Here is an 87,935-nt window from a genome sequence, read left to right as displayed (position 1 = left end):
AAAACTTCTTTAAGCTCTTTTAAGTATCTCCCATCCAGGGAATGTCGATACCCTTACTCAGGTTCTGCATCTATTACTTTCAAAGATCTTTTTTTCATCTCTTGCTTTCGCTCACCTTCACGTCAACCACTCTTTCCCTCTCGCAAAAGCGAGTGCAAAAATAGAACTTTTATTCTTCTCAACCAAATCTTTTTTCAACTTTTTTTCGACCCCCTCAACCACTCTTATCCTACTATTTTTGCCAATTGCACTGCTTCGTTAAGCGGATGCAAAAGTAGACTTTTCATTTTATTTTGCAATACTTTTTTCAATCTTTTTTTGCTGTTTTTTTTAATTGCCTATGTATTAAACACAAATAAGACCAAAATTAAATTCCTTTTTTTAAAAAACCTTCTCGTACTTGTTTTAGAAACTTTGAAGCATAAATAAAATCATTCAATTGCTTATTATCTGAAATCAAAATTTCGTTGTTTGAACCTTCCCAAACTTTTTGACCTTCGGAAATAAAAATTATTTTTTCACCAATACCCATAACAGAATTCATGTCGTGGGTGTTTATAATGGTAGTCATATTATATTCTTTGGTAATTTCATATATTAATTCATCGATAACAATAGCGGTTTTAGGATCTAAACCGGAGTTTGGCTCGTCGCAAAACAAATATTTAGGATTAAGAGAAATAGCCCGAGCAATAGCAACTCGTTTCTGCATACCTCCACTCAACTCTGAAGGATAAAGATTATTGGCATTTTCTAAATTAACTCTTTTCAGGCAAAAATTGGTACGTTCTTTTTTTTCAGCAACCGACAAATCGGAAAACACATCGAGCGGGAAACGAACATTTTCTTCAACGGTTTTAGAATCAAACAAGGCAGAACCCTGGAAAAGCATACCAATTTCTTTTCGAATCTGTTTTCGATCCTTTTCAGACATATTGGTAAAGCTTCGACCGTCATAAATTATTTCACCCTTGTCTACTTCGTGAAGGCCAACAATCGATTTAAGCAAGACTGTTTTCCCCGAACCACTTCTACCAATAATTAAATTTACTTTCCCGGGCTCAAATCGAGCAGATACATTTTTCAATACTTCTACTCCATCGAAAGACTTATAAACATTTTTTACCTCGATCATGCCAACAATAATTGCGTAAGAATAAGATTAAACAACAATATCTGGATACTGCTTACAACGACAGCCCTCGTACTGCACCTCCCCACTTCAAGAGAGCCTCCTGTGGTATAATATCCCCAGTACCCGGAAATGGTTGCAATAAGAAATCCGAAAACTACAGACTTAATAAGCGAATAAACAATATAGAAAGGTATAAAAGCATACTGGATACCGTAAATATATTCGGCAGAAGGGACAACACCGGTAAATGCTCCTGCAGCCCATCCGCCAAAAATACCTATGCCCATACTAATCATTACCAAAAAAGGATTAATAAAGACCATTGCAACCACTTTAGGCAAAACAAGATAACTGGCAGAATTGATGCCCATAACATCCAATGCATCGATTTGCTCGGTGACACGCATGGTACCAATTTCCGAGGCAATATGGGAGCCCACTTTTCCTGCAAGGATAAGAGAAACAATGGTAGAAGAAAACTCCAACAATATTGTATCCCTGGCTGCGACCCCAACAGTATATTTGGGGATAATTGGTAATTCTATATTATATGCCGTTTGCAGGGTTATAACTGCGCCAATAAAAACTGAAATTATGGCCACAATTCCTAAAGAACCAACTCCCAAGTCATCAATTTCGTCAATAATTTGTTTAAAAAATATATTGAGTTTAACGGGCTTGTCAAAGACCTTTTTCAGAAACAAGAAATATCGACCTGTATGAAATAAAAATGTCATTGCAGAATTTTTTTAATTGTAACTATATTAGTAAAATCAAATAAATTTTCAGATTGCTTTACTTATTTTAAAAAATTCAATAAACCACCCTACAAAACAAGATGACGGTAAAGAGATGAAAAAATAAAAATTGGATCCATAACAAGAACCATTAGATATCATCTTCAAGGTGAATTAGTGCATTAAGATATTGTTGATCATACTAAATGCAAAATTAATCAAATTCAACGAAGGAGTCATTATATGGCGACATAAGTAAAACGGCACACTTTATGATGGAATCACCAACAAGAAACGACTGACAAAATTTCAGGAAATATAATCTTAATTTTGAAAGAAAACGTAAATATAAACCAATAAAAAATGAAGAACAATACTTATTGTGTTATCATGGCAGGAGGAATTGGCAGCCGCTTTTGGCCTCTCAGCAAAGCCAACACTCCCAAACAGTTTCTCGACATATTAGGAACTGGAAAAAGCCTGATTCGTCAAACTTATGAACGATTTGAACCTTTATGCCCCAAAGAAAATATCCTTGTAGTGACCAGTCAAGCTTATAAAGAGTTAGTAAAGGAACATATTCCAGAACTCAAACCAGAACAAATATTAGCAGAGCCTTTCAGGCGCAATACGGCTCCCTGTATAGCCTTTGCCAATAAATGGATAGAAGAACGAAGCCAGGACGCCAATATCATTGTTACTCCTGCAGATCACCTCATCATTAATGAGATAGAATTTAGAAATGCCATTAACAGTGGCATTGAGTTTGTGAGCAGCCATGATGCTCTATTAACACTAGGGATAAGGCCTAACCGTCCGGAAACGGGTTATGGCTATATCCAGGCAGAAAACAAAGAAGGAAACAAGAGTCAGTTCAAAAAAGTTAAGACTTTTACCGAAAAACCCAATGCGGAATTAGCCAGGGTATTTTTTGAGAGCGGAGAATTTTTCTGGAACTCGGGGATTTTTATTTGGTCATTAAAATCAATCAACAGCGCTTTTGATCAACATCTGAAAGATGTTAAACAGTTATTTGACCCTTTAAAGGCGACCCCAACATTCAATGAAAAGCAAGTAGAACAAGCCTATTCAGAATGCAAGAGTATTTCAATTGATTATGGCATAATGGAAAAAGCAGAAAACGTTTATGTACAAACCGTCAATTTTGGATGGTCAGATTTAGGGACTTGGTCATCACTCTATGAATATTCAGCACAAGATAAATTTGGCAATGCCACCATAAAAGGAAAAGTACTTTTGTATGATACCCATAACTCGATAATTAATATCCCATCGAATAAAGTTGCCGTAATTCAAGGTTTATCGGATTATATTGTAGTAGATTCAGGCGATGAATTACTCATTTGTCCGAAGCAAAATGAACAACAAATACGTCAGTTCACCAGTGACGTTAAAACAGAATTTGGGAAAGAATAAAAATATATAGTCATACAAGCAAAAAAGGCTGTTGCACTAAAACCAGCAACAGCCTTTTTAAATAAATTATGATGAGGAATCAAAATTAAAATTCCCACAAATCTTGCTCCCATTGGAAAATTTCGCTTTCAATCCTTTTAGATTCCAAGATAGCCTCTTTACCGACGGTATATTCCTGAATCCCTCTATTATCATAAACATTGGCTTCTTTAGCCACATAACTACCAAAGTACCGTTTAATGAAGATATCATCAAAGCTACGTCGCTGAGCATCATTCCTTGGATTAAAGACTTCATGCTGTGCAAGTAAATCTCTAACTTCAGGGAAATAAACCCAAAAAACCATTGTTTTAACGACACCTCCTTCAACCCCTTCAGTACCTTCGAAACTTTCATCTACATACTCACGAATAGGACAAAGCCCTAAAATACGAACATCTAGCCGAGAGTAATTTCTGTCGAAATACCAAATTTCTTTTACCATGACTTGTTTAACTTCCAAAGTTTTGGGCCCAACAACGATTTCCTCTTCACTTTGACTTCCATCGGCTCTGGTAACCATTCTGGTTTCTACACCGGCACCTAAACGCCTAAGAATTTCACTTTCATCATTCATAGGCACCTTGAATTCATCATTTGCGTCGGGCGAATAAGCTGTAATAGGGCCTAATTTTCCGTCATTAGGATCATCGCCAACCACCCCTTTTAACAGCAAATCGATAAGGCTATACCGTCCATCCATAGGAGTGGTGGGATAATATAAAGGAAGATTCATCTTTTCTCTTAAATCAATAATCCTCCAAACTTTTTTGGACCAAAGCACATCCGCTTCCCTAATACTCGGATAAGGAATGGGCTTGCGATTCTTTACATGTTTTCTTTCAAACAGTCCGTCGATAGGGAGATTATCTTCGTTAACATTTTCCTGGGCACAAAGATTAGTAACAATCATCCCCAAGAAAAAAAACATCATCAAAAAAAGAAGTTGCTTTCTCATCATAAAGAAATTTATTCTATTCAAAAATTATCTATTTCAAAGTAAAATTAATAGAGCCCAAGTCCCGGGTAGTACCATCAGGTCCCTGGGCTTTAATATTATTAAACATTACAACACTACCAACAGAAGAATTTCTGATCAAATTTTTCTGATCTGTAGTAATAATAGCGCTTTCACTATCCTTAAATTGTAGGTAACCATTTCTGATAGTACTAACGGTAAATCCAACAACTTTAAATTTAAGATCAAAGTCGAAATTATCCATTTCAGCAAGGACCACTTCTTGAGCCAAAAGCAGACCTTTATCGATACGTCCTCCCCTCATCCCTGCAACAGTAGCAATGGGATCAGGCACTCGTTTAACCCGGAAAACCTGACTTCCAAGGTTCTGCACTTTTCCATCCATATTGGCACTGACGGAAATAACGCACTCCCGACCAATTGCATTAGCATTGGGGGACACTATATATTGATTACTGGAAACTTTCCTAATTCTACCGTTAGTAATTCTAACAAGTAACTTTTCACTAGGTATACCGGGGGCAGAGACCTGAACAGGATTTTCAACCCCAACGTAAAACACATTCATTTTAGTTGGTGAGATAACCACGCCCGGTTCCGAAACGATAAAAGAACCGGAAACACTGCGTCTGGTATAAGTGCCGTCGGGGCCCATAACGGCAATTTCACCATTCCATTCCTTTTCACCGACGGAAGTAGCAGGAATTTCCAAAATACCTCTACCGTTCCTTATGGGTAACTCTTTCCCATTAACCGTAACAATAGGTGGCTGAGTAGTATCTCTGGCAGCAAGCATAATTTCTGCATGATAAGTATCCCCCCGCATAACATAATCAGATTTGGGAATCACAATAGCCTCAATGCTATTAAAAACAAAGGATCCCTCATCAATTTTTCCATAGAGATACCGGATAACGTCAGATTCAGCATTTCTGACTTCACTTTGTAATTGACTCATCATAGCCATACTAGCTGCCAAAGGTACATGTTCAAATTTTTCACTTTCCCAACTTTTTTCGACACCATCTACTTTAGGTGGATTGGTTGGGGTAAGTGTCCGATCAATGGCGTTAAGTAAGGAAGTATCTTCTTCATCGATCAAGGATTTAAGAAAATCCCGATAATGGATGAAATGTTCTTTAAGCATCTTGCTTCTTTCCCCACCTTTCTCCGTAATCATCACTTGAGCGGCAACATCCTGATTGTCGATAGACTTATAATTAGTTGGCGTTGCTTCTTCACCATCGGCTGTTTGAACAATTTTATATTTTAGGGACTCAATATGATTGTATAAACTGTCGGCTTCTTTTTTTACCTTCAGTGCATCAAAATATTTATCTCTAACTTTTGTTTCATTAGTGGCATAAGCACTTTCAAACTCAGCGTAGGTTAGTCTATTCTTTTTTTCAATAGTTTGAACGGTTTTTCTGATGCTCTTATCAACTAATTCAAACGCCTTAAGTAATTCTCCGGAAACATTGAGAGCCAACATAGCCGTAAGCATTAGATACATCATACCGATCATCTTTTGCCTCGGCGTTTCAGGACAGTTACCACCGCTCATATCAAATAGTATTCTTTAAGGTTAATAAATTTAGAGGCAATTTTATTAGGCATTACTTCCCATATTCATAGCACTAAGCATATTTCCATAAATTGTATTTAACTCAGAAACCGATTTGCTTAGTTTATTCAATTGCTCATTGTAAACTTTAGCATCCTCAACAGATTTATTGAATTGTTCATGAATAACACCGAACTGTTGAGTTACATTTTTTGAAGCTTCCAATTGTTCTGAAAAACTCTTTAGCTGCATTTCATAGACCGAGTTAATAGCTGAAAGCTGTTTATTTGCTTCCATTAACTGGTTATTGTAATTTTCGACTTGGCCCTTTACTTTTCCGGCATTTTCATTAATGGTTTGGCTAAAACTTTTGTAAGAAGCAACCAGTTCTTTTCCTGATTCCTCAATGTCGCGTACCAGATTACTACCTGCAGCGGCCATATTTTCAGCCAACTTTTTCCCACCTTCAGCCACTTGTTGGGCAACTGCATTATAACTGTTTTTCAAGGCTTCAAACTCGTGAATGCTTTGAGAATGAGTAGTCGACAATTTACTAACGGATTCTGAGGCCATTTTCATACTTTGAAGATAGCTCTCCGTTGCAAGAGAAGCGTCACTAAGATCAGCTAACTGTCCGGAAGTAGCTGCCAGTTTTTTAATTCCTTCACCCAGTTTTTCAACCACCTCAGGTTCAAGAGCACCACTCTCGATCAGTGCAGCTAAATCACTTCCTCCTCCACCACCTCTAAATCTAAGGTCTTCTCGAGGTTCTAAACCAACCAGTTCAGGAAAAACAATACTCCAATCAGGCATCTCATGGGGTGGTTCAAAGGCAGAAAGAAAGAAAATAATAATCTCAGTACCCATTCCAATGTTCAGCATGATTCCAGCGCCTGGGTAGTGCTGAATTTTAAACAAAGCACCTGCCAAAACAAGGGCTGCACCCCATCCATAAACTTTGGCCATAAACTTTTTATAGCCAGGACTCTGAACAAATTCTGAAAGACCCATAAGGAAATATTTTTACTTTAATTCGATTAACCTCCTATATAATCTCTTACACAACGAAAACCGATATATGATTTTGCTGAATCTTGATATTCATAGGTACGTGCACCATTCTGAAGGAAATAGCTTATATCCTTCCAGGAACCTCCACGAATAACCTTTCTTTTTAATACTTCAGGATCATCCGGTAAAGCATTATATTTATAAGTAGGGCTAATATCATGCATAAATCCATAGGAAGATTCATCGTATGCACTGGAAGTCCATTCGGCAACATTCCCGGCCATATCATAAAGTCCGAAGTCATTGGGAGCAAAACTGGCAACGGACATGGTATACATTCCACCGTCGTCACCATAACGTCCCCGCAAAGGTTTAAAGTTTGCCAGGAAACAACCTTGATTATTACGAGTATAGTAACCTCCCCAAGGATATTTATTTTGGTCCAATCCGCCACGCGCGGCATACTCCCATTCGGCTTCACTAGGTAGTCGGTAATTCATCACCAAGGGTTCACCTTTACTGGCCAAATAATTATTAAGAAGTTGTGTTCTCCAAATGGCAAAAGCTGTAGCCTGTTTCCATGTAACACCCACTACAGGGTACTCATCAAAACCGGGATGCCAGAAATATTTTTCAGTTAAAGGTTCATTAAAAGAATAGGTAAAATCAGCAATCCAACAAAGGGTATCAGGATAAACCAGCACCTGATCGCTCATAATGAAAGCAGACCGATCAGTAATTTCTCGTTCCTGCCCATACTGATCAAATACCATCCCTTCATATTCCTTAGTTTCAAAATTATAACGATTGCTTTTTTTAGCAGCTTGTTGCAGATCTACCCATTGATATTCATATACCAATTTACGGGTATCGATCTCTTTCCTTCTGAAAAACCTCTCATTTTCGGGCAAATACATTTCTTCCAAAATGGGGGCATACTCTTCATCTTCCCAATCAATAGGTTCATCCCAGTTAAGGAAGGGAGGGTCAATTGGATTTCCAAATTTATCTTCAGAAATTAAAAACTCCTCGAATTGTTGACCCAATAAACGTCTTGCGATAGAATCACGCACCCAATAAACGAACTGACGATACTCTGAATTGGTAATTTCAGTCTCGTCCATCCAAAAAGAGGGAACAGAAACGGTTCTTTTTTGAGAATTCATGGTATAAGCCATGTCTTCATCCGCAAGTCCCATATTGAAACTTCCTTGTGGAATGAAAATCATCCCATATGGATCCGGCTCATAAAAGGCCGCTTTCCGGGATACACCGACGAGTTCCCCTCCGCCGGTTTTACCACATCCGTATAAGACGGAGACTACGATAACACTCAGGGCAACAACTTTCTTCATAGTATTTATTGATAATCAATTTTATTCCTAAATAATTATAAAAATCTAACGCTTTTATATCTATTATTTTTTTTATTTATCTTTAAATCAAATGAATAACCCATCACAATTTCATGCGACCCACTACTTCCACTTTTTCCCAGAGCTGATGTTGTGATATCATAACTATATCCAGCCCACATTCCGTTTGAAAACCTAACACCTCCTAATAACACAACAGCATCTTGGAAACGATATGATAAACCAAGCCAATATTTGTTCCCAAAGTCAACATTTACGTTCCAATCAATTTGCCAACTGCCACCACCCACTCTTCCATAAATAGAGGGTTTTAAAGTATACCTTCTATCCTCGGGCTGATAGGTATATCCACCAGTGAAAAATAAAGAACGGTGGACATATACGTAAAAATCGTCCTGAAAGTTTGGTTTAGGTGCAAATAAATGTTGGATTGAAAACCCTGAATACCATTTTTCATTTTTATCATGGAAAAAAGCCCCTAGCCCAAAATCAGGTGTATAACCATTAACTTCGGTTGTGGGAATTAATGGATCGTTTTGTTCATGAAAATCACTGTTTGGTATTGACACCCCACTACCATCAAATTTCTGGTTGATGACAGCTACATATCCTCCTATTCCGAGGGTTCCTTCAGAAAACAAAATTTGCCTGGAAACGGAAGCTTTAATTGTTAAATTAGTAAACAACCCTATTTTGTCATTCATAATTTCAAATCCAACACCAGCCTTTTTCCCAAAAATTTCAAGCGGTGCATCTGCTCCAACTACCGTTGTAACCGGAGCTCCATCTAATCCTGTCCACTGATTTCGATTTACAACAAGAACGTTAACTTGCTCGCGGCTTCCGGCATATCCGGGATTGTTATTGAGCAGGTTAAACATATTCTGACTGAACAATGGATCAAATTGAGCATAAGCATGAATGGCAGAAATACAAAAAAAAGTTAAAAAAACAACAGTAGATTTATAATTTTTAGTCAGCAAAAGATACATTATTTGCTTGAAGCCACAAGACAAAAAACGACCTATAAACCTACCACTAAGCCTCTTACAACAAAAAAAAGAACGTATATTATCTATGCATTTTGATAAATCCATATACTACTTTTCCCCGGTAAAGGTTTCGTTTTTCATTCAGAAACTCGTAATCAATGATGAATAACATTAAAATTACCGGTAGTTCTAATAAAATATCGCCACCAAATATCCGGCAACTCATTATTTAAAGCTTGCTGATAATCTTCGATATGGCAAGCAACAATCTTATTATGATTTCTTGAAGGGACCTGAATCCACCATCGCCCGTTTTGGGGGTTATGATAAAACTTCACTGTTTCATCAAACTTTTCCACAAAAACCACCTTTAATTCATAGTCTTCAATTGATTTCAACGGGTAATCCCCCTCTCTAAGGCCGGCACCTTCCAAATAGTGCCACAACATTTGGGCAGCCACAACGGCGGAACATTTCCGCTCTTCTCCGGCACAAACATTAAAAAGGCCTGTAACTTTCAAATTATCGCTCGCTCCTGCATACCAGAATATACGACAAGCCTCAGCTTCCGAAAAGCCATTAGGCATTTCTACACCCAGAGGCAAAGCGGGTTGGCCTCTCACCACTCCCAAATCGACACTTAACATAGAAGCATCTCGCAAAAAAACTTCAAAACGGTCAATCTTTTCACCCCTTAAATCTTTTAATCTTAAAACAGGATAGAAGCGATTGGCCAGGTAATTTTCCTGTTCCTTTGAACAATAATAAAGCTGAATACCTAAAACGGATAATTCATTAATTTTATTTTGCAAATCATCGATTAATTTATGAATAAAAGCGGAAGAGGAAAAATCAGCACCTTCGGGATCAACATCCAAGAAAGGGTCAACAATAACAATATTGCCCTCCTCGTTTCTATTTTTCATAAAATCACACGCAGGCAGAGTCAAATCTTGCGAACCTCCAATAATCAAAACCGACACATTCCTCGCATATAGAAAATTCACAACTTCCCGCAAAGCCAAATATCTGTCGTGCAAGCCATTCCCTCTCAGATTGCCTAGATCTGCAATTTTCATAGAAGTAGAAACCTGACGCATTCCATAAAGCCATTGCCTAACATAAATGGGAGCATTTTCATTTAGCTCATGGATACTGTTTCTTACTTCAGGCACTCCAACTAAAGCAATATCTATTGTATTGTCTTCAAACCACTTCTCAGAACCGTCAAAATATAGGATTTGTTTACCCAGGGCTTCGTCTAAGGGAATGCCCGGATAATTCATCCACTTTTGTTCCGAGGGTTCCAAAAAATGAGATATATTCACAATCAAATATAGTTTTGTCAGATATGACTTTAGTCTTTTTTGGACGTTCTTTTTGAAGTACTCTTTTTCTTGCTTTTACTTTTTTTACTTTTGTCCCCTTCCTCAATCAACCTTAGACAATCCTCATAAGAAAGAGCTGCCGCCTCTTGGTCTTTGGGGATTTTATAATTTTTCTTTTTATAACTTATGTAAGGTCCCCATCGACCGTTAAGAATTTGTAAATCTTTATCTTCTTCAAACGTTTTAATGGTCTTTTTATTATCCTTTTCCCTCTTTTCCTTAATGAGCTCAATAGCTCTGTCAAGATCAATAGTTAAAGGATCGTCAACTCCCTTTTTAAGCGAAACAAATTTCCCGTCGTGTCTAACGTATGGCCCAAATCGTCCAACTCCCACAACTACTTTTTTATCTTCGAAGGTTCCCAATTCACGAGGAAGTTCAAACAATTTCAAAGCCTCTTCAAACGTAATGGTTTCAATATGTTGATCTCTGGTTAGAGGAGCATATCGCGGTTTTTCCTCGTCATCGGAACTACCGAGTTGAGCCATTGGTCCAAACCTTCCGATACGCACAATTATTGGTTTACCCGTTTTTGGGTCGTTACCAAGAAAGCGTTCACCGGTTTCTCGGGTCGATTTTTCGAGTGTTTCCTCCACCTGTCGATGAAAAGGTTTGTAAAAATTATCAATGGCTTTTTGCCATTCTACTTTTCCCATGGCAATTTCATCGAACTCCTGCTCAACACGCGCCGTGAAATCATAGCTTACAATATTTGGGAAATAATTAACCAAAAAGTCATTAACCACCATGGCAATATCGGTTGGGAAAAGCTTGTTTCGTTCAGCATTAGCAATTTCCTTTCTCGCCTCTTGATGTACTTTTCCATCTTCAATCCAAAGATATTGATAATGCCTTTCCTCACCCGGCCGGTCTTCTTTCACTACATAACCCCGTTGTTGTATTGTACTAATAGTTGGCGCGTAGGTTGAAGGTCTACCAATACCTAATTCTTCAAGTTTTCTGACAAGGCTTGCTTCGGAATAACGCGGAGGTTTATGAGAAAATCGTTGACGCGCTTCAAGAGTTTTTAAATCAAGAGGGTCATTTTCCTTAACGGGCGGTAAGAAATCTGCAGATTCTTCATCCTCTTCCTTATCGGAGGACTCGATATAAACCTTCAGGAAACCATCAAATTTAACAACTTCACCAGTAGCAACAAACTGATATTTCTGTCCCGCAATTTCAACGGCAACAGTTGTTTTTTCAATTATGGCATCACTCATTTGTGAAGCCATGGTGCGTTTATAAATTAGGTCGTATAATTTTTTTTCAGCTGCGGTTCCCTCTATTGTTGCCACATTAGGATAAGTTGGCCGGATGGCTTCATGAGCCTCTTGTGCTCCTTTGGATTTAGTTTTAAACTGTCTGACCTTTACATACTTTTCTCCCATTTCGGATTTAATTGCATCCACAATTGTATTAACGGCCGACTTAGCAAGATTAACAGAATCGGTTCTCATATAAGTAATTTTTCCGGCCTCATATAATCGTTGGGCAATCGACATGGTTTGTCCAACACTAAATCCTAATTTACGTGCAGCTTCTTGTTGTAGAGTTGAAGTAGTAAATGGAGCGGCAGGCGATTTGGTAGAAGGCTTCTTAATAACAGAATGTACTTTAAAGCTGGCATTGGCACATTGTTCCAGGAATGCCCGGGCCTCACCAACAGTCTGAAATCGATGATTCAGTTCGGCCTTAAATTCTTTTTGAGAACCCTTATCATCGAAAAGTGAAAAAACAGCCGAAACTCTAAAAGAAGAATCGGGTTTAAAATCAAAAATTTCGCGTTCTCGCTCAACCAAAAGGCGAACAGCAACAGACTGAACTCTACCGGCGGACAATGAGGGTTTTACCTTCTTCCATAAGACAGGTGACAACTCAAAACCAACCAGCCTATCGAGCACTCTACGGGCTTGCTGTGCATTTACAAGATTTTGATCAATGTTACGTGGCGATTCAATCGCTCTTAATATTGCCTCTTTGGTAATTTCATGAAAAACAATACGACGTGTTTTCTCAGAAGAAAGATTAAGCACTTCACTTAAATGCCAGGCAATAGCTTCTCCCTCTCTATCTTCATCAGATGCGAGCCATACGGTTTTTGCTTCTTGAGCCAAAGACCTTAATTCACTCACTACTTGCTTTTTATCTTCTGAAATGACATATTGAGGCGCGTAATTGTTATTAATATCTATACCAAAGTCCTTTTTGGCCAAATCCCGGATATGCCCAAAACTGGATTTTACCAAAAAATTTTGACCTAAAAATTTTTCAATAGTCTTAGCCTTTGCAGGCGACTCCACAATAACCAGATTTTCTTCAGTAGCCTTCTCTTTTTTCGCCATTTTTATTATTTATTTGCCCTTTTTAGGTTTAATTTATGCTCACAAGTTGTGGTCACAATTATAAATTAGGGGTCAAATATATAAAATAGTAACCACAATTAATTTTTATTCAAAACGTATCTTTAAATATATACCCATGTAGAAACCTACAAATAATCTTAACATCATCATACATGAATTTAGTTTCTCCAAATATTTGTATTTTTACGAACTCATTAATGCGCGTTGAAATTGATAAAATAACATAATGCCATCACGAACGACAGAAGGTACAAAGTTTAAAACATTTTTTTCAGATGGAAAACAAACGGCTCAAAAAATATATTCGATGGTTATATGGGCTTTTCTTTAGCTTTATTGGCTTTTTTATTCTTTTGTTTTGGCTGATATCAGCAGGGGCACTGGGGTTTATGCCTAGTTTCGAAGAATTGGAAAACCCCAAAACCAATCTGGCTACTATCCTTTACACTTCAGACAACCAGGTTTTAGGAAAATTTTTCCGGGAAAATCGCACCAATGTAACCTATGAAGAGCTTAACCCTCATGTTGTAAATGCTTTAATTTCGACAGAAGATATTCGTTTTTACCGACATTCAGGAATTGATGCACGAGGCCTTGCCCGTGTTTTATTTCGCACCATTATAATGGGCGAAAAAAGTTCCGGAGGTGGAAGTACGATCACACAACAATTAGCTAAACTTTTATTTCATGATCCGGCCCGAAATATTTGGCAGCGAAGCCTTCAAAAGCTTAAAGAATGGGTCATTGCCGTAAAACTGGAACGAAGCTACACCAAACAAGAGATTCTTACAATGTATCTCAACAAAGCCCCGTTTATTTATGGCGCCTACGGAATTGAATCAGCTGCCAGCACTTTTTTTAGTAAGCCCTTGGATTCGCTAAAGGTTGAAGAAGCAGCTACACTAATTGGTATGTTGAAAAATCCGGCATTGTATAACCCTCTTCGCCGGCCGGAATTAACCCAGGCACGCAGGAATGTGGTTTTATCCCAGATGAGAAAGGCTCGACACTTAACGAAAGAGGAATTTGACAGTTTGAAAATGTTACCGCTGGAAATCCGTTTCCAAAGAGATGACCATATTCATGGATTAGCCCCTTATTTTAGAGAATATCTTCGGATTATTTTATCGGCCGAAAAACCTGATAGAAAAAATTACGCGTCATGGCAGGAGCAACAATTTATAGAGGACAGTATCGCCTGGCTGGAAGATCCGCTTTACGGATGGGTTAACAAAAACTTAAAATCGGATGGCACTAAATACGATATTTACAGGGATGGCCTTCGAATTTATACTACCATTGACAGCCGCCTTCAGCAATATGCTGAAAAGGCTCTTGCTCAACACTTGGGGGAAGATCTACAGCCGCTTTTTTCCAAAGAGAAAAAAGGTAGGACAAGAGCCCCATTCACCAAAAACATCACACAAGAACAGTACGAATCAATTATTAATAGGGCTATTCGGAATTCAGATCGCTATCGTTATTTAAAACAACAAAATCTGGAATGGGACTCAATCGTAGCCACATTCAAAAAACCTGTCAAAATGAAAGTCTTCTCGTGGCAAGGTGACATTGATACCATTATGAGCCCTTTAGATTCAATTCATTATTATAAAACATTTTTGCGGGCCAGTCTTTTGTCGATGGATCCACAATCAGGACAGGTTAAAGCCTATGTGGGAGGACCAAACTATCAACATTTCAAATATGATATGGTATCCATGGGTAAAAGGCAAGTAGGCTCCACCATAAAACCATTTGTATATACCCTGGCGATGCAGGAAGGTCTGACACCTTGCGATATGGTACCGAACATTCCGCAAACATTTTATTTGCCTACAGGTCAAACCTGGACCCCTCGAAATTCAGGCTCTGCTCGTGCCGGTGAAATGGTATCTTTAAAGTGGGGATTGGCAAACTCAAATAATAACATTACTGCCTGGGTTTTAAAACAATTCAACCCTCAGGCAGTAGTAAATATTTGTCATGAGCTTGGTATTAAAAGCCCTATGGATCCAGTTCCATCAATAGTTTTAGGCGTTTCCGAGTTTGGACTAGATGAAATGGTTGCCGCATATTGTACGTTTGCCAACAAAGGCGTACATGTGAAACCACTTATGGTTACCCGCATAGAAGATCGTTACGGAAATGTAATTTCCAATTTTTCTCCCAGAAAACGAGAGGTATTAAGCGAAGAAACGGCATTCTTAATGGTTAATTTATTAGAAGGTGTAATCAATCAAGGCACTGGGATTCGCCTAAGATTAAAATATCGTTTTAATGCTCAGATAGGCGGCAAAACTGGTACCACGCAAAACCACTCTGACGGATGGTTTATTGGCCTTACCCCCCATTTGGTTACAGGAGTATGGGTTGGCGGCGAAGATCGGGATATACATTTCGACAATCTTTATTACGGGCAGGGTGCTAACATGGCCTTGCCAATTTGGGCACTTTATATGAAACAAGTATACGAAGACGAGAAAATTTTAATAACGGAAGAAGATAGATTTGAGGAACCAGCCAATTTTAATATAAACCTTGAATGTCCGGACGAAAACATCCCGGCCAACGAAGAACAACTTGAAGGTGGCGACCAGGAATTTTATGAGGATGAATTTTTTTAATAAGAATCTTAATGCCCATACGAAACGACTAGGAAAATAAAAAGCGAAAAGCTTCTTCGATTTTAGCCGTCTGGATAACTTTAATATTAAATTTTTCAAAATTCACACCGCGCTGATATCTCGGCACCACAATGGACTCAAATCCCAGTTTTTCTGCTTCGGTAACACGCTGTTCTATACGGCCCACGGGCCTAATTTCTCCAGAAAGACCAACTTCTCCCGTTAAACAAATTTTATGGGGAATAACTAAGTCGGTATTGGATGATAAAATTGAGGCTACCACAGCCAAATCAACCGCTGGATCACTCACTTTAAAACCGCCGGCTATATTTAAAAATACATCTTTTGCGGCCAATTTAAACCCGGCACGTTTTTCCAGCACTGCCAGCAACATGTTCAACCGTCGAAGGTCAAAACCTGTAGAAGTACGTTGAGGTGTGCCGTAAGCTGCCGTACTGGCCAAAGCCTGCACTTCAATTAAAAAGGGACGTATTCCCTCCAATGCAGCAGCAATGGCAATACCGCTCAATTCTTCCTCGTGATGCCCCAACAACATTTCCGAGGGATTGATCACCTCTCTCAAACCCTCGCCGTGCATTTCAAAAATCCCAATTTCGGAAGTAGACCCAAACCGATTTTTTATAGCCCTCAAAATCCGATACATATTTTGTCCATCTCCCTCAAATTGCAATACCACATCTACAATATGTTCCAACACTTTAGGGCCTGCCAAACTACCTTCTTTATTAATATGACCAATTAATAATACAGGTATATTTTTTTCTTTTGCTACTCTTAAAATTGATACTGTACATTCTCTAATTTGAGAAACACTACCGGGAATCGATTCTAAGGCTTCCCGTTCCATTGTCTGAATACTATCAATAATGACCAGGTCTGGATTTATATTCTCGATATGTACAATGGTCTGCTCAAGAGAGGTTTCACCAACAAGAAAACAATGATCACCATCGACATTACTTAACCTTTCAGCTCTCAATTTAATTTGTCTTGGACTTTCCTCGCCCGAGACATAAAGAATTTTTTTGCTAAAGAGTTTCAGTGCCATTTGAAGCACCAAGGTGGATTTTCCGATTCCAGGTTCACCTCCCAGCAGAACTAAAGAGCCTGGAACCAGCCCTCCGCCAAGCACACGATTTAATTCCCCTATACAAGTATCGATACGTGGCACATCCTCTACGCTAACCGATGAAACCGGTAATGGTTTATGTCTTCCTGTTGAATGTGTAGCTATACGTCCGGAAGTTTTATTCTTACCTGTTATGGTCACCTCTTCGGTAAGGGTATTCCATTCACCGCAAGCACTACATTTTCCCATCCATTTTGGGAACTCGGCACCACAATTTTGACAAACATATATTGTTTTACTTTTAGCCATGATAAAGTATTAATGTCTAAACAACTACAAACTTAGCATTTTTCTATTTTTAGTATACTGAATGAGACGAGCATGCTCAGAAATTATTGTTCCAACAAAAATCATGAATTGAACCATGCGAGAAGAATCCGACCAATGTAAAGCACAAAAAAAGCCCCGGAAGAACCGGAGCATTTTAAACGTTCTAATCTATAAACCTTCTACACCAGCTTATTGGTTGCTGTATCTGGAAAAACAAAAACAGGCTTAAACTTCTTTGCCTCTTCTATAGGCATCGATGCATAGCTTATGATGATAACAGTATCTCCCACGGCCGCTTTTCTTGCAGCAGCACCGTTTAAACAAATCACTCCGGAACCAGGTTCGCCTTTTATAACATAGGTCTCAAAACGTTCTCCATTGTTATTATTAACCACCTGCACCTTTTCATTTTCAATAATGTTGGCAGCTTCCATCAATTCGGCATCAATAGTAATGCTACCAACGTAATTTAGATTTGCTTCGGTGACTCTTACGTTATGCAACTTAGATTTTACAACTTCTATATTCATCAGTATATAATTTACATATTCATTGGTCTGATGGAATTTGCATGACAAGAATCTTTAAATCATACTCTTATTCCAATCTGAAACAAATGCCATGTGTACTTAGGATTCATCCTTATAAATGACATTGTCAATAAGTCTAATTTCTCCAACAAACACAGCTATGCACCCTACAATATAACTACTTTCGTCCCAATTGTCAACCGGCTGCAAGGTGTTCCCATTTACAATCTGAAAGTACTCAAGTTTCAGATCTTCATTTCTTTTTATCGTATCACTGACAAAGTTAATGGTATCTTCAACAGTATTATTTTTTGCAAAATTACAAGATTCAATTAACGTTTTAGCAATTAAGGGTGCACTTTTTCTTTGTTTTTCGGTTAGTAGCCTATTTCTGGAACTCATAGCCAAACCATCAGGCTCCCTAACGATGGGACACCCGACTATCTCTATATCCATTTTCAACTGCCTTACCAAATGGCGAACTATTACTAACTGTTGAAAATCCTTTTGGCCAAAAAAGGCCTTATCGGGCTTAATCATATCAAAAAACCGACTAAGCACCTGTGCAACCCCATTAAAATGACCCGGTCGATGTTGCCCTTCCATCACCTTATCAAGCTGTCCAAAATCAAATACTCGAGTATCAGGTTCAGGATATACCTCCTCAACAGTCGGCGCAAAAAGAAGTTCACACGAAACGGTTTTCAATAAACGAATATCTTCCTCCAAATTTCGGGGATACCTCTCCAAATCCTTTGGATCGTTAAATTGAGTGGGATTAACAAAAATGCTGACAACAACAATGTCACACGCTCTTCTGGCTTGTCTTACCAATGACAAGTGCCCTTCATGAAGGGCACCCATAGTGGGGACAAAACCAACGATTCCAGATTTTTTAAGAGCTGATAACTTTTCATCAAGCTCTTCTCTAGTTCTAACTATATGCATAATTTTAATAAAAAATCAATAGTTCAAATTTCATCCTTAAGGACAAACAAACACAAAATTAAAACCTCCAGTTGACCGCCAAACAAATCGCTTCGAAATTCTTTCAAATTAACCTGGTTTATTTGATTCGCATAGCTTAAACTGTTCAATTTTAACGATTTTTTTTGCCCTCCTCTATCCAAAACCCTGATTAAATACCCAAATCCATTTTCAAAGGAATTTTGCAAATTAAATTCCCTTTTTACCATTTAGAATAATATATATAGGCTGTTCTAAATCGCGACAAAATAAAAAAATAATTCTCACAATGGAAAAGAATTTCGAAACAACCTCAACCCCTAACTCCCACACCTATCTGTTCTGCCCCCTAACTTATTTAGCCATGTAGTGTCTTACTGAAGACAGTAAAAACACTACTAACGTTGATTGAACTGAACTCGCACAATCTGAACATATGCCTTATAAGACAATCTTTCCTGGCCAAATTCGTTGGATTGTATAAAAATTTCTTTGTTAGGCCCAAACATTCAAAATCAAACCGATGAAACACGGCATAAAAATACAATCTTTGTATAGATGGCATATTTTTCGTAATTTTGTGCAACATATTATCTTAATATATCCTTGAAAAATGGAAAATAACAAGGTCTTATTCATCTCACAGGAAATTACACCTTATCTACCCGAAAATCCCAAATCACTTCTTTGCAGGAAACTTCCCCAGGGCATTCAGGAAAAAGGCAAACAAATCAGAACTTTCATGCCCCGCTTTGGGAACATTAACGAACGGCGGAATCAATTGCATGAAGTTATTCGCCTATCGGGGATGAATCTTATTATCGATGACACAGACCACCCACTAATTATAAAGGTTGCTTCGATACAAGCAGCGCGTATGCAGGTTTATTTTATCGACAATGAAGATTATTTTTCCCGAAAGTTTACTATCGCCGATGATAATGGCAAAGAATTTGAAGATAACGATGAACGCATTATATTTTTTGCGCGAGGGGTCCTTGAAACCACAAAAAAATTAAGATGGGCACCAGATGTGGTTCATTGTTTGGGATGGTTTACTGCCTTGGCGCCTCTATACATCAAGAAAGCTATGAATGACGATCCATATTTTGCCGATTCTAAGGTTGTCTATTCAGTTTTTGATGATGAATTTACAGTGGATTTAAATGACGGGATTCGTGATAAAGCAAAAATAGAAGGCATCAATGACGATGATTTAAAAGTACTAAATCCCGCCAACCATATCAATTTGACAAAGTTAGCCATAGATAACTCCGATGGAATTATCCAGGGATCTGAAAAGATTAATAGTGAAATTGAAAAATACATTAAAGAATCAGGCAAGCCTTTTTTGGAATATCAACCAGAAGAAAAATACATAGATGCCTACAATGAATTTTATGACAGTTTGTAGGCAATCGTTTTACCGGGGAACGAACTAATTTTAATGGAATTCTATGATTACCAATGTGGAAAGAAAATTTTTTTGGCCTTTATTAGTAGTACCATTTCTTTTGATAAATGTTTCCTGCAACAATGAAACAGGAACATTAGGTCTGGAAGTACTTCCTCCTGATGAACTATTCTCCGGCACCGATACGATAATGTATTTGCCCGTCAGCAATGAAAAACCAGCGAAGCTCCAATCTGACGATATCGATTATGCTTTAATCGGAAGTGTAGACGATCCTGTGGCCGGGAAAACCGAAGCCTCTTTTATTACTCAAGTAAATCTGGGAACACTTAACGGGAGCCTAAATAAAAGTGATTCTACTCATCAATATTTTGTTGATTCCTTGGTTTTGAACCTGGCTTATAATGAAAATTCATGGTTCGGTGATAAAAATGCTCGACATTTGATTCAAGTCTATAGGGTCAATACACCATTATTTTTTTCGGAAGACTATTTTTCAGATATGGCGGTGGAAGGGCTTTACGACCCCACGCCTATTGGTGAAAGAATCAGTAGTGCCTGGGACGCACTTCCTGATTCAGTCTGGGAGGATGATGATTATATCCATCAATGGAAAATTAAATTGAGTGACGAACTAGCGGAAGAAATATTTAATTATTCGGATGACCTGATGAATTCACGAGAAGATTTCATCAGTAATTTCGGTGCTCTATTCATTAAGTCTGAGTTATTGGATACTGACACCAAAGGCTCCTTAATTAGATTAAACCTGCTGGCTTCCGAATCAAATCTGGAACTTTTCTATTCCTACCATGTGCTTGACTCTACCACTAGTGAAATAGATACAACGATGCATTCATCCTATACTTTCCCGATCAATAAAGAGTGTGTTCGCATCAATCGTTTTAATCACGACCATGAAGGAATTATAGATTTTTCGACTCCTGACGCCGACCAATTTATTGTCCAGGGAATGGCAGGAAGTTACATAAAGGTTGACTTTAACGACATCGAAACAGGTCCCGAAGGAAATAAGTTGTTCAGCATCTGGGAGGAAAAGCTATTGGGAGATCCGGATATGTATTACGGAATCAGCGCAGTTGATATTTATTTTAGAGTTGACACCACCGCTCAAAACCAATATGAAGATTTTTACTCACCTATTCCGCAGTCATTATCTCTTAATATCATAAATGAAGAAGGTAAACTGGAGGTTCCCACTTACAATTATTTGAGTGAAGATATTGCTAAAGACAACAATATTGAAGATTACAAAGAAGATTGGTCGACCGGGTTTGAAGATGGTTATTACAATTCTGAAACAGGTGAATATCGATTCCGATTCAGCGGTGAAACTTTCCGAATGATGGTAGAAAAGCCTGAATTGAGAGGTCCATATTACTTAGCCCCTTATAGTTCTTCAAGTTTCCCCTGGAGAGTAATCCTTAAAAATCAAGCATCAGCCGATGAAAACGCCAGACCTGCGCTAAGAATCAAATACGTTTTCATATCGAAAGACGAATAGGAAGTCTTTCTAAAAAAATTCAAAGAGAGTGTCTAAAAAGCCAAAAGAATACTTACCTGCTTTTTTATTTTAGCTTAATTTCAAAAAATTCCTCTCAGCCGTTATCAACCTTAATTTAGGAAAAATAACTTTTTAGGCACTCTCAGTTTTTTGTATTATTGCCCCATTACCAGAAGACCCAGCTGAAACTTAACACCATTAAACAATGACTAAACATTATAGAATAAAGGAGGCTTTTCAACACAAAAAGCTTCTTTGAAAAATTTAATAGTCATCCTAAACACCTGGCTTTTCCCAAAAATTTTTATCCTCAACAAGAAATAATGCTTTCCTACCATCACTTCCCCTTGTACTTAATTCCCACAGAAATATTTACCAAGTTCATTTCAGCATCCAATTTCTACATTCCAGGAAAAAGGATCGTATAAGGACCTTAGTATCCTAAAACACATAACTCACTGAAATATAAAGAAAAATTTGACTTCACAAACATAAACTCATAAAAATTCAACAAATCTGAAAATTTAATTTTTTGCTTGGTAATTACAAAAAACTTAATTTAGGGCCACTATTTCAGAAAAATTTTCTACCCGATAAAATCTGGACCAATGACACAAAAACTTCAGGAGCTGACCGAAAAAATTTATAACGAAGGCGTTCAGAAAGCAAAAAATGAGGCCGAAAAAATATTAAAAGAAGCAGAAAAGAATGCTGCTGCCATTGAAGAAGAAGCAAATAAAAAAGCGGAAAAAATCGTTTCCGAAGCTATTAACAAGGCTGAAGAAACGAAAAAGCACGTAGAAGCCGAAATGAAAATGGCCGTAAAACAGGCAATTACTGCCTTAAAGCAAAACATCACCAATCTTGTTACCATGCAGGCCATAGAACCTGCTACCAGGGAATTGTTCGCTGACAAAAAATTTCTCAGTGAATTAATTATTAAGTCGGTTGAAGGGTGGACGAAAAATGAAAGTATGGATTTGACCGTTATCCTTCCTGAAAGCGAACGCAACACCATGGAAAAATATTTTAAAAATCAACTGGCTGACCAGTTAAATAAAGGATTGACTCTTTCTTTTTCAAAAAACTTGAAGACAGGATTTAAAATAGGTCCTTCCGATGGTAGTTATGTAATTAGCTTTACCGATGAAGACTTCAATAACTTCTTTAAAGCCTATCTACGACCGAAAACCAATGAATTGCTGTTTGAAGAAAAATAGCTATGTATAAAAATTACTACTGTCTTGTTGCCGGCTTACCCGAAATAGTTCCTGAAGAAAAAAAATTGCCTTTTTCTTCCATTCAATTTCGTGAACAGCTTAAGGAAGAGCTAGATCCTAGTGATTTCGCATTAGTACGTCAATTATTTTTTCGCTTTGACCACAAAAATATATTGAACCTTTTCTTTCATACAAATGGGAAGGCCGATGACATAATTTGGGATCAAAGAGGGAATTTTTCTAAAGAAGACCTAGAGCCCCTTACTGACCGAAAAGAATTGGACTTGTTCGATTTTTCCGGATTTCCAGATTATTTTCAACAATTCATCTTTCTAATGCATTCGGAAGAGCCTCCAACACAAAAAGTTGAAGCCTCAAGAATGCTAACAGCCGGATATTATAAGCTTTTGGAATCTTCCAATAATTCATTCGTAAGGGAAACAAGTCATTTTTTACGAATTCGAAACAATATCATTACTGCATTAAATATTCGTAAACATCAAATTAAAGCAGAAAATGCATTCATTGGCGATGACGAAATTTCAGATGCCTTAAAAAAAAGTAGAGTACGAGATTTTGGTCTTGCCACTGAAGTTGATTTTATAGAAGAACTCATACAGATTTTTGAGATCGACAATCTTAGGGATAGAGAGCTAAGGCTCGATATGCAGCTTTGGGATTTCATTGAAAACACTACTTTTTTCAATTATTTCTCAATAGAACGTATTTTGGCTTTTTTGATGAAACTCTTTATTGCGGAACGATGGATTGAACTGAATCCGCAAAAAGGGCGTGAAATGTTTGAAAAAATTTTTACTCAAATTAAGACGGGTTTTAAATTCCCCGAAGAATACACTTTGACCTATGGAAAAAAACGATAAAACAACCGGAACTGTTACCGGAATCATTGCCAACCTTGTCGTTGTGGATGTGAATGGTCCTGTAGGACAAAATGAAATCTGTTACATCCTTCACAACCAAGAGCGTTTGATGGCTGAGGTCATTAAAATCACCGAAAAGCAGGCCTATGTGCAAGTTTTTGAAAACACACGCGGACTGAAACCTGGAAGCAAGGTGGAATTTGAAGGTCACATGCTTGAGGTAACATTAGGACCGGGAATGTTATCGCGCAATTATGATGGTCTACAAAATGACCTGGATAAAATGGAGGGTGTTTTCCTCAAACGAGGTGAATATACCGACCCTCTTGATCGCGAGAAGAAGTGGCATTTTATACCCCTTGCATCGGAAGGTGACGAGGTTATTGCAGGTGATTGGCTCGGAGAAGTGGAAGAAAATGGTATGCCACATCGTATTATGGTCCCATTTAAACTTCAAGGATCATATATCGTTAAATCGGTTGCCAAAGAGGGTGACTATACTGTTGACGATGAAATAGCCGTCATTGAATCAACAAACGGGGAATCCATTTCGGTAAATATGGTCCAAAAATGGCCGGTTAAAATACCTATCAAAACTTACAAAGAAAAACCCCGTCCCTTTAAACTGCTGGAAACAGGTGTGCGTTGCATCGATACATTAAATCCTATTACCGAAGGAGGAACCGGCTTTATTCCCGGCCCTTTTGGTACCGGAAAAACAGTTTTGCAGCACGCTATTTCCAAACAAGCTGAAGCAGACATTGTAATTATGGCTGCATGTGGCGAAAGGGCCAACGAAGTAGTTGAAATTTTTAAAGAATTCCCGGAGCTGGACGACCCCAGAACAGGGAAAAAACTGATTGAAAGAACAATTATTGTAGCAAATACTTCCAACATGCCGGTAGCGGCTCGTGAAGCATCCGTTTATACTGCCATGACACTGGGAGAATATTACCGAACAATGGGACTAAAAGTCCTCCTGATGGCCGACTCTACATCACGGTGGGCTCAAGCCCTTCGCGAAATGTCGAACCGGATGGAAGAGTTACCCGGGCCCGATGCCTTTCCAATGGACCTTTCTGCCATTATTTCTAACTTCTATTCACGAGCAGGCTTCGTTCGTCTTAATAATGGAAAAACCGGCTCCATCACTTTTATTGGTACCGTTTCACCCGCCGGCGGAAACTTAAAAGAGCCGGTAACCGAAAATACTCGAAAGGCTGCACGTTGTTTTTATGGCTTGTCACAAGATCGTGCCGACAGTAAACGCTACCCGGCCATTGATCCCATAGACAGTTATTCCAAATACCTGGAATATCCCGAACTACAGGAAACTCTCAGTAAAACTTTAGGTGAACAATGGCTCAGTAATGTGCTAAAGGCCAAAGATGTTCTTTTAAGAGGGCGCGAAGCTAATGAACAAATCAACATTCTTGGCGATGACGGCGTTCCTATCGACTTCCATGAACGGTTCTGGAAGGCAGAACTCATTGACTTTGTTATTCTTCAGCAAGATGCCTTTGACCAGATAGATGCATCAACCCCACTGGAACGACAAAAATATATGCTTGAAAAAGTCCTTAGTATTGTTGATGCTCAATTTAATTTTAACCATTTCGAAGAAGTTGGAAACTTTTTTAAGCGGGTTATTAACCAGCTAAAACAAATGAACTATTCCGAATTTAAATCGGAACAATTCAACAACTTTGAAAAAGAATTGGATGACATATTGAATGAATTTAGCATTGAAGCAGAAGAAACCCAACAAGCAACGGCTTAATTCCCATTTAATAAAAAAATTAACAACCTATTTTCAAAATATGAAACCAAGCATGGTAAACAAGTCAAGCAAATGATGAATACAATGATTTAAGCCATGCAAGATCCATTCGACCAATAACTAAAAAAATAATTATACGACGAATGAAACGAGTATGACCTGTAATTGCCACAACAAAGAACGTGTATAAACATAGGGTCATGCGAGTTCCATCCGACCAATAACTTAACTAAAATTTATACGGATGAAAAGCCAAGCATTTCAAAAAGTATATACCAAATTGGACAACATCACCAAAGCCACTGTATCCCTTACTGCAAAAGGTGTTGGATATGATGAAATGGCCATTGTCAATGGTCGAATGGCCCAAGTGGTTAAAATCATGGGTGATCAGGTTGTTCTTCAGGTTTTTTCAGGAACAGAAGGTATCCCAACCAATGCAGAAATTACGTTCCTGGGCAATCCTCCTCAAATTAAAGTTAGTGATGAATTGGCCGGAAGGTTTTTTAATGCTTATGGACAACCCATTGACGGAGGTCCCGAAATAGACGGTGAAATTCGTGATATTGGTGGTCCTTCGGTAAATCCGGTTCGGCGGGAACAGCCTTCACAGCTAATTGCTACAGGTATTGCTGGAATAGACCTTAATAACAGCCTTGTTTCCGGCCAGAAAATACCTTTTTTTGCAGATAGTGACCAACCCTATAATCAGGTGATGGCCAATGTAGCGTTAAGAGCTAAAGCCGACAAAATTATACTTGGGGGAATGGGATTGTCCAATGACGACTACCTCTATTTCAAACAAGTATTTGATAATGCCGGGGCACTTGATCGTATCATAAGCTTTGTAAATACGACTGAAGATCCTCCGGTAGAGCGTCTTCTGGTACCCGATATGGCCCTTACAGCTGCTGAATATTTTGCTGTAGATAAAAATGAGAGTGTATTGGTTCTTCTTACCGATATGACCTTGTATGCCGATGCCCTCAGTATTGTATCCAACCGGATGGATCAAATTCCTTCTAAAGATAGCATGCCCGGGTCTTTATATTCTGACTTAGCACGAATATATGAGAAAGCGGTTCAGTTTCCCACCGGTGGGTCTATCACCATTATAGCCGTAACAACTTTGTCTGGTGGCGATATTACGCATGCCATCCCCGACAATACAGGTTATATTACAGAAGGGCAGCTATTTTTGAGACGTGACACAGAAATTGGAAAAGTTATCATTGATCCCTTTAGGTCACTCTCCCGGCTCAAACAGCTTGTTATAGGTAAGCAAACCCGTGAAGACCATCCTCAGGTGATGAACACAGCAGTTCGACTTTATGCCGATGCTGCCAATGCCCGAACCAAACTGGAAAATGGTTTCGACCTTACGGATTATGATGAAAGAGCTTTGAACTTTGCTCGGGATTATTCCGATAAACTTCTTGCGATCGATGTTAACGTTGACACCGACACCATGCTCGATATTGCATGGGAACTTTTTGCAAAATATTTCTCAAAAGCAGAAGTCGGTATCCGTAAAGACCTTGTTGATAAATATTGGAAAGAAAATGCTTAGTTCAGGTATTTTCTTTTCTAAAGTAAACACCCACTATTTTTATAGTGAATTAAAATTAAAAACCAAGGAGTAGCCGTGGCCATAAAATTTCAATATAACAAGACTTCTCAGCAAGCCCTTGCCAAGCAATTGCAAATTAGAGAACGGGCCTTACCAACGCTCAAAAACAAAGAAGCGGCCTTGCGACTTGAGGTGAAAAATGCCAAAGATCGTGCACATCAACTCCAGCAAGAGTTGGATAAAAAACTGAAGGCTTACGATGATATAATGAGCCTTTGGAGTGAATTTGATCCAACTCTGTTACGAATCAAAGAGGTTAGACTCACATCAAAAAAAATTGCAGGTGTTCTTACCCCTGTATTAGAAGAGGTATTATTTGAAGTGAGCGACTATAACATGTTCGAGGCACCGGCCTGGTTTCCCGACGGTATAAGCATTCTGAAACAATTGGCAACACTGGCTATTGAAAAAGAAATTTTTGAACAAAAAATGAGTTTGCTCGATTTTGCACGTAAAAAAACAACGCAAAAAGTTAATCTTTATGAAAAGGTGCAAATTCCGGGATTTCAGGATGCCATACGGAAAATCAAGCGATTCCTCGAAGATGAGGAAAATCTGTCCAAAGCAGCTCAGAAAATCGTAAAAAACCGGCAACAAAAAGCGGAGGCGGAATTATGATTGTACCCATGTTTAAATATTCATACCTGGTTTTCCATGCCGAATACACCGGATTTTTGGAACATCTAAAAGAACTGGGTGTTGTTCATATTGTGGAACACCAGGAAGAACCATCACTGGAAATGCAGGAATTATACCGGCACATCAGCGATTTATCCAAAACGATTAAAGGACTTAAAAATCGCAAAAAAGGTGTGCCCCAGCCTACCGAAAGGCTCTCAGCAAAATCCGGGGAGGAGTTATCTCAACGAATTGACCAAATCCACGAAAAACTAGAACTGCTACACCAAAAACAATCTGCTCTCCTTAAAGAGGAAAAGCTATCTGAACCTTGGGGAGAATTCTCACTGGATAACCTTTCAAGATTGGAAGAGGCTACTAATCTTTCTTTTCGGTTTCTGGTTTGTCCTATCCGTAAGTTTGAACAGTCATGGATTGAAAAATACCCCATTTACAACATTTCAGATGCCGCTGGATATCGATATTTCGTATTAATCGACGACGGAACGCTTTATGCCCAATTTTTGGAAGAAGCGGCCCAAATAGATGAAGTTGGAAGACCGACCACCGAACTCGCTGATATTCGTAAAAAAATTCAGGAAGTTCAAAATCAAATCCGGGAATTAAATAAAGAGCTGGACTTGATAGCTTTTTATGGTTATGAACTTTTAAATGATTATAAATTAAGCTTAGAAGACCAGCTCAACAACCTAAATGTAAAACATCAAACCATAGAGGAAGCAGAAGGAAAAGTCCGATTAGTGGAAGGCTGGGTACCAGCCGACAAAGCGGTTTATCTGGAAAAATGGCTTGACCAGCAAAATATTTATTATATAAAAGAAGAAGCCTCTAGAGAAGAAAAACCGCCAATTTTGCTAAAAAATAATTCATATGCACGCTTATTCGAACCGGTAGGGAAATTGTTTTCACTTCCTGCATACGGAGAGCTCGACTTAACACCTTTCTTTGCGCCCTTTTTTATGATGTTTTTTGGTTTTTGTTTAGGGGATGCGGGATACGGATTGTTATTTATTATCATTGCAACATTGCTCAAACGAAAAGCAGAAAAAAGTCAGAAAACGTTGCTTTCGCTGGTTCAATGGTTAGGGATAGCCACTGTTCTGTTCGGGGCAATTACAGGAACTTTATTTGGCATTCAACTTAGTAATTTATCAATTCCATGGTTATCCCGTATCAGAGAAATGTTTCTGAATAATGATCAGATGTTTACCCTCTCACTGATTCTGGGCGGAATACAAATATTATTTGGGATGATTCTAAAAGGAATCAATCAAATAAAACAAAATGGCTTTGCCTATTCTCTCGCCACATGGGGATGGTTTCTACTCATTACCTCTTTCGGTATTTTTTACATGATGGATAAACAAAATCCGGAAGCATCTATTATGTGGAATCTTCCGCATCAAATTATAACCGGAATAGCTCTTTTGGGAATTTTTGTTTTTAATAATCCCAAACGTAATGTTTTCATTAATATAGGACTGGGAATATGGGATGCATACAATATGATTACCGGGGTAATAGGCGACCTTTTATCTTACATTCGTCTTTTTGCCTTAGGTTTATCAAGTGCCATATTAGGACTGGTATTTAATCAGCTGGCATTTGAACTTAAACCGGATATTCCGGTTTTGGGGGTTATTATTACCTTATTGATTTTGCTGATTGGCCACGGAATTAATATATTCATGTCTGGATTAGGTTCCTTTGTCCATCCTTTACGTCTGACCTTTGTTGAATTTTACAAGAACGCCGGCTTTATTGGCGGCGGCAAAGAATATAAACCCTTTCAGAAAATTCGTTAAACGTTTAATAATCTAAAACAAGTATTCAAATGACACCAATTTTATTGGCCTACATAGGCATAGGAATCATGATTGCCCTTTCGGGTATTGGTAGTGCGTATGGTGTTTCAATAGGTGGTAACGCCTCTATTGGCGCCATGAAAAAAAACAGCGAAGCATTTGGTAACTACCTGGTGCTTAGCGCACTACCCGGAACACAGGGGCTTTACGGCTTTATGGGTTACTTTATTCTTTCAGGTACCGGAGTACTTACTGAGGCTATCACATGGGTACAGGCTTCCGCTATTTTTGGGGCAGGAATTGCTCTTGGTTTAGTAGCTTTACTTTCTGCTATCCGTCAGGGACAAGTTTGTGCCAACGGCATTGCAGGAATTGGTGCTGGTCACGATGTTTTCGGTAGTACTCTGATTCTGGCTGTATTCCCCGAACTTTACGCCATTTTAGCTTTTGCAGCCACATTTATTATCAGCGGTACATTGTAATTAAGGATTTTTATTTCCAAAAAAAGGTTGTCCCTGATGGGGCAACCTTTTTTTATGAGGATTCAAAAAATTTTTAAGCAACTATTATTTTTTATTGCTAAATTCGGCAATAACAGTAAGTTATATATTCTTTTGTAAGATGTATGACTAATTGATGCTAGGGCTTAACCCAATTCAGTAAATAATAAAGATACCATTTTACCTAATACCCGAAAAGAAATTAAGTATGACAAAATACCGGTCATTAACAACTAACGAAATAAAACAACTCGAACAACAAGGATGCTTTTGTGATAATTGGGGAAAAATAAAAGTCACCCAAAACTTCGACCCTAAATTTGTCCGACAATCACATTTTTCAGGAGAAAATTTTTTAGGCAGTTTTCAACGTACATTTAATTTTGCCGGCGGGGTTTCCAAACACTCAGGAATTTTTAATGCGACCATTCACAATTCGGTGATTGAAGATGATGTTTACATCAATCAGATCAGAAATCAAATAGCGAATTACCATATCGAAAGTAATGTTATAATTGAAAACGTTGATTCTCTGACTACCGAAGGCGAAACTTGTTTTGGCAACGGTCAAAAAATAGCTGTTCTCAATGAAGCAGGTGGCCGGGAAGTTCCAATATTTAATGAACTTTCGGCACAAACAGCATATCTGTTAGCTTTTTACCGTCATCGGCCTGGGTTAATTGATATGTTGAATAAAATGGTAGATGACTACTGCAGGCAAATCTGTTCTGATAAAGGTTCCGTTAAAACCGGTGCCCGTGTGCTTAACTCAAGAACCATACTAAATGTTAATATTGGTCCTCATGCTATTGTAGAAGGCATCTACAGACTTGTCAACGGCACAATCAACAGTTGTCACGAGCATCCTACCTACTTTGGTCCGGGAGTTATTGCCGAAGATTTTATAGCCGCTAGCGGTGCTACAGTGACCGATGCCACCTTAATATCAAAATGTTTTGTTGGTCAGGGCTGCATCCTGGGGAAACACTATTCCGCCGAAAATTCTGTCTTCTTCGCCAATTGCCAGGGATTTCATGGGGAGGCCTGTTCTATTTTTGCCGGCCCATACACTGTATCGCATCATAAATCAACACTTCTGATTGCCGGTTATTATTCCTTTTTAAATGCCGGGAGTGGTTCGAATCAAAGTAACCACATGTATAAATTAGGACCGGTACACCAGGGCGTGGTTGAACGCGGCAGTAAAACAACCAGCGACTCTTACCTACTGTGGCCTGCTAAAATAGGTGCTTTCTCTTTAGTAATGGGACGCCACTACCGAAATCCTGATACCTCTAACTTCCCCTTCTCATATCTGATAGAAAATAAGGACGAAAGTTATCTGGCCCCGGGCGTTAACCTTCGTAGCGTAGGAACCATGCGTGATGCCCGCAAATGGCCAACTCGTGATAAACGGCGTGATCCCCGCAAGCTTGATTATATTACGTTCAATTTATTGAGCCCCTATTTGGTGGACAAAATGATCAAAGGAAAAGAGACGCTCATCAAACTAAAAAAGATATCCGGCGTCACTTCTGATTACTTCATGTATAATAGCGTTAAAATTGAGGCCAAAGCACTTGAACGTGGCATACATTTATACGATATTGGTATTGTTAAATTTCTTGGTAATGGTTTATTAAAGAAGATAGAACTGGCTTCTTTTTCCTCATTGGAAGAATTACGTCAAACCCTGAAACCAGAATCGGATACTGGAAAAGGTGAATGGATTGATATGGCTGGTCTAATCGTACCTAAGGAAAAAGTTTTGCATCTGGCCGAAAAAATTGAACAAGGACAAATTCAGAATTTTCACGCTATGAATGCCATCTTTAAAGAATGGCATGACAATTATTACACCTGGGCATGGAACCGAAGTTATTCAATATTTAAATCTGCTCTAAACATTGACTTAGCTAGTATAACCAAAAAGCAACTACTGGACTTTATCCAAAAATGGGAAAACGCAGTGGTTAGCCTGGATAAAATGATGTTTGAGGATGCCCGCAAAGAGTTCACACTGAAAGCACAAACAGGCTTCGGACTGGATGGTGAAGATGATGTGCGCAACATCGATTTCGAACAAGTGCGGGGTGCCTTTGAAAAACACCCCACCGTTTGCGATATTTTGGAACATATTGAAAAAAAGAAAAAGCTGGCAGCTGAAATTTCAAAAAAAATAGAATCTCTTTAAAATTTTAATTCTTAAATATCAGAAAATTATGTGTGGTATTGTAGCCTATGTAGGAGAAAGAACAGCTTATCCCATTTTAATTAAAGGACTGAAACGACTTGAATATCGTGGATACGACTCTGCCGGGATAGCCCTTATCAACAACGAAACCTATTTATATAAGTGTAAAGGGAAAGTAAAAGATCTTGAAAATATTGTTAAAGGTAAAGAAATATCTGGGTCTATAGGATTAGGCCACACCAGATGGGCCACCCATGGTGAACCCAACGATATAAATGCCCATCCTCATCAGTCACAAAATGGCAAATTTATTATCGTTCATAACGGTATTATCGAAAACTACAGTCATCTTAAAAAGGAACTTATTAACCGTGGCTTTTCTTTTAAAAGTGATACCGATACCGAAGTTTTAGCCAATCTTATTGAAAACATCTATTTGGAAAAGAAAGTACCTGCCGAATTGGCGGTCCGACTGGCCTTAACTAAAGTGGTAGGCGCCTATGGGTTAGTCATTTATTGCTCGGATGAGCCTGGCCAACTAATTGCTGCCAGAAAAGGAAGCCCCTTGGTTATTGGAATCGGAGACAACGAATACTTCATGGCTTCAGATGCTACCCCGATTATAGAATACACTGACAAGGTGGTATTTCTCAACGACGAAGAAGTTGCTGTTATTGACACCGAGCATTTGGAGCTAAAAAATTTGCACAATGACGCTAAAACCCCACAAATTCATAAAATTGAATTAAGTATTGATGAAATTGATAAAGGGGATTATGAGCATTATATGCTTAAAGAAATTCACGACCAACCAACCTCTATCGAAGATACCTTTCGCGGAAGAATTTCGATGGACCATAGTAAAATATTTCTGGGTGGCATTTTAGATGTCCTGCCAAAGCTGATTAATGCACGACGAATCATTATCGTTGCTTGCGGAACATCCTGGCACGCCGGACTAGTGGGTGAATATCTTTTGGAAGAATATGCCAAGATTCCGGTAGAAGTCGAATATGCTTCCGAATTTCGATACCGAAAACCTATTATATATCCTGACGATGTAGTTATTGCCATATCCCAGAGCGGTGAAACAGCCGATACCTTGGCCGCCATACGACTGGTAAGAAAATTAAGCGATGCAACCATATTAGGCATCTGCAATGTGGCCGGTTCATCCATTGCCCGTGAAACCGATGCCGGAGTTTACACTCATGCCGGCATTGAAATTGGTGTAGCCTCTACAAAAGCCTTCACAGCACAAATTACCGTTCTTACCATGATGGCATTCCTCATCGGCCATAGAAAAAAACTTATTCCGGATTCCGATTACCTGGAATTGGTTAATGCACTCACCGAGATACCTGACAAAATGAGGGAAATCATTAAAAACGAAGGTTTTATTAAAGATGTTGCCAACCAATATACCGATGTGACCAATGCCTTATATATGGGCCGTGGACTTTTATATCCGGTGGCATTGGAAGGAGCTCTTAAATTAAAGGAAATCTCTTATATCCATGCAGAGGGTTATCCTGCTGCAGAAATGAAACATGGACCTATCGCTCTCATTGACGAAAATATGCCGGTGTTTGTTCTGGCTGTTAAAGATGACTCATACGATAAAATTGTCAGCAATATTCAGGAAGTGAAAGCCCGAAATGGGAAAATAGTTGCAATAGTCACTCAAGGGGAAAAAACCATTAAAAAAATGGCCAACCATGTCATTGAAATTCCGGCTTGTCATCGTTCTTTAGCACCTCTCCTTGCAGTTGTTCCATTACAAATTATTTCTTACCAGATAGCTGTTAAAAGAGGATGCAATGTGGACCAACCCAGAAATCTTGCCAAATCGGTTACAGTAGAATAATCCTTTTTAGCTGCTGAAAAATCCTAACTAATTGGCTAAAAATAAACAGACCGACAAAGAAGTAAAACTCTATTTGTCGGTCTGTAATTTTTAATGCCTAATCTATTTTTTACCTATTATCATACTGCTGCGCATAATATTTGGCATAATCACCGGAAATAATATTGTTAAGCCATTCTTCATTGTTGAGATACCAATTAACCGTTTTTTCCAACCCCTCTTCAAACTGCAACGAAGGCTTCCAACCCAACTCATTCATCAACTTGGAAGAATCGATAGCATAGCGTTTATCATGACCGGCACGATCTTTTACAAAGGTGATTAATTTTTCCGATTCGCCGGGTTTCCGATTTAACGCTTTATCCATAATTTGACACAATTTACGGATAAGGGCTATATTGGTCCACTCATTATTTCCCCCAATATTATAAGTTTCACCTATTTTACCTGTATGAAAAATAAGATCTATGGCATTTGCATGGTCTTCTACGTAAAGCCAGTCTCGAATATTATCTCCTTTTCCGTAAACCGGAATGGGCTTTTTATTACGTATATTATTAATAGCTAAAGGAATTAACTTTTCTGGGAACTGATTGGGACCATAATTATTGGAGCAGTTCGAAATCACTACCGGTAATTTGTAAGTATGATACCATGCTCTCACCATATGATCACTACTGGCTTTAGATGCAGAATAAGGACTGCGTGGATCATAAGCTGTTTCTTCAGTAAAATAGCCGGTAGAACCTAAAGAACCATAAACCTCATCCGTTGAAATATGATAAAATCGTTTCCCGTTAAGGTCGCTACCCCATAAATCACGAGCAGCATTCAATAAATTAACGGTCCCTATAATATTGGTCCTAATAAAAGAAAGAGGATCACTTATGGAACGGTCAACATGCGACTCGGCAGCCAGGTGAATAACTCCATCGGGCCGGTAAGTTTCAAACAATTGATGAAGGGCTTTTTCATCGGTAATATCACCCTTTATAAAAGTATAATTGGGCCTATCTTCAATATCCCGAAGATTTTCAAGATTCCCGGCATAGGTAAGCGCATCCAGATTGATAATCCTGTAATCAGGATATTTGGTAACCATAAGTCGAACCACATGTGATCCTATAAATCCTGCACCACCGGTTATCAATATTGTTTTTTTCATCAGTATAAAATTTATCTAATTCATTGACCTGATGGAACTCGCATGACAAAGAGTTTTATACATTCTCTTTTGTGAAAATCTCTCATTGTCATGCTCGTTTCATCCGTATAAAATTTACTTACTTCATTGAAATATTGGTTCTTAAAAGTAGTCATCAGTGATTAGTCGTTAATCACTAGTTATTTAACACTAACCACTTGTTGACTAATGACTAATCACTTCTTCTGCCTTCTGCCTGTGCACTTCTGCCTTTAAACATGTTCTTGTTATTGCAAACCTTTTGTGTCATGCTTACCTGACATTATTTTATATTTCTAACATGCTTTTCCCATTCCCAGGCACTAAGAAGGGTCTCTTCAAGACTTTTTTCGGCTTTCCAGCCTAATTCATTATTGGCATAAGATGTATCTGCCCAAATCTTTTCAATATCACCTGCTCGCCTACCGGTTATTGAATACTTTAAGTTCACGCCGGTAACTTTAATAAAAGTTTTCACCAATTGCATAACCGAATATCCTTCGCCTGTTCCAACATTAAAAAATTCAAAAGATTTTTTTTGTTTGTTGTTTAACAGTCGGTCAATGGCCACCACATGAGCCTTAGCCAAATCGACCACATTAATGTAATCGCGGATAGCTGTTCCGTCAGGTGTATCATAATCATCGCCAAAAATTTTGAGTTCATCACGTAACCCTGCTGCGGTTTGTGTTATAAAAGGAACTAAATTATTGGGCACACCAACTGGCAATTCACCAATAAGAGCAGAAGGATGGGCGCCTATAGGATTAAAATAACGAAGTGCAATACAATTTATACCTTTCGTAGCTTTAGAAAAATCGCGCATAATATCTTCTGAAATGGCTTTGGTATTGCCATATGGAGATTCTGCCGGTTTTCGTGGAGTATCTTCCGTAACCGGCAACTTATCAGGTTGTCCGTAAACAGTACAGCTGGAGCTGAAAACCATATTTGGGACGTTATGTTCCTTCATGTTTTCCAAAAGGTTCATTAACGACACCAAATTATTGCGATAATATTCAAGTGGCTTTTCCACCGATTCTCCTACTGCCTTATAGGCTGCAAAATGAATAATGGCTTCTATATTGGGATATTTTTTAAAAAGGGCATTGGTTTTTTCCCTGTCCGTAAGGTTAAATTTCTCAAATTTCGGACGCTGTCCGGTAATCTTTTCAATAGCATCCAATACCTCTATGCGTGAATTAGACAAATCATCAACCACTACTACATCAAAACCCTCATTTTGAAGTTCTACCACAGTATGGGAACCAATGTAACCAGTCCCGCCAGTAACTAATATTTGTTTACTCATTAGTAATTTGTTTTTATAACTTTATTTTTCAATACTTCCAAAACATATTCATTGCTGGTAAAAATAAGAAAATGAAACGAGCATGACAAAATAGGAGCAACACAAAAGATATTGAGGTTACTATAGTCACCCCATAACCAATGGCCTCAAAAGTTTTAATTAATACATTCATCTTAAATCCGCATTAAGTCTCCTGGCCAAAAAAATTTTCGAATATACACAGGTAGGAGTAGCAACGAACAAAAAGTGAGGCTGGAAGGGTATCACAATTAAAACATTTACAGAAATAAATGGAAACCTTTGATCAGGTCTCAATCAAAAAGAGATTAAGTTATTAACAATGTATCAACAGGTGTTAAAAACAATTTTATGCAATTGGCGTATAAATTATTTAAATTTGCAGTATGGCAAGGATAGAAAAACATATATTGTACCTTTTAACACAGCACGACTGTGTTATAGTTCCAGGATTAGGTGGATTTGTAGCCAATTACAAACCTGCGGTCATCATTGAAGAACGTAATCTTTTTCAACCACCCAAAAAGGAAATCGGTTTTAACCGAAGCTTGTCACACAATGACGGACTGCTGGCAAATCATATTTGCCGTATCGAAAAACTAAGTTGGGATGAAAGCAACGAGCAGATCAAAATGTTTGTTGAGAATTTCCAATCGAAAATTAAAAAGGGTGAAACAATTGTGTTTGAAGGCATCGGTTCATTCAGGACCGACGCCCTTAATAACCTGCAATTTACTCCGAATTATAGGAATCAGCTTTTGCCCGACGCATACGGCCTTTTTGAATTTCATTTTGAACCCATTCAAAATGTTGCTATCCGTCAAAAACACGAAGAACCTGTCAAGCGTTTATTACGAAGTCGATCACCAAGATATTGGAGTTCTGTAGCTGCCGTTATTGCTGGTTTATTCCTCTTTACTCCGGAACTTAAGATGCCGGAACAACAAATCAATACAGGGCATATTATTTCGGCTGTAACGGAATCCCATCCCAATAATGAAAGTATATCGGAAGCCATTATTGAACAGCCTGCCGGCAACCTCAATGATGCGCAAGAAAATTTCCCGGATCAGGCGGCAATGGTGCCAACCAATATTGAGACCGGAACTGCAGACAAAACATTCCATTTAATTGTTGCAAGTTTTAAGGATGAAACACCCGCACAACAATCTGTTAAGCAACTAAAAACGCAAGGCTTTTCGGATGCTTCTATTATTCTTGGTGAAAACGGACGTTACAGAGTCACTTTGGAGGCGTACCACAATAGGGATAAAGCTTTGAACAGATTATTGGAATTACGAAAAAAAGAACTATTTAAGAGTATTTGGTTGCTGAGCCAAAAATAAATTATTCCAATCCGGATATCGAGAATGTCCGGATTCTGGTTTTCACAAATTTCCGGCATCCCGAAAAAAGAAATATTCAAAAAGCATCAATTCCTTCCCCAATGGTAGCTATATGATTGGCTCTCCTATAATACATTAAGTTTAATTTAGGGATTGTTAATTGGCTGGTTTGAAAAAGCATAAAAAACAGATTTGAATTTGTGCTTTTCGAACAAAAAATTCTTGCGCATGATTTGAATATTTCATAGGCATGAAATGCAAAAACATGCGGATAAAATCACAAAAAGATGCGCATGAAATTCTCGTTCGATAAGCATCGACTCGGAGCTTCATGCGCATGTTATTAATTAAACCATTTCTTCCCGGTTCAATATTAAAGATTCACAAAAGGGGCGGCGAATTGAGTAAAACCACCCAAACCCCACTGCCTTAAAGAACACCATTTAGCTGATTTTGGAGCCAGGCTTTATCTTTGAAGCAGGTGTCACAAATTCGAGACGACCATCGGCATCTTCGGCCATTAGGATCATTCCTTGAGATTCAATTCCCCGAATTTTTCTCGGTGCCAGATTCACTAATATACATACCTGCTGCCCAATAACCTTTTCCGGTTCAAAATATTCCGCAATTCCGGAAACAACAGTTCTATGATCAATTCCGGTATCAATTTTGAGTTTCAAAAGTTTTTTAGTTTTTGGCACTTTTTCTGCTTCCAGGATGGTTCCAACTCTAACATCCATTTTAGAAAATTCCTCGAAGGTTATGTCTTCTTTCGAAGGCTCTACATCTTTAGTTTCTAATTCGTTATTCACTTTGGTTTGAGCCAGACGGTCTAATTGTTCCTGAATTTTGGCATCCTCAATTTTTTCAAATAACAGTCTTGCTTCATTTATATTATGGGAAGCATTTAGCAACTCCGTATTGCCTGCATCCTGCCACCTGGGCTCGCTCATATTAAGCATATCCCGCATTTTTTGAGCTGTAAACGGGAGAAACGGTTCCATCACTACGGCTAAATTGGCCGTAATTTGAAGCGAAACATTTAAAATTGTTTTAACCCGTTCTGGATCTGTTTTGATCAACTTCCATGGCTCAGTATCGGCCAGATATTTATTACCTAGTCTTGACAAATTCATTGCCTCGCGCAGGGCTTCTCTAAACTTAAATTGCTCCAGATGAGTACTTACACGCTCTACAATATCAGGAATGGCATCCAATGTTTCTGTATCAAATGGCTCTGTTTTACCTTTTGCAGGAACTTTCCCATCAAAATATTTATGGGTTAACACTACCGCCCGATTTACAAAATTTCCTAAGATAGCAACAAGCTCATTGTTATTCCTGGCCTGAAAATCTCGCCATGTGAAATCATTATCTTTGGTTTCAGGAGCGTTGGCGGTTAAAACATAACGAAGCACATCCTGCTTACCTTCAAAATCAACCAAATATTCATGCAACCAAACAGCCCAGTTGCGCGAGGTTGAAATTTTATCACCCTCCAGATTAAGAAATTCATTGGCAGGCACATTATCAGGTAAAATAAAGGAACCCTCGGCTTTCAACATTGTGGGAAAAACAATACAATGAAAAACTATATTATCTTTTCCAATAAAATGTATCAGTCGTGTTTCGGGATCTTTCCAGTATTTTTCCCATTCAGGTGTTAATTCCCGTGTAGCTGAGATATAACCTATTGGTGCATCGAACCATACATACAACACTTTTCCTTCAGCACCCTCAACAGGAACGGGAACCCCCCAGTCCAAATCACGACTCACGGCACGCGGCTGAAGACCAAGGTCAAGCCATGATTTACATTGCCCATAAACATTGGGTTTCCATTCTTTATGGTCTTCCAGAATCCACTTTTCCAAGAACTCCTGATAACGATCAAGTGGTAAATACCAGTGTTTGGTTTTACGTAGCACGGGCGTACTCCCTGAAATCATCGACCGGGGATTAATTAAATCGGTAGCATTGAGGGAAGTACCACAACTTTCACATTGATCACCATACGCAGAAGGATTACTACAATGCGGACAGGTTCCCGTAATATACCTGTCGGCCAGAAATTGGCCAACTTCTTCATCATAATACTGGTCACTCTCTTTCTCTACAAATACCCCTTTTTCATATAACTTTTTAAAAAAGTCGGCAGCCGTTTTATGGTGTGTTGGATTGGATGTACGAGAATAAATATCAAAGCTAATTCCAAATTTCTCAAAAGATTCTTTGATAAGTGTATGGTATTTATCTACCACATCCTGAGGGCTTACACCTTCTTTTCTTGCTTTCAACGTAATAGGAACACCATGTTCGTCAGATCCTCCGATGTGCAAGACATCCTCTCCTTTCAGCCTCAGATATCTTACATATATATCAGCGGGAACATACACCCCGGCCAAGTGACCAATATGAACCGGACCGTTGGCATAGGGAAGGGCAGTGGTAACAAGCGTTCGTTTAAATTTCTTCATAATATTGTTTCTGACCTTATTATAAGATTAATTTTCAATTATTTAAATTTTCTTCTACCACAAAATACGAAGAAAACCGAGCAAAAACGCCAAGTTTTATTTAACTTCACAAAGATAACTAAAGATGTTAGAATCTTGTTCTCAAAGCAATAAGATATGTCGACTATACAACCACCCTTTATAAAAAAAGGTGCTACTTTCGGACTTGTTTCTCCGGCCGGGAAAATTGATCCGCTCATTATCCCTAAAACGGAAAAATTTCTCGAAGCCAATGGGTTTCGATGTCTAAAAGGAAATTACACCACTGAAAATTATTATCAATTTTCTGGGACCGATGACCAACGTAAAAAAGATTTACAATCGATGATGGATGATCCCGAAATTGATGTCATCTGGTGCTGCAGAGGTGGATATGGAACTATTCGTATTGTTGAAGAATTGGATTTTTTGGGAATGATCGCCCACCCCAAATGGATGATTGGCTTTAGTGACATAACCGTCATTCATGCTGCCTTACAAAATAATTATAACATGATCTCGGTTCATGGCCCTATGCCTGTAAATTTGCCGAATAACAATAAAATTTTGGGTGGAGAATGGAAACATTTACTGGATTTACTTCAGGGACATGAGATTATTTACCGTACCAACCCAAATCCTTTTAACAGACAGGGAACTGCTGCCGGCCAGCTGATTGGCGGAAATTTGTCATTGTTATCTGCACTGATAGGGACCAACTATGATTTTGATCCCCGTGGTAAAATTCTTTTTATTGAAGAAGTAGATGAGCAGATTTACCATTTAGACCGTATGATGCATCATCTAAAACTTAGCAAAAAACTGGAACATCTTTCAGGGCTTATTATTGGACACCTGACCGACATGAAAGATGGCTCAACACCTTTTGGTTGTTCTGCGCAGGAGGTTATCCGAAAGGCTGTAGACCATTATGACTACCCCGTATTATTTGATTTTCCTTCCGGGCATGAATCCCCCAATGAACCACTGCTCATGGGAGCTCAATTGCATATCCAGGTATCAAATAACGGTGGGGTTGTCGCCTATCCTTAACAATAAATTTCAACAAAAACATTTTTATTCTTCAACTACCAGCTTAAAAGCTCATCTTTTATGGCAAAACATATTGATTTGGGCAAAAAAGGCGAAGATAAAGCTGCCGCATATTTACTCGAAAAAGGGTATATTATCGTGGCCCGTAATTATCGATACCTCCATCATGAAATAGACATCATCGCGTGGGACCATGATGAACTGGTAATTGTTGAAGTACGAACACGTACATCTGAAAATCATGAACACCCAAGAGATACCATCTCAACAGCCAAAATCAATTCCATCATTGCCGCAACCGAAACATATATACTGGAACATGAACTGGACTGCCAGACTCGTTTCGATGTCATTTGTTGGATTCCTCACGAAAATGACGATGATTGGCAAATGGAACATATCGTTGATGCATTTAGACCCACACCTTAGTTTTCTTATTTTTGCAAGCAAGGATGTCATTATACCAACCAATCAAATAAAATTTACAGATATGAATATTGAAGAGCTCAGGAATTTTTGTCTGTCACTTCCTGCCACTTCGGAAGATTTGCCATTTGATGAAACAGCTCTGGTTTTTAAAGTAGGTCGCAAGATGTTTGTTTTAACTAGTTTGGAAGGACCATTTTGGATCAATTTAAAATGCGATCCGGAAAAGGCTGTTGATTTACGCGAACGATACCCTGCCGTACGTCCCGGTTATCATATGAACAAAAAACATTGGAACACCATCGACATCGATGGTTCAATTCCTGATGATTTATTAAAACAATGGATAAAAGAATCTTATGAACTGGTAGTAAAAAGTATGACCAAAAAGGAACGGGAAGAAATTAACAATCTGTGATTTTTCTGCTATTGGTCCTTTTTTCTGAACAGATCTTTCATCTTTTCCAACAGAGATTTTCCTTTTTCATCCTTTTCTGATTGATTCCCGGGAGTAGCTTCCCGTTCTTCTTTTTTATCTTTACCTCCAAATAAGCGTTCAAAAAAATTCTGATCCGGATCTTCCAAAGAATAATCGGGACAATCGGTTTTCGAGATTAATTCATCCGGTAACGGATAAAAACTACGCCGCCCTATACCCCGGTAAAATGAAGATTGTTCTATTCTTTGCATAAAACGTCCAAAAATGGGGAGAGCCGTATGGGCTCCTTGTCCCAATGCCATACTCCGAAACCGGATACCAGGGTTATCTGCACCCACCCAAGCACCGGCGACGAGACCTGGACTAAAACCAATAAACCATCCGTCGGCATTGTTTTGCGTTGTCCCCGTCTTCCCTGCCAGTTGAGTCTTTATCCCAAAAACCTCTTTAAGCGACCGGGCGGTACCCCTTTCCACAACACCCTGGAGCATATGTACCATCAGCCGGGCTGTTCGCTCTTCAAAAGCGGCATCTCGCATCCGCACAGGTTGTGCCTCATACAGCACCCGACCATTGGCATCTTCAATGCGCAATAGACTCTGCAACTCAGTTCCGTTGCCATAATTGGCAAAAGCGGTATAAGCTTGTACCATCTCAAACAGTGACAAATTGGCTGTCCCCAAACCCAGTGAGGGAACATCCGGCAAAGCACTCTCAATGCCAGCCTTATGAGCCAGGTCAGCCACATCATGTGCTCCCACATCCACTGTAAGCTCTGCTGTTATGGTATTGACAGAATGAATCAGCGCCCCCTGAAGTGAATAATACCCATCATGATTCCCATCACTGTTGGCAGGCGACCAGTCATCATACCGTTTATAAACTCTACGTTCATTACTGATATAATCACAAGGGTCATATCCCTCTTCCAAAGCGGTAGCATACACAAAAGGTTTAAAAGTACTTCCTACTTGCCGTTTCGACAATACATGATCGTATTGAAAAAATTTATAATTGGTTCCTCCCACCCAAGCCAGCACATGCCCGTTTACAGGGTCAACCGCCAAGAATCCAACCTGAAGCTGCTGTATTGCCCAGGCAACAGAGTCGGCCGGTGACATTTTCACCTTCTTCTCCTGCCCGTCCTGCATTATAACCATATTGATAGGCTTTTCCATCACCTTCATTATATCATCTTCCGACATGCCCTTTTTTAGCATCTGTTTATACCGTTGAGCGTTTTTTAATGCCGAGACATAGATTTCAGGACGCCCTTCCCAAGGTTTGCGGCTCTTCCAATGATTATCAAACTCTTTTTGCAGACGAACCATTCGTTGATCCACCGCTTCATTGGCAAAGCTCTGAAGACGGGAATCAAGCGTAGTAAAAATCTTCAATCCATCTGCATATAAATTGATTGAATCATTGAATTTTTCCTTCAGAATTCTATCGGCTTGCCGACGGATATATTCAACAAAATAAGGTGCGGGTCCGTCATCATGATCAAGTACGCGATATTTAATACCCAGGGGCATCTCTTTGTATTTTTGACCTTCCTCATTTGAAAGAAACTCTTGGGCAACCATTCTGTCTAAAACGGTATTTCGCCTTTGTAAACTTTTATCCGGATGCAACCGAGGGTTGTAAAGCGTATTTGCCGCAAGCATACCTATAAGGGTGGCGGCTTCGTGAGGTTGCAGCTGCGCCGACGACTTACTAAAAAAACGATTGGCAGCGACCTCTATGCCGTAAATGTTCTCCCCGAAAGGAACGGTGTTAAGATAAAGATTGAGAATTTCAGCTTTAGTATATACCTCTTCAAGCCGAGCCGCAATAAACATCTCACGCGACTTATTTATCAATATTGACAGAAGTTTATAGCTGCGACGGGGATAAAGATTTTTAGCCAGCTGCTGGCTAATAGTACTGCCGCCACCCTGTCGCCTGTCGCCCAACAACAACGAATGCAGAAACACCCTGCCCATGCTGATATAGTCCAGCCCTTTATGCTCAAAAAAACGACTATCTTCGGTGGCAATAAGCGCATGAATAACATGTTGGGAAATATCCTTATTTTCGATATGCCTCCTGTTTTCGATAAAAAATTTACCAATCATCTCCCCGTCGGCCGAGTAAACCTCGGAAGCTGTATGATTGGATATGCGCTTCAACTCTTCTTTCGAAGGAATTGGGCCAAAAAAGCCCAAATAAACCAGAAGCAACAAGGCGGCCAAAAAAGCCACACCTGCCGAGAACAGTTTGAGTGCGGCCTTCAGCAACCAGTTGCTTAAGCGAATGGATCCCTTCTTCGAATTGTCCTTTTTTTGTTTAGAATGGTTTATGCGACTCATATATCTATTGTCTGGTATTATACCATTTTACTGTATTTTCAATGGCATCATCAATGGAACGGAAAGAAAAATTAAATTTTTGGGAAAACTTGGCAGCAGAATAATAGGATTTGTTATGTGCAGCATGGGCGGTATCCTTGGTAATTGCCGGCGCCTTACCCACCAGTAAGCAGAAAAAATGGTTCAGCCGCCATCCTATTTCGGCCATCCACGGCGTAGCATTAATAAAGGGGGGCCGCTTGCCCAAAGCATGTGCCACCTTGGTAAAGAACTCTTTAAATGAAAGATTCTCGCCATTCAGAATAAATCGTTCGTTAACCACGTCGCTTCTCAGTAATAGAAAAATACTTTCTGCCACATCCCGAACATCTACGAAACCTGTTACCCCATAAGTGTAAAAGGGCATCCCCTTACGGACCGAATAAAAGAGTCGACCGCTACTTCGCCGCCAATCAACAGGACCAATAACCACTGACGGATTAACAATAACAACCGGCAATCCTTCTTTGGATGCCCTCCATACTTCCATTTCGGCGCGAAACTTACTGTGCGAATATGCCGAGCGGTTTTCATCGGGCTGCCACTCCACATTTTCATCCACTTCTTTTCCGTCGGGGTGCCGTCCCAAACTGGATATTGAACTAACATAAATCAATTTTTTCACCCCTTTATTCAAGCAGGCATTAACCAAATTAGCCGTTCCGCCGGCGTTTACCTTTAGCATCCTGCCGGCCTCTAACGGATTAAAAGACACTTTGGCCGCACCATGAATCACATAATCAACACCTTCTAATGCTTCTTCTAACGAAAAATAATCCTCCAAATCGGTATCAACCCATTCCACCATTTGCAATAACGAAAGGCCTTTATCACCGGCATAGTAAACAAAAATATTTTCAACATGCTTTAAATCACTGCTACTTCTTTTGGCAGCCCTTACTTTAAATCCTTTAGAGGTCAACGAAAACAGGATGTGCGTTCCAACCAATCCTGTTGCTCCCGTCAGCAATATCATATCATAAACAATTAATGTTCTACCAATTAAACCGAATCGTTTGTTTTAACTCAGAGGAAAGGCTAAGAGGAACCGGACTGGTACCGGCAACACCCTCAATTATTTTTCTTTCCTTTTCTGAATACGCATTTTTCGGAAAGAAGAACTCTACCACTACTTCCTTAACCTTTCTGGGATTTTCCGACATAATCTTGGTGATTTCAACCTCGGTTCCTTCAATATCGATATTATTATCTTTTGCCACAATGCCCATGATTGTCATAATGCAACATCCCAGAGAGGTGGCCAACAAATCGGTAGGAGAAAACGACTCGCCCTGCCCACGGTTGTCGACCGGCGCATCGGTAATGATTTTGGTACCGGATTGCAGATGGGTATTTTCCACACGCAAATTACCCAGATAGCGACTTTTTACTGTTATCGGCATAAAGATTGTTTTATCAGATTGTTCTTCTACAAAAATTGTTTCTAATTTAGCGATTTCCTAAATATAAAAAACAGGGAAATTCAAATTATGTTTCTTACATCCTATATTTCCCAAACAATTTAAAACAAAAAATTTAAATTATGTTTTCAGGAATCATTGAAGAAGCAGCTACAGTAGTGGCCGTACAAAAGGAAAAAGGGAATGTACATCTAACATTAAGATGCTCTTTTACAAATGAATTAAAAATCGACCAAAGCGTTTCTCATAATGGAGTATGTCTTACAGTAGTTAAAAAAGAAGGAGACACCTATACGGTAACGGCCGTCCGTGAAACCTTGGAGAAATCCAACCTTGGGTTGTTACAGGCAGGAGACAAAGTGAACATTGAAAGAAGTATGCTCCTTAATGGTCGGCTCGACGGCCACATTGTTCAGGGACATGTTGATCAAACCGCTCAATGTATTGAAGTAAAAGAAGCCGATGGTAGCTGGTATTATACCTTTCGGTACGAAACGGATAAAGAAAAGGCCGCAATGGGATACATAACCGTTGAAAAAGGCTCTGTTTGCGTTAACGGTGTTAGCTTAACCGTTGTTAATAGCCGCGACAATCAATTCTCTGTCGCCATTATTCCTTATACCTATGCACACACCAACTTCCATCAAATTAAGGAAGGGTCCATTGTCAATCTCGAATTTGACATTGTGGGGAAATATATCAGCCGGCTACTTCATTTCAAGGAAGCTAAATAATACACCCATTCAATAAAAAGTTTTAAACATTCAAATTATTCATTGCATATTTCACCGTCTTAACCTCCCCCCCCAGCCGGTCATATTTTTATCTGCATATGTTCTTCCCAATTCATTGGACTGATGAAACCAGCATGACCAAAAAGTTCATACATGCTTCTTGTGGAAAGCTTTCCTGGTCATGCTCGTTTCAAAGTATAAATATTAAATAAGTTATTGGATGGAGGGAAGACGCATTGCTCAAATTTATACTATTTCGTAAAGTGACCAACCTTTCATACCCTGCCCGCTTCATCCAATCAAGATGTTAACATATTGATCTTTCGTAAAATAATTTAGATTTCATAGTAGCATTCATAAACAAATTTTGTTACATTAGCTATTAAAGGCAACACTCGATTTAAAAATTCGGGTAATACAATTAGCCGGATTTCTTTAATACTAAATCCCAGGGGAGGATCACATGTACGGTTTCAGACGAAAACTAACAGTGCTAATGTTAGCACTGGTTTTAATAGCCATGGTTCTGGCAGGCTTGCCCGGCATCTATCTGGCCCGACAACAGGCCCGAGCGGATGCCATAACGCAAATGGAACTGCAGATGCAAATTATCACCCAAGATATTGAAAAGCAATTCTTTCATCTTAAAGAAGTTTCCCTTGCTTTGGAAGCGGCCTTTCGAAGCTCCTTTAATCCTTCATTGCACTTTAAGAACGATCAAGCCTTAGACCAGTTTGAAGATGAACTGATTCCTCACGTTAAAGAAATACTTCACTTGATGCGTCCCATGAGCATCTGGCTTGTTTTTAATGCCCAACATGTTGACGGTGACCATACCATCAGTTTTTTTGCCCGAAATCAAAACGGCCTGTACACCCGAAGTGCTGAATACAGTATTTCTCAAAAGGATCTTTACCATCCCTCTATGCACTGGTGGACACAAGCCATAGAAAAGGGTGAGACCTGGACAACACCATACTACTGGCCTGATTGGGACATGAATGTTATTTCCTTTTCCAAAGCCATTTTTGTCGACTCACTTTTAATCGGCTGCCTCGGATCCGATTTCAATTTCGACCGCCTTAGTCATTACCTCGATACCATTCAGGTATTTAATACCGGCCAAATCCTCTTACTTGACGATCAAAACAACTTAGTTTATCCCCGGAATGCCAGTAATCAACTCCATCAAATTCCTCAAGTCTGGCTCGATTCCACCGTTAAAAACAACGATAAAATTATTCTCACCCAAGCAGAGATGGATGGTCAATCATCTGCGTTAGCTTTTGAACGTCTTAAAAATGGTTGGCTGTTAGTGCTTGTGGTTGCTCAAGATGAAATATTTCAAAATGTTTACTTACTTATCAGAGCTCTTTCATTCGTACTATTAGGTGGCTTTGGGGTAGCTCTTTTTTTGGCGCTATATATCAGCAAATACATAACTATGCCTATTAGTGCTTTATTGAATAGCTTTAGAAAAGCAACCGACGGTGACTTAAGCATAAGAGTGGATATCTCAAGTAACGACGAAATGCAGGAATTGGGAGACCACTTTAATTTAATGATGAATTCAATGGAAAATTCATTCAAAAAACTGGAAATTGCACAAAAAAAACTGACAATAGAAAAAGAACGCGCTCAGGAATCGGATCAATTAAAATCCTCATTTTTGGAAAATTTAAGTCACGAAATACGAACTCCCCTTATGGCTATCGTTGGTTTCTCGGAATTAATGGCTGACCCTCAGTCCTCTTCAACCGAAAGGCAACATTTTTTTGAACATATTGCCGACAACAGTAACAAGTTAGTTCGTTTCATTGAAGACACTCTGCTCTTTTCACAACTGGAAAAAGGCCAGGCACAGGTCAACAAAGAAAACATCATGGCCAGGGAGGTCTTACGCAGTCTTCAGGAAAAGTTTGAAAAACGAAGAAAGAAAGAAAAACCTGATCTTTTCTTCCGCGTCTTAAATGATAACTGTGAAATTCAACTATATACCGATCCGAAACTTTTGGAGCGGCTAATTGGATATCTTCTGGACAATGCATTCAAATTCACCGATTCGGGCGGTGTAACCTTAATTTGCCGGAAGACCCCTTATCATTATGAGATAAGCGTATCCGACAGCGGGATTGGTATTCCTGACGGAAAAACCGATTTGGTTTTTAAAAAATTCTACAAACTTGCTGAATCCAATGATAAAATTTACGATGGTGCCGGAATAGGCCTCACCAATGCACGTGAGATTGTTCTCCTGCTAGGCGGCACCATTGAACTTTCTTCTACTTATGGGGAGGGAACAACCGTTACCGTTGCCTTACCCTTAGATAAACAGCAAACCGTATTAAATAACGACTGACAACTTTTTTATCCTTTTACAGCCACCTTATTCTGTCTCACTGTTCCATCTCCTGACCAATGGAATCAACAACCCCAATAATAGCGTTTTAAGTGCGCCGGACGGGTCTTTTCACCCAATGTTTCCGGCAATGAGCAAAAAGGCCCGAGTCATTAGTCCCTCCGGTCACTAAACTACTAACCATCGAGGTAGTGTTTAATATTTTAGTGTGTGCAATTCAAGCTCTCTTTCTGGTTACTGGAGTTTCCTCAAAAGCCCGCAAAAAAGACAAAACATTAAGCTTTTTAGTTATTTAGAAGATAAGAAATCTGAAAAGTCATTTTAAAGCAAGATTCCTTAAAAAAAATTGCGTCCATTTTACAATCTTCCCTATTAGACTAAACTGTAGAACGCTTATGGACGCAAATTCTTTATTATAGGACCTATTCAAAATGCAATGTATTAAATTTTCAGGAACTTATTACAAAAGAACTTGGTGAAATCAAACATCGGACCGAAAGGCACTTGGGCTATTGACCGAGAAGGGAATGACATCGATATATAAAAAGGTTTTACCAGAGAAGAACTCGACTTTGTAGTACGTTAAAAAATGAGCCGATATCTCCATTTTGCAGGAAACATCAACCACCAGATCAAACCAGAAAGAATACAACATCATGTAGCTACGCCATACAAAACCCATTTTTTTATAACCAAAGATTGGAAGGAAAAATTTATACATTTATCTATATGGTGTTGTAAAAGTTACATTGCCTGAATAACCTGATATCTAATATATTCTTGTTATTGTTAAAGGTTTTGGAAAGCATCCGCTGCTGTTGCTTACAAATAAAGAGGTGAATCTTCAAAACAATAAACAGTTATGGCAAATAGTCGAAATTTATCTTACAAGATGGAAATGTAATGAATGTTACCGTTACATTAAACAATCATACAATCTGGAAGATATTAGGATATTAAGCTACAATTCCATACGGAATATTACAGTCCTTGTCCATTGTATTGCCTATTTTACAAGTATTTATATCGGAATATCATTGAAATTAAAAATTATGGTACAATAAATATTTATCCTCTCAAAAAGGTTCTTTGGTGTTACAACTTTCTTTAACTATGCTATGATCGATGGTATTTATGAGCTTCTTAAACATAGCAGGAAAGGTATTGCTGATTTTAAAAATCGAATTGGTCCTCATCACAAACAATTCCAGTTAACTTTATTCCCTGATTAATTTTTGAGGAAACTCCAGCTTGTTTGATATTTGGTGTTCCAAATGGATTCCATGGGTCACTATTTTTTATCAACTTTTTTCTGATATGAGACAGAAGATTCTACTAAATTTTTGTTTTGTTTAAAAAAAATATTTTTTTTGTGAAAAACTTATTTTTGCAGCATTAAAAAGTTGTTATATGCCAGAAGATCAACCAAAAGGGAGTGCAGAATACATCAATCGTTTGAATAAGATTCAGGTTTTAAACTTAATTCGGGAGTCTGGTGAGATTTCGAGAGCTGAAATTGTGAAGAAAACCGGGTTGAGTGCCCCAACTGTTACTAGAATAGTGGACAATCTGATTAATGCTGAAAAACTGGTTGAGCAGGTTGGTGTTGGAATTTCCAGTGGTGGACGGCCGCCTATGATCGTGCGTTTTAATGGGGAAGATAGTTATGTGGTAGGTGTTGATTGGGGGCGGACTCATATTTTTGGGATTCTGTCCAATTTGAATGGTGATGTCCTGGAGGAATTGGATGTACAAACCGAAAGCAATGACAATTTTGATGAGGACCTGCAGAGTGCCATTAGATTAATCGAAAAGCTAATAAAAGGCTCCGGAATAGATACCAGGAAATTACATGGAATAGGGGTTGCTGCAGCGGGTTTTATAAATAAAAAATCAGACATAATTGAATATTCACCTAATTTTAAATGGAAAAATGTTGATATCAGGAAGCCTCTTGCCGAGCGTTTTAGAGTGCCTGTGATTGTAGATAATGTTTCTCGTGTAATGGCCCATGGCGAATTATTATATGGCATTGGGGATCATTGTAAAGATTTTATTTTCATTAATGTTGGGTATGGGATAGGTGCAGGAATCATTGTTGAAGGAAAGTCCTTTACCGGGTATGACGGTATGGCTGGTGAAATAGGACATAACCGAATTGTTTCTCCTGCAGCAGGGGGATTAAGATGTGCTTGTGGAAAGATGGATTGTCTTGAGTGTTATTCTTCCGGACGCGGAATTGCTGAATTGGCCAGAGAAAAGATAAAATATTATAAAGATTCGGCACTCGGAAGGGTGTCTGAAATAACCACGGAGGTGATAGCCGAATATGCCAGGAGGGGGGATGAGCTGGCATTACAGCTTTTTAACCAGGCAGCAGACTTGTTGGGGATATCTATTGCTTCAATGGCGAATGTTTTTAATCCTCAGGCTATTGTGCTTGGCGGCAAAGTGATAAAGGCAGGAAATTTCTTTATAGAAAGAATTAATAGAGTATTTCAACGTGAGATTATACAGCAACCCAGTCGCAAAATTAAAGTAATTCAGAGTCGCCTTGGGGACGAAGCTGCTGTAAAAGGGGCTGTTTCTCTTATTTTAAGAGAGGTTTTGGAGTTAAATGTTTAGTATAAAATAATTTAAACTTAGTTTTGTAACTTTAAAAAGTAAAATCATGCTGAAAGGAATTTCACCGGTGATCAGTCCGGACTTGCTTAAAGTACTGTCTGCTATGGGGCATGGGGATGAAATAGTACTTTCCGATGCGCATTTTCCGGCCGAAAGTTTAAATGCACGAGTATTAAGAGCTGACGGAGTTTCTATCCCGGCACTGCTCGAAGGTATTTTGCCATTGTTTGAACTGGATACTTATGTTCCTCATCCGTTAATAATGATGGAAGCGGTTGAGGGTGACACCCTTGATCCTGAAGTAGAAAGGAAATATATGGAAAGTATTCATAAAACTAATCCTCAGATAAAAGAAGTTGGACGAATTGAACGATTCGAATTTTATAATCGTACCAAATCTGCCTATGCGGTAGTTGTTACTGGTGAAACAGCAAAATACGGGAATATCATCTTGAAAAAAGGATTGACTCCTGTGAACCAATAAAAAAAGTTTTATGGAAACTAAAAGTAAAGTAGTTGAAAAACAACATCTTGTTTCCTTTATTTTAATTACCAGTCTCTTTTTTTTGTGGGGCATTGCCAATGACTTAACCAATCCTATGGTTTCTGCCTTTAAGAAAGTCATGCCTGAGCTTTCCAATTTTGAGGCAGCGTTGGTTCAGCTCGCTTTTTATGGTGGTTATGCTACCATGGCTATCCCCGCAGCCCTATTTGTTAGAAAATATTCTTACAAAAAAGGAATTTTGCTTGGGTTGTTATTGTATGCAACTGGTGCTTTGTTGTTTTATCCCGCAGCAGCTTATGAGAAGTTTGGATTTTTTCTGGCATCACTGTATGTATTAACTTTTGGCCTTGCCTTCCTGGAAACCGTATCTAATCCCTTTATCCTATCAATGGGTGCCAAGGAAACGGCTACGCGTCGTTTGAATCTCTCTCAAACCTTTAATCCTCCCGGATCATTGCTGGGAATGTTATTGGCACAACTGTTTGTTATCAACTTACTTCAGTCGGACGATTATACGCCCGCCCAATATAATGCTCTTTCTGCTTCTGAACAAGCAGCAATTAGAAGTAATGACCTTAGTGTAATTAGCTGGCCATATATCGGACTGGGTTGCCTGGTGTTGGTTATGTTCATCCTGATTGCTGTAGCTAAAATGCCAAAGTTGAAAGAAGAGGCACATTTGCCCGTAGGTCAGTCTTTCAGAGTATTGATGAAAAATAAAAGGTATTATTTCGGTGTAATTGCTCAGGCCTTTTATGTGGGAGCTCAAATAATGTGTTGGACTTTCATTTTTCAGTATGTAGATAATTTAAATGCTTCGCGACCAGCCGATGCACAACTTACAGCAACCTGGTATAATATGGCAGCCATGGTAGCATTTTTGACAGGAAGAGCATTAAGTACCTACCTGCTTAAATATATAGGCCCGGGAAAACTGATGATGTATTTTGCTTTAGGCGCAATAGGTTTGACTCTTGGGACCATATTTATTATTGATATGGGAGGATTATACTGTTTGGTAGGCATTTCTGTTATGATGTCATTAATGTTCCCAACTATTTATGGGATTGCCTTAAAAGATATGGGGGAAGAGGCCAAACTTGGATCCGCAGGTTTGGTAATGGCAATTGTGGGAGGTGCTTTATTGCCACCCCTTCAAGGATTAATTCTCGATTTGGGTGGAGAAGGGTTTTCTGACGTCCTTTTGTTCGGTTATATTCCTGAAGTTAATTTCTCATTTGTTTTACCTATGGTTTCCTTTATTGTCGTGGCTGTTTACAGTTATTATTCTCACAAATACTATTTAAAAGATGATTATTTAATGTCAAAAAGTTAATTCACTTTAAAAACTATTTTCAGTTTTTAGGAAGGAGACTTTCGGGTTTAATTGTTGTTTTATGAATTGGAAAAACAATTCGATATATAAAATCAATTACTTAATTTCAATAAGTTAAAAAGATGGCTGGACAAAGTCGAAAAACAAAAGGTGCTTTCTTGCCGGGCAACAGCACCGTAGAACTTAGAGATGTTGAAATTCCTGCACCGGGACACGGCCAGGTAATTATTAAGGTCAAATCATCTACCATTTGTGGTTCGGATATTCGTGCTATTTATCATGAACATCTGGGTAAAGGTGCCGAAGCTTATCAAAATGTTGTGGCTGGGCATGAGCCATGCGGACAAATTGTCGAGTGCGGCCCTGGGATGAAACGTTTTAAAGAAGGTGATAGAGTTATAGTTTATCATATATCGGGATGTGGGGTATGCAATGATTGTCGTCGCGGATATATGATTTCTTGTACCAGCGAACATCGGGCTGCTTATGGATGGCAAAGAGATGGTGGTATGTGTGAATACCTGTTGGCCGACGAAAAGGATTTGATATATCTGCCGGACCAACTGACCTATACCGACGGGGCCCAGGTAGCTTGTGGCTTCGGTACCGTATACGAAGGCCTTGAGAAAATAGGGATTTCAGGGAATGATCAAGTGTTGGTTACCGGGCTGGGGCCTGTGGGACTGGCCGCCTGTATGCTTTCAAAAGCATTAGGAGCAAGTCGTGTTGTCGGTACAGATGTCAGTGAGGAGCGTTGCAAAATAGCCAAAGAGAAAGGCCTTGTTGATGAAGTTTTTGTTTCAGGGCCCGATGCTTTGGAAAAAGCAATGGCAGCTTCTAATGGTTTTGGATATGAAAAAGCTATCGACTGTTCCGGAAATACTCATGCCCGGCAGTTATGTGTGAGAGCTGCCCGGAAATGGGGTAAAGTTGCCTTAGTGGGTGAAGGCGGCACAATGGAGTTGAATCCCTCACCCGATATGATTCATGATCAGGTTACCATTTACGGTAGTTGGGTGACATCTACCTGGAGAATGGAGGAGCTGGTTGAACGCCTGGTCCGTTGGGGTATTCATCCAGAAGATCTCGTAACTCATAGGTTTACTCTTGATCAGGCAGATAAAGCTTATGAATTGATGGCTAGTGGAAAATGCGGAAAAGTTGCCGTGGTTTTTGATGAAGAGATAAAATAAATAATTGATTATGTCATATCCTAAAGGAACTTATGGTTATGATGTTGATTTCCTGAGAAATCACGTTCAAATCATTGAATTGAAAAAAGACGATTCAAAACTGGTTATAAGCCCTTCCCTTCAGGGAAGGGTGGTTACCAGTTCTGCTGAAGGTCCTGCCGGATACAGCTTTGGTTGGGTTAATTATGATTTGATACAATCGGGAAAGTTTTTGCCTCACTGCAATAATTTTGGGGGAGAAGATCGGTTCTGGATAGGTCCGGAAGGCGGACAGTTTTCTTTTTTCTTTAAAAAAGGCAGTGAATTTAACTTGGATAATTGGCAAACTCCGCCATGTATTGATACCGAAAGTTGGAATTTGGTGGAAGCCTCAGATACCAGCGTGGTGTTAGATAAGGAAATTGAAATGCCAAATTATGCCGGACATGTGTTCAAAATGTATGCAGAAAGGGTGGTTCGTCTTTTAGACTCGAATAGGATAACTGACGATTTAGGTGTTGACCTGCCTGATGGTGTAAAATCCGTTTGCTTTAAGTCGGAAAATAAACTGACTAACAAAGGAGATTTCGAGTGGAACAAAGAAACCGGGATGCCATCGATTTGGATTTTGGGACAACTGTTTCCGTCGGACAGAAATACTGTAATCATTCCTGTTAACCCGGAGGGCGAAGGGCCTGTGGTAAATGATCGTTATTTCGGGAAAATAGATGATGACAGGATAAAAGTTTTACCGCATGCCGTATTGTTTAAAGGTGACGGTAAAAAAAGAGGCAAGATTGGTATTGGCCCTAAAAGGGCAGTACCTGTTTTGGGTAGTTTTGACCCTGTAAATAGCACTCTTACGGTAGTGAAGTATACTTTTGAACCCGGGTTAACAGATTATATTAATTCCATGTGGGAATTTCAGGATGATCCGTTTTATGGAGATGTAGTTAATTCTTACAACGACGGGCCCTTGCCTGACGGAACAATTATGGGACCATTTTATGAATTGGAAACGTCATCGGCTGCTGCCAATTTAAAGCCCGGTCAAACCAAGATACATGAACATGCTACCTGTCATTTTAAAGGAGAATTGAATGTTTTGGAAGATTTAGCTCGAAAAATATTTGGTGTTGATCCTGCAGAATTTTTTTTATTTTAAATTGTTTTAGATATGTCAGAAAATTTTGAACCTATAAATCCTGAATTGGTACCCAAAAAAAAGCTTCGTTCGGGAGATGAAATTCCTGCAATAGGATTGGGTACTTTTGGTTCCGATTTTTATTCCAAAGAAGAAATTGCGGAAGCTGTAAAGGATGCAATTCGACTCGGCTACCGTCATATTGACTGTGCGGAAGTATACATGAATGAAAAGGAAATAGGGCAAGCAATTGCAGAGGTGATAAAGGAGGGAACTGTTAAAAGGGAAGATTTGTGGATTACCGGAAAAGTATGGAACAACCATCATAGAGAAGTTGAAAAGGCTTGCCGGAAATCTCTTGAAGATCTGGGTATTGGCTATTTTGACCTTTATTTGGTTCATTGGCCTTTCCCCAACCACCATGCTCCCGGTGCACCTCCCGATGCCCGAAATCCAGATTCGAAACCCTTTAGCGTGGACGAATTCATGGATACATGGAAACAGATGGAAGCTCTGGTGGAAAAAGGGTTGACAAAAAACATCGGAACTTCGAATATGACAATTGCCAAATTTGAAGCCACTCTTCCTCATATGCGTATTTTGCCTGCTGCAAATGAAATGGAACTTCATCCATGTTTTCAGCAACCGGAACTATTTAATTATGTTGTAGAGAAAGGAATGCAACCTATTGGCTATTCTCCTATAGGATCGCCCAAACGACCGGAAAGAGACCGTACTGACCAGGATGCTGTGGATATTGAACACCCAATTGTTGTAAAAATTGCTGAAAGACTTAGCGTACATCCTGCCATCGTTTGTATTAAATGGGCTATTCAAAGAGGACAAATTCCGATTCCCTTCTCGGTACACAGATCCAAATATTACAGCAACCTTGCCAATGCTATTAAAGACCCATTGACTGAGGAAGAGATGGAGGAAATGAAAAAAGTAGATTGTAACTCCCGTTTAATAAAAGGTCAGGTCTTTTTATGGGAAGGAGCTAGAGGTTGGGAAGATCTATGGGATTTGGATGGCAAGATAGCCCAATAGTAATAGGGATTAAAGCCGGACTTCCATTGGATCAGTTGCTAATATCAGATTTTTTTAAAGCAAAACGGGTGCCATACTTGTGCCATTGGGAAATGGCACCCCGGTGATCATCCAAAGTTTTGGCCAAACCTAAGAGGGTTTGATGATTGGTTCGGATTCTATGGTGGCGGATTTAGTTACTGGGGCAATCTGAGGAATAAAACCCCGCAACAAGGTATCCTAAGAGATGGAAAACCGGTTAATCCAGATGAAATAACCTATTTAACAGTATGCCATAAATGCATCAATTCACCTAAAATAAAATCAGAATAATAATCGATAATCTTTTAAAATCTGAAATAATAATTTGAGTACTATGAAAAAACTAATTTTCAGCTCTGTCCTGGCATTGCTTGTGGCAAGCAGTTGCGGAACAGCTCCGAAAAAAGTACAACAGGAAACGGCTCCCAGGTATGAAGAATCATGGGAATCATTGGCCAAATACAACGAACAACCAGATTGGTTCCAGGATGCCAAATTTGGAATTTATTTTCACTGGGGAGTATATTCGGTCCCAGCATTCGGAAATGAATGGTACCCTCGCTGGATGTTTTTTAAAGGGACCAAAGAGTATCAGCATCATCTTGAAACCTATGGTGACCCGGCAGAATTTGATTACAGCAAATTTGTGCCGATGTTTAGAGCAGAACATTTTGACCCCGATGATTGGGCAGATCTGTTCCAAAAAGCAGGAGCCCGCTTTGCCGGCCCGGTAGCCGAACACCACGACGGTTTCTCTATGTGGGACAGTGACATCACCCCCTGGAATGCTATGGATAAAGGACCACACCGAGACATTACCGGTGAACTGGGAAAAGCAATTAAAGAGCGGGGAATGAAGTTTATCACCACCTTTCATCATGCCAGAAATCTTCAACGTTATAAGGGAAAAGAAGAACAGGAAATTGCAAAACACAAAGACAACCTTGGTAGTGCTTTCTGGGACAGCCATTACCCTCTGTTTAAAGGGCTTCCTCCTGCAAAAGATGACCCCGAGCTGAATTATCTGTATGGTAATATTCCGGAAGACAAATGGGTGGAAGAAGTTTGGTTTGGAAAATTAAAGGAAGTAATCGACAAATATGATCCCGACATCATTTGGTTTGATTCATGGCTCGATCAGATTCCCGAGGAATACAGAATCAAATTTTGCGCATATTATCTTAACCACGCTGCAAAAGAAAATAAAGAAGTGGTAATCGTCCGCAAACAAAACGACTTGCCTCTCAATGTCAGTGTGGACGACTTGGAAAAATCAAGAAAAAACAGGTTGGAAGATAAGTCATGGATGACGGATGAAACATTAAGCACCGGAAGCTGGTGTTATACCAAAAACCTCAAAATCAAACCTGCCGCCGATGTCCTTCACGTTCTGATTGATATTGTAAGCAAGAATGGGGTATTACTCCTCAATATTTCACCTAAAGCAGACGGCACCATTCCTCAAGATCAACGTGACGTTCTTCTGTCCATTGGCCAATGGCTAAACAATTATGGTGAAGCCATATACGAAACCCGCCCTTGGTACACCTACGGGGAAGGTCCGACAAAAGAACCGGAGGGTCATTTTAGCAATCACCAAAAATTCCTGAAAATCAAGTATTCTGCCAAAGACATCAGATATACCACTAAAAGCAATGTAATATATGCCATGGCATTAGGATGGCCTGGTAACAATGCGCAAGTAATGCTTGAAGCATTTGCAAAAGACCAGTGGAAAAATGCCGGAGAAATAGAAAATGTAACTCTTTTGGGCTACGACGGAAAAATTGACTATCAACTAACCGATCAGGGACTGCTTTTGAATCTGCCGGAAAAACCCGTTGATGAAATGGCCATCGCTTTCAAAATTCAACTTAAATAATGCCATTTACCCCTTTAACTTAATGTTAGATAGTTTTGAGGCTGCCATAGAAAGCAGCCTCTTTTCTTTTATCGAACAAATTCAAGACAATGTTTTAAGTAATGAATCCAATAAAACATCATTGGACAACCCTAATTTTATCACAATATGAATATGTGTGCAGTAAACAATGCAGAAAGCCATTAGGCTTGTAGTAAATGGGTAGAAACTAAAAATTAGGACGGGTCACTAAAAATTCTGCTTCATCCAAGTTCCATCAGACCAAGAAACAAAATGAATATGAAGCGAACATGACAATGTGAGATATTCGAGTTCCTTACGGTCTATTACTTAAGTAAACTTTATTCGAAATAAGCACTGTGGCTATTTATTGCGTTTAAATATAATGGAATAGTTTTTTTCAAACATTTCGGAAAAACCCTCCTATCTTTGCAGTGTATAAAAACAATTTCCTATTATGTCATTTCTGAGTAAACTCAATGCTCTGAACCTTTATCTTTCGGGACTTCCATGGTTGTTTCGCCATTTTTTTCAGAAAAAAAAGGTCACCATCCTGATGTTTCATCATCCATCTCCGGAATATTTTGACAAAGCCATCACAGCATTAAAAAAACGATACAATATCATTTCACTATCCCGGTTCATGGATACGATTCCGGCCGATGAACGGTCATTACCCTCCTATCCGCTTATAATAACACTGGACGACGGATGGGCCTCAAACTATGCTTTGCTGCCCGTTCTCGAAAAACATCAGGTGCCTGTCACCATCTTTTTGATGGCAGGAATGGCAGATACTCATCGGCATCCCTGGTTTTCGGAAGTTACCAACCAACAGAAAAAACAGGAATTGAAAAGGGTTTCCAACACCACCAGGGTGAGCACACTGAAACGAATGGGATTTACCGAGACAAAAGAATTTGATGACCGAGTTGTTCTTTCCAGAGAAGAGATTCACCACATGCAGGCATCCGGATTGGTGGAATTTGGCTCTCACACCCTCTTCCATCCCATATTACCGCACTGTAATGACAACACCGCCCTGGAAGAGATCCAACTTTCGAAAAAGAAAACAGAAGAACTCACCGGTAAGCCTTGTCGCTTCTTCTCCTTCCCCAACGGCGATTACTGCGAACGCGACATCCGCCTGTGTAAGAAAGCCGGTTACGAAGCCGCTGTGACCCTCGATGTGGGCTACAACAGCAGAAACGACGACCCCTTCCGTTTAAAACGCATCTCAGTACCGGATGAAGCCTCCATTTCGGAACTGCTGGTCAAAGCCTCCGGGTTCTGGGCCTTCTTTAAAGTATTATTGCGCAAACAAAAACGGTCACGAAGACACAGTGGACTATAGTGGTTAAATTTTTAAATGTTAGATCTATAGATTTAAGATTTGTAGATTTAGGATATATGCAGAAGAGTTAAGAATTAAAAAAAGTGGGGTATCAGCATTGCTGTGTACCCCACTTTCGGTTTTTCTAAGGCCTAATAGCCTGTTTGTCTCATAGACTAATTTCCTGAAGTTTATTTCTCAATAATAGAGATGGCATATCCTCCACCGGGTGCACATTTTATTGTTAATTTGGTTTTACTGGTCACCACCCGTTGTTTGATTTCATAAGCTTGAGGGTTGGTTTTATAGTGGGCATCTTTGGCGTCGGAGTAGATGGTGGCCTCATATTTTTTGCCGGGTTCCAGAAAATCCAACCTTATTTTAGAGACACGAGCCACTTCGTCGTTGGTACGGCCCACAAACCAGTTACCGGTACCTTTTTCTTTGCGGGCATAGGTAATGTAGTCACCGGGTTCTGCCTCCAGCACTTTGGTGTCATCCCACTCCACCGGTACATCTTTGATAAACCGGAAGGCATCCATAAAGCGGTTATAATTTTCGGGCAGGTCGGCAGCCATCTGCAGCGGACTGTACATGGTGACATACAGTGCCAGCTGACGGGCAAGGGTGGTATTGGCATGCGAATCATTATCGGGATTGATTTTGCTGATATCCTGTTCGAAGATGCCGGGCGTATAATCCATCGGTCCGCCAATGAGTCGTGTAAACGGCAAAATAGTGGTATGGTCGGGTTTATTGCCTCCAAAGGCTTCAAACTCGGTTCCGCGGGCCGACTCATTCCCAATCAGATTGGGATAGGTACGACACAACCCGGTGGGCCGAACCGCTTCATGGGCATTAACCATGATTTTATATTGGGCAGCTTTTTTTACAGCATACAAATAGTGGTCGACCATCCACTGGCCGTAGTGGTGTTCACCGCGAGGAATAATGTCACCCACATACCCGCTCTTTACGGCATTGTAGTTATTATCCACCATAAACTGGTAGGCTTTATCCATGTGTCGTTCGTAATTGCGAACAGAACTTGATGTTTCGTGATGCATCATTAGTCGCACCCCTTTGCTTTTGGCGTAGTCACGCAATTCTTCCAGATGAAAATCGGGATAAGGGGTAAGAAAATCAAACACATATTCTTTCGATTTTCCGAACCAGTCTTCCCAGCCAATGTTCCATCCTTCAACCAACACCTGGTCAAAACCGTGTTGGGCAGCAAAGTCGATATATTTTTTCACATTGGCAGTATTGGCAGCATGCCGTCCGTTGGGGGTAACCTTGGAATAGTCGGTCTCGCCAAGCTTTACCGAAGGCAGGTCGCAATACGACCAGGTACTTTTTCCGGTAATCATCTCCCACCATACTCCAACATATTTAATTGGTTTAATCCAGGATACATCGTCATAAGCACAGGGTTCATTTAAATTCAAAGTAATATTGGAAAGCAAAATGTCACCTGCATTCTTGCTCGCAATGACGGTGCGCCACGGGGTATGCGTAGGCGTTTGCATATAGGCCATATTGCCAATGGCATCGGGCGTCAGATGTGCTTCAAAAATCATGTTTTTATCGTCCAGCTCCAGGTGCATGCAGGAATAGTTAATCAGCGCCGCTTCATGCAGATTGATGTAAAGTTCGTCATCGGTCTTCATCATCAACGCGGTTTGAACCCCGGTATCCGAAAAGGGTGTTTGTGATGCATTGGGCGAAATAGCATCTTTCATCAGGTACCTTATTTCAGAAAGGCGCGAAGTGGTATAGTCATATTCCTGGGTATCATAATCTCCCGGTATCCACCAGGCTGTATGGTCTCCCGTCATGGCAAACTGGGTCTTCTCATCGGTCACCACAAAATAGGTAAGACTGTCCTGTTGCGGAAATTCGTAACGAAAACCCAGACCGTCGTTAAAAAGACGAAAACGAACAACCATTATGCGTTCAGTTTCGTCCTGCTTCAAAGTTACCGCCATCTCATTGTAATGATTGCGGATTTCTTTGAACTCGCCCCATACCGGTTCCCAGGTCTCATCGAAAGAACTCTCATCAACCCTGACGAGTTTAAAATCGCCGGTCAGAGGCTTCATATCTTTAATTTCCAAACCAAGTCGACTTTTATCTATGACCTTTTGACCTTCAAGTGAGAGTTGGTAAACAGGAATTCCATCCTCCAAATTGAACTGAAGAAGAAAACGCCCGTCAGGGGATTGCAATTCAGCCGAATACATCCACACCGACCAGAGCATCATGACCAGTGTAACTGTCCATTTTTTCATAATAACAATATTTTAGGATTATTCATAAAACCATTAAAGAGTAATAGTCAAAGATACCGAAAAAGACAGTATGAGCGGGATGTCAAAATAAAACTCCCAATAATCGGATTTTAATCAAAACCATACACGTCTAATAATCAATAATTTACCATGATTACAAAACTTATCCCCCACCCCAAAAACTGTTAAAAAAAGTAACCTTAAGTTTCTGCAAAGGTTTTCGGAAAGCATCTCACCCAAAAACTCAAAAAGAGTTACAGTTTCCCGTCCCATTCTTTGAAAAACTCATCGAGAAACTGCTCCATGAAACGGTGCCGGTGTTCGGCCAAGGCTCTGCCGGTATTGGTCTGCATCCGCTCTTTTAATCGCAGAAGTTTTTCATAAAAGTGGTTGATGGTGGGCGCAGTACTCTTTTTATACTCTTCCCTGGTCATATTCAGGTTGGGTTTAACGCCGGGATTATACAACTCCCTGTTTCTGTATCCGCCGTAGTTAAAGGTTCGGGCAATGCCGATAGCGCCCATGGCATCGAGACGGTCGGCATCCCGGACAATATCCAGCTCCTTTGAATGAAAAGAGGACGCTTCGTTGCCTCCTTTGAAAGATACGTTCCGGATTATCATCTCCACATGCTTCACAGTATCCTCAGAAACTTTCAATTGACGAAGAAAAGCGACCGCTTTGCGAGGCCCCACTTCCTCATCGCCGTCATAAAACTTGGAATCGGCGATGTCGTGCAGCAAGGCAGCCAATTCCACCACCGGTACGTCGGCCGATTCCTCCTTTGCTATCCGGCACGCCATCTTCCATACACGAAGGGTATGCCACCAGTCGTGGCCACCTTCAGCACCCTGCAAGGTGGTTTTCACATATTCAGCAGTTTGGGCAACAACATCACGGCTATCCATCAATTAAGAATTTTACTTTGTTCACACTAATTTTCTTAAAATCATCATCCATAGTCACAGATGATGACTCCTTCAAAACTACCATTTTTTTAGGCTTCTACCTTTTTATTCTTCCGGTGACTGCTACTGAAACCAAAAAAATCTATATTTGTAAAAAAAGAGCTATTTATCCTTTGTTTGATATTTCAACTGGATATCAGGAACGAAACCTCAGTCAAATCAGTTGCTTCAGTTCTTCTCAGAAGAAAATCAAAGAAGAGCAAACAAAAACATGAAATAAAAGCAAATTATTCGATGCAAATTGGGAAAAACTAAAGTTCAATTAATTAACAACAAAAACATCAATCATGAGCGAACTACTGAACAACTCATTTTTTCGAAAAACCAAACTTAAGGAATTGATACTGAAACTGCACCAGGGCAATGACCCGATTCAGGTGCGCAATGAGTTAACCCAAACGTTAAAAAGCATTCCTTACGGCGAAGTGGTAGAAGTGGAACAGGAACTCATTGAAGAGGGATTACCTGTGGAAGAAGTATTACGACTCTGTGACGTCCATTCCGAAGTACTGGAAGGTAATGTAGACCTGTCAGCTGCAAAAGAAATTCCGACCGGTCATCCCGTGGATACTTTTATTAAAGAAAACCGGGAACTGGCCAATACCTGTAATCAGGCAAGAGCAATCTTCGACCGAATTCGGGAAGAAGGCGAATCCAACTTTCAAAAAAATCTGCTCGGGCTGAAACAAATCTTCAATAACCTCATGGATGTGGACAAACATTACCAACGCAAAGAGTACCTCATCTTTCCCTTTCTGGAAAAGAAAGGCATCACCGGCCCGCCCAAAGTGATGTGGGGTAAACATGACGAGGTGCGTGAGCAACTGAAAGGCTCTATTGAAATTCTGAACACCCGGGATTTGACGCCGGAAGACCTGCTGACCTCGTACGACATGCTCATTTCTGCGGCACTATCCAATGTCACCGATATGGTCACCAAAGAAGAAGAAATACTCTTCCCCATGGCGCTGGACCAGCTCACCGATGCCGAATGGTGGCAGGTTTACAAACAGACCCTCGAAATAGGCTATTGCCTTATTGACCCTCAAACCGAATGGAAACCGGACACATCGAATGACACCCCCGAAGAGGATGCCATCACCAGTATTGATGGGCGAATACAGATGCCCTCCGGCAGTTTATCGCTACAGGAATTAATTCAGATTTTCAACACACTGCCGGTAGATATCACCTTTGTGGACAAGGATGATAAAGTAAAATATTTCTCCCAAAGTCCGCACCGCATATTCACCAGAAGCAGAGCCATCATCAACCGTGATGTGCGCTATTGTCATCCACCGGCAAGCGTTCATATTGTGGACAAAATCCTTGATGATTTCCGTAGTGGCCGTCAGAATCATGCTCCCTTCTGGATTCAGATGCGGGGACGATTTATTTATATCCAATACTTTGCGCTGCGCGACCAGGACGGCAATTACCTGGGAACCCTGGAAGTATCGCAAGACCTCACCGAATTACGAAAACTGAAAGGTGAACAGAGAATCCTTAATTACCAGTCATAGCCTTCAGATGGCAGGAGGTTGGCCCATTAGGTCATTAGGCAACAGGCTGTTAGGCTAATAGGTCATTAGGCCAATAGGTGATTAGGCTGAGAGGAACCGGAAATTAAAAAATATAAACTAAAACCTCATTGCAGAATCCATCCCGGCAATGACGAAGATAAATTTTACAGGGAATAATATTATGGAACATAAACTAATCATTACGCCAAAAACAAAGATACTCCAGTTGATAGAGACTTATCCTGAGCTGGAAGAGATTTTAATAGGTGTAACACCGGCCTTTAAGAGGCTGAAAAACCCCTTGTTGCGCAAAACCATAGCCAAGGTCACCACCCTTCAGCAGGCGGCCGCCATAGGCAATGTGAAGGTTCAGGACCTGGTAAACCGCTTGCGGCATGAGGTGGGACAGGATACCATTTCTGAAAATGAAGCCGGTGAGGTGAATATTCATTACGATTGTCCCGAATGGTTCGACCCGTCAAAAATAACCCGACGATTCGACATTCGTGCCATGCTCGAGGATGCAGAAATGCCTATTCATCAGGTTATGGCCGACCTTAAGGCGCTTCCTGCAGATGAAATATATGAAATCACCTCCCCATTACTGACAGTCCCTTTAATTGAAAAAGCTTCGGGGCTAGGTTTGGACCACTGGGTGGAACAAAAGAATGAAGATTTGTTTCTGATACGGTTCATAAAAAAATAACCCGAAACATCAGGGTGGTGGTCAAAAGCAGGCGGTGAATGGCTGCCGCTTTCCGGGGCGCCACCATACATTTTATGGTTTGCCCGACCACCATCAATAAAGTAACCGGCCATCCCGGTACTCTTCAGTCTTAAAAGGATTTTCATTTAAGGTTTTGGGATATTGGTTAGCGCCTTTCAAACTTTTCGAAAGCGGCTTTCAAGGTTTTCGAGAGCCGCTTTCAGAGTTCCCGGAAGCAGCTCTCAAGGTACCTGGAAGCGGCTCTCATAGTTTCCGGAAGCGGCTCTCAAGGTTCTCGATTAGGGCTACCAAGGATTGCGCAAAAGGCTTTCAAATGTTCTGTTTCAGGCTTTGGGAATGGTCATAAAAGGAAAAAGAGGCTACCTCTTGTCGGGCAGCCTCTCTTTTCCTATGGTAATTCAGCTATTTGGTTCAGGCAACATCAATCCTTCTTTTCAACAGACCATCCTCCTTTGAGTCCAAACACGAACCAGGCCAAGAATACAACCCCCACAGCAAAGATGGTATCACCTATGGCACGCAGCCATCGCAGCGTTTCCATGACGGGTGTTTGCAGAAATTCTGCCGAACGGGCATACCACAAGCCGTGTTTTACACTCACCCAGGTTTGTGCCAATCCAATGGGTAATACACTTATCAACACCATCAGCAAAAGCCCGATGTTGATAGACCAGAAAGCTATCTTGATAGGCTTTTCCTTCCAGGTAACGTTCAGATTCATCTCACGAAGAACAAATAACATAAGTCCCATTCCCAACATACCGTAAACGCCGAACAGGGCCGTATGTCCATGTACCGGTGTGGTATTAAGCCCCTGCATATAATAGAGGGCAATGGGGGGATTAATGAGAAATCCGAAGATGCCGGCCCCCAGAAAATTCCAGAAAGCCACAGCCACAAAGAAGTAGATGGGCCATCGATAAGTTTTAACCCATTCACGCGCCCGGGCAATACCCAGATTATGATAGGCCTCGTAACCCATAAGCACCAGGGGCACCACCTCCAAAGCACTGAAACTGGCACCGAGGGCCATCACCGCCACCGGAGTCCCGGTAAAATACAAATGGTGGAACGTTCCGAGGATACCCCCTGTTAAAAATATGATGGTTGAGAACAATACCGTGGTGGTTGCCAGAGATGCCTTGATAAGTTTCATGCGGACAAACAAGAAGGCAATAGCCACAGTGGCAAACACTTCAAAAAAGCCTTCAACCCACAGGTGCACCACCCACCAGCGCCAGTATTCGGCAAGTGCCAGGTGAGTCTGACGGCCCCACATCAATCCGGCGCCGTAAAATGAGGCGATGGCCACGGAGGCTATCAGAAACATAATCAGCAGATGTCGGTTTTCTTTTTGACTTTTTAGTGCAGGGACTAAGGCCCTTCCCATCAGGAACAGCCAGATGAAAAGACCTGCAAACAAAAACAGTTGCCAGAAACGACCCAGGTCTACATATTCATATCCCTGGTGTCCAAACCAGAAGTTATCCACCAGATTCAGTTTTTGCATGACGCCCATCCACTGGCCCAGCAAGGAACCCACCACGATGACCAGCAAAGCCCCGAAAAGAAGGTTAACCCCCAACTTTTGAAATTTTGGTTCTTTACCCGAAATGGCGGGTGCCAGGTAAAGACCTGTTGCCAACCATGAGGTGGCAATCCAGAATATGGCCAGTTGGATATGCCAGGTACGGGTAATGGAATAAGGAAGAATCTGTGATAGCGGAATACCGTAAAAGCCTTGACCTTCCACCCCATAATGGGCCGTTATGACACCCATAGAAATCTGTACCAGGATGAGTGCCGTAACAATCCAGAAATATTTCAGTGTGGCTTTCATGGATGGGGTTTGAGGCACCTGCCTCAACGGATTGTGGTCGGGAATGTCATCGTTTTCCTCTTCTCTTCCGGAAGCATAATACCATATCATCAGGCCAATACCGGCCAAGAGAATGATAACACTAAAGCCGGTCCACAAAATTAATGAACTTCCCGGCTTATTACCGACCAGCTCGTCGGGTGGCCAGTTGTTCGTGTAGGTCACCTCCGAGTTGGGACGATGAGTAATGGTTGCCCAGGTAGACCAGAAAAAGAAGGCATTCATCCTAACCATACGGTCCTCGCTTTTAATACTATTGGCGGGGATACTGTAGGCATCGCGCAATCCGTCCATCGAGGGGTCGTCCATGAAGAGTCCGCTGTAGTAACGACTTAATTCGGCATAGGCACGTGCCCGCACGGGCGAAATGGTGAGCACCCCCGTTGACGCATCGTAGGTATTGGTTCTCAATTCTTTTTGTAATCGGGTCTTCAGCATGGCTTGCTGTTCGTCGTTTAACCGGTCGAAGGCCGTCCCAAAATCGGCCTCGGCCCATTGATTGAGGATAAAAACGGCCTCCCGATGCAACCAGTCGGCATTCCAGTCGGGTGCTTGGTAGGCGCCGTGGCCCCATATGGTTCCTACTTCCTGTCCTCCAATTGACTGCCATACATTTTGTCCATCTTTAATATCCTGACCGGTCATCAGCACCTGCCCGTCGGTAGTAACCACCTTTTCCGGAATTGGGGGAGCTTCCCGGTAAATCTCTATACCGTAATAGCCCAATATGCCAAATGAGATGACCATTACCAGGATAAATCCAATCCATAGCTTTCGTGTTGTCATAGTAATTAATGTTTAAAGTTAATTAATGATACTCCGGGGCGAAACCTTAACTCTTTCGCATTTATTATTATTCTACAAACAGTCCGGCAAAGGGAAGCACACCCTATAGCCCCCACATCTTCGGATTTTCTGTTCCACTATCTTTATTCTGAACCTGCCGGTCGGGCTTTAAACAGCTTTATTGTTATTTTATTTTTATTTTTATTTAAAAGGATTTATTTATCTCTTTTTGTGGGATAATTTACTTTTTCATTCGTATATAATTTATTTAACTCATTGGCCGAATGGAACTCGCATGGCTTAATAAAATTTATACATGTTCTTTTGTGGCAAAAAGCCGCCATGCTGGTTTCATCAGTATAAATTTTACTTACTTCATTGATATATTGCTTCTTAAAAGTAGTGATTAGTGGTTAGTCCTTAGTCATTAGTTAATCAACACTAGTCACTAATGACTGTTGACTATTGACTAATCACTAATGACTATTGACTTCTTCTGCCTTCTGCCTGTGCACTTCTGCCTTTGTCTTTTATACATGTTCTTTTGTAGCAACAGCCGCCATGCTCGTTTCATTCGTATAAATTTTACTTACTTCGTTGATACATTGCTTCTTATAAGTAGTCGTTAGTGGTTAGTCGTTAGTCATTAGTTATTTTATACTAACCACTTGTTAACTAATGACTAATCACTTCTTCTGCCTTCTGCCTGTGCACTTCTGCCTTTGTCGTTTATACATGTTCTTGTTGTGACCAATCTTGTTGGTCATGCTCGTTTCATTCAACCACTACATCAAGGTCTAACAGCCTAATCTTCTGTCCTCTTCGTTTCCGTCGTTTAAACCGTTTTCGCCAAATCAAATATCCGCTGATGACCACCATTACTCCGGCAAGTCCGACCAGCGGGACAATGAGGATATAGAAACTGCCCAGCATGAACTGGAAGAAACGCCCGGTATGAATTTCCAATGCCAGATTCCAGAGAGACATCCGTGTTTGTTGCACCAACGATTCAGGGGCATCGGGGAAGGTCGTCCGGTGATAGAGGGGAACAACACCCCGGTCGTAATCGACCATATATCGTTTCCCATCGGCTGTATGGATTAACCCGGTCACCTTATTCACTCCAACGGGACGACCGGAGGGTGCCCCACGGTATAGTTCTCCCTTAACAAAATCCATAATACGCGGATTGTCAGGATGCCAGAGAAAGAGTCCGCTAAACGACCCCACCAGCCAGGCACCCGGACGATAAGGCTCAAAAACGGTGATGCCCATCACACTCACCGGCGGTTGAACCCTGCAGGGTTGCGGCTTCCAGTTGTCCGGCGAAAGGGTAAACATACCGTCAGAAGTGGAAAGGAAAAAACACCCGCTCCCGGGGTCATACCGTAAATCACGCAACTTATCGTACCACGGATTGGGCTGGTCAAGATGCGAATATTTTATGGGTGCTACTTTGGAATAACCTATTAAAATCAGAAAAGGGGGACGCAAAAAGATGCCTGTGAAGTAAAGAAAAATCAGAAAAATCCAGAACCAGGCTCCGGCCTTGTTGTGCCATTTGAGCGACCATCGATTTATGCGCACCAGGCGTTCGTATGGTTTCATCCTACGTTTTCGTCGTTTTATCCGGTCGGGGAAAAAGAAATAGATAATACCCGTTACGGATAGAAAAATGGTTATAATACCCAACAGGTCAACGAACAACTGTCCGGGTAATCCCAGAATCTCGCCCGAGTGCATCTGCCAGATGGTTTCCAGCAAGGTCACCTCTTTTTTGAAGTGTTCGGGCGCCTTCAACTCCACCTTTTTGAAGGTGGTATTCACGCCGTTGGCAACGCCTTTAAACAGATAGGAACGATTGAGCACATAGATGGAATCGCCAACGGTTTCGATGGCCACAAACCGCTTAAGGTCGACATTGAGAGGAAACTTCGTCCACTGACAGGTAGCATTATCGTACCCAAACAGTCCAAACTGAGTGGCGGCATAAAGATTACCGGCACTGTCGCGATGCAGGTCAAAGACTTTGCGGTTGTCGGCCCCCTGGGGGATGCCGGCATGCAATGGTCGGTAATGCGAAAAGGTTGAGTCGGTCACCCAGATACCGATGTCTCCATAAATCAGGATGCTGTCGGGCCCAATGTTCACATTGCCCTTCAGGGCACTGTTGCCCCAGTGTTGATAGCTATACACGTCAGGAAGGGCCGTTCGGGGAACATCCAGAGAAGCCATCCATTCACGGTGATTCAGGAATATACCGGTTACTCCGTAATACAGCAAGATAAATGACAATATGAGTCCCGGCCAGCGATGTAATTTTTTGAATAGTTTTCCTTGCGGCATTCAACAAGTGATTTTTTCGTTATCAATGGATTTTGTGTAAGGAAATAAGTTAGAAGTGCACAGCAGACAAGACCTTGCGATGCCAGGTCATGCCATACGTTACCCTTTTGAACCACCCCGCCGGGGGAAAAAATATGACTATAACGCGTTGCCTGAGATTCTTACCACCCGATTCAGCGCCATACCTTATGCCCAATCGTCCTGCTCCAGGCTATTCAGCACCGCTTTTCCATCACGTATCTTGGCGGCCAGAGAACGAACGGTGGCATTCTTTACAATCTTCTCGAAGCCATCGCGCACTTCTTTATATTGATGGTGCAAAGGACACGGGTTATCGTCGCTGCAATTCTTCAAACCAAAGCCACATCGGTGGAATATTCCTTCTCCTTCAATCACTTTAATAATCTGTAAAAGAGTAACATCGTCATCACCATCGGAAAAGAAGAAGCCACCTCCCCGACCTTTGGCCGAATGCAACAGACGGCTTCGGGTGAGGGTCTGCAATATTTTGGCGGTGAAAGCAACCGGTGCCTCGATGTGATGGGCCACATCGGCCACCCCCGGACGCTTGTCTTCCCAGTTTTGCAATTGTACCGATACCATGGCCCTTATGGCATATTCCGAACTCTTTGACAACATCTGACTAATGCTTTGGTTTTGAAGTGGTACAAAAGTACTACTTTTTGGCAAAGAGCAGAGGGCCCGACCACAGAACAGAATCGTTTGTACCCGGCCCCATGCACTTGACTTATTCTCCCAGTTTCTCCTCCAAAATGAGCGCTTCCGGAAAGAGAATATTATTTTCCAGATGGATATGACGATGAAGGTCTTCTTCGAATTCCTGCAAGGTACGCATGGTCACTTCGTAAGTATTGCAGCCATCATCAGGGGTTTGGTACTCTTTGGTCAGCTTAGAGATGGTTTTGAACCGTTCGCCTTCGGCATCATGTTCGGCCAGCATCACTTTTATGGGTGATTCCACGCCATGCATATCGCTCAGGTCAACCGCTTCTCCTTTTGAGGCTTTCACCAGCTTACGAATCAGAGGAAACAGAATAAGCTCTTCCTTCATCAGATGCATACTTAGGTTTTGAGCACTCTCATTGAATAATTCTTCCACCTCAAAAAGCTCAGGATGCTGGCTGCCATGCACACTGCACAGTTTCTCCAGCTTAGCCTTTAAAAAGGGAATTCTTTCCTTTACATAGGCATGATGACGCTTTTCAATGTAATCGGCCAACTGGTCAAGCTCCAGACTACGGATAAAACGGGCATCGAAATCCTCATCCTTCATTACTTCTTCCAGCCGTGAAATCAGCTCATCAACTTCCACCGATGCCCGCTCACAGGCTGCCGCCAGGGAAATATTACCCCCACAACAAAAATCAATATTGTACCCCTCTAAAACCGGCGCAACCTTATAGTTTTCTTTGACAATATTGCCCACTATGGTTTTTGCATCTATCTTCATAGCTCTTTCTTTTTTTGGTTGATGGGGGCAAATATATCTCTTTTTTGTATAAAAAGACTCTTTTGTCTTTTATTTTTTTCAAAAAACTTTCGGAGTAATTCAGAAGCCGGAAGCCAGAAATCAGAAGCCAGAGGGCAAAGGATGGATATAAAAAGAAATAATTGGAAATATATTGTTGTTGGGACTCCCCTTCTCCTCTGCGTCTTGGCGTCTCTGCGTTTGAAGGCAAAGGGCACAGGGCATGGAGCAAGGGGCAAGGAGCACGGGGCTTAGGGATCAGAGCATAGTGTATTAAGCATCTAATATCTTAAATCTAATGATCTTACATCTATTAATATAACTATCTTTTAATCTGAATGGTGGAAGGGTAAAAGGGTGGAAAGGTTAGATGGTGAATGGCATAGAGCTTCTTATATCTAATCATCTTACATCTATATATCTAGCATCCATATATCTATCATCTAAACATCTTTTGGTCAGTCCACCGGCAGAAGGGGAATTTATGTTTTCACAAAACAAAAATTAATATTCTTCATTAGGTTGTGGCACATCTTCCTTACTTACACCCTTTTTATCTGAAATTTCTTTGGCCCTGTCATAATCTTCATCGTCAGCTTTAAGTCCTTTCTGATGAGCTCCCTTTACAGGATTATAGGATAACGATATTAAGAGAGGAAAATGGTCTGAACCAATTGACGGTAATCGCTTAATACTATTTAAGGTAAAATGCTCACTATGGAATAAATGGTCTAAGGGCCATCTAAGAAGAGGATATTTCACGTGAAAAGTATTGAACATTCCCCGCCCTATACGCGGGTCCAACAAACCGCTAATTTTACGGAATAAGCGCGTAGTTAACGACCATGCCACGTCATTGAGATCACCCGTCACCAAAACGGGTTGGTTGCTCTCTTTAATACTTTTGGCAACAATAATTAATTCAGCATCCCGCTCTGCCGACTCGGTATTTTCGGTAAGACTTGGGGGAGCCGGATGGACAAAATGTGCACGTACCCTATCCCCTGTCCGTTATTCTATAGACACGTGTATTGAAGGGATATCCTTCTCAACCAAAAAAGAAATTTCCCGGTCATGTAATGGCAATTTGGAATAGAGATGCATGCCGTAGAGATTGTCGAGAGGGCATTTAACCGTAAATGGCATATCGGATTCCAAAACCCGGAGTTGCTCCTGCCACCATCCATCCGATTCCAAGGTTATAAGAATATCCGGCCGGTATTTTCTGACCAGTTCGATTAAAGCCTGCGCATTCTTATTTGGTGTAAGGACATTAGATGTTATGATACTGAGCTTATTTCGGGGATTATCTTCATTACACAACTTGACCTCTTTGGGCCATACAGGGGTATAAGGTAAAATCCACCATAAATGCCAGGCAAAACAAAGGGTCAATGTGGAAATCAATACTAAAGTCAGGGGCTGTCGTACATCGAGAAAAAGAATTCCGGCAATCAGCAAAGCTAATGAAAAGACCATTACTTGTAGCCGGGGAAAGTCCATGGCCCTAACCATCCAATGCGAATGTTTCGACAAGGGTAAAATTGAAACAATTAAAGTCAATATTGTACATATGGTAATTAATATTAGCATATCCGTTCCTGCATCATTATAAAGCTCTAATTTTTGCAGCAGAGTAGAGTCTTTTAGCTTTCTCCCGGCAATACTTTCAAAAGTAACAATAATAAATAACTATCGATACCCCCTTTATCAAATCGTATATGAAGTTTAATTTGCCCGGATAGCACACTGCTGTCATTATATTTGTCATCTGGAATTTGGATATACGAGGGAAATCTTCCTCTTAAATCCGGCAGCGTATGAATCTATTGCTTCTCTGGTGTATATGCCCTTAGCCCTTCTTGAATAGATTTGGGCTAAGTGAAATCGTTATCGAATTCAAAAGGAACCACATCCTTTTTTGATAGTGATAACGGGCATAGAAAAATTTGATTGGATAAACTGATTCCGGCAGTTGAAATTTCTTGGGCATTATCTCTAAAGTTAATTTTTTCATTTACAGACAGACTTGAAAGTATAGTCTCATTTTTAAAACATCTTAATTAAATTTTCGTATTAACAACAAATATTTTTTTTTATAAACCTAATACAGACTTGCCATCATTACTTGCCCATCCCATTAGATAGTCTCATTAATCAATGTTTTATCACACCTTGTACATATGAGAATAAAAGTCATTTTTATTTTAGTATGGATTTCACATATCACCTTCAGCCACACTAGCGACTTAACTTCGTTCCGTTCCGATTCGGTTGACATTTACAACGCTGCCGAAGTCGTCGATGTGCCATTATTCAAGACAAAGGAGGGGCCTTTTTTTACAAAATCGGTTCAAAGCCCTTCCGAAACATTAAACTTGCAGGTAATGGTTTCATCCAATAGTATCACCTACGAAATAAATAAAGAGAATAAAACCGTTATTGCTCCGTCGTTATTGGACCTCACCTTAGGCTCCGGTAATTTATGCACCGGCTTAACGATTGAAAAAAATCAAACCGAAAATATCCATGAAAATTTAGTTCTCCCTTATGGAGAACAAAAAACAGTATTAAATAATTATAAAGAATTTGTATTGACTCTGAAAAACAAATATTCTCTACGCTTTGAACTAATATTCAGGGTATATGATGAGGGAGTCGGATTCAGGTATCGCTTCCCTGAGGATAATACTGTAACCACTATCCGGATAACTAAAGAAAATACGCAGTTTCATCTGAATCAGCCCTATACCGCATGGAAGGAAACATACAATGAGCGCGGCTATACCCCTTCATCAACAGACGGTTTACGTTCTTTAATTCCCTTAACCTTAACATCTGACCAATTTGCACTGGTCATTAATGAAGCGGGTAATGACAATTATGCCAGAATAACCCTAACGGGAAATGGGCAAATTATTCAAACCCACTTAGCCGGCACTACCCAAACCCATCAACTGCCCTTTCAAACTCCATGGCGTTATATCCAAATTGCGGAAGACACCCAAAAACTAGTCAGGGATAAATATTTATTGTACGGATTAAACAATACCCCATATAATTCTCAGGAATGGGAATGGGTTAAACCGGGCACCGTATTTCGTTGTGTAACATTAACGACGGAAGGGGCCCTCGAAGCTATTGACTTCTGTTCGGCATTAAACATTGACTACATGATGTTTGATGCCGGTTGGTATGGTCTGGGGTATGGTAAAAACAACGAAGACAATCCGGCTTCAAATCCTATGAAAGTTATTGACGACATTGACATGCCAACTGTGGTCAACTATGCAAAAGAAAAAAATATTGGTATCATATTGTATATAAACAAAGTTGCCTGGTATAACTATGACAATCGAGCCATGTTTGACCTTTACGAAAGTTGGGGAATCAAAGGATTGAAATTAGGATTTATGGACGGATACTCTTCTTATGGAATAAAAAAGATATATGACATTGTAAAAGAGGCAGGGAAACGAAGGATGATTGTAAACGTTCATGACAACTTTCGACCCACAGGACTTGTAAGGAAGTATCCAAACCTTATGACAGCCGAAGGGGTGCGGGGAAATGAATATACCTCTACCCATTCGGGCAATCATACCACATTAATTCCCTACACCCGTATGCTTACCGGAGCAACCGACTATACCATCTGTTTTAAAGAAAGTGAAGAAAATTACCCTTCAAAGCTAAAAACATCAAAAGGCCATCAACTAGCTCTCAGTGTAATAAATTATAGTCCATTACAGCATATTATGTGGTATGGCAGACCCTCGAACTATAAGGTTCCGCTTGAAACTGAGCTATTCTCTTTTTTGCCGACAGTTTGGGAGCAGTCTGTTCTGGCCAAGGGTGAAATGGGAAACTTTGTTTCGTATGCACGAAAAAAAGATGACCAATGGTTTTTGGCGACCATAAACAATGAAACATCAAGGGTTGTTAGAATCCCGCTTTCATTTCTAGAACAAAATTCAGACTATGAAGTAACATTCTACCGCGATAAAGACTCCGCGACCATAGAAAAAACAGTAACAACTCTTGAAAATTTAAAAAACGATGGAACAATTACACCGGAAGGTTTACAGGTAGCCTTGGCACCCAACAGTGGTGAGGTGGCCATTTTTAGAGAATTAGAGGGTACCACAGGGATAGAAGAGGACACAAAAACACCAAAAACACTTTTATTCCCAAACCCGGCAAATAATTACATTACTTTGCAAGCCACGCATCTATCGGGACAAAATGTTTTGGTCCGGATTTTTTCCTGTAAAGGACAGGCATTAATCTCAAAGCATCTAAATTGGAGAAAGGGAAAAACCACACTGAATGTATCCTCACTTCCGGAAGGATGCTACCTGCTCTCAATCGAATCTAAAAATTCAAAAGAAACCCATTGGCTCTATATTTCCCACTAAAGAGAGTTTCCCAAATAAATCCGTCTAAAATTTACTTAGGTTATTTGTCGAATGGAACTTAAAGTTAGTATTTAGTGGTTAGTGATTAGTCACTAGTCCATTAACACTAATGACTGTTGACTAACGACTAATCACTTCTTTATTCCCGGCCGTTGGTTGTCAATTTGTTCAGCTTAATTTTCTGAGGCCTTGTTTTCTTAAAGTCATTATTCAAATCAAGTTTAATTACATTTTCGTTACTGAGTTGGTAAGACAGAAAAAATTTATTGTCGGTTATATTAATAAAGGAAGTATAAACCGTGCCCCCTGCCCGACCTTCTTCGTTTTGACGTGGCGGCTGAACCGCCTGTCCGAAAGTGTTTCCCACTTTTAACAGGTTAATCTCTTCGCCGCTTTTCTCCATGGCTTGAATTCTATCCTCTATACTTTTGTATCGATAGCAGGGGTAGTTTCCGGTCTCCGGCCTGGTTAAAAGAAAATTGGTCATGAGAAGCTTATGGTTTTCTATCCGGACGAGTTTTCTTTCTCCGTCGACCCATTCTACCACCACGGCATTTCCCGTTTTATCTCCAAACATCATATGACTGTTAGTCAAGGCTATTTTCTCTTTTTCCAAAAACATTAAAGCATCCTCAACGGTAGAGCAGTATGCCAATATCTTGTCGCCCAAATTGTCTTTGGGGTTTCCGTAGCCTTTTATCTTGGGCTGTTCCGGCGTTACAGCCGCATCAAAAAACAGTCCTTTTTCGTTGATGCCGCCCTGCGCAAAATTGTCCCAGCCATACCACAAGCGGGCATACTTCTTTTTGGTGCCGGGTTCAATTTGAATATATGCATCAACATCCAGCCAATAATCCTCACTATTGACCACATAAATTTTTCCGGTTGCCGAATCGATATAGTATAGCACTGAACAAGCCAAAGATGGGTACGTAATTAAAACAAGTCCCGCAAAGACTATCAGTAGTAGTTTTATTTTTGCCATTTTACCTAATTCTCCTCCGTTTTTATATTTATGGACAACAGCCGATGTAAAAGCCTTGGCAGTTTGCGGATTTCTTTACCGGCAAACAGTTTTTTTGCATGAGGGGGCGACAAATCTTTGTTGCTGGCCCTCAGAAAGCGGGATGATTAAAATTAATTTCAAGTACCAAATTTAATCTTTCTTTTGCTGAGTCTCTGAGGTTACTATTTCGTTTTAGGAATAACCATCGTAAAGCTTTCTGAATGTAGTTAAATTCTCTCCTCTTTTATACAACTTCATTACTTTTATAAGTTAAATTTTCTTATCCTCTCAAGTGGGCGGATAAGAAAATCTAAACAACCGACACAAACACTTTCTCAGGTCTTTTATAATTTAAAGACTGATGTCCTCTTTCCACATATAAAACATCATATGCTCTTTTATTTTATCATATAACTTTAAACCATCATCTGAAGGCTGAGGATAGATTTCTCCATATTTTATGTTTCTGCAAAAGCAATCAATAAATGTATTATTTATGACTATGCCTTTGCCATCCATGCTAAATTTAGTGAGTTTTTGTAAGGAAATGTATTCGGTAAAATCGGGCTCGTAAACTGACTTCCTTGATCGGCATTTAAGATTTCCGGAGCACCATAACGCTTAATAGCTGTTTCCAGACATACTCTACACCACTTGAACGGGAACCGCTTAAACTGATGAACGCAATTGGTATATAATATTAATCGATCCTGTGACTTTTTCCTGTCAAATCACCTTAAAACTAGAACAAGTAACAATACTTTACCTCTATGTTATACAGGCTATTATTTGACGATTCATTGTTTATTCCATGAAAAAGTTGTCGATGTAAGAGAATAACTCCTGATTAGCTTCTAAATAAGTAATATTCAAAATATTCTTTGCTGTTCTATAGCCTCCTGTATTAGGCCTAGATGCTAGTTTCCCAATATTATGATTGCCCTTTTTCTTATTTTCAGATCTATAATCATAGATTTTAATATTATAACCTGTCACTGCATTCCATTTCCCTTCTGGGATGACGCCCCAACTAAAATCACCTCCAATACTTCCAATCCCAACCTTAACATTAGCACCAAATGCAGCATGATATGCTGAGATTGAAACTTTAATAGTAATTATACCATCTTTCGGGTTTTGGTAATAATTTTCACTCGGAAGTATGTTTATCAATGCTGACGGATATGTTTGTTTAATTAATTGAGCAATATTGTTGGTAATTTCTTTGCTTTCACATTCAATTTTACTTTTAGGAGTCAGAGTTCTAGCATCAAAAACAACTAAGTCTATTTTTTGATTTGCGAGGAAACCTTTTCTTTGGGGCACCATTTGTTCCTTTGGACACCATACATACATTTTTTGTCCGAATGTTAATGGACTTATAAGAAATGTCAAGAATAACAATAAAGATAATTTCTTCATTTGATTAGTATTTAGTTAAACTTCAAATTGAATATTAGCGATTAATTCAGGATGAAAACTTAACGTTTATAGGATACTTCTAAAATAAACAATTTCTTTTTCTGAAACCAAAATTCAAAATGCTTTTTCGGTGAGCGAACCGGTTCGGGCACGGAGCATGGGGCTTAGGAACCAGAGCATAGTGTATTAAGCATCTGATATCTTAAATCTAATTATCTTACATCTAATAATCTTATATCTTACCCTGCCCTCTCTGCGTCTTGGCGTCTCTGCGTTTAATGGCAAAGGGCACAGGGCATGGAGCAAGGGGCATGGAGCTCAGAGCACAGGGAATGGCGAATAGACCATCTTATATCTTACATCTAACAATCTAACTATCTTTGAATCTGAAGGGTGGAATGGTGAATGGCATATAGCTTCTTATATCTAATTATCTTACATCTAATAATCTTATATCTTACCCTGGCATTTCGTTTTTTACTAAATTTCTATCTCTAAAATTATTATTAAAGTCAGCAAGCTAAAACAAACTAATCCTATTGCTCCTGCTTTAATAAAATCAGACTGACGCACATCTCGTTTTTTCTTTTCTATTATTTTTCTAAATCCGAGGGCAACAATAAATGGTATGCTTGCAACAAAACCATAACCATAGAAAGTCGTCGGATGATATAACTGATCCATCGCATTTCTAATCAGTCCAAAAAACACATAGTCCATTACAACTGCCAAAGCAAGGAATACCAAGCTATTATAAAAAGCCCCGATAATTATATTCTTTTGGGGAAAAGTTCGGATACACAAAAAAGTCGAGATAATCCAGATTATTGGAGAAACGGTTAACATTAAAGTCATTCCAAGCATTGGATGAATACTCCACGGGAACCACAATACCAAATTTGACATCCAGTAAACCGCAAACCCAACTGTTAAATTATACAAAAACCATCTGTTCATTTCGTTATCATGCGTTTTGGTGGTTGCTGAAACTCCACTTCTCCTCTGCGGCTTGGTGCTTTTGCGTTTGATGGCAAAGGGCATAGGGCATGGTGCAAGGGGAATAGCAAATGCGATGTCTTAAATCTTACATCTAAGAATCTATCTATATTATGGGTTGAAGGGTGAAAAGGGGGAAGGGGTGGATGGTATGGTGTGTGAGGTTGGTGTACGGAGTGTGGAGTGTGAGGTATCAGATTACCCGTATTTATTTTTTCTCTCTGTCTCTGCGCCTCTGCGTTCGGTAATAGCGCAGAGCAAAAAGCATTTTAAATCTTATCATCTAAAAAACAATATTTTAGCATTGCCCAACAAAAGGGAAGCCCACACAACATTTCACATTAACTTGTTTTCATAAACATCAACAAAATAATCATGTTCAATTAGATTGGTTTATCCAATCTATCAGCTTTTAATAATCTTGCTGAATGATAAACTCGTAAAATATCAACCTGGAATTCATTAACTATTTTGTAAACAATCCGATAATTTCCTGAAATCACTTCTCTGATAACTTTATTATTAATCTCTGGAACTACCCGGCCAACGTAAGGATTATAAATAATATCTTGTGCTCGATTATAGATTTTATTCACAGAAAATGATGCATATCGAACAGAATCCTTTGCTATATAATTAAAGATTTCTTCTAAATCCTTCGTTGCTAGTTCTGTCCACACTAACTTGACCATTTTTCAATCATACTTTTTACATCATCGTTTGAAATAGTTTTACCTTCATCCGATTGTTTAAGTCCTTCTTCCACCTTTTCAACAAATATTAATTGTTCAATGAGCTCATCAATGGTAAATGAGTCGGGAAGATTTTCAATGGATTGCCTTACAATATCTTTAGTTAACATATCTGACTCCTTTAGTTTTATACAAATATAAGGTCTATAATCGAAAAGAAATTATTTTTTCCGAGGTGGTCTGTAAAAAGGCAAGGTTACATTCAACCCGCTATAACCGCCGAGTTGTGCCAACCGCTCCTACGCCTATATATAACCGGTAATTCGACTTTTACTAAATTTCTATCTCCAAAACTATTATTAAAGCCAGAAAGCCAAAACAAACCAATCCTATTATTCCTGCTTGTATAAAATCAGACTGACGCACACCTCGCTTTTTCTTGTCTATTATTTTGCTAAATCCGAGGGCAACAATAAATGGTATGCTCGCAACAAAACCATAACCATAGAAAGTCGTCGGATGATATAACTGATCCATCGCATTCCGAATCAGTCCAAAAAACACATAGTCCATTACAACTGCCAAAGCAAGAAATACCAAGCTATTATAAACAGCCCCGATCATTATATTTTTTTTGGGAAAAGTTCGGATACACAAAAAAGTTGAGATAATCCAGATTATTGGAGAAACGGTTAACATTAAAGTCATTCCAAGCATTGGATTAATACTCCACGGGAACCACAATATCAAATTTGAAATCCAGTAAACCGAAAACCCAACCGTTAAATTATAAAAAAACCATTTGTTCATTTCGTTATCATGCATTTTGGTGGTTGCTGAAACTCCCCTACTCCTCTGTGGCTTGGTGCTTTTGCGTTTGATGGCAAAGGGCATAGGGCATGGTGCATCTTAAATCTTACATCTAATAATCTTAAATCTAACAATCTAAAAAAATAAAATGTCAATTTTTGAGCTGTCATATAAAGGGTAAGTCTATAGATGACAAAATGATATCAAAAAAATTTGGCTAAAAGTTTATTTGCAAAGTGTAAGAATTTAGATTACTTTTGTTGCGCATAGTCAACACAAGGATTCAAAACTATATGATAAACAAAAGAATTATAAACGACATTTTAAAAAATCAAGACATTGACTTGATCGAGAAACACCTCGTATATTTATTTATTCAAAACAATAATCTTGATATTGAAAAAAGTCCAATTCTAAAAAAACTACTAAGAAACTTTGAACCTGAACCAGATGTTTATCTAAAACTTTCTTCACTGGAAATCAAAAACCTAAAACAATTAGAAAATTATTTAGAATTACTAATTCCAATAAAAGACAGAAAAGTAAATGGCGCGTTTTTCACACCGACATATATTGTTGATTATATAGTTAGTGAAGTTGCTCCTAAAGAAAAAGATAAATGTCTTGACCCAAGTTGTGGTTGTGGAGCTTTTTTAATTGGAATTGCGGAATATTTTAAAAAGAAATTCAAAAAGCCTATCAAAAACACCATCAAAAATAATATTTTCGGTGCAGATATACTTGATTATAATATAATTCGCACGAAAATAATTTTAAGTTTATTGGGACTTCAAAATAATGAAGTTATTGAAGAAACAGATTTTAATTTATTTTGCCAAGATAGTTTAAAAGGAAATTGGACTAATAAATTTGATATAGTTGTTGGTAATCCCCCGTATGTAAAGTACCAAGATTTAAGTATTGAAAACCGTGAATATCTAGCTGAAAAATGGCAAACAATAAAATACGGAACATTCAATTTATATTTTGCCTTTTTTGAATTAGGGCACAAATTATTGACACCTAATGGAAAATTAGGATATATAACACCAAACAATTATTTTACTTCTCTGGCAGGTTTATCTCTTCGCCAATATTTTATACAAACTAAGTGCCTGACAAAAATTGTTGATTTTAGGCATAAAAAAGTCTTTGATGCACAAACTTATACTGCAATCACATTTGCAAACAAGAAAAAAAATAATACAATTTTATATGATAAGATAGAGGACAGCCAAACTTGTCAGGAATTTTTAAAGTCTGCAAATGGCTCTCCAAATTTTTTGCAAGAATTAAATGTAAAAAAATGGAGATTACTAAAATCAAATGAACAAAAAAACATTAAAATTATCGAGAACATAGGAACCCCAATAAAAAACTTATTTGACATTAATGTTGGCATTGCTACTCTAAAAGATGAAGTTTTCTTCGTTGATTCTGTTAATGAAGAAAATGGGTATTTTATCAAAAAAACTAAAAGGGGAATATTTTTAATTGAAAAGGGAATCACAAAACCTGTTTACAAGATATCTCAATTCAAAAACCAAAATGAAATTGAGCAAAACACATTAAGAATAATCACGCCTTATTTTACAGATTCAAAAAATCCAATACCGATTCCCGAAGAAGAATTTCAAATAAAATTTCCCAAATGTTATGAATATCTTCTTTCGGAGAAAGAAACTTTAGAAAACAGGGACAAAGGAAAAAACAAATATTCACCATTTTATGTTTGGGGAAGAACTCAAGGAATAACTAAGTTTGGGAAAAAAATACTTACTCCAACTTTTAGCAAACATCCTAGATTTCTATTTGTATCGGAGGAAGACGCTTATTTTACAAATGGCTACGGCATTTTTCTTAAAAAAGACAAATCACAGTCAAGGTCCCTTTTCGACACAGATACTCACCATAAACTTTCCAAGGAAGAAAACATTCTAATTGTACAAAAAATACTTAACTCATTTGTAATGGATTATTATATTCGTATGACCAGTGTTTCTATTCAAGGTGGATTTCCCTGCTATCAAAAAAACTTCATTGAAAAATTTACAATTCCTGATTTTTCAAAAGAAGAAATAGAGATACTAAAAAACCTTACTATTAAAGAAGAAATAGATGAATTTCTTATATCCAAATATCAAATTAAAATTGAATCGCCAAATCTTTTTTCATAACAGACTAATAAGCTTTTAATAAAGGATTCCCAAGAAAGTTCTTCGATACTTACATCGGAATTTTTCTCTAACAAACCATCATCATAAAGTTCCTGATTATTGGAATAAATCTTTGATGGTGATTGCTGAAAATCAACAATAAGCAAACAAACACGTTCATATTTATAATCTTCTCGATCAAATTTAGATCTTCCGTTTATAGCTTGAAATGATTTAATGTATTTTTCAACTGAACTTACTCTATCAATGAATTCAACTCTAAACTCATCCATAAGAGAAACATTATATTCTTTTACAGGTATCATATAAACCTCACCTAAAACCATCTTTGGACATCTTACGTGTAAATTAATTGCCTCTGCAATTGTTCTTTCATATAGAGTATCAAAATTTTTCGCAAGAGAACTTATTTGACTTCGGATATTTATTGAAATTGTACGTTCTGTGTAATCTTTTCCGTAATCATCCGTTTGACCACGTAAGAGTCCTTCCGTCATAATTACCTTTTTAGGCTCATAATTTTCGGGAGAGACACAGACATCTTGATTCTTTTGTTTTATAAATCCAGCAAGTTTTAATTCAGACCTAGTATTGTTAAGAGCAGGATGAATTCTCGTAGGGCAAATTCCATTTCGGATTAATTCGGCTTTTACAGCCTCGTGAATATTGTTTATTGGTCTTGATGAGCGAATCATTGCTTCTTTAGCTTTGACTCCTCCTTCACATATTGCAGAATGAATTAATTCTTTAAAATTATCAACAGCTTCTTGAATCGTTATCAAATTTGTCATTATTAAAGAATTCCTTTAAAGAGATACCAAGAGCGATGGATACTTTTTCAATATTTACAATAGAAATATTTCTTTGACCGTTTTCGACACTAGCTATATAACTCCTATCTATATTAGAAAAAAAAGATAAATCCTTCTGAGACATATCCTTTTGTTCTCGTAATTCTTTAATTCTAATGCCGATTTTAGATTTTATATCCATATTGCAAAGATTAACATTTGTAGACTATAAGCCAAAGACTATAAGTAACACTCAAAAATTTTTTTGAGTGTTGGTAAAATTTCATAACGCATACATCAAACATATTAGAAGTTAGTTTATAAATTTATAGTTGAATCAGAAAAACAGATTTGCTGTTTTTTCGGTCTGATTGTGCTAGTGATTTTGTAGACTTACCCTTTATAGGACAGCTCTAAAATAGACATTTTTCTTTTTTGAAACCAAAATTCTAAATGCATATTCAGTGAGCAAGGTGGTTCTGTCAAGGGCGGCTGAGGCACGAAGCCGATTATATACCCTTGACAGGTTCAGGTTGCGAACTTCCTTTGCTATTTAGAGTTTGGTTGTTTGTTTTCGAACCATAAATTATTTGGCACATTTGCCAAATGAAACTCGCATTGCATAAGCCGCCATGCTCGTTTCAGTGGCATTAACATAAGAAAACCCTGATAACCCTAAATATGCTCTTGAGCTGTTACCAGTATTTAATGTTGTTGTACCCATGTGGATTCCCGAAAACAGATATATCTATAGGATTAATTTCGGCATATATGAAAAATCCCAAAGAAACACCTGAAGAATATCGATTACATCTGAATTAAACGGCACAAATAATTAAGCTTTCGATCAACGGTAGCAACTGCCACTATAATCACTCCACAAAAAATTAATTCACAAACACTTGCACGTAAATATATTTTATATTTTTGTATTTACAAAAAACATGAAGAGTGAAAACACATACGCCACTCTTTTGCACCTCATTTATTAGAATATGGTGTCGACCTTATATACATTTAAATGTTTTTAGATCATGAATCGGGTACCACAACAGAAATTAACTCACACGTAAACACACGATCTATTTCAAATACAAAAAAAACTTTGGACTTAATAGAACATAAATAGCTCAATAACTGATAATAAAATAAATTGGGATATAATAGATATAAAAACAATGTGTGTTTAGACATGCGTTGTGCTAAATATTAAAGAAGCTCATACTCATATGAAAAGTATTAAGACTCTAATAGTTACTTTAATTTTTTTAACAGGAATTCAAAAGGTAAATGCAGATTCAATTAATTCAAATTCTTCGATTCAGCTAACAGAAACTGTTTTGCTTCAAGATATGGAATATAAAGATTTTATTTCAAAACAGAATCTTGATACCTTGACAATTAAGGTTGCTGATAAAGTTGAATTAGAATCAGGGAAAAGGGATTATATTAATTTGATTTTCCCAATTCTGACTTTAATATTAGGTTTCTTTTTGAATCGTGGATATGATTATTTTTCGCAAAAGGAAAAAATTAAAAAGGATGGACAACGATGGATTACAGAACTGAGATGTTTAGAGCAACCTCTTCAAGACCAAAAACAATCAATAGAGGATTTTTTAAAAGAACAGGCTATTGATAAATTTGATACTCCTGAATTGAAAATAAATGAAATTTTAAATTGTGAAATCTTTAAATCCTTAGACAAGACAAATCTTCTAAAATACTTAGACGCAAAAAATAAAGATTTTTATAAAGCTGTTGAATTTTCAAATAGTGTACATGGATTTATTAGCTCATTACAATACATTTCAAAAACAATCAAATCAAGGTTTAATGAATATATTGAAAATTCATCAAAGCATTTTGATTTGTTTAATGAATATCTTCAGCAACTTATGCAGAATATTGTTCAATACGGACTGAAAATTGAGCAAACAACTGGGAAAAACCCATTTGAGGATTTAACATATAAACAAATTTGGGTTTTAGTTGAAAAGTTCATTTTACCTCATTCTGAAGATGGAAATATTGAAGTTTTTAGCTTTCAAAAGAATTTTATTGTTCCTCTTAATGACTTGATTTCAAAAAATAGATTGAATGATGATTTAAGAGAAATGTCTGTTATTACTTCTAAGTGCAATATGGAAATTAAAGCACTGAGAATGGAAAAAAGATATTTAAAGGATAACTTCATCAAAATTATTTCGTACTTGGATAAATCAAAACAGAATTTAGATAAATTGATTGAGAAGATTGAATAAAATACTAAGCACAATTGAGTAGCAGCCCTATGCGCCATTAACACACCGGAACACCACCCACCCCACCGTACGAAAGCGAGCTACGCTTCCACCTTTCGTTCAAAATATTCACCGGATATTTCTCACTCAGGTGCATATACGGCGGTGCTTTAAACCATGGGAAACAGTTGGTTCATTTCCGTATTTCCGGAAATCGTTTTAAACATTGTAGCCCAAGGGATGTAATCGCACTGAACTTCATTGAGCTTCTTAATGTGCTCATGGAAACCCATTGTGCAGACTTACCCTTTACAGAGAAGCCAGAAGCCAGAGGCCAGAAGTCAGAAGCCAGAAGAGGCCAGAGGATGGATATAAATGGATATAAGTGGAAATAAATTGAAATATGTTGTGGGTGGGACTCGCCGTCTTCTCTGTGTCATGGCGTCTTTGCGTTTAATAGCACAGGGCATAGCGGATGGAATGTCTTAAATCTTACATCTAAAAATCTTAAATCTAACTATCTTTTGTTCAGTGCACAGGCCGAAGGCGGGAAAAATGGTGTTTAGAAGTTTGGGATATAACTGGATATAAGTGGAAATAAATAGAAATATGTTGTGAATGGGACTCGCCGTCTCCTCTGCAATATTGCGTCTCTGCGTTTGATGGAACAGAGCTTGGGGGACACAGCATAGTTTATGAAGCATCTAATATCTTAAATCTAATTATCTTATATCTAATCCTGGCGTCTCTGCGTTTAATAGTAAAGGGCATGGTGTCTTTAATTTTTCAACCTTTTGGTATTGCATTTTTGCACAAATTTTTGCTAAATTTAAAGTGCGCTTTGTGAAACATTATTGTTTAACATGGCCATTTTTCCGATGCGGCCGACAAAACCGTATCAGACATGAGATTCAGGCACACATATCATCACAGCTGTCTGCTCATTAAACCTGTTGATATTCACCGTCTGCTCCGGGGTGACAGGTTGAATATGATTAATCCCCGAAGTCTCATAACACAGTTTGTTGCCGGGAACACAGATCCGCCTTCATAACTCCGGCGAAAAATCATTTCGATAATTTAGGACAAACAAGTCTGCAAAAAG

At 39.3% G+C, this 87,935-nt stretch carries 64 protein-coding genes and 1 pseudogene; 32 read left to right on the top strand and 33 right to left on the bottom strand.

The window, feature by feature from the left end:
• Positions 1–367 precede the first annotated feature (367 nt).
• Together BM130_RS04615 and BM130_RS04610 are read right to left on the bottom strand one after the other, a co-directional pair.
• Positions 368–1,135 (bottom strand): ABC transporter ATP-binding protein, encoded by a 768-nt coding sequence (locus BM130_RS04615; RefSeq protein ID WP_010526602.1) that lies wholly within the window; start codon positions 1,133–1,135, stop codon positions 368–370.
• Positions 1,132–1,872: an MlaE family ABC transporter permease gene (locus tag BM130_RS04610; protein WP_010526603.1), complete on the bottom strand. Its 741-nt coding sequence runs from the start codon at positions 1,870–1,872 to the stop codon at positions 1,132–1,134. Before BM130_RS04610 ends, BM130_RS04615 begins: the two co-directional genes overlap by 4 nt.
• 363 nt (positions 1,873–2,235) lie before the next feature.
• Between BM130_RS04610 and BM130_RS04605 the strand changes: the two genes are divergently transcribed.
• Entirely contained in the window at positions 2,236–3,309 is a 1,074-nt protein-coding gene (locus tag BM130_RS04605) for a mannose-1-phosphate guanylyltransferase (RefSeq protein ID WP_010526604.1), read from the top strand.
• 85 nt (positions 3,310–3,394) lie between these two features.
• Here BM130_RS04605 and porN read toward each other — a convergent pair whose 3' ends face one another.
• From porN to topA, 7 genes are all read right to left on the bottom strand, one after another.
• The gene (gene porN / locus BM130_RS04600; RefSeq protein WP_010526605.1) at positions 3,395–4,306 is read right to left on the bottom strand and encodes a type IX secretion system ring subunit PorN/GldN; all 912 of its coding nucleotides are present in this window, start codon (positions 4,304–4,306) and stop codon (positions 3,395–3,397) included.
• Between the two features lie 31 nt (positions 4,307–4,337).
• Entirely contained in the window at positions 4,338–5,891 is a 1,554-nt protein-coding gene (porM, locus tag BM130_RS04595) for a type IX secretion system motor protein PorM/GldM (protein WP_074964280.1), read from the bottom strand.
• A gap of 45 nt (positions 5,892–5,936) precedes the next feature.
• On the bottom strand, positions 5,937–6,902 hold the full coding sequence (gene porL / locus BM130_RS04590; protein ID WP_010526607.1) for a type IX secretion system motor protein PorL/GldL: 966 nt from the start codon (positions 6,900–6,902) through the stop codon (positions 5,937–5,939).
• Between the two features lie 26 nt (positions 6,903–6,928).
• A complete protein-coding gene (gene porK / locus BM130_RS04585; RefSeq protein WP_010526608.1) occupies positions 6,929–8,257 on the bottom strand; it encodes a T9SS ring complex lipoprotein PorK/GldK in 1,329 nt (442 codons plus the stop codon).
• A gap of 35 nt (positions 8,258–8,292) precedes the next feature.
• Entirely contained in the window at positions 8,293–9,270 is a 978-nt protein-coding gene (locus tag BM130_RS04580; RefSeq protein ID WP_010526609.1) for a PorP/SprF family type IX secretion system membrane protein, read from the bottom strand.
• 155 nt (positions 9,271–9,425) lie between these two features.
• Positions 9,426–10,598 (bottom strand): arginase family protein, encoded by a 1,173-nt coding sequence (locus tag BM130_RS04575; protein ID WP_010526610.1) that lies wholly within the window; start codon positions 10,596–10,598, stop codon positions 9,426–9,428.
• Positions 10,599–10,627: 29 nt separating this feature from the next.
• Positions 10,628–13,003, bottom strand: coding sequence for a type I DNA topoisomerase (gene topA, locus BM130_RS04570; protein WP_010526611.1), 2,376 nt, complete (start codon positions 13,001–13,003; stop codon positions 10,628–10,630).
• A 296-nt stretch (positions 13,004–13,299) separates the two neighbouring features.
• On the opposite strand from topA, the gene BM130_RS04565 reads away from it, so the two are divergent.
• The gene (locus BM130_RS04565; RefSeq protein ID WP_010526612.1) at positions 13,300–15,651 is read left to right on the top strand and encodes a penicillin-binding protein 1A; all 2,352 of its coding nucleotides are present in this window, start codon (positions 13,300–13,302) and stop codon (positions 15,649–15,651) included.
• 28 nt (positions 15,652–15,679) lie between these two features.
• Here the strand turns inward: BM130_RS04565 and radA are convergent, their stop codons facing one another.
• The 3 genes from radA to panC all read right to left on the bottom strand — a co-directional run bounded on the left by radA (position 15,680) and on the right by panC (position 18,549).
• Positions 15,680–17,050 carry a DNA repair protein RadA gene (gene radA / locus BM130_RS04560; RefSeq protein WP_010526613.1) on the bottom strand — a complete coding sequence of 457 codons (1,371 nt, stop codon included), beginning with the start codon at positions 17,048–17,050 and terminating at the stop codon, positions 15,680–15,682.
• 200 nt (positions 17,051–17,250) lie between these two features.
• Positions 17,251–17,601, bottom strand: a complete 351-nt coding sequence (gene panD, locus BM130_RS04555) for an aspartate 1-decarboxylase (RefSeq protein WP_010526614.1) — start codon at positions 17,599–17,601, stop codon at positions 17,251–17,253.
• Positions 17,602–17,700: 99 nt separating this feature from the next.
• A complete protein-coding gene (panC, locus tag BM130_RS04550; RefSeq protein ID WP_010526615.1) occupies positions 17,701–18,549 on the bottom strand; it encodes a pantoate--beta-alanine ligase in 849 nt (282 codons plus the stop codon).
• Positions 18,550–19,180: 631 nt separating this feature from the next.
• On the opposite strand from panC, the gene BM130_RS04540 reads away from it, so the two are divergent.
• From BM130_RS04540 to glmS, 11 genes are all read left to right on the top strand, one after another.
• A complete protein-coding gene (locus BM130_RS04540) occupies positions 19,181–19,981 on the top strand; it encodes a glycogen/starch synthase (RefSeq protein WP_010526617.1) in 801 nt (266 codons plus the stop codon).
• Between the two features lie 43 nt (positions 19,982–20,024).
• Positions 20,025–21,506 (top strand): DUF4270 family protein, encoded by a 1,482-nt coding sequence (locus BM130_RS04535; protein WP_010526618.1) that lies wholly within the window; start codon positions 20,025–20,027, stop codon positions 21,504–21,506.
• A gap of 608 nt (positions 21,507–22,114) precedes the next feature.
• On the top strand, positions 22,115–22,726 hold the full coding sequence (locus tag BM130_RS04530; RefSeq protein ID WP_010526619.1) for an ATP synthase subunit E: 612 nt from the start codon (positions 22,115–22,117) through the stop codon (positions 22,724–22,726).
• Positions 22,727–22,728: 2 nt separating this feature from the next.
• A complete protein-coding gene (locus BM130_RS04525; RefSeq protein WP_010526620.1) occupies positions 22,729–23,607 on the top strand; it encodes a DUF2764 family protein in 879 nt (292 codons plus the stop codon).
• Positions 23,591–25,387, top strand: a complete 1,797-nt coding sequence (locus BM130_RS04520; protein ID WP_010526621.1) for a V-type ATP synthase subunit A — start codon at positions 23,591–23,593, stop codon at positions 25,385–25,387. Before BM130_RS04525 ends, BM130_RS04520 begins: the two co-directional genes overlap by 17 nt.
• 244 nt (positions 25,388–25,631) lie before the next feature.
• Positions 25,632–26,957 (top strand): V-type ATP synthase subunit B, encoded by a 1,326-nt coding sequence (locus BM130_RS04515; RefSeq protein WP_010526622.1) that lies wholly within the window; start codon positions 25,632–25,634, stop codon positions 26,955–26,957.
• 75 nt (positions 26,958–27,032) lie between these two features.
• Positions 27,033–27,635, top strand: a complete 603-nt coding sequence (locus BM130_RS04510) for a V-type ATP synthase subunit D (RefSeq protein ID WP_010526623.1) — start codon at positions 27,033–27,035, stop codon at positions 27,633–27,635.
• The gene (locus tag BM130_RS04505) at positions 27,632–29,461 is read left to right on the top strand and encodes a V-type ATP synthase subunit I (protein WP_010526624.1); all 1,830 of its coding nucleotides are present in this window, start codon (positions 27,632–27,634) and stop codon (positions 29,459–29,461) included. The genes BM130_RS04510 and BM130_RS04505 overlap by 4 nt, the downstream gene beginning before the upstream one ends.
• Before the next feature lie 29 nt (positions 29,462–29,490).
• Complete coding sequence (locus tag BM130_RS04500) at positions 29,491–29,943, top strand: ATP synthase subunit C-like protein (RefSeq protein ID WP_010526625.1); 453 nt, start codon at positions 29,491–29,493, stop codon at positions 29,941–29,943.
• 226 nt (positions 29,944–30,169) lie between these two features.
• On the top strand, positions 30,170–32,155 hold the full coding sequence (locus BM130_RS04495; RefSeq protein ID WP_010526626.1) for a DUF4954 family protein: 1,986 nt from the start codon (positions 30,170–30,172) through the stop codon (positions 32,153–32,155).
• A gap of 28 nt (positions 32,156–32,183) precedes the next feature.
• Positions 32,184–34,022 carry a glutamine--fructose-6-phosphate transaminase (isomerizing) gene (gene glmS / locus BM130_RS04490; RefSeq protein ID WP_010526627.1) on the top strand — a complete coding sequence of 613 codons (1,839 nt, stop codon included), beginning with the start codon at positions 32,184–32,186 and terminating at the stop codon, positions 34,020–34,022.
• A 109-nt stretch (positions 34,023–34,131) separates the two neighbouring features.
• On the opposite strand, the gene rfbB is transcribed toward glmS, so the two are convergent.
• The gene (gene rfbB, locus BM130_RS04485) at positions 34,132–35,187 is read right to left on the bottom strand and encodes a dTDP-glucose 4,6-dehydratase (RefSeq protein ID WP_010526628.1); all 1,056 of its coding nucleotides are present in this window, start codon (positions 35,185–35,187) and stop codon (positions 34,132–34,134) included.
• Between the two features lie 301 nt (positions 35,188–35,488).
• Entirely contained in the window at positions 35,489–36,517 is a 1,029-nt protein-coding gene (gene galE / locus BM130_RS04480; RefSeq protein WP_010526629.1) for a UDP-glucose 4-epimerase GalE, read from the bottom strand.
• A gap of 404 nt (positions 36,518–36,921) precedes the next feature.
• Between galE and BM130_RS04475 the strand changes: the two genes are divergently transcribed.
• On the top strand, positions 36,922–37,881 hold the full coding sequence (locus tag BM130_RS04475) for an HU domain-containing protein (RefSeq protein ID WP_010526630.1): 960 nt from the start codon (positions 36,922–36,924) through the stop codon (positions 37,879–37,881).
• A gap of 443 nt (positions 37,882–38,324) precedes the next feature.
• Here the strand turns inward: BM130_RS04475 and metG are convergent, their stop codons facing one another.
• Complete coding sequence (metG, locus tag BM130_RS04470; RefSeq protein ID WP_010526631.1) at positions 38,325–40,358, bottom strand: methionine--tRNA ligase; 2,034 nt, start codon at positions 40,356–40,358, stop codon at positions 38,325–38,327.
• 156 nt (positions 40,359–40,514) lie between these two features.
• Here metG and BM130_RS04465 point away from each other — a divergent pair, with 156 nt between their 5' ends.
• From BM130_RS04465 to BM130_RS04455, 3 genes are all read left to right on the top strand, one after another.
• Complete coding sequence (locus BM130_RS04465) at positions 40,515–41,429, top strand: S66 peptidase family protein (protein ID WP_010526632.1); 915 nt, start codon at positions 40,515–40,517, stop codon at positions 41,427–41,429.
• 60 nt (positions 41,430–41,489) lie between these two features.
• Positions 41,490–41,858, top strand: a complete 369-nt coding sequence (locus BM130_RS04460) for a YraN family protein (RefSeq protein ID WP_010526633.1) — start codon at positions 41,490–41,492, stop codon at positions 41,856–41,858.
• 61 nt (positions 41,859–41,919) lie between these two features.
• On the top strand, positions 41,920–42,273 hold the full coding sequence (locus tag BM130_RS04455; protein WP_029626487.1) for an MmcQ/YjbR family DNA-binding protein: 354 nt from the start codon (positions 41,920–41,922) through the stop codon (positions 42,271–42,273).
• 8 nt (positions 42,274–42,281) lie between these two features.
• On the opposite strand, the gene BM130_RS04450 is transcribed toward BM130_RS04455, so the two are convergent.
• Genes BM130_RS04450 through BM130_RS04440 form a run of 3 tightly spaced genes read right to left on the bottom strand, consistent with a single transcriptional unit; the run spans position 42,282 to position 46,087 of the window.
• Positions 42,282–44,645: a penicillin-binding protein 1A gene (locus BM130_RS04450; protein WP_010526635.1), complete on the bottom strand. Its 2,364-nt coding sequence runs from the start codon at positions 44,643–44,645 to the stop codon at positions 42,282–42,284.
• Positions 44,646–44,649: 4 nt separating this feature from the next.
• Positions 44,650–45,660 carry an NAD-dependent epimerase/dehydratase family protein gene (locus tag BM130_RS04445; RefSeq protein WP_010526636.1) on the bottom strand — a complete coding sequence of 337 codons (1,011 nt, stop codon included), beginning with the start codon at positions 45,658–45,660 and terminating at the stop codon, positions 44,650–44,652.
• Positions 45,661–45,679: 19 nt separating this feature from the next.
• Positions 45,680–46,087, bottom strand: a complete 408-nt coding sequence (locus BM130_RS04440; RefSeq protein WP_010526637.1) for an OsmC family protein — start codon at positions 46,085–46,087, stop codon at positions 45,680–45,682.
• A 140-nt stretch (positions 46,088–46,227) separates the two neighbouring features.
• Between BM130_RS04440 and BM130_RS04435 the strand changes: the two genes are divergently transcribed.
• The 10 genes from BM130_RS04435 (at position 46,228) to BM130_RS04380 (ending at position 60,287) form a co-directional block, all read left to right on the top strand.
• Positions 46,228–46,839, top strand: coding sequence for a riboflavin synthase (locus BM130_RS04435; protein ID WP_010526638.1), 612 nt, complete (start codon positions 46,228–46,230; stop codon positions 46,837–46,839).
• Positions 46,840–47,335: 496 nt separating this feature from the next.
• Positions 47,336–49,198: an ATP-binding protein gene (locus BM130_RS04430; protein WP_010526639.1), complete on the top strand. Its 1,863-nt coding sequence runs from the start codon at positions 47,336–47,338 to the stop codon at positions 49,196–49,198.
• 1,410 nt (positions 49,199–50,608) lie between these two features.
• On the top strand, positions 50,609–51,823 hold the full coding sequence (locus tag BM130_RS04420) for an ROK family transcriptional regulator (protein ID WP_010526641.1): 1,215 nt from the start codon (positions 50,609–50,611) through the stop codon (positions 51,821–51,823).
• A 46-nt stretch (positions 51,824–51,869) separates the two neighbouring features.
• Positions 51,870–52,307 carry an L-fucose mutarotase gene (gene fucU, locus BM130_RS04415; protein WP_010526642.1) on the top strand — a complete coding sequence of 146 codons (438 nt, stop codon included), beginning with the start codon at positions 51,870–51,872 and terminating at the stop codon, positions 52,305–52,307.
• Positions 52,308–52,317: 10 nt separating this feature from the next.
• Positions 52,318–53,664: an L-fucose:H+ symporter permease gene (gene fucP, locus BM130_RS04410; RefSeq protein ID WP_010526643.1), complete on the top strand. Its 1,347-nt coding sequence runs from the start codon at positions 52,318–52,320 to the stop codon at positions 53,662–53,664.
• A 122-nt stretch (positions 53,665–53,786) separates the two neighbouring features.
• On the top strand, positions 53,787–54,857 hold the full coding sequence (locus BM130_RS04405) for a zinc-dependent alcohol dehydrogenase family protein (protein WP_010526644.1): 1,071 nt from the start codon (positions 53,787–53,789) through the stop codon (positions 54,855–54,857).
• Positions 54,858–54,867: 10 nt separating this feature from the next.
• Entirely contained in the window at positions 54,868–56,001 is a 1,134-nt protein-coding gene (locus tag BM130_RS04400; protein WP_010526645.1) for a DUF6786 family protein, read from the top strand.
• 12 nt (positions 56,002–56,013) lie between these two features.
• A complete protein-coding gene (locus BM130_RS04395) occupies positions 56,014–57,030 on the top strand; it encodes an aldo/keto reductase (RefSeq protein ID WP_010526646.1) in 1,017 nt (338 codons plus the stop codon).
• A 355-nt stretch (positions 57,031–57,385) separates the two neighbouring features.
• On the top strand, positions 57,386–58,933 hold the full coding sequence (locus BM130_RS04390; protein ID WP_010526647.1) for an alpha-L-fucosidase: 1,548 nt from the start codon (positions 57,386–57,388) through the stop codon (positions 58,931–58,933).
• A 457-nt stretch (positions 58,934–59,390) separates the two neighbouring features.
• On the top strand, positions 59,391–60,287 hold the full coding sequence (locus tag BM130_RS04380; protein ID WP_010526649.1) for a polysaccharide deacetylase family protein: 897 nt from the start codon (positions 59,391–59,393) through the stop codon (positions 60,285–60,287).
• 170 nt (positions 60,288–60,457) lie between these two features.
• On the opposite strand, the gene BM130_RS04375 is transcribed toward BM130_RS04380, so the two are convergent.
• On the bottom strand, positions 60,458–62,557 hold the full coding sequence (locus BM130_RS04375; RefSeq protein ID WP_010526650.1) for a glycoside hydrolase family 97 protein: 2,100 nt from the start codon (positions 62,555–62,557) through the stop codon (positions 60,458–60,460).
• Positions 62,558–62,811: 254 nt separating this feature from the next.
• Positions 62,812–63,465, bottom strand: a complete 654-nt coding sequence (locus tag BM130_RS04370) for an HD domain-containing protein (protein WP_010526651.1) — start codon at positions 63,463–63,465, stop codon at positions 62,812–62,814.
• A 347-nt stretch (positions 63,466–63,812) separates the two neighbouring features.
• Here BM130_RS04370 and BM130_RS04365 point away from each other — a divergent pair, with 347 nt between their 5' ends.
• Together BM130_RS04365 and BM130_RS04360 are read left to right on the top strand one after the other, a co-directional pair.
• Positions 63,813–65,048 carry a DUF438 domain-containing protein gene (locus BM130_RS04365; RefSeq protein ID WP_010526652.1) on the top strand — a complete coding sequence of 412 codons (1,236 nt, stop codon included), beginning with the start codon at positions 63,813–63,815 and terminating at the stop codon, positions 65,046–65,048.
• 148 nt (positions 65,049–65,196) lie between these two features.
• The gene (locus BM130_RS04360; protein WP_138956840.1) at positions 65,197–65,754 is read left to right on the top strand and encodes a DUF1858 domain-containing protein; all 558 of its coding nucleotides are present in this window, start codon (positions 65,197–65,199) and stop codon (positions 65,752–65,754) included.
• A 442-nt stretch (positions 65,755–66,196) separates the two neighbouring features.
• On the opposite strand, the gene BM130_RS04355 is transcribed toward BM130_RS04360, so the two are convergent.
• The 5 genes and pseudogenes from BM130_RS04355 to BM130_RS15810 all read right to left on the bottom strand — a co-directional run bounded on the left by BM130_RS04355 (position 66,197) and on the right by BM130_RS15810 (position 73,754).
• Positions 66,197–68,440: a nitric-oxide reductase large subunit gene (locus BM130_RS04355; RefSeq protein WP_010526654.1), complete on the bottom strand. Its 2,244-nt coding sequence runs from the start codon at positions 68,438–68,440 to the stop codon at positions 66,197–66,199.
• 774 nt (positions 68,441–69,214) lie between these two features.
• Positions 69,215–70,786 (bottom strand): PepSY-associated TM helix domain-containing protein, encoded by a 1,572-nt coding sequence (locus BM130_RS04350; protein ID WP_010526655.1) that lies wholly within the window; start codon positions 70,784–70,786, stop codon positions 69,215–69,217.
• 186 nt (positions 70,787–70,972) lie between these two features.
• Positions 70,973–71,425 (bottom strand): RrF2 family transcriptional regulator, encoded by a 453-nt coding sequence (locus BM130_RS04345; protein ID WP_010526656.1) that lies wholly within the window; start codon positions 71,423–71,425, stop codon positions 70,973–70,975.
• A gap of 109 nt (positions 71,426–71,534) precedes the next feature.
• Positions 71,535–72,257 (bottom strand): iron-sulfur cluster repair di-iron protein, encoded by a 723-nt coding sequence (gene ric, locus BM130_RS04340; protein ID WP_010526657.1) that lies wholly within the window; start codon positions 72,255–72,257, stop codon positions 71,535–71,537.
• Positions 72,258–72,779: 522 nt separating this feature from the next.
• Positions 72,780–73,754: pseudogene (locus tag BM130_RS15810) on the bottom strand (endonuclease/exonuclease/phosphatase family protein).
• Between the two features lie 704 nt (positions 73,755–74,458).
• Between BM130_RS15810 and BM130_RS04325 the strand changes: the two are divergent.
• Positions 74,459–76,693 carry a glycoside hydrolase family 97 N-terminal domain-containing protein gene (locus BM130_RS04325; protein WP_010526659.1) on the top strand — a complete coding sequence of 745 codons (2,235 nt, stop codon included), beginning with the start codon at positions 74,459–74,461 and terminating at the stop codon, positions 76,691–76,693.
• 139 nt (positions 76,694–76,832) lie between these two features.
• Here the strand turns inward: BM130_RS04325 and BM130_RS04320 are convergent, their stop codons facing one another.
• From BM130_RS04320 to BM130_RS04295, 6 genes are all read right to left on the bottom strand, one after another.
• Positions 76,833–77,678 carry a carcinine hydrolase/isopenicillin-N N-acyltransferase family protein gene (locus BM130_RS04320; RefSeq protein ID WP_010526660.1) on the bottom strand — a complete coding sequence of 282 codons (846 nt, stop codon included), beginning with the start codon at positions 77,676–77,678 and terminating at the stop codon, positions 76,833–76,835.
• A gap of 825 nt (positions 77,679–78,503) precedes the next feature.
• The gene (locus BM130_RS04315; RefSeq protein ID WP_010526662.1) at positions 78,504–79,121 is read right to left on the bottom strand and encodes a hypothetical protein; all 618 of its coding nucleotides are present in this window, start codon (positions 79,119–79,121) and stop codon (positions 78,504–78,506) included.
• A 480-nt stretch (positions 79,122–79,601) separates the two neighbouring features.
• Positions 79,602–80,162 (bottom strand): hypothetical protein, encoded by a 561-nt coding sequence (locus BM130_RS04310; protein WP_138956841.1) that lies wholly within the window; start codon positions 80,160–80,162, stop codon positions 79,602–79,604.
• Positions 80,163–80,500: 338 nt separating this feature from the next.
• Positions 80,501–80,797 carry a type II toxin-antitoxin system RelE/ParE family toxin gene (locus BM130_RS04305; RefSeq protein ID WP_217645606.1) on the bottom strand — a complete coding sequence of 99 codons (297 nt, stop codon included), beginning with the start codon at positions 80,795–80,797 and terminating at the stop codon, positions 80,501–80,503.
• Positions 80,797–80,979 (bottom strand): hypothetical protein, encoded by a 183-nt coding sequence (locus BM130_RS04300; protein WP_010526665.1) that lies wholly within the window; start codon positions 80,977–80,979, stop codon positions 80,797–80,799. The genes BM130_RS04305 and BM130_RS04300 overlap by 1 nt, the downstream gene beginning before the upstream one ends.
• Positions 80,980–81,142: 163 nt before the next feature.
• On the bottom strand, positions 81,143–81,619 hold the full coding sequence (locus tag BM130_RS04295) for a hypothetical protein (protein ID WP_139217718.1): 477 nt from the start codon (positions 81,617–81,619) through the stop codon (positions 81,143–81,145).
• 293 nt (positions 81,620–81,912) lie between these two features.
• On the opposite strand from BM130_RS04295, the gene BM130_RS04290 reads away from it, so the two are divergent.
• Complete coding sequence (locus BM130_RS04290; protein ID WP_010526667.1) at positions 81,913–83,796, top strand: HsdM family class I SAM-dependent methyltransferase; 1,884 nt, start codon at positions 81,913–81,915, stop codon at positions 83,794–83,796.
• Here BM130_RS04290 and BM130_RS04285 read toward each other — a convergent pair.
• Together BM130_RS04285 and BM130_RS04280 are read right to left on the bottom strand one after the other, a co-directional pair.
• The gene (locus tag BM130_RS04285; RefSeq protein WP_010526668.1) at positions 83,760–84,587 is read right to left on the bottom strand and encodes a hypothetical protein; all 828 of its coding nucleotides are present in this window, start codon (positions 84,585–84,587) and stop codon (positions 83,760–83,762) included. The genes BM130_RS04290 and BM130_RS04285 overlap by 37 nt on opposite strands.
• On the bottom strand, positions 84,553–84,789 hold the full coding sequence (locus BM130_RS04280) for a helix-turn-helix domain-containing protein (protein ID WP_010526669.1): 237 nt from the start codon (positions 84,787–84,789) through the stop codon (positions 84,553–84,555). The genes BM130_RS04285 and BM130_RS04280 overlap by 35 nt, the downstream gene beginning before the upstream one ends.
• A gap of 1,027 nt (positions 84,790–85,816) precedes the next feature.
• On the opposite strand from BM130_RS04280, the gene BM130_RS04275 reads away from it, so the two are divergent.
• A complete protein-coding gene (locus BM130_RS04275) occupies positions 85,817–86,851 on the top strand; it encodes a hypothetical protein (RefSeq protein ID WP_010526670.1) in 1,035 nt (344 codons plus the stop codon).
• Positions 86,852–87,935 lie beyond the last annotated feature (1,084 nt).

The sequence above is a fragment of the Thermophagus xiamenensis genome (assembly GCF_900112795.1).
Lineage (GTDB): Bacteria > Bacteroidota > Bacteroidia > Bacteroidales > Marinilabiliaceae > Thermophagus > Thermophagus xiamenensis.
The sequence above is the reverse complement of the archived record's forward strand: the minus strand, read 5'-3'. Positions and strand labels throughout refer to the sequence as shown.

Excerpts from the sequence above, each read along its gene's own strand:
- BM130_RS04515 (WP_010526622.1), top strand. The coding sequence starts at position 25,632 with ATGAAAAGCCAAGCATTTCAAAAAGTATATACCAAATTGGACAACATC.
- glmS (WP_010526627.1), top strand. The coding sequence starts at position 32,184 with ATGTGTGGTATTGTAGCCTATGTAGGAGAAAGAACAGCTTATCCCATT.
- BM130_RS04615 (WP_010526602.1), bottom strand. The coding sequence starts at position 1,135 with ATGATCGAGGTAAAAAATGTTTATAAGTCTTTCGATGGAGTAGAAGTA.
- BM130_RS04500 (WP_010526625.1), top strand. The coding sequence starts at position 29,491 with ATGACACCAATTTTATTGGCCTACATAGGCATAGGAATCATGATTGCC.
- fucP (WP_010526643.1), top strand. The coding sequence starts at position 52,318 with ATGGAAACTAAAAGTAAAGTAGTTGAAAAACAACATCTTGTTTCCTTT.
- BM130_RS04360 (WP_138956840.1), top strand. The coding sequence starts at position 65,197 with ATGACGAAGATAAATTTTACAGGGAATAATATTATGGAACATAAACTA.
- BM130_RS04460 (WP_010526633.1), top strand. The coding sequence starts at position 41,490 with ATGGCAAAACATATTGATTTGGGCAAAAAAGGCGAAGATAAAGCTGCC.
- porK (WP_010526608.1), bottom strand. The coding sequence starts at position 8,257 with ATGAAGAAAGTTGTTGCCCTGAGTGTTATCGTAGTCTCCGTCTTATAC.
- BM130_RS04350 (WP_010526655.1), bottom strand. The coding sequence starts at position 70,786 with ATGCCGCAAGGAAAACTATTCAAAAAATTACATCGCTGGCCGGGACTC.
- BM130_RS04440 (WP_010526637.1), bottom strand. The coding sequence starts at position 46,087 with ATGCCGATAACAGTAAAAAGTCGCTATCTGGGTAATTTGCGTGTGGAA.
- BM130_RS04465 (WP_010526632.1), top strand. The coding sequence starts at position 40,515 with ATGTCGACTATACAACCACCCTTTATAAAAAAAGGTGCTACTTTCGGA.
- BM130_RS04610 (WP_010526603.1), bottom strand. The coding sequence starts at position 1,872 with ATGACATTTTTATTTCATACAGGTCGATATTTCTTGTTTCTGAAAAAG.
- BM130_RS04455 (WP_029626487.1), top strand. The coding sequence starts at position 41,920 with ATGAATATTGAAGAGCTCAGGAATTTTTGTCTGTCACTTCCTGCCACT.
- porM (WP_074964280.1), bottom strand. The coding sequence starts at position 5,891 with ATGAGCGGTGGTAACTGTCCTGAAACGCCGAGGCAAAAGATGATCGGT.
- ric (WP_010526657.1), bottom strand. The coding sequence starts at position 72,257 with ATGAAGATAGATGCAAAAACCATAGTGGGCAATATTGTCAAAGAAAAC.
- BM130_RS04450 (WP_010526635.1), bottom strand. The coding sequence starts at position 44,645 with ATGAGTCGCATAAACCATTCTAAACAAAAAAAGGACAATTCGAAGAAG.
- BM130_RS04280 (WP_010526669.1), bottom strand. The coding sequence starts at position 84,789 with ATGGATATAAAATCTAAAATCGGCATTAGAATTAAAGAATTACGAGAA.
- BM130_RS04300 (WP_010526665.1), bottom strand. The coding sequence starts at position 80,979 with ATGTTAACTAAAGATATTGTAAGGCAATCCATTGAAAATCTTCCCGAC.
- BM130_RS04365 (WP_010526652.1), top strand. The coding sequence starts at position 63,813 with ATGAGCGAACTACTGAACAACTCATTTTTTCGAAAAACCAAACTTAAG.
- fucU (WP_010526642.1), top strand. The coding sequence starts at position 51,870 with ATGCTGAAAGGAATTTCACCGGTGATCAGTCCGGACTTGCTTAAAGTA.
- panD (WP_010526614.1), bottom strand. The coding sequence starts at position 17,601 with ATGAATATAGAAGTTGTAAAATCTAAGTTGCATAACGTAAGAGTCACC.
- BM130_RS04400 (WP_010526645.1), top strand. The coding sequence starts at position 54,868 with ATGTCATATCCTAAAGGAACTTATGGTTATGATGTTGATTTCCTGAGA.
- BM130_RS04290 (WP_010526667.1), top strand. The coding sequence starts at position 81,913 with ATGATAAACAAAAGAATTATAAACGACATTTTAAAAAATCAAGACATT.
- BM130_RS04405 (WP_010526644.1), top strand. The coding sequence starts at position 53,787 with ATGGCTGGACAAAGTCGAAAAACAAAAGGTGCTTTCTTGCCGGGCAAC.
- BM130_RS04495 (WP_010526626.1), top strand. The coding sequence starts at position 30,170 with ATGACAAAATACCGGTCATTAACAACTAACGAAATAAAACAACTCGAA.
- porN (WP_010526605.1), bottom strand. The coding sequence starts at position 4,306 with ATGAGAAAGCAACTTCTTTTTTTGATGATGTTTTTTTTCTTGGGGATG.
- BM130_RS04310 (WP_138956841.1), bottom strand. The coding sequence starts at position 80,162 with ATGCCCTTTGCCATCAAACGCAAAAGCACCAAGCCGCAGAGGAGAAGT.
- BM130_RS04445 (WP_010526636.1), bottom strand. The coding sequence starts at position 45,660 with ATGATATTGCTGACGGGAGCAACAGGATTGGTTGGAACGCACATCCTG.
- BM130_RS04475 (WP_010526630.1), top strand. The coding sequence starts at position 36,922 with ATGGCAAGGATAGAAAAACATATATTGTACCTTTTAACACAGCACGAC.
- BM130_RS04395 (WP_010526646.1), top strand. The coding sequence starts at position 56,014 with ATGTCAGAAAATTTTGAACCTATAAATCCTGAATTGGTACCCAAAAAA.
- BM130_RS04380 (WP_010526649.1), top strand. The coding sequence starts at position 59,391 with ATGTCATTTCTGAGTAAACTCAATGCTCTGAACCTTTATCTTTCGGGA.
- BM130_RS04505 (WP_010526624.1), top strand. The coding sequence starts at position 27,632 with ATGATTGTACCCATGTTTAAATATTCATACCTGGTTTTCCATGCCGAA.
- BM130_RS04535 (WP_010526618.1), top strand. The coding sequence starts at position 20,025 with ATGATTACCAATGTGGAAAGAAAATTTTTTTGGCCTTTATTAGTAGTA.
- rfbB (WP_010526628.1), bottom strand. The coding sequence starts at position 35,187 with ATGAAAAAAACAATATTGATAACCGGTGGTGCAGGATTTATAGGATCA.
- radA (WP_010526613.1), bottom strand. The coding sequence starts at position 17,050 with ATGGCTAAAAGTAAAACAATATATGTTTGTCAAAATTGTGGTGCCGAG.
- BM130_RS04430 (WP_010526639.1), top strand. The coding sequence starts at position 47,336 with ATGTTAGCACTGGTTTTAATAGCCATGGTTCTGGCAGGCTTGCCCGGC.
- BM130_RS04355 (WP_010526654.1), bottom strand. The coding sequence starts at position 68,440 with ATGACAACACGAAAGCTATGGATTGGATTTATCCTGGTAATGGTCATC.
- BM130_RS04370 (WP_010526651.1), bottom strand. The coding sequence starts at position 63,465 with ATGGATAGCCGTGATGTTGTTGCCCAAACTGCTGAATATGTGAAAACC.
- BM130_RS04565 (WP_010526612.1), top strand. The coding sequence starts at position 13,300 with ATGGAAAACAAACGGCTCAAAAAATATATTCGATGGTTATATGGGCTT.
- BM130_RS04275 (WP_010526670.1), top strand. The coding sequence starts at position 85,817 with ATGAAAAGTATTAAGACTCTAATAGTTACTTTAATTTTTTTAACAGGA.
- BM130_RS04530 (WP_010526619.1), top strand. The coding sequence starts at position 22,115 with ATGACACAAAAACTTCAGGAGCTGACCGAAAAAATTTATAACGAAGGC.
- BM130_RS04420 (WP_010526641.1), top strand. The coding sequence starts at position 50,609 with ATGCCAGAAGATCAACCAAAAGGGAGTGCAGAATACATCAATCGTTTG.
- topA (WP_010526611.1), bottom strand. The coding sequence starts at position 13,003 with ATGGCGAAAAAAGAGAAGGCTACTGAAGAAAATCTGGTTATTGTGGAG.
- BM130_RS04285 (WP_010526668.1), bottom strand. The coding sequence starts at position 84,587 with ATGACAAATTTGATAACGATTCAAGAAGCTGTTGATAATTTTAAAGAA.
- metG (WP_010526631.1), bottom strand. The coding sequence starts at position 40,358 with ATGAAGAAATTTAAACGAACGCTTGTTACCACTGCCCTTCCCTATGCC.
- BM130_RS04320 (WP_010526660.1), bottom strand. The coding sequence starts at position 77,678 with ATGGCAAAAATAAAACTACTACTGATAGTCTTTGCGGGACTTGTTTTA.
- galE (WP_010526629.1), bottom strand. The coding sequence starts at position 36,517 with ATGAGTAAACAAATATTAGTTACTGGCGGGACTGGTTACATTGGTTCC.
- porL (WP_010526607.1), bottom strand. The coding sequence starts at position 6,902 with ATGGGTCTTTCAGAATTTGTTCAGAGTCCTGGCTATAAAAAGTTTATG.
- BM130_RS04540 (WP_010526617.1), top strand. The coding sequence starts at position 19,181 with ATGGAAAATAACAAGGTCTTATTCATCTCACAGGAAATTACACCTTAT.
- BM130_RS04580 (WP_010526609.1), bottom strand. The coding sequence starts at position 9,270 with ATGTATCTTTTGCTGACTAAAAATTATAAATCTACTGTTGTTTTTTTA.
- BM130_RS04325 (WP_010526659.1), top strand. The coding sequence starts at position 74,459 with ATGAGAATAAAAGTCATTTTTATTTTAGTATGGATTTCACATATCACC.
- BM130_RS04605 (WP_010526604.1), top strand. The coding sequence starts at position 2,236 with ATGAAGAACAATACTTATTGTGTTATCATGGCAGGAGGAATTGGCAGC.
- BM130_RS04390 (WP_010526647.1), top strand. The coding sequence starts at position 57,386 with ATGAAAAAACTAATTTTCAGCTCTGTCCTGGCATTGCTTGTGGCAAGC.
- BM130_RS04525 (WP_010526620.1), top strand. The coding sequence starts at position 22,729 with ATGTATAAAAATTACTACTGTCTTGTTGCCGGCTTACCCGAAATAGTT.
- BM130_RS04375 (WP_010526650.1), bottom strand. The coding sequence starts at position 62,557 with ATGAAAAAATGGACAGTTACACTGGTCATGATGCTCTGGTCGGTGTGG.
- BM130_RS04520 (WP_010526621.1), top strand. The coding sequence starts at position 23,591 with ATGGAAAAAAACGATAAAACAACCGGAACTGTTACCGGAATCATTGCC.
- BM130_RS04295 (WP_139217718.1), bottom strand. The coding sequence starts at position 81,619 with ATGAACAAATGGTTTTTTTATAATTTAACGGTTGGGTTTTCGGTTTAC.
- BM130_RS04435 (WP_010526638.1), top strand. The coding sequence starts at position 46,228 with ATGTTTTCAGGAATCATTGAAGAAGCAGCTACAGTAGTGGCCGTACAA.
- panC (WP_010526615.1), bottom strand. The coding sequence starts at position 18,549 with ATGCATATAGTTAGAACTAGAGAAGAGCTTGATGAAAAGTTATCAGCT.
- BM130_RS04315 (WP_010526662.1), bottom strand. The coding sequence starts at position 79,121 with ATGAAGAAATTATCTTTATTGTTATTCTTGACATTTCTTATAAGTCCA.
- BM130_RS04345 (WP_010526656.1), bottom strand. The coding sequence starts at position 71,425 with ATGTTGTCAAAGAGTTCGGAATATGCCATAAGGGCCATGGTATCGGTA.